Origin of the sequence: Streptomyces yaizuensis (genome assembly GCF_034961445.1) — a bacterium.
Taxonomy (GTDB): Bacteria; Actinomycetota; Actinomycetes; order Streptomycetales; family Streptomycetaceae; genus Streptomyces; species Streptomyces yaizuensis.
Genome location: NZ_BSBI01000021.1, coordinates 1 through 112927, shown reverse-complemented (window position 1 = coordinate 112927; position 112927 = coordinate 1). Strand labels below are relative to the sequence as shown.

At 72.6% G+C, this 112927-nt stretch carries 93 protein-coding genes and 2 pseudogenes (1 of these 95 cut by a window edge); 41 read left to right on the top strand and 54 right to left on the bottom strand.

Features of this window, described 5'->3' with window-relative positions:
• From SYYSPA8_RS35355 to SYYSPA8_RS35340, 4 genes are all read right to left on the bottom strand, one after another.
• Positions 1-1081, bottom strand: partial view of a sensor histidine kinase gene (locus SYYSPA8_RS35355; protein ID WP_323451555.1) — the 5' portion only. The gene continues 260 nt to the left of window position 1, outside the view; 1081 of the gene's 1341 nt are visible here — the first part of the coding sequence; it begins with the start codon at positions 1079-1081; the stop codon falls past the left edge of the window.
• A 7-nt stretch (positions 1082-1088) separates the two neighbouring features.
• The gene (locus SYYSPA8_RS35350) at positions 1089-1913 is read right to left on the bottom strand and encodes an ABC transporter permease (RefSeq protein ID WP_323451554.1); all 825 of its coding nucleotides are present in this window, start codon (positions 1911-1913) and stop codon (positions 1089-1091) included.
• Positions 1910-2812: an ABC transporter ATP-binding protein gene (locus SYYSPA8_RS35345; protein WP_323451553.1), complete on the bottom strand. Its 903-nt coding sequence runs from the start codon at positions 2810-2812 to the stop codon at positions 1910-1912. Before SYYSPA8_RS35345 ends, SYYSPA8_RS35350 begins: the two co-directional genes overlap by 4 nt.
• A 276-nt stretch (positions 2813-3088) precedes the next feature.
• Positions 3089-4000: an FG-GAP repeat domain-containing protein gene (locus tag SYYSPA8_RS35340; RefSeq protein WP_323451552.1), complete on the bottom strand. Its 912-nt coding sequence runs from the start codon at positions 3998-4000 to the stop codon at positions 3089-3091.
• Positions 4001-4188: 188 nt separating this feature from the next.
• On the opposite strand from SYYSPA8_RS35340, the gene SYYSPA8_RS35335 reads away from it, so the two are divergent.
• Complete coding sequence (locus SYYSPA8_RS35335) at positions 4189-4959, top strand: HAD family hydrolase (RefSeq protein ID WP_323451551.1); 771 nt, start codon at positions 4189-4191, stop codon at positions 4957-4959.
• A gap of 37 nt (positions 4960-4996) precedes the next feature.
• Here SYYSPA8_RS35335 and SYYSPA8_RS35330 read toward each other — a convergent pair whose 3' ends face one another.
• The 4 genes from SYYSPA8_RS35330 to SYYSPA8_RS35315 are packed head-to-tail and all read right to left on the bottom strand — an operon-like array spanning position 4997 to position 8257.
• On the bottom strand, positions 4997-5896 hold the full coding sequence (locus SYYSPA8_RS35330) for an SAM-dependent methyltransferase (RefSeq protein ID WP_323451550.1): 900 nt from the start codon (positions 5894-5896) through the stop codon (positions 4997-4999).
• Positions 5893-6543 (bottom strand): cysteine hydrolase family protein, encoded by a 651-nt coding sequence (locus SYYSPA8_RS35325; RefSeq protein ID WP_323451549.1) that lies wholly within the window; start codon positions 6541-6543, stop codon positions 5893-5895. The genes SYYSPA8_RS35330 and SYYSPA8_RS35325 overlap by 4 nt, the downstream gene beginning before the upstream one ends.
• Positions 6540-7667 (bottom strand): isocitrate/isopropylmalate family dehydrogenase, encoded by a 1128-nt coding sequence (locus SYYSPA8_RS35320; RefSeq protein ID WP_323451569.1) that lies wholly within the window; start codon positions 7665-7667, stop codon positions 6540-6542. The genes SYYSPA8_RS35325 and SYYSPA8_RS35320 overlap by 4 nt, the downstream gene beginning before the upstream one ends.
• 53 nt (positions 7668-7720) lie before the next feature.
• Positions 7721-8257: an EF-hand domain-containing protein gene (locus SYYSPA8_RS35315; protein ID WP_323451548.1), complete on the bottom strand. Its 537-nt coding sequence runs from the start codon at positions 8255-8257 to the stop codon at positions 7721-7723.
• 639 nt (positions 8258-8896) lie between these two features.
• On the opposite strand from SYYSPA8_RS35315, the gene melC1 reads away from it, so the two are divergent.
• The 7 genes from melC1 to SYYSPA8_RS35280 all read left to right on the top strand — a co-directional run bounded on the left by melC1 (position 8897) and on the right by SYYSPA8_RS35280 (position 16766).
• A complete protein-coding gene (gene melC1 / locus SYYSPA8_RS35310) occupies positions 8897-9334 on the top strand; it encodes an apotyrosinase chaperone MelC1 (RefSeq protein ID WP_323451547.1) in 438 nt (145 codons plus the stop codon).
• 15 nt (positions 9335-9349) lie between these two features.
• Positions 9350-10144 carry a tyrosinase family protein gene (locus SYYSPA8_RS35305; protein ID WP_323451546.1) on the top strand — a complete coding sequence of 265 codons (795 nt, stop codon included), beginning with the start codon at positions 9350-9352 and terminating at the stop codon, positions 10142-10144.
• 251 nt (positions 10145-10395) lie between these two features.
• On the top strand, positions 10396-11559 hold the full coding sequence (locus tag SYYSPA8_RS35300) for a hypothetical protein (RefSeq protein WP_323451545.1): 1164 nt from the start codon (positions 10396-10398) through the stop codon (positions 11557-11559).
• A 293-nt stretch (positions 11560-11852) separates the two neighbouring features.
• A complete protein-coding gene (locus SYYSPA8_RS35295; protein ID WP_323451544.1) occupies positions 11853-12347 on the top strand; it encodes a hypothetical protein in 495 nt (164 codons plus the stop codon).
• 116 nt (positions 12348-12463) lie between these two features.
• Complete coding sequence (locus SYYSPA8_RS35290) at positions 12464-14734, top strand: tetratricopeptide repeat protein (protein WP_323451543.1); 2271 nt, start codon at positions 12464-12466, stop codon at positions 14732-14734.
• Positions 14735-14867: 133 nt separating this feature from the next.
• Positions 14868-15455 carry an SMI1/KNR4 family protein gene (locus tag SYYSPA8_RS35285; protein WP_323451542.1) on the top strand — a complete coding sequence of 196 codons (588 nt, stop codon included), beginning with the start codon at positions 14868-14870 and terminating at the stop codon, positions 15453-15455.
• A 393-nt stretch (positions 15456-15848) separates the two neighbouring features.
• Positions 15849-16766, top strand: a complete 918-nt coding sequence (locus tag SYYSPA8_RS35280) for a PIG-L deacetylase family protein (RefSeq protein WP_323451541.1) — start codon at positions 15849-15851, stop codon at positions 16764-16766.
• 46 nt (positions 16767-16812) lie between these two features.
• On the opposite strand, the gene SYYSPA8_RS35275 is transcribed toward SYYSPA8_RS35280, so the two are convergent.
• On the bottom strand, positions 16813-17739 hold the full coding sequence (locus SYYSPA8_RS35275) for an NADP-dependent oxidoreductase (RefSeq protein ID WP_323451540.1): 927 nt from the start codon (positions 17737-17739) through the stop codon (positions 16813-16815).
• 155 nt (positions 17740-17894) lie between these two features.
• Between SYYSPA8_RS35275 and SYYSPA8_RS35270 the strand changes: the two genes are divergently transcribed.
• The 5 genes from SYYSPA8_RS35270 (at position 17895) to SYYSPA8_RS35250 (ending at position 30547) form a co-directional block, all read left to right on the top strand.
• Positions 17895-18575: a TetR/AcrR family transcriptional regulator gene (locus tag SYYSPA8_RS35270; protein WP_323451539.1), complete on the top strand. Its 681-nt coding sequence runs from the start codon at positions 17895-17897 to the stop codon at positions 18573-18575.
• A gap of 301 nt (positions 18576-18876) precedes the next feature.
• Positions 18877-19614, top strand: coding sequence for a hypothetical protein (locus SYYSPA8_RS35265; protein ID WP_323451538.1), 738 nt, complete (start codon positions 18877-18879; stop codon positions 19612-19614).
• Positions 19615-20148: 534 nt separating this feature from the next.
• The gene (locus SYYSPA8_RS35260) at positions 20149-27588 is read left to right on the top strand and encodes a LamG domain-containing protein (RefSeq protein ID WP_323451537.1); all 7440 of its coding nucleotides are present in this window, start codon (positions 20149-20151) and stop codon (positions 27586-27588) included.
• Between the two features lie 84 nt (positions 27589-27672).
• Entirely contained in the window at positions 27673-28377 is a 705-nt protein-coding gene (locus SYYSPA8_RS35255; protein WP_323451536.1) for a hypothetical protein, read from the top strand.
• A gap of 442 nt (positions 28378-28819) precedes the next feature.
• Positions 28820-30547 (top strand): hypothetical protein, encoded by a 1728-nt coding sequence (locus SYYSPA8_RS35250; protein WP_323451535.1) that lies wholly within the window; start codon positions 28820-28822, stop codon positions 30545-30547.
• Positions 30548-30602: 55 nt separating this feature from the next.
• Here the strand turns inward: SYYSPA8_RS35250 and SYYSPA8_RS35245 are convergent, their stop codons facing one another.
• The gene (locus SYYSPA8_RS35245; protein ID WP_323451534.1) at positions 30603-33392 is read right to left on the bottom strand and encodes a hypothetical protein; all 2790 of its coding nucleotides are present in this window, start codon (positions 33390-33392) and stop codon (positions 30603-30605) included.
• A gap of 298 nt (positions 33393-33690) precedes the next feature.
• On the opposite strand from SYYSPA8_RS35245, the gene SYYSPA8_RS35240 reads away from it, so the two are divergent.
• Positions 33691-34425 (top strand): hypothetical protein, encoded by a 735-nt coding sequence (locus tag SYYSPA8_RS35240; RefSeq protein WP_323451533.1) that lies wholly within the window; start codon positions 33691-33693, stop codon positions 34423-34425.
• Between the two features lie 90 nt (positions 34426-34515).
• Here SYYSPA8_RS35240 and SYYSPA8_RS35235 read toward each other — a convergent pair whose 3' ends face one another.
• Positions 34516-35718, bottom strand: coding sequence for a hypothetical protein (locus SYYSPA8_RS35235; RefSeq protein ID WP_323451532.1), 1203 nt, complete (start codon positions 35716-35718; stop codon positions 34516-34518).
• A 403-nt stretch (positions 35719-36121) separates the two neighbouring features.
• On the opposite strand from SYYSPA8_RS35235, the gene SYYSPA8_RS35230 reads away from it, so the two are divergent.
• Together SYYSPA8_RS35230 and SYYSPA8_RS35225 are read left to right on the top strand one after the other, a co-directional pair.
• Positions 36122-36895: a PepSY domain-containing protein gene (locus SYYSPA8_RS35230; RefSeq protein ID WP_323451531.1), complete on the top strand. Its 774-nt coding sequence runs from the start codon at positions 36122-36124 to the stop codon at positions 36893-36895.
• A gap of 155 nt (positions 36896-37050) precedes the next feature.
• On the top strand, positions 37051-37695 hold the full coding sequence (locus SYYSPA8_RS35225; RefSeq protein WP_323451530.1) for a dihydrofolate reductase family protein: 645 nt from the start codon (positions 37051-37053) through the stop codon (positions 37693-37695).
• 53 nt (positions 37696-37748) lie between these two features.
• Here SYYSPA8_RS35225 and SYYSPA8_RS35220 read toward each other — a convergent pair whose 3' ends face one another.
• From SYYSPA8_RS35220 to SYYSPA8_RS35210, 3 genes are all read right to left on the bottom strand, one after another.
• Positions 37749-38528: a helix-turn-helix transcriptional regulator gene (locus SYYSPA8_RS35220; protein ID WP_323451529.1), complete on the bottom strand. Its 780-nt coding sequence runs from the start codon at positions 38526-38528 to the stop codon at positions 37749-37751.
• A gap of 99 nt (positions 38529-38627) precedes the next feature.
• Entirely contained in the window at positions 38628-40349 is a 1722-nt protein-coding gene (locus tag SYYSPA8_RS35215; RefSeq protein ID WP_323451528.1) for an amidohydrolase, read from the bottom strand.
• Positions 40350-40588: 239 nt separating this feature from the next.
• On the bottom strand, positions 40589-43939 hold the full coding sequence (locus SYYSPA8_RS35210; protein WP_323451527.1) for a S8 family peptidase: 3351 nt from the start codon (positions 43937-43939) through the stop codon (positions 40589-40591).
• Between the two features lie 542 nt (positions 43940-44481).
• On the opposite strand from SYYSPA8_RS35210, the gene SYYSPA8_RS35205 reads away from it, so the two are divergent.
• Entirely contained in the window at positions 44482-45411 is a 930-nt protein-coding gene (locus tag SYYSPA8_RS35205; protein WP_323451526.1) for a GNAT family N-acetyltransferase, read from the top strand.
• A 218-nt stretch (positions 45412-45629) separates the two neighbouring features.
• Here SYYSPA8_RS35205 and SYYSPA8_RS35200 read toward each other — a convergent pair whose 3' ends face one another.
• Both SYYSPA8_RS35200 and SYYSPA8_RS35195 read right to left on the bottom strand, forming a co-directional pair.
• Positions 45630-46001, bottom strand: coding sequence for a DUF1048 domain-containing protein (locus SYYSPA8_RS35200; protein WP_323451525.1), 372 nt, complete (start codon positions 45999-46001; stop codon positions 45630-45632).
• A gap of 2 nt (positions 46002-46003) precedes the next feature.
• Positions 46004-46333, bottom strand: coding sequence for a PadR family transcriptional regulator (locus SYYSPA8_RS35195; protein WP_323451524.1), 330 nt, complete (start codon positions 46331-46333; stop codon positions 46004-46006).
• A 193-nt stretch (positions 46334-46526) separates the two neighbouring features.
• Here SYYSPA8_RS35195 and SYYSPA8_RS35190 point away from each other — a divergent pair, with 193 nt between their 5' ends.
• Positions 46527-47075: a hypothetical protein gene (locus SYYSPA8_RS35190; protein ID WP_323451523.1), complete on the top strand. Its 549-nt coding sequence runs from the start codon at positions 46527-46529 to the stop codon at positions 47073-47075.
• A 107-nt stretch (positions 47076-47182) separates the two neighbouring features.
• Here the strand turns inward: SYYSPA8_RS35190 and SYYSPA8_RS35185 are convergent, their stop codons facing one another.
• Positions 47183-50218: an AfsR/SARP family transcriptional regulator gene (locus tag SYYSPA8_RS35185; protein ID WP_323451522.1), complete on the bottom strand. Its 3036-nt coding sequence runs from the start codon at positions 50216-50218 to the stop codon at positions 47183-47185.
• Between the two features lie 453 nt (positions 50219-50671).
• Between SYYSPA8_RS35185 and SYYSPA8_RS35180 the strand changes: the two genes are divergently transcribed.
• Positions 50672-51439, top strand: a complete 768-nt coding sequence (locus SYYSPA8_RS35180; protein ID WP_323451521.1) for a hypothetical protein — start codon at positions 50672-50674, stop codon at positions 51437-51439.
• On the top strand, positions 51436-52032 hold the full coding sequence (locus tag SYYSPA8_RS35175; RefSeq protein WP_323451520.1) for a J domain-containing protein: 597 nt from the start codon (positions 51436-51438) through the stop codon (positions 52030-52032). The genes SYYSPA8_RS35180 and SYYSPA8_RS35175 overlap by 4 nt, the downstream gene beginning before the upstream one ends.
• A gap of 16 nt (positions 52033-52048) precedes the next feature.
• Here SYYSPA8_RS35175 and SYYSPA8_RS35170 read toward each other — a convergent pair whose 3' ends face one another.
• Genes SYYSPA8_RS35170 through SYYSPA8_RS35160 form a run of 3 tightly spaced genes read right to left on the bottom strand, consistent with a single transcriptional unit; the run spans position 52049 to position 55058 of the window.
• Positions 52049-54205, bottom strand: coding sequence for a M48 family metalloprotease (locus SYYSPA8_RS35170; protein WP_323451519.1), 2157 nt, complete (start codon positions 54203-54205; stop codon positions 52049-52051).
• The gene (locus tag SYYSPA8_RS35165; RefSeq protein WP_323451518.1) at positions 54202-54912 is read right to left on the bottom strand and encodes an RNA polymerase sigma factor; all 711 of its coding nucleotides are present in this window, start codon (positions 54910-54912) and stop codon (positions 54202-54204) included. The genes SYYSPA8_RS35170 and SYYSPA8_RS35165 overlap by 4 nt, the downstream gene beginning before the upstream one ends.
• The gene (locus SYYSPA8_RS35160; protein ID WP_323451517.1) at positions 54909-55058 is read right to left on the bottom strand and encodes a hypothetical protein; all 150 of its coding nucleotides are present in this window, start codon (positions 55056-55058) and stop codon (positions 54909-54911) included. Before SYYSPA8_RS35160 ends, SYYSPA8_RS35165 begins: the two co-directional genes overlap by 4 nt.
• A 339-nt stretch (positions 55059-55397) precedes the next feature.
• Between SYYSPA8_RS35160 and SYYSPA8_RS35155 the strand changes: the two genes are divergently transcribed.
• Positions 55398-55583, top strand: coding sequence for a hypothetical protein (locus tag SYYSPA8_RS35155; RefSeq protein WP_323451570.1), 186 nt, complete (start codon positions 55398-55400; stop codon positions 55581-55583).
• A gap of 331 nt (positions 55584-55914) precedes the next feature.
• The gene (locus SYYSPA8_RS35150) at positions 55915-56847 is read left to right on the top strand and encodes a hypothetical protein (protein WP_323451516.1); all 933 of its coding nucleotides are present in this window, start codon (positions 55915-55917) and stop codon (positions 56845-56847) included.
• 436 nt (positions 56848-57283) lie between these two features.
• On the opposite strand, the gene SYYSPA8_RS35145 is transcribed toward SYYSPA8_RS35150, so the two are convergent.
• Positions 57284-57931 carry a TetR/AcrR family transcriptional regulator gene (locus SYYSPA8_RS35145; protein WP_323451515.1) on the bottom strand — a complete coding sequence of 216 codons (648 nt, stop codon included), beginning with the start codon at positions 57929-57931 and terminating at the stop codon, positions 57284-57286.
• 300 nt (positions 57932-58231) lie between these two features.
• Between SYYSPA8_RS35145 and SYYSPA8_RS35140 the strand changes: the two genes are divergently transcribed.
• The 3 genes from SYYSPA8_RS35140 to SYYSPA8_RS35130 all read left to right on the top strand — a co-directional run bounded on the left by SYYSPA8_RS35140 (position 58232) and on the right by SYYSPA8_RS35130 (position 61406).
• On the top strand, positions 58232-59629 hold the full coding sequence (locus SYYSPA8_RS35140; protein WP_323451514.1) for an MFS transporter: 1398 nt from the start codon (positions 58232-58234) through the stop codon (positions 59627-59629).
• Positions 59626-60864 carry an FAD-dependent monooxygenase gene (locus tag SYYSPA8_RS35135; protein ID WP_323451513.1) on the top strand — a complete coding sequence of 413 codons (1239 nt, stop codon included), beginning with the start codon at positions 59626-59628 and terminating at the stop codon, positions 60862-60864. Before SYYSPA8_RS35140 ends, SYYSPA8_RS35135 begins: the two co-directional genes overlap by 4 nt.
• A gap of 107 nt (positions 60865-60971) precedes the next feature.
• A complete protein-coding gene (locus SYYSPA8_RS35130; RefSeq protein WP_323451512.1) occupies positions 60972-61406 on the top strand; it encodes a VOC family protein in 435 nt (144 codons plus the stop codon).
• 56 nt (positions 61407-61462) lie between these two features.
• Here the strand turns inward: SYYSPA8_RS35130 and SYYSPA8_RS35125 are convergent, their stop codons facing one another.
• Positions 61463-62170 carry a hypothetical protein gene (locus SYYSPA8_RS35125; RefSeq protein WP_323451568.1) on the bottom strand — a complete coding sequence of 236 codons (708 nt, stop codon included), beginning with the start codon at positions 62168-62170 and terminating at the stop codon, positions 61463-61465.
• A 109-nt stretch (positions 62171-62279) separates the two neighbouring features.
• Here SYYSPA8_RS35125 and SYYSPA8_RS35120 point away from each other — a divergent pair, with 109 nt between their 5' ends.
• Positions 62280-63734: an RICIN domain-containing protein gene (locus tag SYYSPA8_RS35120; protein ID WP_323451511.1), complete on the top strand. Its 1455-nt coding sequence runs from the start codon at positions 62280-62282 to the stop codon at positions 63732-63734.
• A 256-nt stretch (positions 63735-63990) separates the two neighbouring features.
• On the opposite strand, the pseudogene SYYSPA8_RS35115 reads toward SYYSPA8_RS35120, so the two are convergent.
• Positions 63991-64161 (bottom strand): annotated as a pseudogene (locus tag SYYSPA8_RS35115) (SAM-dependent methyltransferase); the annotation flags it as partial.
• 366 nt (positions 64162-64527) lie between these two features.
• Between SYYSPA8_RS35115 and SYYSPA8_RS35110 the strand changes: the two are divergent.
• Complete coding sequence (locus SYYSPA8_RS35110) at positions 64528-65004, top strand: hypothetical protein (protein ID WP_323451510.1); 477 nt, start codon at positions 64528-64530, stop codon at positions 65002-65004.
• A gap of 151 nt (positions 65005-65155) precedes the next feature.
• On the opposite strand, the gene SYYSPA8_RS35105 is transcribed toward SYYSPA8_RS35110, so the two are convergent.
• A complete protein-coding gene (locus SYYSPA8_RS35105; RefSeq protein WP_323451509.1) occupies positions 65156-65818 on the bottom strand; it encodes a ScbR family autoregulator-binding transcription factor in 663 nt (220 codons plus the stop codon).
• Between the two features lie 273 nt (positions 65819-66091).
• A complete protein-coding gene (locus SYYSPA8_RS35100) occupies positions 66092-66787 on the bottom strand; it encodes a ScbR family autoregulator-binding transcription factor (protein ID WP_323451508.1) in 696 nt (231 codons plus the stop codon).
• Between the two features lie 257 nt (positions 66788-67044).
• On the opposite strand from SYYSPA8_RS35100, the gene SYYSPA8_RS35095 reads away from it, so the two are divergent.
• A complete protein-coding gene (locus SYYSPA8_RS35095) occupies positions 67045-67935 on the top strand; it encodes a ScbA/BarX family gamma-butyrolactone biosynthesis protein (RefSeq protein WP_323451507.1) in 891 nt (296 codons plus the stop codon).
• Positions 67932-68960 (top strand): NAD-dependent epimerase/dehydratase family protein, encoded by a 1029-nt coding sequence (locus SYYSPA8_RS35090; protein WP_323451506.1) that lies wholly within the window; start codon positions 67932-67934, stop codon positions 68958-68960. The genes SYYSPA8_RS35095 and SYYSPA8_RS35090 overlap by 4 nt, the downstream gene beginning before the upstream one ends.
• A gap of 126 nt (positions 68961-69086) precedes the next feature.
• On the opposite strand, the gene SYYSPA8_RS35085 is transcribed toward SYYSPA8_RS35090, so the two are convergent.
• Positions 69087-69857 (bottom strand): SDR family NAD(P)-dependent oxidoreductase, encoded by a 771-nt coding sequence (locus SYYSPA8_RS35085; RefSeq protein WP_323451505.1) that lies wholly within the window; start codon positions 69855-69857, stop codon positions 69087-69089.
• Positions 69858-69991: 134 nt separating this feature from the next.
• On the opposite strand from SYYSPA8_RS35085, the gene SYYSPA8_RS35080 reads away from it, so the two are divergent.
• Positions 69992-70507, top strand: coding sequence for a hypothetical protein (locus tag SYYSPA8_RS35080; RefSeq protein ID WP_323451504.1), 516 nt, complete (start codon positions 69992-69994; stop codon positions 70505-70507).
• Here SYYSPA8_RS35080 and SYYSPA8_RS35075 read toward each other — a convergent pair.
• The 5 genes from SYYSPA8_RS35075 to SYYSPA8_RS35055 form a co-directional block, all read right to left on the bottom strand.
• Positions 70432-71466, bottom strand: coding sequence for a DNA polymerase III subunit beta family protein (locus SYYSPA8_RS35075; protein ID WP_323451503.1), 1035 nt, complete (start codon positions 71464-71466; stop codon positions 70432-70434). The genes SYYSPA8_RS35080 and SYYSPA8_RS35075 overlap by 76 nt on opposite strands.
• Before the next feature lie 137 nt (positions 71467-71603).
• Positions 71604-73265: an FG-GAP repeat domain-containing protein gene (locus SYYSPA8_RS35070; RefSeq protein WP_323451502.1), complete on the bottom strand. Its 1662-nt coding sequence runs from the start codon at positions 73263-73265 to the stop codon at positions 71604-71606.
• Positions 73266-73507: 242 nt separating this feature from the next.
• Positions 73508-74914 (bottom strand): cellulose binding domain-containing protein, encoded by a 1407-nt coding sequence (locus SYYSPA8_RS35065; RefSeq protein ID WP_323451501.1) that lies wholly within the window; start codon positions 74912-74914, stop codon positions 73508-73510.
• Positions 74915-75157: 243 nt separating this feature from the next.
• Complete coding sequence (locus SYYSPA8_RS35060) at positions 75158-75424, bottom strand: hypothetical protein (protein WP_323451500.1); 267 nt, start codon at positions 75422-75424, stop codon at positions 75158-75160.
• Between the two features lie 4 nt (positions 75425-75428).
• Entirely contained in the window at positions 75429-75587 is a 159-nt protein-coding gene (locus tag SYYSPA8_RS35055; RefSeq protein WP_323451499.1) for a hypothetical protein, read from the bottom strand.
• A gap of 157 nt (positions 75588-75744) precedes the next feature.
• Here SYYSPA8_RS35055 and SYYSPA8_RS35050 point away from each other — a divergent pair, with 157 nt between their 5' ends.
• On the top strand, positions 75745-76728 hold the full coding sequence (locus SYYSPA8_RS35050) for an ATP-binding cassette domain-containing protein (protein ID WP_323451498.1): 984 nt from the start codon (positions 75745-75747) through the stop codon (positions 76726-76728).
• Positions 76725-77486 (top strand): ABC transporter permease, encoded by a 762-nt coding sequence (locus SYYSPA8_RS35045; RefSeq protein WP_323451497.1) that lies wholly within the window; start codon positions 76725-76727, stop codon positions 77484-77486. The genes SYYSPA8_RS35050 and SYYSPA8_RS35045 overlap by 4 nt, the downstream gene beginning before the upstream one ends.
• Here the strand turns inward: SYYSPA8_RS35045 and SYYSPA8_RS35040 are convergent.
• The 5 genes from SYYSPA8_RS35040 to SYYSPA8_RS35020 form a co-directional block, all read right to left on the bottom strand.
• On the bottom strand, positions 77470-80646 hold the full coding sequence (locus tag SYYSPA8_RS35040) for an AfsR/SARP family transcriptional regulator (protein WP_323451496.1): 3177 nt from the start codon (positions 80644-80646) through the stop codon (positions 77470-77472). The genes SYYSPA8_RS35045 and SYYSPA8_RS35040 overlap by 17 nt on opposite strands.
• A gap of 89 nt (positions 80647-80735) precedes the next feature.
• Positions 80736-81881 carry a hypothetical protein gene (locus tag SYYSPA8_RS35035; protein WP_323451495.1) on the bottom strand — a complete coding sequence of 382 codons (1146 nt, stop codon included), beginning with the start codon at positions 81879-81881 and terminating at the stop codon, positions 80736-80738.
• A gap of 321 nt (positions 81882-82202) precedes the next feature.
• Complete coding sequence (locus tag SYYSPA8_RS35030) at positions 82203-83717, bottom strand: VCBS repeat-containing protein (RefSeq protein ID WP_323451494.1); 1515 nt, start codon at positions 83715-83717, stop codon at positions 82203-82205.
• Between the two features lie 156 nt (positions 83718-83873).
• Positions 83874-84839: a GlxA family transcriptional regulator gene (locus tag SYYSPA8_RS35025; protein WP_323451493.1), complete on the bottom strand. Its 966-nt coding sequence runs from the start codon at positions 84837-84839 to the stop codon at positions 83874-83876.
• Positions 84840-84983: 144 nt separating this feature from the next.
• Positions 84984-85826 (bottom strand): S1 family peptidase, encoded by an 843-nt coding sequence (locus SYYSPA8_RS35020; protein ID WP_323451492.1) that lies wholly within the window; start codon positions 85824-85826, stop codon positions 84984-84986.
• 143 nt (positions 85827-85969) lie between these two features.
• Here SYYSPA8_RS35020 and SYYSPA8_RS35015 point away from each other — a divergent pair, with 143 nt between their 5' ends.
• Positions 85970-87019, top strand: coding sequence for a GlxA family transcriptional regulator (locus SYYSPA8_RS35015; RefSeq protein ID WP_323451491.1), 1050 nt, complete (start codon positions 85970-85972; stop codon positions 87017-87019).
• Here SYYSPA8_RS35015 and SYYSPA8_RS35010 read toward each other — a convergent pair.
• The 5 genes from SYYSPA8_RS35010 to SYYSPA8_RS34990 all read right to left on the bottom strand — a co-directional run bounded on the left by SYYSPA8_RS35010 (position 86932) and on the right by SYYSPA8_RS34990 (position 91005).
• Complete coding sequence (locus tag SYYSPA8_RS35010; RefSeq protein WP_323451490.1) at positions 86932-87417, bottom strand: S26 family signal peptidase; 486 nt, start codon at positions 87415-87417, stop codon at positions 86932-86934. The genes SYYSPA8_RS35015 and SYYSPA8_RS35010 overlap by 88 nt on opposite strands.
• Positions 87414-89357: an ABC transporter ATP-binding protein gene (locus SYYSPA8_RS35005; RefSeq protein WP_323451489.1), complete on the bottom strand. Its 1944-nt coding sequence runs from the start codon at positions 89355-89357 to the stop codon at positions 87414-87416. The genes SYYSPA8_RS35010 and SYYSPA8_RS35005 overlap by 4 nt, the downstream gene beginning before the upstream one ends.
• Entirely contained in the window at positions 89354-89983 is a 630-nt protein-coding gene (locus tag SYYSPA8_RS35000; protein WP_323451488.1) for a thioredoxin domain-containing protein, read from the bottom strand. The genes SYYSPA8_RS35005 and SYYSPA8_RS35000 overlap by 4 nt, the downstream gene beginning before the upstream one ends.
• Positions 89980-90708, bottom strand: a complete 729-nt coding sequence (locus SYYSPA8_RS34995) for a MauE/DoxX family redox-associated membrane protein (protein ID WP_323451487.1) — start codon at positions 90706-90708, stop codon at positions 89980-89982. Before SYYSPA8_RS34995 ends, SYYSPA8_RS35000 begins: the two co-directional genes overlap by 4 nt.
• 75 nt (positions 90709-90783) lie before the next feature.
• Positions 90784-91005: a hypothetical protein gene (locus SYYSPA8_RS34990; protein ID WP_323451486.1), complete on the bottom strand. Its 222-nt coding sequence runs from the start codon at positions 91003-91005 to the stop codon at positions 90784-90786.
• Positions 91006-91463: 458 nt separating this feature from the next.
• Between SYYSPA8_RS34990 and SYYSPA8_RS34985 the strand changes: the two genes are divergently transcribed.
• Entirely contained in the window at positions 91464-93422 is a 1959-nt protein-coding gene (locus SYYSPA8_RS34985; RefSeq protein WP_323451485.1) for an HtaA domain-containing protein, read from the top strand.
• A 590-nt stretch (positions 93423-94012) separates the two neighbouring features.
• Entirely contained in the window at positions 94013-95035 is a 1023-nt protein-coding gene (locus SYYSPA8_RS34980) for a trypsin-like serine peptidase (RefSeq protein ID WP_323451484.1), read from the top strand.
• A 148-nt stretch (positions 95036-95183) separates the two neighbouring features.
• Here the strand turns inward: SYYSPA8_RS34980 and SYYSPA8_RS34975 are convergent, their stop codons facing one another.
• Positions 95184-97046, bottom strand: a complete 1863-nt coding sequence (locus SYYSPA8_RS34975; RefSeq protein ID WP_323451483.1) for an ABC-F family ATP-binding cassette domain-containing protein — start codon at positions 97044-97046, stop codon at positions 95184-95186.
• A gap of 537 nt (positions 97047-97583) precedes the next feature.
• Between SYYSPA8_RS34975 and SYYSPA8_RS34970 the strand changes: the two genes are divergently transcribed.
• Positions 97584-98192 (top strand): hypothetical protein, encoded by a 609-nt coding sequence (locus tag SYYSPA8_RS34970; RefSeq protein ID WP_323451482.1) that lies wholly within the window; start codon positions 97584-97586, stop codon positions 98190-98192.
• A gap of 43 nt (positions 98193-98235) precedes the next feature.
• On the opposite strand, the gene SYYSPA8_RS34965 is transcribed toward SYYSPA8_RS34970, so the two are convergent.
• The gene (locus tag SYYSPA8_RS34965; RefSeq protein WP_323451481.1) at positions 98236-99258 is read right to left on the bottom strand and encodes an alcohol dehydrogenase; all 1023 of its coding nucleotides are present in this window, start codon (positions 99256-99258) and stop codon (positions 98236-98238) included.
• A 234-nt stretch (positions 99259-99492) separates the two neighbouring features.
• Between SYYSPA8_RS34965 and SYYSPA8_RS34960 the strand changes: the two genes are divergently transcribed.
• Positions 99493-100122 carry an RNA polymerase sigma factor gene (locus SYYSPA8_RS34960; RefSeq protein ID WP_323451480.1) on the top strand — a complete coding sequence of 210 codons (630 nt, stop codon included), beginning with the start codon at positions 99493-99495 and terminating at the stop codon, positions 100120-100122.
• Positions 100119-101042, top strand: coding sequence for a hypothetical protein (locus tag SYYSPA8_RS34955; RefSeq protein WP_323451479.1), 924 nt, complete (start codon positions 100119-100121; stop codon positions 101040-101042). The genes SYYSPA8_RS34960 and SYYSPA8_RS34955 overlap by 4 nt, the downstream gene beginning before the upstream one ends.
• An 80-nt stretch (positions 101043-101122) precedes the next feature.
• Here the strand turns inward: SYYSPA8_RS34955 and SYYSPA8_RS34950 are convergent, their stop codons facing one another.
• The 3 genes from SYYSPA8_RS34950 to SYYSPA8_RS34940 all read right to left on the bottom strand — a co-directional run bounded on the left by SYYSPA8_RS34950 (position 101123) and on the right by SYYSPA8_RS34940 (position 102902).
• A complete protein-coding gene (locus tag SYYSPA8_RS34950) occupies positions 101123-101452 on the bottom strand; it encodes a hypothetical protein (protein ID WP_323451478.1) in 330 nt (109 codons plus the stop codon).
• Positions 101453-101614: 162 nt separating this feature from the next.
• Entirely contained in the window at positions 101615-102319 is a 705-nt protein-coding gene (locus SYYSPA8_RS34945) for a peptidoglycan recognition protein family protein (RefSeq protein WP_323451477.1), read from the bottom strand.
• 181 nt (positions 102320-102500) lie between these two features.
• Positions 102501-102902 (bottom strand): YunG family protein, encoded by a 402-nt coding sequence (locus SYYSPA8_RS34940; RefSeq protein ID WP_323451476.1) that lies wholly within the window; start codon positions 102900-102902, stop codon positions 102501-102503.
• A 140-nt stretch (positions 102903-103042) separates the two neighbouring features.
• Between SYYSPA8_RS34940 and SYYSPA8_RS34935 the strand changes: the two genes are divergently transcribed.
• Positions 103043-104260: a serine hydrolase domain-containing protein gene (locus SYYSPA8_RS34935; protein ID WP_323451475.1), complete on the top strand. Its 1218-nt coding sequence runs from the start codon at positions 103043-103045 to the stop codon at positions 104258-104260.
• A gap of 34 nt (positions 104261-104294) precedes the next feature.
• Here the strand turns inward: SYYSPA8_RS34935 and SYYSPA8_RS34930 are convergent, their stop codons facing one another.
• The 5 genes and pseudogenes from SYYSPA8_RS34930 to SYYSPA8_RS34910 form a co-directional block, all read right to left on the bottom strand.
• Entirely contained in the window at positions 104295-104720 is a 426-nt protein-coding gene (locus tag SYYSPA8_RS34930) for a GNAT family N-acetyltransferase (protein WP_323451474.1), read from the bottom strand.
• An 84-nt stretch (positions 104721-104804) separates the two neighbouring features.
• A complete protein-coding gene (locus SYYSPA8_RS34925) occupies positions 104805-105545 on the bottom strand; it encodes an N-acetyltransferase (RefSeq protein WP_323451473.1) in 741 nt (246 codons plus the stop codon).
• Between the two features lie 98 nt (positions 105546-105643).
• A complete protein-coding gene (locus tag SYYSPA8_RS34920; protein WP_323451472.1) occupies positions 105644-106180 on the bottom strand; it encodes a tyrosine-protein phosphatase in 537 nt (178 codons plus the stop codon).
• Positions 106181-106356: 176 nt separating this feature from the next.
• A pseudogene (locus SYYSPA8_RS34915) lies at positions 106357-106677 on the bottom strand (hypothetical protein); the annotation flags it as partial.
• Between the two features lie 123 nt (positions 106678-106800).
• Positions 106801-107418, bottom strand: coding sequence for a PadR family transcriptional regulator (locus tag SYYSPA8_RS34910; protein WP_323451471.1), 618 nt, complete (start codon positions 107416-107418; stop codon positions 106801-106803).
• 215 nt (positions 107419-107633) lie between these two features.
• On the opposite strand from SYYSPA8_RS34910, the gene SYYSPA8_RS34905 reads away from it, so the two are divergent.
• Complete coding sequence (locus SYYSPA8_RS34905; protein WP_323451470.1) at positions 107634-108248, top strand: RICIN domain-containing protein; 615 nt, start codon at positions 107634-107636, stop codon at positions 108246-108248.
• Between the two features lie 55 nt (positions 108249-108303).
• On the opposite strand, the gene SYYSPA8_RS34900 is transcribed toward SYYSPA8_RS34905, so the two are convergent.
• The 3 genes from SYYSPA8_RS34900 to SYYSPA8_RS34890 form a co-directional block, all read right to left on the bottom strand.
• Positions 108304-108966: a response regulator transcription factor gene (locus tag SYYSPA8_RS34900; protein ID WP_323451469.1), complete on the bottom strand. Its 663-nt coding sequence runs from the start codon at positions 108964-108966 to the stop codon at positions 108304-108306.
• Positions 108967-109093: 127 nt separating this feature from the next.
• A complete protein-coding gene (locus tag SYYSPA8_RS34895; RefSeq protein WP_323451468.1) occupies positions 109094-109771 on the bottom strand; it encodes a class I SAM-dependent methyltransferase in 678 nt (225 codons plus the stop codon).
• Positions 109772-109812: 41 nt separating this feature from the next.
• Positions 109813-110919, bottom strand: a complete 1107-nt coding sequence (locus tag SYYSPA8_RS34890) for a TolB family protein (protein ID WP_323451467.1) — start codon at positions 110917-110919, stop codon at positions 109813-109815.
• A 261-nt stretch (positions 110920-111180) separates the two neighbouring features.
• Between SYYSPA8_RS34890 and SYYSPA8_RS34885 the strand changes: the two genes are divergently transcribed.
• On the top strand, positions 111181-112416 hold the full coding sequence (locus SYYSPA8_RS34885) for an epoxide hydrolase family protein (RefSeq protein WP_323451466.1): 1236 nt from the start codon (positions 111181-111183) through the stop codon (positions 112414-112416).
• Positions 112417-112927 lie beyond the last annotated feature (511 nt).

Below are 112927 nucleotides of genomic sequence, written 5' to 3'. Positions count from 1 at the left end.
CGAGGGCCTCCTGGGCGATCCGCAGGAGGGTGGCGGCGACCTCGTCGTGCAGCGGCTCCTCGGTGCCGGTGACGGTGAGACGGGCGGTGACGCCGGTGCGTCCGGACCATTCCCCGACGGTCTTCCTGAGCGCCTCCGCGAGCGTGTCGTGCTCCAGGGCGGCCGGGTGGAGGTTGTGCACGGAGCGCCGGGCCTCGCCCAGGGAGCGGCGGGCGAGTGCCTGGGCGCGGTCCAGGTGTTCGCGGGCCACGTCCTGGTCGGTGGTGGAGGCGACCACCTGGAGCTGGGTGATGATGCCGGTCAGGCCCTGGGCGATGGTGTCGTGGATCTCGGCGGCGAGGCGGCGGCGCTCGTCGGCGACGCCGGCCTCCCGTGCCTGGAGGACGAGTTGGGCGTGCAGGGCGGCGTTCTCGGCGAGGGCTTTCTCCAGGGCGGCGATGGTCCGGGCCCGTTCCTCGGCCTTCCCGGCCTTCTCGTCCTGCTGGTCACTGAGGTGGCCGAGGCCGAGGGCGAGCATCGCGTTGAAGACGATCAGCGTGCCGAAGAGGACCCACTGCATCGGCGATTCGGGCGGCAGACCACCGGACTGGGAGCCCGCCACGGCGACGGCGGTCACCAGGAACCCGGCCCGGGCGGCGCGCGGCGGCAACAGGTGCGCGGCGTCGAGGTAGCCGAGGCACGCGTAGATCGCGAAGAAGGGATTGAGCCAGGTCAGGGCGAAGGCGAGGGCCGTGCGCAGGGTGAAGTGGACGCGGCCGGCGGTCCCCGCGGGGAGCACCGGGGTGCCGGTCCCGCTGGGGAGCGCCGGGGTGCCGGCCTGCTGTCCGGTGCCGGTGCCGGTGACGTTGACGGTGCCGGCGGCCGCGGGACCGGCCACGGCTGCCGGGCGCGGCCGTGACATGAGCCGCGACCACCACGTCTGGAGGGCCAGCGCGGCGAGGAGCAGGACCCCTGCGGCGTAGATCTCCCGCCGGGTCATCACCAGGGGGGACACGGCCGCGAGGAGCGTGGCGAGGCCGAGCAGGGCGTACGGGCCGTACCGGAAGAACTGCGTCCAGCGTTCCTCGACCGTCATCGTCATGGATGTGTCACTCCCACGTGAACCAGCGCCGGGCCGCCGCGATCAGCAGCACCGCCCACAGGGCCATGATTCCCAGGTGCGTCCAACTCGGCCACTGTCCGGCGGCGGTGGCGTCGAGGGCCCGGGCGGCGGCGCCCGGCGGGGTGAGGGTCACCAGGTGCCGCAGGAGGTCGGGCATGGTCGCCACCGGCATCCAGACACCCGCCGTGAACATCGCGGGGAAGAACACCGCCGAGCCCACCGCCTGCGTGATCTTGGTGGTGCGGCAGACGGCGGAGACGGTGGCGCCGAGTGCCAGGGTGGCCAGCGTGACGAGGGCGAGCGCCACCCCGTATCCGACGAGGTGGCGGGGCAGGGCCACGTCGAAGACGATCCGGCCCACGGCGAGGGCGAGCAGCGAGGAGAGGGCGACGGCGGCGCCGTGCAGGGCGATCTGCGCGCCGATCAGGGATCCGGGCCTGATGGGCGTGGTGGACATGCGGCGCAGGATGCCGCGTTCCCGGTAGCCGGTGAGGACGGGCGGCATGGTCTGGAGCCCGGCCGTGAGCACGGCGAGCAGGACGGCGATGGGGACGTACAGGTCCACGACGCGCAGGCCGCCGAGGTCGGTCGAGTGCTCCCGGTTGGAGGGGATGGCGCCCAGGATGCACAGCAGGAGCGTGGGGAAGGCCAGGACCCAGAAGAGGGCGGCGGGCTCGCGCAGGAGCAGGCGTGTCTCGGTCTTGAGGACGGCGGTGGCGCTGCCTTTGACGGATGTCGTACGGGTACGGGTTCGGGTACGGGTGCGGCTGAGCGGGAGGGCGCGGGTTCGGGGGCGGGTGCGGGTGGTCATGCGTCCTGTCCCGTCAGGTCGAGGTAGGCGTCGTCCAAGGTGGCCTCGGTGACGCGGAGGTGGTGGGCGGAGATGCCCCGCCCGGCGAGCAGCGAGAGCACGGCGTGCACGGTCTCGTCCGTGCCGTTGACCACGATGCGGCCGTCCTTGTACGCCACGGACGCGACCGACGGCAGTTCCGACAGCAGCCGCGCCTCGATCGGGGCGGAGGGTGTGAAGGAGACCTCCGTGCTGCCCGCGGTGCGTCCGATCAGCCCGGACGGGGTGTCCAGTGCGGTGATCCGGCCCTTGTCGATCAGGGCGATCCGGTCGCACAGGCGCTGTGCCTCCTCCATGAAGTGCGTGACCAGCAGCACGGTGACGCCGCTGTCGCGGATCTCCTGGATGAGTTGCCAGGTGTCACGGCGGGCGCGTGGGTCGAGGCCGGTGGTCAGCTCGTCCAGGACGACGACGTCGGGCCTGCCGACCAGGGCGAGCGCGATGGACAGGCGCTGCTTCTGGCCGCCGGAGAGCTTCGCGAACCGGGTGCGGAGCGTGTCGGTGAGTCCGAGGCGATCGGCGAGGGCCCGCCAGTCGGCGGGGGCCGGATAGCAGGCGGCGTACAGTTCGAGCGCTTCGCGGACGGTGATCCTGGGCTGTAGTTCACTCTCCTGGAGCTGTGCGCCCAGGACGCGGGTGACGGATTCGCGGTCGGTGACGGGGTCGTACCCGGCGACGCGGACGCTGCCGCCGTCGGGGCGCCGCAGCCCTTCCACGCACTCGACGGTGGTGGTCTTGCCGGCGCCGTTGGGGCCGAGGATCCCGAAGATCTCGCATTCCTCGATCCGGAAGGATATGCCGTCGACGGCCCTCTTCTTTCCGTATGTCTTGCGCAGGTCGCTGACTTCGACGATTGCCATGGGTACGAGGGTGCCGTGACGGGGCGGGGGCACACATCGGCCTTCACGCTCGAAGGGGTATCAGCCGATCGGTTGATGGCCCGGTACGCGTGGTGGTCCGCCGGTGGGGACCGTCCGACAGGGTGTGGGGTGCGACGCGTGCCGCCGCCGCGGCTCGGTGCTCTTCGGCGAGGTGCCGGGGATCGGATCCGCACCTCGCCGAGTCCGCGATCACGGTCACGGTCACGGTGACTGGGACCATGACCGTGACCGTGGCAGTGACGATGAGCAGACCTGTCAGAAGAGGTCCCGGTACTGCTGGAAGCCCGTACCGATCCTGATGCGGGGCTTGAACGGCGCGGACGCCTTGCCGGTGCCCCTGTAGAGCCACAGGCCGCCCTTAGGGTCGCGCGCGAGCAGGTCGCTGCGGCGGTCGGCGTCGACATCGCCCGTGGCCACCAGCTTGTTGAACTGGTTCCAGCCATCGCCGACCCTGACCCGCGGGGCGAACGGCTTGCGCCCGTCGCCGGTGCCCTTGTACAGCCAGAGCACGCCCCGCTTGTCGCGGGCGACGATGTCCGCCCTGGTGTCGCCGGAGAGGTCACCGACCCCGGTGATCTGCGCGTACTGGTTCCAGCCATCGCCGACCCTGACGCGCGGCGCCAGTGTGCCGCCCGCCCTGGTCTCGAAGCGCCACAGAACACCCTGCCTGTCACGGGCCAGCAGATCGGTGCGGGCGCCCCGGGCCAGCGTGCCGGGGGACAGGACTCTGGTGTACTGGTTCCAGCCGGTGGCCACCTTCGTGAGTTTCCCGCCGCGCCACAGGTTGAGCACCCCGTTGGACATGACGTGGTACGAGCCGTCCTGGTACCCGGTCAGGTCGGGGTCGACCGATACGGAGTAGGCGAGCCCCTTCCAGGCACCGACACCCGTAGGATCGCCGAAACCGCCCTTCCCGTCCGGCATGTAGACGTCCTCGTGGCCGGACGGCAGGATCCCGATCAGGAAGAAGAAGGGCGCGGTGGGCGTCGGTCCGGGCGCGGCCCTGTCGGTGCGCTGAGCGGCATGCCCCGTCGGATCGGGCGCCGCACCGGAGGCCTCGGGGGTCGCCGCGACGGCGGTGCCGGTGAGCGTGGCGGCCGCGATGACGGCCGTCGCCGCGGTGGCCAGGTGCGGAAGGCCGCGCGGGCGGTGGGTGGGTCGCTTCACAAGGAACTCCGGATGGTCGAAGGAAGGTCGAAGGAAGGTCGAAGGGAGTCGAAGGGAGGAACCGGCCGCAGGACATGTCACGCCGATGAGCGGCAGGCCGGAGCGCGTGTTCCGGCGCAGGTCGATGCCGGTCCCCCCGGTTGCGGAGGTCAAACACTAGATCAGACGTGGATGGATATCATCTGTTAATGATCACTCCCGGCGCCCGCACGACGGTCTTCGACATCGACGGCACGCTCTCCTTCGACGGGCACTCCATCGACCACCGGATCCTCGCCGCGATCGAGGCCTGCGAGCGCGCCGGCCACCATCTGGTCTTCGCCTCCGCCCGCCCGGTGCGGGACCTCCTGCCCGTCCTGGGTGGCGCCTTCCCCGCCGCCACGCTGATCGGCGGCAACGGCAGCCTGGTCTCCGTCGGCGGCCAGGTCCGGGCCCGGGCCGCGTTCGGCCGCGACGGACTCGGCCGGCTGCTGGCGGAGGCCGACCGGTACCGGGCTGGCTATCTCGCCGACGGCCCCTGGGACTACGCCTACACGGGACCCGCCGGCCACCCGATCCTGGGCCGCGTCGACCAGGGACACCTGGCCCGCAGGGTGGAGATCGCCGACCTGCCCTCGGTGGTGAAGTTCCTCGTGGTCGACGCGACCGACATGACGGCCCTCGCCGAGGCCTGCCGTGCGCTCGGGATGACCGTCAACCACCACCTCGACGAGGCGATCATCGACATCGCCCCGGGCGCCACGACGAAACGGGAGGCCCTGGCCTCGCTCGGGATCGACGTCTACGACGCCTTCGGCAACGACATCAACGATCTCGGCCTGCTGGGCGGCGCACAGCACGCGGTCCGGGTCGGCAGCCACCCGGGCCTGGACGGCGTCGCCGATGTCACCGTCGCCCCCGATCCGCACGCTGTCGCCGCGGAGATCTCCCGGCTGGCCGCGGCGGCGCCCGTCGCCTGACACGTTCGCCCGAGACACTCGCCCCCGTCCCCGAGGCTCACGCCCGCCCCGCCGTCGCGAAGGTCCAGCGGTTGGCCGCCAGGGCGTCGTCCGGTTCGGGCCGGGGCCCGCGGCCGTGCACGGCGCTGAACTCGTACGGAGTGTGCACCGCCACCGCCCAGCCCCGCGCCCGCAGTGCCCGGGCCGAGTCGGGGCGCGGCCCCGCCGCGAACAGCCGGTGCAGATCGAGGCCGAGGCGTCGGCGCACCTCCGTGTAGACAGGGCCGCCGCGCACCCGCGCCGACTCGCCCGCCAGGTCCTTGGTCTCGTACGCGAGGCTGCTGCCGGGCGCGCTCAGCCGGGCGACGGAGGCGATCAGCCGCCGCTCGGCCGGGGCCGGGAGGTAGAGCAGCAGCCCCTCCGCGAGCCAGGCGGTCGGCGCGGCGGGATCGAAGCCGGCGCACAGCAGTGCCGTGGCCCAGTCGTGCCGCAGGTCGGCGGCGAGCGCCCGGCGTTCCGCGGTGGGGGCGGCCCCGGTGGCGTCGAGCACGGTCCGTTTGAACTCCAGCACCTCCGCCGAGTCGATCTCGTACACGACACAGCCGTGCGGCCAGCCCAGGCGGAACGCCCGGGAGTCCAGGCCCGCGCCGAGCAGGACCACCTGCCGGGTGCCGGAGCGCGCGCGGGCGAGCAGGTGGTCGTCCAGGACGCGGGTGCGCAGCGCGAAGTACCCGCCGAGCCGCCCCCAGAGCGGGTCGGCGGCTCCGCCCGGGACGTGGTCGGGGTGGAGCGGCCAGCCGGCCGTGTCCGGCGCGGCGCGGACGAAGGGCGCGGCGAACGGATCGCGGGCGAGGGCGTCCGGGCGGTGGGTCTCGATGGCGCGGGCGGCGGCCACCAGCAGCGCCGTACGGCCCACCCCCGCGATCACACCCCGGGGCGGTGCGGACGGACGGCTCACTCCCGCTGCCCTTCCCCGCTCGGTACGGGTTCGCCGGCGCCCCCGGCGTACGGCGGCGCGTCCCACGCCGCCGGGTCGTCGGCGGTCGTGACCCGGGCGCCGTAGAGCGTGCTCATGAAGCCCAGCATGTCGTCGGTGGGGAGGTACAGCGCGGTCGTGCAGTCGCGCAGGACGGTGAGGTGGAAGCCCTTCTGGAAGGCGGTACGGGCGGTGGAGTCGACGCACACGTCCGTGAACAGGCCGGTGAGGACGAGATGTCCGACCCCCCGGCGCCGCAGCAGCTCTTCGAGATCCGTGCCGAGGAAGGCGTCGAACACGGCCTTCTTGGTGACGACGGCCTCCCCGGGCGCGGGGGCGACGCCGTGGAACTCCGCTCCCCGGGTGCCCTCCAGGCACTTCGGCGCACTTCCCCGGCGGGCATCGCGGCTGCTCCAGCTCGCGCCCTGGTACTCCGGGTCGCCGACGAAGCGGACGAACACCGGCTCCACGCCCCGCCGCCGGGCCCGCGCCACGGCCCGGACGGTGCCCGCGACGGCGCTGTGCAGCGCGGCCGGGTCCGTGCCGAAGCGGGCCTCGGCCCGGGGCCCGGTGCAGAAGTCGTTCTGCACGTCCACCACGAGCAGGGCGGTGCGTATCGGGCCGGTCATGATCCGCCGGCCCGTGCGGTCGAGCCCGCCCGGACGCCCCGGACGCCCCGGACGCCTCGGACGTCGCCGGGCGGATCGAGGGCCGCGAGCACGGCGTCGACCACGGCGGTGGTGGAGTGCCGCCCACCGAGGTCGGCCGTGCGCACGCCCTGTCCACCGACGGCCGCGAGGGCCGCCTCGGTGGCGGCGACGGCACCCGCGCACCCCGCGTGATGTTCGGCGATCCGCGCCGCCGCGCGGACGGTGGCCAGCGGATTGACCCGGTCAAGACCGGCCAGGTCGTCGGCGGAGCCGTGGACGGTCTGGTACTCCGTCAACCGTCCGAGCGCCGGATCGAGGAAGACGTTCTCGGCGCAACGGGTCTCCTGCGGGCCGCACCCGTACCGGTCCAGCAGCATGACGTGCATGATGTCGGCCCACTCGTTCCCGGCGACGAGGACGGTGCGGTCGGGCAGCCCTTCGGCGAGGAGCCCGCGATTGACGGTGTCCGGCTGGAACACCTCGACGGGGATCCCGGACCGGCGTGCCGCGCCCGCCACCCAGGAGTCGAACGCGCCGTCCAGCAGATGGAACTTGTACGCCATCACGACCCGCCCGATCCGCCCGTCGGGCCAGGCGTGCCGGGCCCGCTCCAGGGCGTATCCGACGACTGCATCGGTGATCTCCTGACTGAGGACCATCGTGCGGGTGATCCGGCCCGGTATGTGCCTGTTCTCACCGGTGTAGAAGCCCTGGGCCTGGTCCCGTACCAGCAGCAGGGACCTTTCTCCGGCCCTCCCGCCGGAGGTGAGCAGGTCCGTCTTCACCGCCCGCAGACGGCTCCTGACCAGATACAGGGACTGCGCGTTGATCGCGGTACGGAACAGGGCCGTGGCGCCCCGGGCCGCCAGACCACGGCAGTACGCCTCGTAGTGGTCGGCGTCCTCGGCCGTCAGCCGCTGGATCTCCGCCACCCCGGACTCCTCGCGGAGCGACACGTACGAGTGGTAGAGCCGCGGGGAGCGGACGATCTCCACCCCCGCCGGGTGCGCGGCGGTGAGCGCGCCCAGGGCCCGTTCGAAGACCTCCGCCAGCTCACCGCCCGTACCCCGGCCCACGGCCAGCCCGACGACGGGCCGCTCCAAGGCCGGTCCCGCCGTGTCCGCCGCGTCCGCCGTGCGCACCGGACTCGGGTCCGTCACGAGGCCGCGCCCGGGACGAGGTGGTCACCGGCGATGCCGGACTTGTCGGGGTGGTAGTAGTCCCGGATGCCCTCCGCCCAGACGGCGACCGGGATCCGGTCGCCTTCCACGGGACCGAAGGCGTCGAAGAGCGTCTCGATGTTGGGGCGTTCGAATCCGATGGCGGTCATCAGGGCGACGAAGTCGGCGCGCACGACGAATCCGTCGCCGTCCGGGTCGCCCATCCCGGCCAGCGCCCGCGCGAACTCGTCGGCGGCGGCGTCGAACCGGCCCGGATCGAGCACGACGGCGGAGAACTCCTGTGGGCTGATCCGCCCGTCGCCGTCGGTGTCCAGCTCGGCCACCAGCGTGTCGGCGTACCGCAGAAAGGCGGCGAGCAGCGCCCGCCCGGCCTCCTCGCCGGCGGCCGGGAGGGCGTCGACGGTCCGGCGGGCCATCAGCTCAAAATCGGCCGGCTCCAGGAAGCCGTTCCCGTCGGCGTCGAAGAGGGTGAAGACGAGCCGCGCGCGGGCGGCGGCCTCGGTGGTGGGCATGGTGCGGCACCTCTGCTTCCCGGTGTGTGGCGGTGCCCGGGGCGGGCCCGGGCGTCGGTCGCCCGGGACGCGCCCGGGGCGGTCGATCCACTATCCGGCCTCCGCGAGCCGCCGGTCGGGGGAATTCGGTGCGGTGCACACGAACGAAGGCATTGCGGCGGCGCGGCGCATAGGACGGCTCACGCCGGGAATAAAGGATCACCTTCACGTCCTGGCATAGCGCTCCGAGAGCCGGCTCGTACACGCCCTCCCCGATTGCCGCCCTCGGGCAGCAATTCCGTATCCGCCATTTCGGCCATGCGCTGTCCGATTCTCAACGATCCGGCGCTGGGTGCAAGGAACTGGCAACGCTAGTTCCGGACACCTTTTCTGTGCGGGCGGGGCGGCGACAGGTCTGACGGTGGCGCGATTTCTTCTGCGGCGCCAGGCGATTTCATAGGGATTATCCACTCCGATCCGTGAAGACCGTACCCAGCGGAGGGCCTTCGGCCAGGAGTCTGGGAATACGACATGTCCGTATCGCGACCAACCATGAATCAGACACTTCTTTCCGCCCCACCTGACCCGGTAGAGATGAAGCAACGGCCCGAAAAGAGCCGATGGGTCGTCTCCCATCATGTACCAGGGGGTTTCTCTGTCATGTCCAAAATAACCCGCCGCCAGATCGTGGGTACCGTCGCCGGTGCCGCCGCAGGCATGGCGGTCGTCGGCGCAGCCGCCGCGTCCGCGCAGCCCACGACGGGGCAGCCGCGAGAAAGGGCCAGGGCCGGGGCGGACGGGCCCGCCGCGTTCGACGAGGTCCATCAGGGGCGCCGGATCCAGGGCATCCCGGCGGAGGGCGGAACCCAGGCCCAGGCCCACACCCACGCCCATGAAAAGAACGCGCACGGGCACGCCCATCACAGCACCGGCGGCTACCGCGTCCTCGTCGACGGGCGCGAGCTGCGGCTCATGCGGATGGCCGACGGCTGGGCCAGCTCGGTCAACCACTACCAGCGGTTCCCCGACCCGCGCGCCGCCGCCCGCGCCGCCGTCGTCTCGTTGCGGGGCGCCCACCTCGTACCCCTCAACGCCTGATCAGGAGCATCCGCCATGAGCGTACGCAAGAACCAGGCCGATCTGACGGCCGCCGAACGGAAGGCGTTCGTGGACGCCGTCCTGGAACTCAAGCGCATCGGCAAGTACGACCCGTTCGTCACGCTGCACCGGAACATATTCATGGTGGGTCCCGAGCCCGTGGCGCACGGCTCGCCCTCGTTCCTGTCGTGGCACCGGAAGTACCTCATCGATTTCGAGGACGCGCTCAAATCCATCGACCCCGCCGTCTCGCTGCCCTACTGGGACTGGACGGTCGACCGCACCCCCGCCTCCTCGCTCTGGGCGCCCGACTTCCTCGGCGGGACCGGACGGGAGCTGGACTGGCAGGTCATGGACGGGCCCTTCGCCCACTCCGGGGGCAGGTGGCCCATCACCGTACAGGCGATGAACCGCCCCTTCCTCAGCCGCCACCTGGGCCGGTGGGTGAACACCCTGCCGACCCGGGCCGAGGTGGACGCCGCGCTCGCCAGTCCCGTGTACGACGCGGCGCCCTGGAACGGGCTCGCCACCTCCGGCTTCCGCAACGCGCTTGAGGACCTGCACAACCTGGTGCATGTCTGGGTCGGCGGCGACATGAACTTCGACGTCTCCCCCAACGACCCGGTGTTCTGGCTGCACCACTGTTTCGTGGACAAGCTCTGGTCCGACTGGCAGAAGCGGTACCCGGGCGCGTCCTACCTCCCCGCCGGGAACACTCCCGGGGTCCTCGACGTGAACGAGCCCATGCACCCCTGGACCACGACCGCCTGGGGGACGCTGGACCACGCGCCCTACTACTCCTACGCGTAGACAGCAGAAGACCCCGGTCCCTGGAGCGGGACCGGGGTCTGATCGAGCGCTGGGCAGGCCTCGCACCTGCATCCCCCCACGGGAAGTGGGGTGTCTTTCCTTGGACCACCAACGCCTGTCCCGTCGCCGTGATGACCACCGGCGCGAGCACAAGATCAACTATAACGCAGGGCAGAGCCTCGGCCAACCGGCGGGGCCATGGCGTCACCGTACGATCCCGGGAGAGCCGCACGCACGATCAGGAGAGTCACATGCATGATTTCGACACCCCGGTCCCGGAATCCGCCGAGTGGGAGGCATGGCTGGAGTACGCGGACGCGCTGACCGCGGCGGGCGACCCGCGGGGGGAGGCGATACGGCTGGAACACCTCTGCGAGACCGGGGACGGGGGCGGGGACGCGGCGGCGCTCGCGGCGGCCTACGGCCGGGTGGAGCGGCAGCTCGGGCTCGACGGCCTGCGCGACGACGGATCCTGGCGGTTCACCTGGTCCCGCGGGTTCATCGACGAGGCGTCCTTCCTGCTCACGGAGGAGGCCGGGCCGCAGCGGCGGGCGCTGGTCGAACGGCTCCTCGCCGGCCTGCCCCACGCCGGGTCCTTCGATCCGGCGGATCCCGAGCAGTGGGAGGGGGCTCTGATCGACGCTCTGCTGTCCCACCCGGCCACCCGCCTGCTGCGCACCCTGGAACTGCGACTCACCGACTACCACCACTCCGCGGAACGCGCCGCTGTCGCGCTGGCCCGGCGGCGACGGCCCCGCCTCGAAGCCCTGCGTTTCGGCCACGACTTCGACGTCCTCTTCGAACTCCACCCGACATCGGCGGGAAACCGGGTCGAGCCCGAGACGTATCTGCATGCCGCGGTGGTGTCCGAGGAGGCCGGGAACGCCCTCTGGGAGGCGTTGCCCGCGCTGCGCACTCTGGGCCTCGAAGGCGCGTTCCTGTTCTGCGACGTGCGGCACGACGCCCTGACACATCTGCGGATCAGAGGGGCCGTCTTCGCGGACGGCTCCTTGTTCACGGCCTCGACGCCCGCGCTCGAATCGCTGACGGTCGAGATCGATGTCGATGTCCACGGTGTCGCGGCCTCGAACGCCGTCCTCGGTCATCTCGACCCGTCGTGGCATCCCCGGCTGCGGAGTCTCGACCTGAGCCAGGCGTACTTCGAACCCGAGGAGGCCGGTGACTTCGTCGTACTCGCGGACTCACCGATACTGCCCCAGCTCGCGGAACTGGACCTCAGGGAGCTGGTGATCGAGGACGCGATCGACGGACGGGAGCCGCCGGCCGTGCTGGCGGAACTGGCCCCGCGCTTCGCCCACCTCGATCTTTACGTGCGGGGGGACATCATCGTCGAGGGTGCGGACGACGGGGAGGTCGATCGGGTACTGTCCGCTCTCGCGCACGGTTCGGATTGAGCGGCGTACCGGAGAGTCAGGGCTGCCGCCGGTCGGCGGGCGGGGCGGTCGGGGCACGTACGGGATGCTCACCCAGTACGGCGGAGGCGTCCGGGCGACCCCACAGAGAGGGCCCGCGCCCTCGGCCCGCCCTCGGCCCGCCCTCCGGAGTCCAAGCCCTGACCAGCAGGAACAGAACGCTGCGACCGGGGCGCGGCAGCGTTAGGGTCCCGTTGTGGTGTCCGGTGTTGCGCGGAGGTGGGGGTCTGGTGGCGGGCGGTGCGGTGCCGAGCCGAGGTGTTCTGTGGTCGGCGGTGGGCGGAGGACTGCTCGTCTCCGGCGGGCTGATCGTTCTGCCGTTGCTGACGGATCTGGATGTCGGGGACAAGGTCGCCGGGATCGTCGGCGCGGTCATGGCGGTGGTGGCCGTGGTGGCCGCGATCGCCCTGGCCCACGCGGCTCGGACGGGCACGGGCACGGGCGGCGGGGCACGGATCCGTGTGGGCCGCCGGGGGACTGTGGTCGTCGGCGACGTCACCGGCAGCGCGGTCGGCGACCGTTCGCAGGTGACCGGCTCACCCGCGCCCGCGACGCCCCGGGGTCCGTCGACGCCCCCGGCGTCGCCCGTGCCGGGGGACGGCGCGGACGTACGGGTCGCTCCGGACGGCACCGCGATCATCGGTGACCTCACCGGCAGCGCCCTGGGCGACGACTCCCACGTCACCCACGCGCGTTCCGCCGGCGGTGACAGCCCCGGTCGTACGGACGGTACGGCGGCCGGCGGGCCCGGGGCGGACGGCGGCCGGTGACCCCTTCGTTCTGGAAGAGATCCCCCTGGACGAGCGGGAAGTCCGGAAAGTACGGGAAGTACGGGGAGTCCGGGGACCCGGCGGAAGCGGAAGGCGGCCCGTCCGGGAGCACCTCGGTGCCCGGACCCGCCTCCCCCGCCGTCCCGGAGGTCCGCACCGAGTTCCGCGTGGGCAGGGACGGTACCGGTGTCCTCGGGAACACCGACCGCAGCGCGCTGGGCGCGCACAGCAGCGTCACCAACGTCGAGCAGCACTTCCACCCGCCGGGCCGGACCGCCGTGGTGTGGCCGGTGGCGGTCGGCCAGATCCCGCAGCTGGCGTCCGCGTCCCAACCGCGTGCGGTACTGCGGGAACAGGTGGATTCGGCCCGGTCGGCGGGGGGTTCGGTGGTGTTGACGCAGGTGTTGTCCGGCGGGGGCGGGGTCGGAAAGACCCAGCTCGCCGCCGCGTACGCCGTCGAAGCCCTCCAGGAGGAGCGGGCGGATCTGGTGGTGTGGGCCACCGCGATGGACGAGCAGCAGATCGTCACCGAGTACGCCCGCGCCGCCGTCCTCGTGGAGGCGCCGGGCGCCGAGGGGTCGGATCCGGAGACGGACGCGCGCGCGTTCCTCGCCTGGCTGGCCACCACGGAACGGCGGTGGCTCGTCGTCCTCGACAACATCGCCGGCCCGGAGGCCGTCCGGCGGTGGTGGCCGCCCGCCGGTGGTACGGGGAGCGGTTCGGGGTGGGTACTGGCGACGACGCGCCTGGAGGACGCCTACTTCACCGGCGGCGGCCGTACGCGGGTGCGCGTCGGCGTCTACACCCCGGGTGAGGCTCAGGCCTATCTCCGGGAGCGCCTCGCCGCGGAGGACGCCGGGCATCTCCTCGACGAGCGGGCGGGGGATCTGGCGGAGGCTCTGGGGTATCTGCCGCTCGCGCTCGGGCACGCGGCCGCCCTGATGATCAACGAGGATCTGTCGTGCACCGGCTATGTGGAGCTGTTCACCGACCGGCGGGCGCGGCTCGGCGACATGCTCCCGGCGTCGGCGGACACCGAGGGGTACGGCCGCGAGATCGCCACCACCCTCGTCCTGGCCCTCGACGCCGCCCGGGCCGGCGACCCGAGCGGGCTTGCCGGGCCCGTACTCCACCTGGTCTCCCTCCTCGACCCCGCCGGGCACCCCGCCGCGCTCTGGGAGACCGAGCCGGTCGTCGGTCACCTCGCGCGGAACGCCCGGCGGGAGGACGCCGACGCGGATCCGCCGGGCACCGGGGAACGGGAATCCCGGCGTCCGGCCCCCGGGGAGGTCCGTCGCGCGCTCAGGCTCCTCCACCGCTACGCCCTCATCAGCCACCATGGCGAGGGACCCCGGGCCGTACGCATCCACGCGCTCACCGCCCGCGCCGTCCGCGAGACCCTGGACGACGCCCGACTGGGCATGCTCGCGACGACCGCGGCCGACGGGCTCCTCGCCGCCTGGCCCGATCCCGACACCGGCCCCGCCCACCGGTCGCTCGCCACCGCACTGCGCGCCAACGCGGACGCCCTGCACCACCACTCCGGCGACCATCTCTGGCACCCGGACGCGCACGTCCTCCTCTTCAAAACCTGCCACAGCCTCGACGACGGCGGCCTGTACGCTGCGGCTGTCGCGCATTGGCGGGAGATGACCGTCCGCAGCGAGCGCGTCCTGGGGCCCGACCATCCCCACACCCTCAGCACCTGCGGCAGCCTCGGCGGCGCCTACCAGCAAGTCGGCCGCACCGACGAAGCCATCCATCTCCTCGAACCACTTCATGCCGACTGCGAGCGTGTCCTGGGGCGCGAACATCCCAACACCCTCGCCATCCGCGGCAATCTCGCCACCTGCTACTGGCAAGCCGGTCGCATATCCGAGGCCGTGCGGATCGAGGAACAGCTCCTCGCGATTCGCGAACGCGTCCACGGACCCGAGCACCCCGACACCCTCACCACCCTCAACAACCTCGCCGGTTCCTATCTGATGGCCGACCGTACCGACGAGGCCGTCGACCTCTTCGAACAGGCCCATACCGGTCGCGAGCGCGTCCTGGGGCGCGAGCACCCCGACGCCCTCACCACCCGCGGCAATCTCGCCTACGCCTACCGGAAGGCCGGCCGCAACGACGAAGCCATCCGGATCGAGGAACAGCTCCTCCCCACCCGGGAGCGTGTCCTGGGGCCCGACCATCCCGACACCCTCACCACCCGCAACAACCTCGCCCACGCCTACCGGAGGGCCGGCCGCGACGAGGAGGCCGTCCGCCTGTTCGAACAGGTTCTGGCCGACAGCAGACGCGTCCTCGGACCGGACCACCCCGACACGGCATCGGCAAAGGAGACGCTGGCCGCATGGAGGAAGGGGCCGGACGCGGGCGGGATGTAACGGGAGGTGCGGCGACGGGTTCGCGTGCCGGCCTCCGGCGGCCCCGGTGCCGGCCCCGGGCGGCAGGGACCCGTACGCCGCCTGATCGTGCTCGGCCGGCCCTCCTGTCAGACCCGTCCGGCAGGATGCGCCCATGAACGATTTCGAAGAGCTGATCGCCCGGGTCGCAGCCGCGTCGGCGGCGGGCGGCCGGCTCCGTCCGCCCGTCTCCGCCGCCGAGCTGGCCGAGGCGGAACGCGCGCTGGGGTTCCCTCTCCATCCGCTGCTCGCCGCGCTCTATTGGCGGGTGGGCAACGGGGGCTTCGGCCCCGACGAGGCCGTGCTGCCGCTCTCCCGCGTACCGGGCCCGGCGGCGGAGGCCGGTGCCGTGGACGAGTACACCGACAGAACGCCCCCGTCGGAAGCGGAGCCCTGGTGGTCGTGGCCCGAGGGCGTGCTGCCGATACTGGACTGGGGCTGCGCCATGTTCGCCTGCGTCGACTGCCGCAGCCCCGACGGCACCGTCCTCCTCTTCGAGCCCAACGCGATCACCGACGAGGACGTCTCCACTGCGTGGTTCGTCGACGCGGGCAGCCTCGCCGCATGGCTGGAGACCTGGCTGGACGGCCGGGGCTGGTACGAGGAGGAAGCGCCCGACGGCGACTCCGGCATGGCTCCCTGGACGGAGGGCCCCTCCCGCCTGGCACAGGACCGGCAGACCGGTAGACCGGTAGACCGGTAGACCGTACGACGACGTCCTCGGCATCCCTCGCACACTCCGAGCGGCGCGCCGGGCGACGCACCGCGGCGGCCGGAGACGGCGCCATCCACGGTAAGCGGAAACAGAATTCGGGACAGTCCTCCGGGCCCGCCGCATGGTCCGTGCGGGCAGAGATCTCTGCCCTGCGGACTCCGCTCCTCCGCACGGAATCAGACCCCGGAGTACCGTTTATATCCCTTGCCACGCGCCCATCCGACAGCCAAGAGCGGAAAAAGGGATCCGATACCCCGGATACGCGGACAGAGGGAATATGTGATCCGCTTTCAGCCTCTTTCCCAGTGGATTTCGGGCACCGAATTGCAGGGCTCCACGGCTTCCGACGGCGCTTTACAGAGCCTGTTCTATAGTTCCGCCATGGAAAACGCCGCAGCACAGTCTCAGGCCTCCCCCGCATCCCGTCGCAGGTTTCTCCGGATCTCCGCGCTGGCGGCCGCCGGCGCCGGACTTGAGGGCGTCACCCTCTCCTCGCCCGCCCAGGCGGCTTCGGCCGCACCGGCGATCTTCTACTCGCCGCACCAGGACGACGAGGCCATCGGGATGGCCGGTTCGATCATGGAACACAAGGCCGCCGGACGGCCGGTGTACCTCGTCCTGGTGACCCGGGGCGAGAACAGCGGACTTCTCGACTACATGAACCAGGGGCCCTGCAAGGCCTTCACCAACCCGGCACTGTGCTCCGCCCCCGGCCATCGGCACAGCCTCGGCTGGGTGGCCAACAAGGTGGACAGCCTGAAGGATCCCGTGGTGATAGCGCGAACGGCCGAGTTCATGGCCTCCGCGAAGGAATTGGGGGTCGACAAGGTCATCAACCTCAAGCTGGTCGACAGCGCCTACGGGAGCACGGCCGACTACAATTCCCTCGTCAGCAGGATCAAGACACAAATCCTGAGCCTCAACGACCTGTATCCCGGGGCATCTCACAAGTTCGCAGCAGGCTGGCTGGACGGCAACGCCACGCACAAGGCGTGCAGCGACGCGGCGTATCTGGCCCGGCGCGATGTCGGCGACCTGAGGTTCCATCATATCTACGCGTACCAGCAGCGTCCGGTGGCCGACCGGGCCAATGGAGCCGACTACGTACTGCACATCAGGTCGTCCTGGATGTCCGCCAAGCGCAATTCCATCCTCGCCTACAACACCTGGGACCCCGCCAGGAAGCTCTACTCGCTGGGTTATCACAGCGTGCCGACCTGGCTGGAGAACGCCTACGCGGATCCGCGCGAGTTCATCTACACCCTTCCCGGCAACTACACCACCGGGAAGCCGGCATAGCTCCCTTCCAGGGCGCCACTGGCCGCGGGCCAAAGCGTCCCCCGTGTCAGGGCACGGTGATGACGATCTTGCCGCGCGCGTGTCCGGTGGCGCTGGCGTCATGAGCGGCGGCGGTCTCCTCCAGCGGGAACACCGCGTGCAGCGGGACAGTGAGGCGGCCCTGGTCGGCGAGGGCGGCCGCCAGCGGCAGTCCTGCCCAGCCGGGCGACTCCCCGGCCTCGGAGCGGGAGTACCGCACCCCGTGCCGGGCGGCGTCGAAGTCCGCGATGGTCACCACGCGGCGCGGGTCGCCTGCGATGGCCACCAGTTCGGCAAGAGAGCCCTTGCCGGCCGCGTCCAGAACCACGTCGACACCGAGCGGCGCCAGTGGGGCGAGGCGATCGGCCAGCCCTGGCCCGTAGGTGACCGGTACGACGCCGAGCCGTTCGAGGAAGCCGTGGTTGCCTTCGCTCGCGGTGCCGATCACGGTGAGGCCGCGGGCCCGGGCGAGCTGCGCGACGATGGTGCCGACGCCTCCGGCGGCGCCTTCGATCAGCAAGGTCATGGCGTTGGCGGCGCCCAGCGCTTCCAGTACACGTGTGGCCGTGTCGGTATTGCCCGCGGCGCCACCCGCTTCCTCGAAGGACCAGGACCGGGGCTTGGGCGCCCACGCCTCCAGTACGGCGTACTGGGCCGCGGCGCCTCCCTGATCCACGGAGGGGACGAGGCCGAAGACCGCGTCCCCCACGGCGGTGCCGCTCACTCCCTCCCCCACCTCGTCGACGATTCCCGCGGCATCCATGCCGGGAATATGGGGGAAGTCCACGGTGGCGATGGACCGCAGCATCCCCGCGCGCAGGTACCAGTCGGCAGGGGTGACGCCGGTGGCACGCACGGCGATGCGGACCTGACCCGGCCCGGCGTGCGGCTCCTCGGTCTCCTCGACGCGAAGGACCTCGGAACCGCCATAGCGGTGGTACTGCACAGCAAACACGGACAACCTCCGGACACACGAACATCGTTGTTGAAGGGAAAGGGCTCGTAGCCGCTCATCTCCGCGGCAGGGAGCCGACCGCGGGAGACCGCGGCACCAGGTCACGCTAACCCGCCGAACGGTCGACCCCTTCCGTCGGTGATTAAGTGGGAGACATGCCTGCCCAACTGCCTCGGAACCCGTCCCCTACCGCCTCCGGCACCCCCGCCCCGAGGCAGCGAGCCGACGCCCGGCACAACCGCGCCCGGCTCCTCCAGGCCGCCCGCGAGGCGTACGCCCTCAACGGCACCGACGTGTCCTCCAGCGCGATCGCCCGCAGAGCGGGCGTGGGTGCCGCCACCCTCTACCGGCACTTCCCGACACGCGGCTCGCTGATCGCCGCCGCGTTCTCCGAACAGCTCGGCCAGTGCGTCGCGGCCCTCGACGAGGCCCTTCAGGACGACGATCCCTGGCGCGGCCTTCGCGACGTCCTCACCAAGGTGTGCACGATGCAGGCGCAGGACCGCGGGTTCAGCGCCGCGTTCCTCGCCCAGTTCCCCGACGCGCCCGACGCCCATCGTGAGCGTGCCCGCGCGGAGGCGGGCCTCGCCCGGCTGGTACAGCGCGCGAAGGACACCGGACAGCTGCGCGAGGACTTCGACCCCAGCGACATCACCCTCCTGTTCCTGGCCAACAACGGCGTCGTGCGTCAGTCCCCGGCGGCCTCCCTGGCGGCATCCCGCCGCCTGCTCGCCTACTTCCTCCAGTCCTGTCTGCCGACGGACGGCCCACCCCTGCCCCGGCCCGCGCCACTCCGCCTCGACGACCTCTACAAGCCACCGCGCCGAACGGGGTGACGTGACCGTGACCGCCGGCCCGCCCGTGGACGGGCGGCGACGGGCGGCGACGGGCGACACCCGGCACACCCTCGACCCGGCGCACGCACACCGCCGAAAGGTTGTAGCGGCCAGCGTCTCGATCGGGCGGCGGCTTGGCGGCTACCCCGTTACGATCACCGAAGTCCGAGGTCATCACCGTAATCCGGTAGGGATCGGCGCCCCCTGGGGCGTAGATTTGCCCGACGCCACGCGAGCACCCCGTGATGACACCCGGATGTTCCGCGCGAGGCGACCCACCGATCCAGGAGAAGTCTTTCCCATGCCACGCACCGCTGTCCGCCGTACCACCGTCGTCGCCGCCTCGCTCCTCTCCCTGGCGCTGACCCTGAGCGCCTGCTCGGAGGCCGACTCCGGCAAGGAGGACAAGGGCGGTGCGCAGAAGAACGCGAAGGAGGTGCCCGCGGCCGAGCTGGCCAAGCTCATGCTGACCAAGGAGGACGTGCCGGGTCACCGCTTCAAGCAGGCGACCGCGGCCGACCTCAAGCAGACCGCGGGCGAGGGGGCGAAGGACGCCAAGTGCGCGCCGATCGTCGACGCGCTGACGCTGCGCACCGGCGGCAAGCCCTCCCACGAGGCGACGCAGACCATCACCCCCGAGCCCAAGAAGCCGCCGAAGGACGCCTCGCCCGAGGAGCAGATGAAGGCGGCCCTCGGCGGGACGACCGTCCAGATCGGGCTGGTCTCGCTCGCGGGTGAGGGCGGCGCCGACGCGCTCGCCGCGCTGGAGAAGGCCGGCCAGGACTGCGCGGGCGGCTTTGACCTGAAGGGCGCGGACGCGACCAAGGTCAAGACGGTCGAGAAGGACGGCTTCAGCGCCGGGGACGAGTCGGTCTCCCTGCTCCTCACCTCGGACCTGGACGAGAAGACCACCATGAAGACCTATGTGGTGGCGGTCCGCAAGGGCTCGGTGGTGGCCACCTTCGCCGCGCTGAGCCTCGCGGGCGAGACCCAGCACCCGAAGGCGCTGGTCGAGAAGCAGCTGGCGAAGCTCGGCTGACGTTCGGGAGCGCCGCCCGTCTGCCTGGCCGGCCGGGCGGCGCTCCCCGCCATGATGGCGGAGCCTCCTGCTCGGGGGCTCCGCTCAGCCGCGTGAGCCGTCGAGGTGACCTGTCCCTCTCCGGACTCCCCGCCGACCCGCCGACGATCACCTTTCGAACGCCCATGCGGCCCGGCCGACTCTCCGAACGGGAGTCCGATTCTGCGGGCAGCGGCAGAGGCTTTCCGGCCGTGGCCCGCACCCCACGAGGGCGTGCCGCACTGTCAGCGCCGCGCGTCCGGGTTCGGCCTGCCCGGTGTGACCGCTGCGGCGCACGGGCAAGCGGTGCGATCCATGCGTCCCGGCCATCGCAGTTATTTATGAGCCATTGGCATACTGTTCGATTTTCGGTGTCCCCGGCGAGTGGTTCGCTGTCCCTGCTCTTCGCTCGCCGCGGACCATGCCGCCGTGTGGCGGCCGGTTCGTCCTGCCCATCTGCCTTCGCCGCCGCTCCCCGCCCGCCGGCGGTCCGGAGCTGACCGGACGGATGACCACATGACAGTCGACCAGGGATTACTGAGGGTCTACAGCGACCGGACCTATACCCATACGACGATGGTGCGCCACCAGGGAACGGCGCTGGCGTTCGCGATGGACGACCAGCGGCGGATCGTCTACACCGTCCTCGATCTGTCGGTGCACGACGAGGAGCGGGGTGAGCTGGACGCGGCGTACTGGTCGGAGAATCCCGCCGCCCTGCCGTTCCCGGACGAGATCGTCCAGGTCGGTTACGCGGTCGCGGGGGCGACGGTGATGCCGGTGGTGAAGCGGGGCGGCCGGCTGGAGGCGGCGGCGGACGAGGTGCTGGAGGCGGAGGAGAGGGACGGGTTCCTGTCCTCGACCGCGCGGCTGACCGCCGCCGCCCCGTTCCAGGTGCTCTCCGACGGGACGCATGTGGTGGTGCTGCGGCAGGCGATCGGCCCCGGGCACGCGGACGCGGTGTACCCGCTGCTGTCGGGGCGCGGTTCGTCGGGGGACAGCGGCCGGGCGGATGTGGTGAAGACAGTCGCCGGGGTGGCAGTTCCGGTGGTCGCGGACACCCTGCTGTGCGACCGGTTCCTGCTGGTGGGTGGGCGGCTGAAGCCGGTCTCGGAGGTGCGGTTCAAGCGGAGCCGGCACAAGACGGAGCCGGCGTCGGCGAAGGACAGCCTGGGCGCCGTGGACATGGACGGCAAGCCGTTCCACGAGCCCACGCAGGAGCTGGCGTTCATCGCGAACCTGACGCAGGGGCGGTTCGCGGCGGTACTGGTCCCCACCGCCGTCCAGGGGCAGCAGCGGTGGCAGTTCTTCGCCCACAACAACGTCACCGGCAGGATCGACTCCTTCAGTGTCGAGCAGGCGGCGGACGGACTGTTCAACACCCAGGGCAGCCGCTTCTGGACCAGCCCCGATCCGCTGTACCAGGGCTCGGTGTTCGAGCGTGCCGCCGGGGTGTGCCCCTTCACGGACCGACCACTGGTGCCGGTCGTCCCGGACGGGCGGCACGGTGAGAGCGCGCTCCAGCTGAACGGCACCAACGCGTACGCCGACCTCGGGACCGCCACCGCGCTGAAGTTCCAGGGGCGCGCGTACGCGGTGGAGGCGTGGGTGAAGCCGCAGGCGGCGGGCGGCCCGGTGGTGGCCCGCTGGACGAGTGCGGGACAGCCGGGGTTCCGGCTGCGCGTCACGGGTACGGGCAGTGTGGTCCTGGACCACAGCGGGGGCAGCGTCACTTCGAACCGGACGGTGAGCGCGGGCACCTGGGCGCATGTCGCGGCGTCCTTCGACGGCAAGGCGGCGACGCTGTACGTGAATGGGGTGTTCGCCGGGAGCGCGGAGATCGCCTACGCGGGGGACGGGAGCGCCGGGCTGCGGATCGGTTCCGCGCAGGGCGGCGGGTTCTTCTCCGGTGAGATCGACGAGGTCCGGATCTGGAAGCGGGTGCGCTCGCAGCTGGAGACGGCCGATGAGAGCGGTTTCCGGCTGATCGGCAATGAGCCCGGTCTGCTCGCCTACTACCGTCTGGACGAGGCCGCGGGCACCACGGTGTACGACCAGAGCGACACGGCCGCCCACGGCACGCTGAGCGGGGGTGCGGTGTGGGTGACCTCCACCGCGCCGGTCGGCGACCATCCGGGGGTACGGAGGGACAGCTTCACCCTCTCGGGCCGCGAGGTCGTCTCCGGTCTCTCCGCCGCCCTGTACTACCAGCAGGAGGACGCCTCCTCCGGTTACGGCGAGGCCGTCAAGCCGGCCAAGCGGCAGGCCCGGGTGCTGCTGGCCCTGGCCACCCGGCCGACCGGGAACGCCACGGCGGAGGGGAACGCCGCCGCGGTCGACTTCGGGGTCGGTATCGACGGCAGGCTCGCCGACATCCCCGACGTGGTCGCGCTGGAGTCCATCGACGTACCGACGGGCGACGCGACCGCCGCCATCACCGCGCAGGAGGGCCGGATCGCGCAGCTGGACGCGGAGGCCGTGGCGCTGCGCGACGAATCCCGGACGCTCTCCCAAGAGCTGGCGACGCTCCAGGCACAGATCGTCCAGGACAGCTCTGCGGCGGAGAGCGATCCGGGGCAATGGGCCTTGCGCCTGAGCCACAACGACGGCTCCTGCATCGGGGTGGAGACCGAGCCGGGCACCGGCCACCGCAGTCTGAGGGCATTCGCCGGGGCGACGGATCAGTGGCAGCTGTTCCCCATCCCCTCGGCCCCGGCGAGCCAGTTCGGCACCCCGGTCTGTGCGCTGGTGCACCTCAGCTCCGGCCTGGTGGCGGAGATGTACTACCCGGGAGAGTATCCCTTCGCACGGCTGGTGTCCCGGCCACTCGACGCGACCCTCCCAGCCACCGCGCGGTGGTATACGGATTCCTGGCCCTACAGCACCCGCCTCGTCAACGCTGACGGATGGGGAAGGCGGTGGCACGGGTCGGGGCAGCTCGTCGGTCCGGACCAGGGCTGGTCGACCTATATGCACAAGGTGGGGGTGGTCCCCGGGGCAGCGCTGAAGGCCAAGATGGACCGTGTCGCGGTGCTTCCCGGCCTCATCGAGCAGTGCGCGCTCAGTCTCGCTGCCAAGGAACTCGACCTGCGGCTGGCCCGGGAGGAGCTGGCCCGGCTCTCCGGAGGGCGGCTGGGCGCGGACGATCTCGTTCTCCCGATGCCGCATGTGGCGCTGGACGCGAACGGGCTGAGCTGCACCGGGGCGGTTCTGGGGTTCGCGCGGACCGATGCGACCCCGTTCCTGGTCGACAGCGCGGCCGGCCGGGTCGCGCTCTACTACCGGGGGAGCGGGTCGGGGTTCTTCGCCGCCTATCTGGACACCCGTGCGGCCCGGGGGTCCCAGCAGCTCGTCGGCACTGATCTGACCACGCTGTTCACGGCCCGCGACCCGGGGATCGGCCTGGCCGGTACGGAAATCAGGGTGGCGGATTCGACGTTCGGCGGGACCGCCGCGGCGAAGCTGTGCGATCTGACGATCACCCGGACCGGCGGGAGCCGGACCGAGACGGAGCGGTTCACCGGAGTACCGCGCCGCGCCGAGGACTTCACCGCCGTGGTCAACGGCGCGAACGAGACACCACTGAAACTGGGCGCGGTGGAGCGGACATCCGGCAGCGAGGTCACCCTGATCCGGGCCCTGACCGCCCCGGTGCCGGCGGCGTCGTATGTCCGGATCGGCTCCGTGGTGCATCTGGTGACCACGGCGGCGGCCGAGGGGACGACACTGCTGCGGCTCGCGCAGGCGCCCGGAGCGGGTATCGCCCGGGACACGGCCGTGACGCTGGTCCGCTACGACACGGGCAGAGCGACGACGACCCGGCCCGGTGCCGTGCTGTCCGCCGGGTCGAACTGGGTCCTGGCCACCGCGGACCACGCCGACAGGACGGTCGGCAACGGGGTCGCGGTGGTGGAGGCCGCCGGGCACGGCAGCCGCTGGCGCGGCGACTCACCGGGCCGTGCGTTCACCTTCAACGGCACCGCCCACCGGCTCTCCCTGCCTCCGGCCCGGCTCGGCCAGATCACCACCACGGGCGGGGACCTGACGGCCGAGGCGTGGGTCAGGCCCGTCACCGTTCCCACGGCCGGCGCGCGGATCGTGCACGTCAACCGGGACACGACCAGGGCGGCGCTCGCCCTGGCCGGGGAGCCGGTCACCGGGGGCATGGTCATGAGCGGCAACGTCGCCATGCTGATCGCGGGCTTCGATCCCACGGCGACGGACTTCACCATCGAGTGCTGGCTCCAGCGCACCACCGGGCGCACGGTCGCGGACACCATCGTCGCGATCGGGGCGAACGGGCTGACCATGGGCTTCACCGACGACGGGAAGTTCCGCTTCGGGTTCGGCAGCGGCAGCTCCGCACAGACCCTCACCACAGCCGGCGCGTATACGGACGGTGACTGGCACCACTGGGCCGTCACCTTCGACCGCACCGCCCGGGCGCAGACCATCCTGCGGGACGGCGTCGAGGTCGCCCGCCGCACCGCGACCGCTGTGCCCAGCGGGACGGGCCAGCTGATCGTGGGCCGCTCGGACAGCGGGACCATCGGCTTCTTCTCGGGGCAGCTCGCCGAACTGCGGACCTGGAGCACCGCCCGCTCCGCGGCCGACATCCTCGCCGACCGGTACCGCCGTATCCCGCCCGCGACGGCCGGCCTGACGGGTGCGTGGATCTACGACAGGAACCGGCTGGGCATCGCGTACGCCGAGAGCCAGCTGCTGTTCGCGGACATCTCCGGACAGGGGCGCCACGGCGGTGTCTGGGGTACGTCACCGGCGGTCTGCGACTCCCCGGCCATCACCCACTACCGTGTCCAGGCGGCGGTGGGCGACAAGTACCGCACCAGCCGTGAGATCTACCCCTGCGGCGAGTGGGCCCATCTCGCGGCGGTGTACGAGCAGTCCTGGGCGCTGCGGTTCGAGGGCGGGGCGTGGGCCGAGACCCCGCACGAGGACCGCCTCGATGTCACCGGTGATCTGACCATCGAGGTCTTCGCGTCCATCGACTCCACCGCCGGCCGGCAGGGGCTGGTCTCCAAGGGTGCTCTGGGGGACGGCACGGGCGACAGCGTCCCGTACCAGCTCTCCCTGCTCGCGGGCGGGAAGCTGGAGTTCGCCTTCGAAGAGCCTGGGGCCACCACCGTCCGCTACACCTCGGCTTCCACGCTCACCACGGGCTTCCACCGGATCGCGGTCGTCCGCAAGGCCGGGCGGGCCACCAAGGAGGTGAAGCAGCCGAGGACCTTCCGGACCACCGGCGCCGACGGCCAGCCGAAAACGGAGACCGCCGAAGTCACCGAGCGGGTGGATGTCGAAGAGTGGTACGACATCCGGTTCGTCGTGGACGGCCAGGACTTCGGCTCCTTCCGCCACAACGGTCCCGGGCCGCGCGGCAACGACGGCCCGCTGGAGATCGGCCGCGCCCGTGAAGGCACCACCGCCCACGGTCTGACCGGCACCATCGGAGAGGTCCGGATCTGGGGCCGGGCGCGGGACACCGACCGGATCGGCATTCCCGTCAAACCCCGCGACGAAGGTCTCCTCGCCCGCTGGACGTTCGAGGAGAACACCGGCAACACCACCGCCGACCCCGTCGGCGGGCACGACCTGAAGCTGCGCCGGGCCCGCTGGACGACCGACCCCGACCCGCAGGCCAGCAGCTTCGTCCTCCACCGCAACGGCCGGCCGATCCCCTGCGACACCCCGGCCACCAACCCGCTCACCGGCTGGGGCGACGAACAGCTCACCCTCGGGGCCGCCGTCACCTCCGGCGCACCCGGCGGCTTCTACAACGGCACCCTCGAAGAGGTCCGGCTCTGGCGCACCCCGCGCTCTCCCGAACAGCTCCTGGACAATCTCTTCACCCGTCTCAAGGGCGACAAGCAGGACCTGATCGCCTACTGGCCCTTCGACTCCGAGTCCACGAGCCTCACCGCCGACGCGGTCCGCGACCACTCCCTGCGCGGCAACCACCTCGACCCGGGTACCGACATCACCCGTCCGAACATCGTGCTGTCCACCGCGCCGGTCTCCACCGACACCGCCGCCGTCCGCTCGGCGCTCGCCTCCGTGCGCACTCCCTTCCACGAGCGGATCACCCAGCCCCCGGCGGCCACCGAGTACGCGGACCTCCAGTACACCCCCGACGGCCAGGCCCGGGGCGTACTCAAACGCGCCTACGCGCATATCACCGACGGCGCCTGGACCCTGACCACCGGCTACAAGGTCGGCGACCTGACCAGCGAATGGGTCTCCCAGATCCAGTTCGACCCCCAGCTGATCGGCTATATCGAAGGCGCGCCCCCGGTCCCGTCGGAGAACCTCACCGGCACGAGCGATCCCTCCGGTGCCTCCAGCGTCACCTTCACGGAGGCCGACGAGATCACTTCCGTGCTCGGCTCCGCCCGCGACCGCAATGTGGCCATGTCGTTCAAGGCGTCGGCGGAGGTGAGCGGCAAGTTCGGCGCCTCCTCGGTCACCGCCCCGCTCGGGCTCGGCATCTCCAACCCCATCTTCACGATCGACGTCAAGGGAAAGGTCTCCAACACCACCGACTTCAGCAACACCTGGACGAACGAGACCACCGTCTCCCAGGCCACCACCGTCGACCGCAACACCACCGCCGACCTCACCGGCTACTGGGAGGACCCGACCGGTGTCCGCAACACGACCGTCGGCAGGCGCTACCTCCCCGAGAACAAGGGCTACGCCCTGGTCCAGTCCGAGACCGCCGACGTCTACGCCCTGCGCCTGGCCCACACCGGCGACCTGGTCGCCTACCGGATGGTGCCGAACCCGGACGTCCCCAAGGACTGGAACATCATCAGCTTCCCCATCTACCCCCAGTACACCAAGCAGGGCATCCTCGACGGCGCGATCGGCCTCACCGACCAGGGCGGCAAGATCCTCGACGAGGCCTACCCCACCGCCGCCGGCTACGGCGAGTACAGCTACTTCAAACCCCGCGAGGCGTACGCCATCAAACGCCGTATCCTGCGCGAACGCCAGGAACTGGAGAACTTCTACGCCGGCGTCTCCACCGAGACCAGTGCCCCCGACCCCACCGCGAAACGGGCCGCGAAGGTCCTGGAAGCCCTCACCGGCACCCCTGCCAAGCTCCCGGAGCCGCAGCCGTCCGGGGACGACTCCGCAGGCGCGTTCGCCAACCGGAGCATCGCCAACACCTACGTCTGGACCGCCGACGGCGGCTTCTTCGCCGAGACCACCGGCACCGTCGACATCGTCAACGAGACCACCGCCGGCTCCTACACCTTCACCAACCAGACCACCGGCTCCCTGGACATCGCCTTCGACGCCGGCGGCTTCGGCGCCGCCTACCAGATCGAGGCCTCCCTCACCGGCGGCTTCTCCACCACCCGCCGCCGCTCCCAGGAGAGCAGCCGCGCCCACACCCTGGAAGTGCTCTGCAAACCGGGCCGCGACCTCCAGAAGTACAAGGCCGACGGCACCCCCGAGTATGTCAACGGCAAGCCCGTCCTGGTCCCCGGCAAGGTCGACGCCTACCGCTTCATGACCTTCTACCTCGGCCAGGACACCGCCCACTTCGACGACTTCTACCGTAAAGTCATCGACCCCACCTGGCTCGCCAACAGCAACGACGCCAACGCCGCCGCCCTGCGCCAGGCCCGGCAGAGCGACCGCAAACCCCCCTGCTGGCGCATCCTGCACCGCGTCACCTTCCTCTCCCGCGTCCTGCCTCCCATCCCCGCCACCGCACCCCCCTCACTCGCCAAGACCCTGCGCTCCCTCGATGTACAGAGCAACTACGAACTCATCCGCCGCCTGGACCCCTACCTCTCCACCGCCACCGGATCCCTCGCCGACCTGGCCGACGCCACCCGCGCCGCACTCGCCGACCACCTTCCCGAACTCCTCCCCCACACCGCCGACATCACCCGCTTCCTCGCCGCCTACTACGGCACCACCGACTGACCGGACGTGCCGGGCCCGCACCTCCGGGTGCGGGCCCGGCACCACACCCCTCCGGACAGGCCGGTGGAGCAGAGAGCACAGGACATGAACACCGTCCCCTCAGTCACAGCCATCGGTGACATCATCATCAGCGCCCGCCCCTTCCCGGACTACACGACACAGTTCGCCCTGACCACGGACGACCTGCTCGCCGGCCCTGTCCTGGACTGTCCCGGAGGCGCGAGCGACTTCGCGGCCACCGTCCGCGCCCTCGGCGGCACGGCCGTCAGCGCCGACCCCGCCTACCACCAGAGCCCCTCACTCCTCGCCCGCATGGTCGATCGCGACCTCGCCCGGGTCCGCCAGTGGACGGCCTCACAACCGGAACGCTTCCCCCTCGACGAGAGCGGGCAGTGGATCCACGCCCAGCGCTGGAGTGCCGCCGCCACCTCCTTCCTCGACGACTTCCGGCGCGACCGGGCCGAAGGCACCGGGCACTACCGGGCCCTGCCCCTGCCGTCCCTGCCCTTCGCCGACAACACCTTCGCCCTCGCCGTCTCCGGCTTTCTGCTCTTCACCTACCCCGGGCACTTCGACTTCGCCTTCCACCTCGCCGCCCTCGGCGAACTCACCCGTATCGCCACCGAGGTCCGCGTCCACCCGCTCAACGACTCCGCGCAGACCCCCTGCCCCGCCCTGCCCCGACTCCGCCACCACCTCTCCGAAGCCGGAATCGACTCAGAGATCCTCACCGTCCAGGGACAGTCCGACAGCCGGGACAACCTGACACTGAGGCTCACCCGCCGGTGAGCCCCCGCCGGGAACGGCCGGTCGCTGAAAGGTGTGCCCGCAGAGGCCGGGAAAGTACGGCGTGGCCGGTTCCGTGTTTACGTGCAGGCGTCTTGTGCGGTTCCTCCCGGGGCTCCTACGCTGCCGCTCACCTTCACGACCTGGCCGGCCCTTCCGGGGTCCGGCCGGGTCCATCTCCGGTTCAGCGCCTGAACACGCACCGTCTTGCCTGTGTCCTGACCGGACAGGGACCCCTGGGAAGTACGGTGCCGATCTCCGCGCGCCGACGGCCGGCTCATGGCGGCACGCTGGTGACCACCCGACCGCGCCCCGCCGAAACCCGATCATCTGTGCGCCCGTACGCCCGGCGCGGCAGGGGATCCCGGGAAGTGGCCGCGGGCGTCGGCGGCTTGGGTGATACTGGCGGTCCCCTGTCCGCCGTCCCCGTTCCCAGAGCTGACCCATGGCATCCCGGAAGAAGAACCTGTCCCCGCTGCCGGACACGATCTGGTGTTCGGCGGGCAGAAGCGCGGTCGAGCGGTCCGCCGGAGCGGTCGAGCAGCGGCTGGGCGAACTGGCCGCGTCCGGCGCGATCGTGGAGTTCGCCGCGTGCGAGCACCCCGGCGGCCGGGGGGTGGGCCGCGCGTTCGAAGCGCTGTGGCACCCGGGGGAAGGCACGACGGTACGGGCCCGTATGCAGATCGCCTACCCCGGGGAGGATCCGCTGAGCGGGTGGGAGCTGACCGCCGAGGCGTCCCGCCCCTGGGACTGGTCCTGGCCCTCACCGGTGTACATGTTCTGGCCGAAGTCGCGGACGTCGCCGTGGGATCTCGCCGGGTCCCGCGGGTTTCTGCGCTTCCGCGCCGCCAACTCCGTGGACTCGCCCGAGTCGGCGCGCGAGAGCGTCCGTACCGCTCTCGCCGCGGAGGCCGAGATCCATGTGCTCACCGCGGACGACTTCCACGACGACGGGCCGGGCGGGGAGCTGCCGCTGGTGCGGTATCTGCCCGCCGGGTTCACCGGCCGTCTCGTCGAACACCGGGTCGCGCCCTGGGCGCTGCGGACGGTCAACCGGGAGCTGGAGTGCGTCGGGCTGAGGCTGGCGGCCGGCGGCGCGCTGATCGTCCCCCAGCGCCGGCGCCCCTCCCAGCTGGGCGCGGCCGATCTCGTACTCCCCGGCTACCCCGGCCGGCCGGGACGTCCTTCGGCCCTCATCGACGCCGTCACCCGCCATGCCCTCTTCCCCCGTCAGGCACGTCCCGAACTCCATCGCCGTGTCGCGCTGCTGCGGGATCGGTTCACCCTGTCCCCCGGAACGGGATCCGGCGGCGGCCTCCAGGAGGAACTCGCCGCCGCGCTCCGGGCCGGGGAGGACCTCCGCAAGGAGCTGGCGGAGGTGTCGGCCCTGCTGGGCGAGGCGCAGCGGGCGGCGCAGGCGGCCCGGGTGGGTGAGGCCGCGGCTCTTCGGGAGGCGGAGGTGGCGCGGGTCGCCCTTCAGGAGGCGCGGGCCGCGAACGAGGCCGACGGCCTGGGGCAGGCGTTACGGGAGGCGGAGGCCCGCCGGGACGCGGCCGAGGCCGGGGCGGAGGCGGCGGAAGGGCGGCTCGACGAGCAGGCGCGGGAGATCGGGTGGCTCCGGTCCCGCCTCGCCGCCGCGGGCCGGCCCGTGGCTGCCGCGCCGCCGGAGCAGGGGTGTCCCTCTTCCTGGGAGGAGCTGGTGGAGCGGGCCGGGCGGGAGCTGGAGTGCGTCGTTCTCGCGGATACCGTCCGGCAGTCCTCGCCGCAGTGGCGCGGGCACCCGTCGGAGCCGGTCTGGCGCCGCCGGACGTGGGAGGCCCTGTGCGCGCTGGACGCGTATGCCCGGGCCAAGGCCGAGCGCGGCTCCGGGCTGCTGCCGCATCTGAGCGCGTACCTCGCCTGGGAGGAGGCCCCCGTACCGCTGCCGCGCGGGCGGTACTCGGCCAACGAGTCGCAGTACGTGCTGAACACCGCCAGGCTGCGGGAGATGCGGATGCTGCCCGTCCCCCGGGCCGTCCATCCGGCCGGGCGGGTCCTGATGGCGGAGCACATCCGCATCGGCTCCGGCAAGCCGCCCGCCCCGCGTCTGCACTTCCACGACCACACGTCCGGGGACGGACGGATCTATGTAGGGCACATCGGGAATCACCTGCGGAACGCCAGTACCAACTGAGGGACAGGCCGGTGGGGCGGTACGGATCTGCGCGTACCGCCCCAGTGCGTACTCGTCAGGTGGGGGTGTCGCTCCCGTCGGTGCTCTGTTCGGCGATCTGTTCGCGGACGGCGTCGGCCTGGGCGGTGACGGTGGCCTGGACGGGGGCGGGGACGCCCTTGTTCTCGAAGGTGGTGACGAGGGTGTCGAGGACCTGGTTGGCCGCTTCGGTGTCGCCGTCCTTGGCGTGGACGAGGGCGAGGCGGCGCATGGCGGCGTTGAGGGTGATGTTGTCGAGTCCTTCGTCGCCGAGGGAGGCGTCGACGGCGGCCGTGAGCTGGCGGACGCTGTCGGCGATGTCGGGCGGGCGGACGGTGAGGCCGCTGTCGGTGAGGGTCTGGAAGTGGCGGCCGGCGTTGGCGCCGCGCGCCAGGCGGGCGTAGGTGGCCAAGGGGTGGTCGCCGTAACGCTCCACGACTTCCTGGAGGGCGTCGTTGCCGGAGGTGAGCGTGGGCGCGTCGGAGCCGAGGAGGGTGAGGAGGGTGCCCTGTTCGTCGCCGATGAGGAGTTCGCCGACGTGCTGGTCGGTGCGGTCGAGGGGGGCGCGGACGCGGAAGGCGGTCGGCGCGGAGACGGTGCGGGAGCCGTCGGGGGCCTGGTAGGCGGCGGTGACGCGGTAGAGGCCGGGTTCGGCGAAGTACAGGCCGTCGCCGCCGGAGCCGATGTAGGCGCTCTCGTACAGGGCGGGGGTGGTGTGGTCGAGGACGGTGGTGGGGGCGTCGTCGCCGTGGCCGTGGCAGGTGCGGGCGAGGGGGCGGTAGATGCGGGCGTTGCCGTACGGGTCCTGGATCCGCAGGACGACATGGCCGTCGTGCGGGTGCAGCAGGGGGGAGACGGTGACCTGGTCGCGGGTGCCGCTGCGGGTGAGGCGGAGTTCGGCGACGACGGGCTCTCCGTACTCGAAGGCGGTGCGGCCGGTCAGTTCCAGCCGGAGCCCGGATTCGTCGGTCGCGGGCGGTATGAAGAGTCCGGGGTCGGGGACCTGGCTGGCGCCGCCCAGACTCCACCGTGCGTACCCTGGGATGACATAGGGGAGGAAGCCGTGGCGCAGGTGCCGCAGTTCGCTCTCGCTGAATCGGAAGGGGAAGTCGGCCCAGTAGGCGTTCTCGCCGGTGTCGCCGTTCGGCCCCTCGTAGTAGTACGGGTAGTTCATCCAGGACAGGTCGCCGTATCCCCAGCGCGGGCCGAGCGGTGCGGGCGGCCAGGCCGCGTTTTTGTCCCAGGAGTGCATCAGGTTGAAGGCGTGGCCCAGCTCGTGGACATGGGTGTGCAGGTCGACCCGGTTTCCGAGAGCGCCGTCGAGTTGCAGGGCGTCGTTGAAGACGGCGACGCCCTGCCGGGAGGGGCCGATGGTGTCGAACATGATTCCGTAGGTGAGGAATCCGAACCGGGTCTCGGCGTACCGGGTCGCGACGAGGGTCCACAGTTTCCACTGCGGGGAGTCGGCGTGCTGGCTGAAGTTGGCCACCATCGCGGCGTGGAGTTCGGCGGTGGACCAGCGCAGATCGGTGCCGGAGCCGCTGGTGTCCACTGTGTTGCGCACGCCCGCGGCCCGGAGTTCGAGACCGGCTTCGGCGAACGCGGCGGGCACGGTGAGGACCCGGTTGCGGTAGCCGGGCGGGGTCGCGGCCCGGGCGGTGTCGTACGACTCAAAGGCGGCCGTCCCGGTGACGGAGTCCACCTCGTGGTCGATGGTGCGCAGATAGGGGGAGCGGCGGTGGCCGTTGCCGCTGAGGGTCTGGGTCCAGTCGGCGCGGTTGAGGTCCCAGATCGCGGAGGGCAGTGCCCCGCTGAGGGGTTTGCGGTCGATCAGCAGGGAGAGGGTGGTGGCGGGGGTCGACGGGTCGTCGAATTCCACGGTGGCGGCGTCCGCGACGACGGATCCCGGGCTGACCTGCACGGTGGTCGGGGTGCAGCGGAAGGAGTTCTCGTACCTGGAGCCCCCGCCGCCGAGGCTGAAGATGTCGCCGCTGATCATGCGGGAGGTCGTGGGACCCTCCAGATCGACTCGCAGGACGAGCTTGGTCGTGGCGGACCTCCACTCGTACCGGCCGGAGAACGCCTCGCGGGGTACGGCGATGTCCCCGGTCAGCTTCGCGAGGCCCGGAGTGAGCGTGGTGAGCGCGCCCTGCTTCTCCACCCCGGTGGACCAGTTGAGGATCACGCCGTCCGCGCCCTTGATCAGCAGGGAGCGGCGGATGCCGCCAGCGGCGGGCGGCAGGGCGAGGATGTGGTCGAGATCGTGGGTGAAGGCGGTGGGCAGCTTTCCCCATCCGGGCTGTCCGGCGTCGGGGCCCTCGCCGATGGGGACGTTGCGGATGACGCCGGTCTCCGAGTTCAGGGTCAGGACCCGCTCGCCCCGGAAGAAGTACGTCTGCCAGGCGCCGTTCGCGGCCGTCGGCGCCTGGAGGAGGACATCGATACCGGACTGCCATGCGGCGGGCAGCAACTGGCCGAGCGTCGTACCGATGGGCCCGAGCCGCAGATTCCGCCAGGGCCCCGTTTCGTGCACGCGGGTGGTGCCCCAGCGCAGCCAGAGGTAGTTGTCGCCGTAGAAGAGCAGGAGCTGACGGACGCCGTTCTCGTCGGGCGGCTGTAACGCGCCTTCGGTGCAGCTCGTCCAGACGCCTACCAGCGGTGCGAGGGCGCCGCCGTACGCGGCGGTCAGCGCGCCGGAGGAGATCTGGTCGTTCTCGCCGATGACGAGGGCCTTGTCGCCGGAGGCGAAGAGGGCGTTCCACCCGCTCGCCGAGGCATGGGACACCGCGTACGCGTAGGCGGTGGACTTGTACCGGAAGAGCGCCATAGCGCCTCCCCCTTTCGAGAAACATCCCGCCGGAACAACTCCGGCGGGAGCGCCGACAATCTGCCCACCCTTCTGGCAGGAGACTCGCATTGGCGTGAAAGCACCGCGAATCACCGCCGGGGGTTGTCCGCGCCCACCTCGCCGATCAGTGCAAAGCCCGTCGGCAGCGCATTTCCGGGGGATGGCGGAGGCGGTCCGGGGCCTTGGGCTCTGGCGCGAACAGGTCCGCTCCGGGGCCGCCGCTCGTGGAGACGGCGCCGGCCCGGGACGGCCGGGGCCGTGGTGGGAGACTCGACGGATGAACGGCTTCCGCCCGGTGCACCGGGACCCCGCCCCCGCGTTCTACGGACGGCTGCGGGTGCAGACCACCGGCCTCGGCCCTGCCCGCTGGCTCGCCGACCACGGTCCGGCCGAGAAGGACTTCGGGACCGTGGCAGGTATCGCCGTCCCCGGCTTCCCCGCCTACGCGCGGATCCTGCACCCGGCGCAGCTGGACGAGCGGCCGGTCCGCTGGGCGGCGGTGGCCGCCGCGTACGGGCGCCCCCTGGCGCAGGACAGCCGGTGGCACGAGGTCATCGGGGCGGGACAGCACTACCAGAACGCCTCGGAGTACGGCCTGGCCGGCGTCTGGGACGAGCATCCGGCGGAGGGCCCGATCCCGCCGGAACTCGCGCTGGCCCTGATCCCGGTCCTGGCGCGGCACACCCGGACGCCCGACCGCTGCTGGTTCGCCCTGTGGAACGGCTACGGGCGGTGGGACTTCGACGGCGTCCCCAGCTTCGAGACCCCCCATCGTGAGCGCGTCCTGCTCGCCGGGGCGCTCACGGACGCTCCCTCGCCCGCCGCCGGGGACGACGAGGCCTACGCCGAACTGCCGGATCTGTGGTGGCCGCAGGACCGTGCCTGGTGCGTGGGCGGCGATGTGGATCTGGTCAGTACGTACGTCGGGGGATCCCCGGAACTCATCGCCGACGTGCTCGCCGCTCCCGGTCTTGAGGCCCACCCGGCGGCGCCCGGCGACCCCGTGAACTGACCACCGTGCGCGGTGCGGTGCGGTGAGGTGAGGTGCGGTGCCGTACGGTGCGGTACGGGCGCGTGGCCCGTACCGCACCCTTTCCGCAGGTCAGCGCCGTGCCGTCAGCACCAGCTGGGGGCCCGTGAGCTGGCCCTGTCCCTTGAGGCGGTCGCCCAGGACGTCGATGGTGTTCCCGTGGGCGACGACCTTCTGCACATGCACCTTCCTGCCGCCGTGGGTGGCGGGAAGGCCGAGGGACTTCCAGGTCTTCCCGGCGCGGATGAGACCCGGGAAGTGTTCCTCGTCCGTACGGGCGACGAGCACCGGATCGCCCTTGCTCAGCGCCACCGAGGCGAGAGCCGGGGTGTCCTTGGGCAGCGCCGGCCGCGTCCACTTCTTCCCGTCGTAGCGCAGGACGAGCCCCGCCGACGCGCCGTTTCGGGAGCGGGTCTCCCCGACGGCCCACGCGGTGCCGTCGGCGCCGGTGGCGACCGCGAGCAGCCGGGCCTGGACCCTGCCGAGGGAGGGCAGGGCGGCCTTCTTCCAGCGGGTGCCGTCGAAGTGCAGGACCAGCGGCTTCGCCTGCCCGCCGGTGGAGAGGCCGCCGACCGCCACGACGTTCTTCGGGCTCTGCGCCGACACGCTCCTCAGCTCGAAGTCCCCGTCCGGGCCGGTGCCCAGGTCCGGCAGCTTCACCGGCTTCCAGCGCTTGCCGTCCCAGTGCTGGAACTGGGTCCCGATGTCGGTGCCGATCTGTGTCCAGCCGGTGGCCCAGGCGTTCTTGGCGTCCAGGTGCTCGACGGTCAGGAAGCCGGCGGTGCGGGTTCCGTTCGGGACGGGGGCGAGTACGGTCCGCCACCGCTTGCCGTTCCAGTGCTGGGTGACGATCCCGTCGGCGTCGTCGGTCTGGTCGCCGACGACGAGGGCCTGCCGCGCGGACACGGCGTCGATGTCGTTGAACCGGATGTCGGCGGAGGCCGACGCGGGATCGGTGGCCACCTTCTTCCAGCCCGTTCCCGTCCGCTCGTCCCGCTCCCAGAGCGTCGGGGTGAAGCCGGCGAGTGCCCCGCTCGCCGTCCGGTTGACGAGCATGCCCGCCACCCAGGTCTTCCGCGCGTCCGGCCGGGTGGCGCCGAGGCCGACCGTGTCGCCCGTGGCGATCGTCGAGACGTTCCACTTCAGGCCCGCCGCCGGCGCGGGGGGTGCGGGAGCGGCGAGCACCGATGCGGTGGTCGCGGTCATCGCCAGGGTGACGGCCGCGACGAGCGCGGCACGGCTGGTACGGCGTGCCCTTGTGCTGTTGTTCACCATGCGCCTTCCGAATGGGGTCGATTCCGCCGGCGGAACCCGGCGGGGAAGGCGCCCCGGTGAGGTGTACGGTCCGTTCCGCTCCTGCCCGGGGGCGCCTTCACCCGTTCGTTGTCCGCAGCCGTTCGCGGGTTCCCGTGATGTGATCCATGTCACGGCCCGACAGGTCGGTGTCGCCCTGGCGGGCGCGCACCCCTGGCGGCGGGGAGGCAGGGAGGGCAACCCGATCGGGTGGCGCCGTCAGGTGGACCGGTAGGGGTGGGGAGTGGGTGGTTAGGGGTGCTGTATGCCTCTTCAGCGCAGTGGAACCCCGTCCTGGCCGAGCACTTGTCGCCCTGACGCCCCGCCTCCCGGTCCCCCGGAGTCCGTCGCATCCGCCCGGCCGGGCCCTCGGCGGGCCGGTACGGTGCGCTCGTTCCGGGGCCGCGCCGGCGCCGTGGCCTGTGCCGTCGCCCTGTCGATGCCGCTGGTCACCGGCTGCGGGAGCGACACGTCCGTGGTCTCCGCCGCCGACGCCACCCCGACCGTCACGCCGTCCGCCACGCCGACCCCTTCCGCGTCTGCGTCCCTCTCCCGCGAGCGGGCCGAGCGCCAGGCGCTGGTCCGGTCCGCGAAGATCGGCTGGGAGGAGGCGGCGAAGAAGGCCACCGCCGAGGTGCCGCAGAGCGAGCTGGCCGAGCTGGACCTGGAGCGTGCGCCCCGCAGCAGCAGTCCCTCAGGCGGTACGAGCGGCACCGCATCCGCCAGTGCCACCAGCGCCGCCAGTGCTTCCCCGGGCCCTCGTGGCCCGCAGTGGAAGGCGACGGTGGCCCTGCGGGACGGTACCGCCCACATCGTGACGATCGACGCCGTCACCGGGAAGGTGCTGGGGGAACGCCTCGAAGAGGACCAGGACACGGGTGACAAGCAGGAACTCGCCCGGCTGCTCACCGAGGCGACCCAGACACCACAGCAGGCGGCCGAGGCCGCCACGAAGAAGTTCCCGGGCACCGTCACCGGGCTCCAGCTCAGTGAGGACGACAACGCCGGTAGCAGCAGCAGTAGCAGTAGCAGTAGCGGCAACAAACCCGTCGCCGTCTGGGAGGCCGAGGTCGCGAACACCGACGACTGGACCGAGGCGGACATCACCGTCGACGCCGCCTCCGGGAAGGTCCTGGAGGAGCGCATCGACCGGGACTGACACCGTTCCAGGGGATGCGGCGGATGGTGAGGCTTCCACCGGCCCGGACACCCGGATACCCGGACAGGCCAGTGTCCGGATGCCCGGATGCCCGATGAGTTCTTCCGGGCCGGACGGTCTCACCACCGTTGCCACCCCGATCGCAGGAGGAACGCATGACGCAGTTACTGCGGGTCCAGAACTTCAACGTCTCACGTGACGGCATCGGCGCCGGCGAGGACCAGACCCTGGAGAGGCCGTTCGGTCATGTCGATCCCGGGAGGCTCTTCGCCTGGGCCGGCGCCACGGCGAGCTGGCCCATGCGTACCGACCCCGGAGGAAGCCGGGGTCTGGACGACTACTTCACCCGGGACTACAGCCGCAACATCGGCGCCGAGATCATGGGCCGCAACAAGTTCGGGCCCCAGCGCGGACCCTGGCAGGACCATACGTGGCAGGGCTGGTGGGGCGACGAGCCCCCCTTCCACACCCCCGTCTTCGTCCTGACCCATCACCAGCGTCCTTCGTTCACCCTGTCCGACACCACCTTCCACTTCACCGCCGCCGACCCCGCCACGGTCCTGGAGCAGGCCAGGGAAGCGGCCGGGGGCAAGGACGTCCGGCTCGGCGGCGGGGTCACCACCATCCGGCGCTTCCTCGAAGCCGACCTCGTCGACACCCTGCATGTGGTGGTCTCACCGCTGGAACTCGGCACCGGACTACGGCTCTGGGAGTCCCCGGACGAACTCCTCGACCGGTTCCACCTGGATGTCGTGCCCAGCCCGAGCGGGGTGACGCACCACCTGTTCTGGCGCAAGTGACCAGCTCGTGACCAGCCCCCGGGGCACCGGCGCGCCGGTCTCCCGGGGCCGCGTCAGCCGGAAGGCCTGATCCCCCACGCCGCGGCCCGTGCGGCGGCCGCCGCACGATTGGGAAGGCCGAGCTTGGCGAGGATGTGCTCGATGTGGGTCCCCACCGTGCGCGGCGCGATGAACAGCCGCGCGGCGATCTCCCGGTTGGTCCGCCCGGCGGTCAGCTCGGCCAGTACCTGCAACTCCCGCGGCGACAGACCGCCGGGCCGCTCCCCGGCGTGACCCGGATCGGCAGCACACGGGTCAGCGGTACGCGGGGCGACGGCACACGGGTCGACAGCCGCGGCAAGGGCCTCCGTGAGCAGGGTGACCACCGCGCGCGCCGGGTCCGGGGCACACCGCGGCCGGCGCGTACTGACGTTCAACATGCCGACGTACCGGCCGTCCGCGGCGAACAGGCACTGGGCCACACCGTCCTCGATGCCGAGGGGGGACAGCACCTCCTGGAAGCCCGGGGACGCGGCCAGGAGTTGCCCGGGGACCTCCCCGAGCCACAGGCCGCCCCGCACCGGGCCGCGGAGCACGGAGAACACCGGGTCGTGGTGGAGGCGCGACTCGATATAGGCCGTGGCCTCCTCCGGGTAGCTCCCGGCCAGGGTGGTGTGACACCCGCGCACCGGATCCCACCGGGTCAGGGAGGCGTGGTCGTACTCCACCACCCCCGAGAGCGCCAGCAGAACCGGGCCGAGACCGCTCGCGCCGCTCGTGGCGCTCCTCGCGGCCTCCCTGACCCGGACGGCCGCGTCCAGGAGGTCCGCCGTGCTCCGCTCCGCTGCCACCATCCCAGGATGATCGCATGCCCGGAATGCATCGGTCTCGGAGGGTTGCGTGCGTCTCGGAGGTCAGTCCCGGAGGTCAGTCTCGGAGGTCAGTCTCGGAGGTCAGTCTCGGAGGGTGTCGTGCACGACCTGCCCGTCCACGACGGTGAGGACGACAGGCAGCGCCGGGATGTCGTGGGGGTCGGCCGCGAGCAGGTCCCCGTCGAGTACGCAGAGGTCGGCGACCTTGCCCGGCTCCAGGGAGCCCTTCCAGTCGTCGGCGAAGTCCTGCCAGGCCGCGTCGATGGTGTAGGTACGGATCGCCTCGGCCAGGCCGATGCGCTGCCCGGGGCCGCTGACCCGGCCGGCGGCCTTCGACTCGCGCAGCACCATGGTGGCGACGCCCTGGCGCCAGTCCGGGTGGGTGACGGGGGCGTCGGACCCGCTCGCGACCCGTACGCCGGCGTCGATGGCGTCGCGGTAGGGCCAGGCGTACGCGGCCCGGTCGACGCCGACGAAGTCCTCCTCCATGTCGGCGACGGTCCACTTGATGGTGGGGTTCATGTTGACGCCGAAGTCGTGCGCGGCCAGCACCTTCATGCTGTGCGCGGTGAGGAGGTCGCCGTGGATGACGTAGTGGCGGGCGTCGGGCCGCGGGTGTGCGGCCACGGCCGCCGCGAAGGCGTCCGCGACGGTGTCGCAGGCCCGGTCGCCGGTGACGTGGACGCCCAGCTGGTGCCCGGCCGCGTGGGCGTGGCGGACCATGGCGTCGATCTCGGCGACCCGCTCGGCGTCACTCTCGCCACCGACGCACAGGGAGCCGCAGCCGCCGCCGACGTACGGTTCGTGCACCCAGGCCGTCTTGTTGGGGACGATGCCGTCGGCGAAGATCTTGACGCCGTGGATCGCGAGGCGGCGCGGGTCGGCGTCGCCGCGGTCGGCCGGTTCGCCCGGTTCGGTCAGCTCGTCGAGGGTACGGGCGAACTCGTCGGCGGTGCTCGCCATGCCGGTGGGCAGGAGCAGGACGCCGAGGCGGGCGGTCAGCTCGCCGTCGGCCAGCAGCTCGCGGTAGACGTCGAGGGTCTCGGTGCCGAGCGCGCCCCGCATGATGCCGTCGCCGCCGGGGCCGAGCCCGGGTTCGGTGTAGCTGGTGATGCCGAGCCGGGCGAGGGTGGCGAGGGTGGACCTGATCGCGTCGGCCCGCTCCTGCCGGCTCAGGGCCGGCAGCGCGTTCTGGACGAGGGCCTGGGCCCCCTCGTGGAGCAGCCCGGTCGGCTCCCCCGCCGCGTCCGTGACGATGGCCCCGCCGGGCGGGGCGACGGTGTCCCGGTCGATCCCGATGAGTTCCAGCGCCTTGGAGTTGATCCAGGTGGCGTGGCCGGAGAAGGAGTACAGGACGACGGGGTGGTCCGGGCTGACGGCGTCGAGGTCGTGGCGGGAGGGGTGCCGCGACGGGTCGGCGACGCACTCGGCGAGGAAGCCGGTGTCCCAGCCGTGCCCCGTGATCCACTGCCCGGCCGGGACCCGCGCGACGGTCTCCCGTACGGCATCGGCCACGTCCGCGATGCGGGACACCCCGGGGTGGGCGAGGGCGACGGAGAGCGGTGGCGTCGACATGCCGAAGGCGCATCCGTGCAGATGGGAATCGTTGATGCCGGGAAGCAGGGTCGCCCCGCGCAGGTCGACGACGCGGGTGTCGGGACCGATGAGCGGGGCGACGTCGTCGTGCCCGCCGACGGCGCTGATGATCCCGCCGGTGACCGCGAGGGCCGAGGCGACGGAGAACTCCGCGTCGACGGTGACGACCCGCCCGTCGAGAAACACCAGATCCGCATACGTGTCCACAGGAGGTCCTTTCGGGGGGTTCGGGCGGCGCACGGCGGCCGCCCGCGAACGTTCTCCCGAGGACTATGGCCGGGCCCCGCCCTGCCGCACATCGGTCATCCCACCGATACGCGCCCTTCCACGGCCTGTGGCCCGTACCTCGGCGGAGCCTCGGACAGGCGGAACGGCCCGCCGGAACCGAGGTTCCGGCGGGCCGTTCCGAGCACTCAGGTCCCTGCCGGGGCCGGCTCAGTGGTGTGTCACCGGCCGCTGAAGGCGTCGTGGATCGTGACCGTCGACTCGTTGCCCTGCTTGTCGGTGACGACGGCCTTCAGGGAGACCGTCTTGCCCTTCTCCGGCGCGCGTACGGTGATCCTGCCCGCGCTGACCGGGGCCGGCAGCCAGTTCTGCTTGTCGTAGGAGACCTCGACCCGCAGCGTCTTGAGGTTGGTGCCGGCAGCGGCGCCCTGGACCACGACGGGGAAGGTCTGCTTGACGCCCGCCGGAGCGCTGGAGTCCAGCGCGAGCCGCGGCTGGAAGCGGACCGTCGAGACCGGCAGCGCCGCCGGGGCGGTGCCGCTGTGGGCCGAGGTGAAGGTCCACGAGGCGTCGATCCGCGTCCCGGTGCGGTTGTACTTCGGGTTGCGGTGGACCGTGGTCGCCACCGTGTACTCGGCGGACTCCGCCGGCAGCGTGAAGCTCTCCCGGTCGACGGCGCCGTCCTTCTGCGCGTACAGCACACCGTTGCGGTGGACGGTGGTGGTCGCAGCGGAGTAACGGGCGAATCCCTGGTGGCCCGCTCCGTCACTGACCATCGGGAACGCACCGTAGAGGTCGTCGCCCTGGCGGACGAGCCCTTCGTTCGCCTCCATCCGCGGGCCCACCACACCGACGTTGACGTTCTTGGAGTACGTCGTTCCCGGCGTGAGCCGCGGATCGAGGCCGAGCCCGTACTGCACGTCGATGGGCCGGCCGCCGTCGGGGTTCGCCTCGCCCAGCACACTCGCGTAGAAGTACCAGTCGACCCCGTCGCCCGTACTCACGTACAGCTTCTGGGTGCCCGGCGCCGGCTGGGCCGGGTAGTTGTCCACGAAGCCGCCGGCCTCGGGCAGTGAGCCCTCTGCCGTGAGGCCTCCGGCCATTCCGGGCGCGGTGGCGCCGAAACCCACCTTGACCAGGGCCAGGTCCTTGGCCGCGTAGACCTTGTCGTATCCGGTGGCCAGTTCCTGGACCGCACCGCCCGCGAGGGTCTGGTACACGCTGGTGCCCCGCTCCCAGCGGGCCGACCACTGCTGGGTGAGGGAGGCGTCCGCTCCGCGCGAGCCGTGCCGTGCGGTGCGGATGTTCTCGAAGCTCTTCACGTCGAAGCCGTGGGCGAAGCCCGCGTCGGGCGTGCCGATCGTGTAGAACATGCCCCCGCGCGTCTGCCGGGCGGCCGCGTCCGGCACCTTGACCGACACGGGCCGGGTGGTCCGGGCGTCGAGGGTGACGGTGGTGGGGCCGGTCACCGAGAACCGCGGGTTGTGGATCAGATCCAGACCCTTCTGCGGGTTCGCAGGGTCGGCCTGCATGTCGGCCTGGAGGTTGTAGGTGCCGCGCGGCAGCCGGACCGTGGCGGAACCGGACGACAGGTCCGGGAGGAAGTGCAGACCGTCGGCGAGGCCCTGGTAGCCCCGCAGGTCGGCGCCCCAGGAGGCGGCGGGCGCGTCGGCCCGTCCGACGGTGTCGAAGGTGACGTCGTACGACTCGACCTCACGGTCCACGGTGGCCGGGGTGCGCACGGTCTGACCGCCGCCGGAGGCGACGACGGTGACCGAGTACGCGCCGTCGACCGCGCCGCCGAGACGGGTGTCGGCCGTCAGGTCCACCGAGGCGGTGCCGCCCGCCGGGACCGTGATCCGCTGCGCCCCGAGGGTGAAGAACCCGGCCGGCGCGGGCTGTCCGTCGGAGCCGGTGGGTGCCGGCAGCGACAGGTCGAGCGTCACATCGGCGGTGCCGCTGTTCCGGTACGTGACCTGCTTGGTGGTCGGAGTGTCGTCGTTGTGGGGCCACAGCTGGCGGCCCAGGTGGACCGGTCCGCCCTCAGAGAACACCGTCTGGTCGATCGCCCGGTCGACGGCGAGCCGGCCCGCGCCCTGCTCGAAGACCGAGTGGGTGCCGGCCGCGGCCGAGCCGGTCAGGGCCGCCTTGAGCTGTGCGCCCGTCCAGGTGGGGTTCTTCTGCTTGAGGATCGCGGCGGCGCCCGCGACATGCGGAGTCGCCATCGACGTGCCGTCCAGGCTGACGTATCCCGCCGGGTCCTGCCCGGGGGTGCCACTCGCGGCGGCGGCCGTGATCGCCACGCCGGGAGCGCTGATGTCGGGCTTGACCGCGTGGTCCTCCTTGCGGGGGCCGAGCGCGGAGAAGGACGCCAGCTGGTCGTTGTCGTCGACGGCGCCGACGGTCAGGGCCGCCGCGGCGGTCCCCGGCGAGTTGACCGTGCCCGGGCGCGGCATCGGAAGGTTGCCGGCGGCGACGGCGAACAGGACGCCCTTCTCCGCCGAGACCTTGTTGACGTGGGCTTCCAGCGGGTCGATCCCGGGGCGGTCGGGGCTGCCGAGGCTCATGTTGATGATGTCGGCACCCTGGGCCACGGCCCAGTCGATGCCGGCGATGGACTCGGAGTCGCTGCCGTAGCCGCCGTCGTCCAGCACCTTGGCGTTGATCAGCTGTGCTCCGGGGGCCACGCCCTTGAAGCGGCTGTCCTTCGCTCCGGTGCCGGCCGCTGTGGCGGCGACGTGCGTGCCGTGCCCGACGCGGTCCAGGGCGTCCGGGGAGCGGGTGAAGTTGCGTGCCGCGGTGACCCGTCCGGCCAGGTCCGGGTGGGTGTCGTCGATGCCGGTGTCCAGGACGGCGATCTTCACACCGGTGCCGTCGAGCGAGCGGCCCCAGGCCGCCGGGGCGCCTATTCGGCCGGTGGAGCGGTCGAGCGACGCCTTCTGCACCCCGTCCAGCCAGATCTTCGCGATGCCGGAGGTCGTGGCCGCCGAGCCGTCGCGCCGCTGCCGGGTCAGGGCGTCCCACAGCGCGTCCGTGCTGCCGGTGGCGCTGGTGACGGCATCGGCGTCGAGGGACGACAGGGTCCGGCGGACGGTGGTGCCGTCGGAGGCCCGTACCTCGGTACGGGCGGCCCCGGCCGTGGCGCCCCGGTAGCCGACGATCACCTTGAGCCCGCCCCGGTAGGCCTTGCGGCTCTCCGGCTCGGCGAGTCCGGTGATGTCGAACAGCCGCTGGTCGAGGGTGCCGTCGCCGATCAGCCGCCGGGCGTCGCGCGGCATCACATAGGTGCGTCCCTCGTGGACCTGGGTGAAGAAGGGGATGTCCTCCCGGCCCTTGGCCCGCTCGATGCCGGCGACCCGGCCCTTGGAGTCCACGAGGACCCGGTCACCGGTGATCAGGACGACGGTGTGGACGGCCCTGCCACCCGTCCCGGCGGTCTTGGCGCCGGCCGGGGACACCGTGTCCCGGCCGCCGCCCTGTGCCGACACCGGGCTGGTCATGCCCGCCGTCAGGGCTACGGCGGCCGCGGCGGCGACCGTGGCCGCGTACGCCTTCTTTACTGGTTTGCGCAAAACTCCCCCTGCTCAGGAGTGAATGGGGCGGGCGGGGGCCCGGCCCGTGCGGGGGCGTGTTCAGATACGTGTACGCCCCGGAGTCCCGAAGTATGCCGGGGCCGTTCCGACGCACTCAATGATGGTTGTGTAACAGGCATTTGGTTACATTGGAGATTCGTCCGGATCGCGGGTACGGCCGGATTCCTGACACATGTGGACATGCGGACCTGGGGTTTTAGGGCGGAAGGGTGGGGCGGCCGCCCGTCACCGCGTTCCGTTCGCACCGCCGTGAGTACCCGTCAGCACCGTTGGCGACAGGCTCGTCCGCCGCCGCGTCCGGACGCGAGTGGTCCTGCGGCGCGCGCGTGATCCGGCACCGCGCCCCTCTCGCGTCCGTCCCGCAGCCCGCCGCGATGTTTGCAGTTTGCCGTTTGCCTTTGATACTTGGATGCCTCGCCGGGACTAGCCGAGGGCGGTGGGGGCAGCGGGCCCTCGGGCCGACGGCTGGCACACCCGTAAATTCGAAGGCCTTACGGGATATCGGCACATAATCTTCCCGCATGACCGTGATCATCCGAACCTTTCGCCCGGAGGACGCCGCCACGGTGTCCGCGATCAGACGTGCCGCCCTCCCCTGTGAACTGACCACTCCCGACTCCGTACTGCACACCCTGCGCACCGCCGACCCCGCCGAGAGGCATCGGCGTCTCGTCGCGGAGGAGGGGGGCGTGATCGCCGGAGTGGCCGACGCGTCCCTCGTCCCCGACGCCCACGAGCCCGGTCAGTCCGCGGTCGCCGTCCGGGTGGATCCCGCCCGGCGCGGCCGGGGCATCGGCACCGCGCTGCTGCGCGCGGCCGAGGAGCATCTGCGGGCCGTGGGGGCCCGGGAGGCCTACGGCTGGGCCGGCGACGAGCCCCGCGCCCGCGCGTTCGCCCGGCGGCACGGCTACGAGTCGCTGGACACCTCCCACTTCCAACGCCTCGACCTGGGACGCGGGCCGCTCCCGGAGCCGTCCGCGCTGCCGCCGGGCACCATCGTCCGCACTGTCGCCGAGTACGCGGCCGACCCGCGCGCGGTCCGTGCCGTCCACCGGGCGGACATCGAGGCCACCACCATCGACCCGGCCGACATCGAGGCCGGGTACGCCGAGTACGAGGAGTGGCTGGAGCACACCTGGAACGACCCGCTGTTCGACCGGGAGCTGTCCACGCTCGTCGTCGAGGACGGCCGGATCGTCTCGCTCGCCTTCGTCGAGTCGGACCGCGCCGGGCGGGGGATGAGCGCCGTGACCGCCACCGTGCCGGAGCACCGGGGCCGTGGGCACGCCACCGCCGCGAAGACGGCCGCTCTGCTGCGGGCCCGTGAGCGGGGCGTGACGGAGATGTTCACCAGCGTCGACACCGGGAACGCGGCGATGCTCGCGATCAACGAGCGGCTGGGGTACGAGATCTGCGGCAGCGAGGTGCGGCAGCGCCGCGCCCTGGGCTGAACGGCGCGGCGCTCCCCGTAAATCCTGCCTGTCCGCTGGTGAACGACCCCATGGGGAGGGGAGCGGCGGGGAGCGGGGTCAGGCATCAGCTTCCCCCCGCCCCGCCGCCGCTGCTACTGCTGCTCGGGCCGGGCGGACCGCCACCTCGACATGCCTGGCGTTCGTCTCACCGAGGGACACCCGCCAGACGCCGGGAACAGCTGGTCGAGTGGTGGATGTCAGACCGCCCCCGCCTCCCCCTCCGCCCGGTCAACCGCCTTGACCAGCCGCTCCCGTTCCCGCGCGGGGACGTACCCGCCGTCCGTGTAGTTCGCGGCGAACGTCTCCACGAACGCGACCGGGTCGTCCCCGACGATGTCGCGTATCGGCGTACCGTCGGCCGCGGCCTGCTCGAACAGCTCGGCGAGGTCCTCGAACTGCGACTCCGCGCTGTCCTGGTCCTTCGGTGTGAGCAGCATCAGGTACCGCTCGATCGCGTCGACCGCCGTGCGGTGGCCGTCGGGAAGCTGCCGGACGCGCGCCTTGTAGGCCCGCCACCGCCGCTTGGGGCCGATCACCTTCGCCATCAGGCCCTCTTCCGTCTCGGACATCGTCATTCGCCTCCTTCGTGGAGCTTTTCCAGTCGTTCCGCGAGGAAGCTCCACGTCCCCCAGAACTCTTCGAGTTGTTCCCGGCCCAGCGCGTTGAGCGAGTACACCTTGCGCGGCGGCCCCTTCTCGGACGGGACCTTCTCCACGTCGACGAGGCCGCGGCGCTCGATCCTGACGAGCAGCGCGTAGACAGTGCCCTCGGCGATCCCGGCGAAGCCCTGTTCCCGCAGCCAGGCCGTGATCTCGTAGCCGTACGCGGGCCGGCGGGACAGGATCGCGAGGACGATCCCCTCCAGCGTGCCCTTGAGCATCTCCGTCAGCTGCTTGCTCATGGGACACCCCCTCTTCAGCTATTCAGTATCGCTGAGTACTGCTACATAGTAACGCTGAATACCGTGGAGGGAAAGGCCGTTGTGCGGTCGTTGAACGCACGTGGTCATGGACGTCGTACGTCCGTTGAGCGGCGCGGGGCATCGTCGTTGCCGTGGGGCGAGATCCGCCCCGCACACGAAGGGAATCACCGACATGCGCAGAATCGTCGCCGTGCTCGCCACGGCCACCGCCCTCGCTCTGTGCACCGCCCTCCCCGCCACCGCCGCCGACACGCCCCGGACCTCCGGAACGGGCGAGCAGTGCGTCGCCGACGTCGCCACGAAGAAAGTGACCTGCTTCGACACCTTCCGTGAGGCGGCGAAGGCCGGTTCGGAAGGAGCGGTCACCACCGCCGACAACCCCGCGGAGCTGAAGGCCGCGATGGGCGCGATGGCCCGTGAGGACTGGGGCAACGGCCGCACCTGGCTCGGCACCGCCTCCTGGGACGCGGGCCACGGCGGCGACTCCCTGTACTTCTGGGGCGACCGCACCTGCCTGACGGGCAACGGCGAGGACTACGCCTGGGACCTGGGCGGCAGCCGCTGGAACGACCAGATCAGCTCGCTCACCCCCAGCTCGGGCTGCTGGATCACCCTGTACCAGCACTCCCAGTGGGGCGGCTCCATGAGCGACCCGTTCAAGTCCCCCGCGGCCGACCTCGGCTGGTGGAACGACCGCACCTCGACGATCTCCTTCGGCTGAGTCCGATCGCACCCCGCCGGGGCGGGAGGGGTTTCCCGGCACCCCTCCCGCCCCGGCACCACGCGAGACCCGGCACCCCGCGTCCCGGAACCCGGGGGCGAAGCCGGTCAGCCGGTCGGCGTGGCGGTGCCCCTCCCGACCCCCATCAGGACCGCGGAGGCCTCCCTCGCCAACGAGACCTCCCCCCACCGCCGGAACGCCTCCAGACACCGTCCGGCCAGCATCCGCGCGACCTGCGTACGCCCCAGGGCGAGCTGTGCCTGCGCCAGCCGCAGCCGGCTGGCCTCCTGCCACAGCCGCAGCCGGCGGACACGGAACATGCCGAGCGCTGCCTCCAGCTGGTCCACCGCCTCCTCCGGCCGGCCCGCGCCGATGAGCACCCGCCCCAGCAGATAGCGGGCGGTGGCCGTGGTGCCGTCGCCGCCGAGCCCTTCCTTGATACGGACGTTCGCCCGCGCCGCCGCGACGGCCTCGTCCAGCCGACCGAGATCCAGCAGCGCGGGCGCCAGATTGCCCAGGGTGCTCCCCTGCGGGAAGAGGTCGCCGCGCTCGTACCAGACCGCCAGCGAGGCCCGGAAGTACGCCACGGCCTCCGCCGCCCGGCCGGCCGAACGCGTCGCGATGCCGAGCCGGTTCAGCGAACGCCCCAGGGTGACCGCGTCCCCGCACTCCCGGCTCGCGTCCCGCGCCGAGCGGAACTCGTCCGTCGCCGCGTCGGCATCCCCCCGGCGGTAGTGCGCGTAGCCGAGCAGATAGCGGCCCCAGCCCTCGGCCCGCCGCTCGCCGCGGGCCACGGCGTTCTCCACCAGCAGCCGGACGACGGTGGCGTACGGGACGAGGTCCGAACCGGACTCGGTCAGATACTCCAGACAGGTCAGGATCTCGGCCACGGAGACGAGATCGGTGCCCGGACGCGTCAGCGCCCCGCACAGCAGCCGCAGGATCCCCTCCGACTCGGCCAGCAGCCGGTCCACGGCACCGTCGATGTCCACCGGGACGAACTCCGGCAGGCGGGTGGGGGCGACGCCGTCGGGCACCGAGTCCCCCGGGTAGAGGAAACGGTCCAGACCGCGGGCGGTCGCCAGCCACAGGTCGAGCAGCCGCTCCAGCGCCTCCTCCCGCTCCCTCGCGGTCTCCCGTTCCGCGCAGCGCTGGCGGGCGAAGTCGCGCATCAGGTCGTGGTAGCGGTAGCGGCCCGGCGCGGGGGCGGACAGCAGCGACACATCCACCAGCCGCTCACAGACCTCCTCCGCCTCCTCCGGGGGCAGGGCGAGCACCGCCGCCGCGGCGGCCCCGGAGAAGGTGTCCCCCTCCACCAGCGACAGCAGCCGGAAGGCCCGGCCCCGCTCCGGGGACAGCCGGTCGTGGCACAGGGCGAACACCGACTCCACCGACAGATCCGCCATCCGGAGCTGCGCCAGCCGTCCGCGCTCGTCGGCGAGCCGGCGGCGCAGCCACTCCAGGGGCCGGTGGGGCCGGGAGCAGAGCCGGGACGCGGCGATCCGCACGGCCAGGGGGAGATGGCCGCAGAGTTCGGTGATCGCCGCCGCCTCCGCGTGCTCGGCGCGGGTGCGCCGCTCCCCGGCGATGCGGGCGAAGAGGGCCAGCGACTCCTCGGGGCTCATCGGGGTCAGGGCGACGGTCCGCCCGTCGGCGATGTCGCCGAGCCAGGAACGGCTGGTCACGATGGCCGCGCTGCCGGGGGCACCGGGCAGCAGCGGACGGATCTGGGCGGAGTCCCGGGCGTTGTCCAGGACGATCAGGACCCGCCGCCCGGCGAGCAGGGACCGGAAGGCCGCCGCCCGGTCCGGGGTCGACTCCGGGACGGCGGACGCGGTGGCGCCCAGGGCGCGCAGGAAGCCGTACAGCGCCGTGCCGGGGGGCACCGGTTCGCCGCCGGCGCCCCGGAGGTCGACGAAGAGCTGCCCGTCGGGGTAGAGGTGCCGGAGCCGGTGGGCGACATGGACCGCCAGCGTGGTCTTGCCGACCCCGCCGAGGCCGACGACGGCGACGGCGGACGCCGTGGGTCCGGGCGCGGCCGCCTCGGCGAGCCTGCGGACGGCATCGTCGCGGCCGGTGAAGTGGCTGGTGTCGGCCGGAAGCTGAGCGGGAACCTGGGCGGGCCGGGCCGTCCGCCCGCCGCTTGCATCCGGTAACTTCGGTAAGTTCGGTAAGTTCGGTAAATCTGGCACGTCCGGTTCACGTTCACGGTGGGTCGCCGACAGGGGGGCGGCCTCTCCGCGAGGGCCCCGGGCACCGTCGTGGTCCGCGTGCTCGTCGCCGGTGCGTTCATGGCCCGTACGTTCGTGGCCGGTGCGGTCATGGGCAGTACGGTCCTGGCCGGTGCGGTCCTGGCCCGTACCGCCGTGGCCCGTACGGTCGTGGCGCGCACGGTCCTGGTCCCCGGATGCCAGGCGCGTCCCGCCCACCGCCTCACCCGAGATGATCCGCTGGTAGAGCGAGGCCAGTTCCGCTGTCGGCCGTACTCCCAGCTCCTCGTCCAGACGCCGCCGCAGCCCCGTGTAGACCGCGATCGCCCGGTCCTGCCGCCCCTGCGCGTACAGAGCCCGTATCAGCAGCCCGTGCGGCCGTTCGCTCAGCGGCTGCTCGGCGCAGAGGGCCGACAGCTCGGCCGCCGCGCCCGCCGCGTCGCCCGCGTCGAGCCGCTGTTCGAGAAGGGCTTCCACGGCGTTCTGCCGCAGCCCGGTGAGCCGGGCCCGCTCGGCCGCCACCCAGCGGCCGCCCAGCCCGAGCAGTGCCTCTCCGCGCCAGAGCGCCAGCGCCTCGGCCCGCATCCCCCGCTCACACAGCGCCAGGAACTCGGCCAGATCCGTGGGGTGGACGGGCATCGCGTACCCCTCGCCGTCCCGCCGCACGGCCCCGGGACCGAACAGCCGCCGCAGCTGGGAGATGTACGTCTGCACCGTGCGCCGGGCCGTGACCGGCGGCCGGTCCTCCCACAGGGCACGGATCAACCGCTCCCGGCCCACCACCCGGCCCTCGGCCAGCAGCAGCACCGCCAGTACCAGGCGTTGCTGCGGTGTGCCCAGCGGTACGGGCTCGTCCCCCCGCCAGGCCCGTACCGCCCCCAGCAGCCCGAAGCGGAGGCCGCCGCCGGCGGCCTCCTCCGTCTCACGGCACAAGTCCGCGCACCCCGAATGCCCCGGCACCTCAGTCCTTTCCTGCCCGTGTACGCGTGCGCCACTGTGGTCGGGGGCTCCCCTCCGCCCCGCCCGTCCCCTCCACCCGCCGAACGATCCGAACAGCCTGCGTGAGGTCTATCGGCCCGCCGCCGCCGGAGTCACCTGGTTTCCCGGCGTGTCGTCAGCCAGGTCCCGGGCCGGGCGGAGGCTGCCGGTCCGCCCGGCTCCCGGCCGGAGCGTTCGGTTCCGGCCACGGCACCCGGGACCGGCCACGGGCGCTTCCGCCGCACGGGATCCGGAGCGTCCCGCTCCTGGAGTTCCCCCGCCGCGCGGCACGGGGCACCATGGGAGGAGCCGGTGTGCGGCGGGGCGCGGACGGCCGAAGGATCGGACAGCCGGACGACCGGACGGTCAGACAGGCGAACAGGCGGACGGGACACGGGGGAGGCGGGCATGGCGTCGAAGCGGCTGCCCTGGCACAGGGGCGACGGCAGAGGATCGGAAATCAGCCGGGCCAAAAAGGGCCCCTTACCGGTCCCGGCGGCCGGGGAGCCGGCCCTTCCGGCCCGCGCCGCCGGGGTGGACGCTCCGCTCCACGGCGCCGGGCGGCTGGGTTTCGTCCGGCGCCCGGGGCGCGACCACTGGTGGGAGCAGCTCAGCCCCAAGGTCCGCGACCGGATGGTGGCCAGGGTCGGGCCGGTCGTCGAGTGGTGGGCGTACTGCCACCGCACGGACGAACAGCGCCCGTACGCGGTGGTGCTGGGTGAGCGGGGCCTCGCCGAGTGCACCCCGACGACCAACGACCGGGGCGGGCCCGCGCAGCTGATCACGGTCGTGCCCTTCGTGCCGTCGTCGCTGCGGCACGCGGTCGTGGTCCAGCGGGCCGGCCGGCGGCCGTCCGGCGGACCGCCCCTGCCGGGCGTCGACCCACCGGACCGGGCCACGGGGGTGGTACCGCTGACGGAGCGGATGCGCGGATTCCTCGGCAATCTGCCGCCGGAGGCCCAATCCCGTTTGCAGTGGCCCTTCGTCAACGGCGACACGCTGGACCGGAGCGACCGCTACTACGTCGGCAGCGACGACGAACTCGACATCTGGTGCTATCTCGCCGGGCGCCGGTGGGTGACCTTCGTGTCGGGCCACGGGACGGGGCTCTCGGGGCCGGCGCACCGCGCGTCGTGGCGGCTCGTCTGCCGGCAGGCCGAGGTGGCGGTCCGATGAGCCAGGCCGCCGGGGAACCGGACCTCTACGCGGTCCTCGGTGTGCCGGGGGACGCCACGGAGGACCAGATCCTGCGGGCGTTCCGGCGCCGGGCCCTCCTCGACCATCCCGACCGGGGCGGCGACGCCGAGACCTTCCGGAGCCTGTACCGGGCCCGCGAGACGCTTCTCGACCCGGCCCGGCGCTCCGCGTACGACCGCCGCCGTTCCGCACGAGCGGCCCCCGGTACGAAGGCCCCGGGTACGAAGGCCCCGGGTACGAAGGCCCCGCGACCGACCGCCCCGGAAACAGCGGGCACCCGTCCGTGGCCGGGCTCCGCTCCCCCGCCCCCGTCCGACACTCCCAACGCGTCCGACCCGTCCGACCCGTCCGACCCGTTCGTCTGGGAGTCCGGCGCGGGTCCGGCGGCCGGCCCGGGGGCGGGGGCGGGGAGCGATCCGGGCCGCACCGACGGCTCCTGGGCGTACACCGATGTCTTCCCGGCTCCCGGACCGGGCGTCTCCTGGCGGCGCGCGGACCGGTTCGGCTGGTGGGACCCCGTCGACCCCGTCACGGAGCCCCCGCCCAAGGGCCGCCGGCGCCGCCACCGCTGACAGGGGCCGGCTCCCGTCAGCGGCAGCCCGCCTCGGTGATCCGCCCGCCCCCGTCACGCGGTACGAGCAGTTCCTCCCCCGCTTTCAGGACATCCCGCGCCCCCATGTCGTTCAGCTCCCGGAGCTTCGCGACGGTGGTCTCGTACCGGCAGGCGATGCCGTACAGGGTGTCGCCCGGCCGCACCGGGACGGAGCGGGGCAACGCGTCGACAAGAAACAGCCGGTCGCGGTAGGACAGCGTCGGACGCGACGGATCGTCCAGGAAGTACCGCGCGAGGCCGGTGATCTCCGGCAGCGGCGTGGCACCCGGCAAAGGAGTGGCGCCCGTCACCGGGTCCGGGATCGGGTCCGGGATCGGGTCCGGGGTCGGGGTCGGCAGGTACCCGGGCAGCGGACCGCCCGGTGTCCAGCCCTCCGGCATGTTCCGCAGGATCGACGCGGTGTCCGCCTGCCGCGTCCGATAGGCATCCGACCAGCCAGTCTGGACCAGCATCACCCCCCACACCGCGAACAGGACGCCCATCGTGCCGAGGGTGAACCAGCGCACTCTCTTCTGCCGCCGCAGCTCCGCCAGCACGAACTCCGGTACGCGCCGGGTGACCCGCTCCCCCCTGGTGCGTCCCGCCGGGGCGGGCACGGTACGCAGGGCCAGCGGTACGGGCGCCGCCACGTCCAGGCCGAGCCGCGCCAGCTCGCGGCGGAGGCGGTCCACGCCCGCCGGGCCCCGGACGGCGGCCGTCACCAGCTCCTCCAGCACCTGGCCGGAGCCCTGGTGGCAGACCAGCCGGTACCCCTCGGTCCAGCTCAGTGACCAGCGCGCCAGGCCGGCGCCCGCCAGCGCCTGCCCGGTCAGCGCGTACAGCGCCTCGATCAGCTGCTCCCCGGCCGATGGCGCGTCCGTGAACTGCCGTACCAGCTCCCCTTGATCGCCGTGTTCCAGCAGGTCCAGCACGGTGCCGAGGGTCGGGCGGGCGCTCACGCCGACGCCGCGCACCGCGTCCAGGAGCAGGCTCGCCGGCTCGATCGCGAACGCCTCGGCGGCCAGGTCGGCCCACTGTTGCCGGGGCAGCGCGGTCGGCTCGGTCCGCGCCTCGGCGAGCATCCGCCGCTCCACCCGGGCCACCGGCCGCCGGTCGGCCAGCAGCGGCCCGGCCCCGGCGGCGGCGGCCGGGGGTGCCCCACCGGTCCGTGCCTCGATCAGGGCCAGCCGCCGGACCAGCGGCGGATGGGAGTCCAGCGGGGAGCTGCCCGCCTCGACCGGGTGGGCGTGCCGCTCGGCCAGCCGTTCCCGTACGTCCGGGTCCTCCAGCATCGCGGCGAATGCCCCGAAGACGTCGTCCGGGACGAATCCGAGCCCCTGGACGGGCCGCAGGAAACGGTCGAGGAATCCGTTCCACGCGAGACCGAGCGCGTGCACGGCGCGCAGCGCCCCGGCGGTGGCCTCCGGGCCCACCACGGAGACCGCGTCCGCGTCGGCCTCCAGCTCCTGGCGGCGGCGTACGGCGAGGGTCAGCCGCAGATACAGCGACGCGTAGCGGGCGACCACCCAGTGGAACATCCGGGAGTAGCCGAAGAACCCCTGCTCGGACGCGTCGGTCAGGCGGAGGCGGAAGAGGGTGAAGCGCAGGGATTCCGCCCCCCGGTAGGAGATCGCGCCGAACCGGGTGTGCCGGCCCGCGTAGTGGCCCAGCTCATGGGCGAGCACCGCGCGCAGCCGCGCCGGTTCGAGATCGTCCAGCAGGGGCACCCCGACGTACAGGGTCCGCTCGCCGACGAACAGGCCGAGCAGCCGTGCCTCCTCCGACACCGACGCGTTGACCTCGGGTGTCAGCAGGATCCGGCCGGGCGGGCGGGTGCCGAGGCGTTCCGCGAGATCCTCGACCAGCCGCCACAGGCCGGGGGCCTCCTGCCGGCGCACGAGCACCGCGCCGGGGGGTGCTTCCGCGACGCCGCTGACCGTCACCAGCCCGTAGGCGAGGGCGAATCCTGCGGGGATGCCGCCGCCGACGACCATCGCCCAGCTGCCGATCTGCGCGGGCGTCTCCACTATCCCGTAGAGCATGAGCGCCACGAACGCCGCGTCGAGGGCGAGCAGGGTGCAGACGACTCCGTAGAAACCGGCCAGCAGGGTGACGGCCAGCAGTCCGCGCAGTCCCCCCAGCACCGCTCTCACGGCCGCTCCTTCAGCCGCCGGGCCAGCGCGGCGCGGGCGCGCTCCGGCTCCTGCGGGTCCGCGAGGAGGGCGGCCCGCAGCCAGGCCTCGGTCTCCCGGAGCGCCCGGTCGACCGGGTCGGCCGCGCCAAGGCCCGTTCCGGCCGGCCGGATCCGGTCGCGCTCGCCCCGGCCCGGGCCCACCATGAACGCCTCGCGACCGCTCATCTCCGCGTCGGCCATGCCCAGCGCCTCCCTGAGTGTCCGGCGGGCCTTCGACACATTCGCGGCGACGCCGCCCCGCGTCATCCGCAGCGCCTTGGCGATGTCCTGCTGCGACCACCCGTGCAGACAGAACAGCACCATGGTGACCCGCTGCCGGGGCGGCAGGGCGCCGAGCAGCCGCAGCACCTCGCGCGCCTCGGCGGTCCGCTCGGGTCCCGCCTGCACCGGCACCGGCAGATCGGGCAGCCGGTCCTGACCCTGCCGCTGTCTGCGGTACGTCTTCCACAGCCGCTGGACGACGACCCGGTACACCCATGCCTCGGGGAGTTCGTAGCCGGCGATCCGGTCCCAGGCCCGGTATGCCTCGGCGAATCCCTCCTGCACGGCGTCCTCGGCGTCCTCCCGGTTGCCGCACAACATGATCGCCTGGGCCAGGAGGCGTGGATGGGAGCAGGAGAAGAAGGTCTCGAAGTCACGCGTCCGCGCGACCGGTTCCCCGTTCACGGGCGGACCTCCCGCGCCGGCCGTGTGCCCGGGTCCGTCAGCGCGTACAACAGCCGGGCGCACACCGTCACCAGCGCGACCGACTCGACCGGCTCGACCGGCTCAAGCAGCTCGAACGGTTCGACCAGCACCACAGGGTCCAGCATCCTCAGCGTCCTTCCTCCGGCAACCGATGCCGACGCACCGATGGCGTCGACACCCGGATACAGCCGCCGGCGCCCCCCGCGTTTACCCGGTTCCACGTGGTGCCGGAATTCCATGATGGCGGCGCCCGCCCCCGGTGGCGCCCGTTCCGCCGCGTACGTCTTCGGGTACGTCCGCCCGCGTACGCTCCCTGGCGTACGCGGACTCGGCCGGGGCGCGCGCTCGACGGCTGACGGCCGTACCGGCCGGTGGGAAGGGAACCGCGCGGGCTCGCGGGCCATCCTTGTGTTCGGGACGGTCGTCGTGGCCGTACGGAACTGTGGGAACGGGCGGGTGGGCACGTGGTCCTGATGCTGATCGGTGTTCTGGTGCTCGCCGTCTTCGGGTGTGCGTGCGTGGTGTGGTCCGGGCGCGGCGGGCCGCCCTGGACCAGGAAGGTGGCGGCGGTGACCCTGGCCGCCGGGACGGTCGTGCGCGTGCTCGGGAAGAGCCGGGGCGGAAGCCGGGGCAACGACGTCGACGCGTAGCCCCTCACGTCGAAGCCTCCGTTGACCTGCGGGTTTCGTCTGACATGGGCTGTTGAGGCGACCGCGAACGTTCCCTGGCCCCGACGGAGGCGGGGCCGCGGACGGGGCCCGTCGTATCGAGTGTCTGGACGCCGAGGTGGAGCGGGCCCGGGCCCTGGAGCGGTGGAACGAGGACCACTCTGCTTGGCACCACCGCTGACCGTCCTGGGGCGCGCGGGCGGCCGGTTGAGTAGAAGGCCGGGCCGGGCTGAGTGCGAGTGCTCAGGGCGGGGCGCCGAACTCCTCGTACCGTCGGGGGTGGTGGTCGAGCGGACCGGACGGCGGGGAGCCCATGAACGCACTCATACAGCACGCGAGCGCTGGTTCCTGCGCGTCGGAGGAGTGGCCGATGCTCTACCTGGGCGTGGTAGCCGTCCTCGCGGGGTGCGGGTTCCTGGTCAACCTGATCGCGCTCTGGGTGTGCGTCAACGTCGAACAGCCGGTCAGGACGTGGGCGGTGGCGATGGTCCTGCTGCCGTGGATCGGCCTGGTCGTGGCGTTGGTGGCGGCCGTGGGGCTCGGCCTCGACGCGGCGGACCGGGGCGGGTCACCCTGGTGGTTCCTGCTCGCGGGAGCCGGGGCGCACCTGGGGGCGCTGGCCGTAGTGGCCCTTCTGGCCCGGTCCGCCACGCGGAGGGCCTGCCGTGATGGCGTCCCGGCGCCGGACACGGCCGCGCCCGGCGCGCGGACCGGTGGGACACGTGCCCCCTCGGAACCGGCGCGGTCGCGGCCCTCCGCCGTCCCCGTCGACTCGCCCCGCTCGCACGAGGAGTGGCGGGCCCGGGTGATCCGCAGGCCGGACGACGTGGGATACGGGGTCCTGCTGCCGTGGCTGGCCGAGAAGTACTTCGCGCACCACCACCGCCTGGTGGACCGGCACCTGCCCTCCGGCCGCCACCCCGGAGAGACCGCCACCGCAGACGACGCGCTCGCGGTCCTCGCCCTGGGTGAGAGCATGCACCGCATGCTCTTCCGGGACCGCTCCTGGTTCGTGCACGACGCCATGAGGTGGGGTGCCACCTGGAACGAGGTGGCGGCCGCGCTGGACGTGACGACGGGCCGGGCCCGGTCCGTCCTCCGGTCCTACGCAGAGACGCAGCGGGAGCTGTACGGGGAGACCGAGAGGACGGGTGACCGGCCCTTGGGCTACTCCCCCGAGAAGTACCGCGCCGCGCTGGCGCTCATCAGGCTCGCCGACGACGCCCGGTCACCGTCCGCCGCGTAGCGGGACGGACGGACTCGGTCCAGGTCGGGGATGAGCAGGCAGCTCCTGACGCCGTGCCGGGGACGGTACCCGCCGACGTCCTCACGGACCACCCTCTCGGGACCGCAGCGCCTCGGTGGCGGCATCGCCCGGCCGGCCGCCGTCCCCCGGCCGCCGGGCGCTCGGCGGGGTTTCGGCCCAGAATCCCAACGGGCCGCCCGGTCGGGGGGCCGCCGGGCCCGGGTCGGAGCCCCGGGCGGCGGGTCCGGCCGGACCTCGGCCGCCGGTCACCAGATTCCCCCGCGCCCCCGGCAGACGACAAGTACCCACAAAAAAGTGGGCGCGACGGGGAGGGAACGAAGGGGTACCGGGCTGAGTGAGTCAGTACCCCCTCGGCCTCCGGCCCGGCTCCGGTCCCTACCGACGATGCGGCATGACGCCACGTGCGGGTCGAGCCCTACCGGGTCCGGTAGGCCCGGAGGAAGGTCCGCACCCCCTCGACGACGATCGGCCGGACGCGGGCGTCCTCCACGGCGTTCGCGGAACCGAGCCGGTCCAGCGCGACGCCGAAGGTCAGCGCGATGAACTGGTCGGCCGCGAGCCGGGGGTCGGGGACGTGGAGCAGCCCGGCCGCGGCGAAGGCGGCGAACCGCTCGGCGAGTGCCTCGTCGGGGGTGTCGGCCATGGCGTTGTAGCACCCGTGCGGCAGATGGCCGAATTCCGCCCGTACCAGCCGTTGCAGCGTCGCGTACTCCGACGAGTCGAGCATGCCGGTCGCGATCCGCATCGAGAACGTGACCAGGACGTCCTCCAGGTCGGCGGCCTCGGTGCGGTCGGTGAGGGTGTCGTCGAGGGTCTGCCGGATCGTGGTGATCAGTGACTCGCCGATGGCGTCGACAACGGCTTTCAGCAGGGACTGCTTGTCGCCGAAGTAGTCGTAGACCGTCCGCTTGGACACCTCGGCCCGGGCGGCGACCGCGTCGACGCTGGACCGGTCGAAGCCTTCGGCGAGGAAGAGTTCCCGGGCCGCCATGAGGATGGCGGCCCGTTTTCGCGCGGACCCCTCGCGCAGTGTCTTCGTGGTCGGCGTGTTCGTTGTCGGCATGGGCACATCCTAACCTTCTACACTGCACGGTGTAGTGTAATGCTGGTTCGGTGCGGACCGCACCGTCCTGCACCAACTCCGCGCGTACGAGCCGGACATGCTCCGCATCGGACGACTCGCACACCGCTTCCCGGGGTCCACCCCGCCGGACGGCCCCGGACCTGTCCGCACCGCCAGCACCATGCACACCGCGTGAACGGCCGCCGGGCCGGGCCCCGCTGAACAGCGCCACAGCTCAACAGCTCAACAGCCTTACGGCCCACCTGCCCTTACCGCCCGGCAATGACGGAAAGGATGTCCATGACCGCAACCCTGGCTCCCCCGGTCCGCATCGGAAAGGCCCCCGTCCGGGCCCTCGGCGCGCTCGCAGTCGCCAGTGGCGCCCTGGAGTCGGTGGTGACACCGACGCTCCCGCTCCTCCAGCGCGAGCTGGACATGAGCCCCGCGGAAGGCGCGTTACTCAGCATCATGCTCCTCATCACCGGCGCGCTCACCACGCCGCTCGCAGGCAAGCTCGGCGACCGCTACGGCGGAAAACGAGTCCTGATCCGGCTGATGGCCGTGGTCTGCGCCGGCGGTCTGGTGTCCTCCCTGGCGCCGAACCTGCCCGTGCTGCTGCTCGGTCAGGTGCTTCAGGGGGCGATGGTGGGCGCGCTGCCCCTGTCGTTCATCCTGGTACGCAAGCTCCTCCCCGCAGGGGAGTCGAAGATGGCCATCGGGACCCTCAGCGGACTGTTCGTCGGCGGCGGGATGGCGGGAACGCTGTCCGCCGGGCCCGTGGCGGAAGGGCTGTCCCGGCACTGGATGTTCGCGCTGCCGACGATCGCGGTCGTCGGGGCCACCCTGCTGGTGAACAGGCTGGTGCCGAGGGACCCGCCGGGCCGCTCGGACGACGCCGGTGTCGACTGGCCCGGCCTGCTCCTCCTGAGCGGGACGCTGATCACCCTCATGCTCGTCCTCGCGCTGGCGCCCGAACTCGCCGCCCAGCCCCTCCTGCTCGGCGCCCTCGTCGTGGCGCTGGCCGCCTTCGTGACCGGGTGGATCGCCGTCGAGCGCCGTGCGGCCGCGCCGATGGTCGATCTGCGCATGCTGGCCCGGCCCACGGTGTGGAAGTCGTGCGTGGTGACGTTCGTGATGTGCGTCGGCACCTCGGTGGCGCTCTATCTCGTCCCGCAGCTGCTCGCGGTGCCCGCCGACGCGTACGGCTTCGGGGCCGGCGCCACCGAGATCGGCTTCTTCCTGCTGCCCGGTGTCGTGGCCGCGTCCGTGGCCGGGGTGGTGAGCGGGATCGGAGTGCGGCGTTTCGGCCCGCGTGCCGTGGTCGTCTCCGGGATCGTCCTCATGGCCGTCTCCCTCGTCACCCTGGCGGCCGTGCACACCGAGGTCTGGCACCTCGTGATCGGGAAGGTGGCGATCGCGCTCGCCAACGGCCTGTGCATCACGGCGTTGCTGACCAGCACCGCCACATCCGTCGATCAGGGCGACACCGGCATCGCCACCAGCCTGCTCCTGGTGACCCGCGTGCTCGGCTTCGCCGTGGGTATGCAGGTCAGTGGCGCGATCCTCACCGCCGGGACCCCTGCCGGGTCGGACATCCCGGCCGAATCGGCCTTCGTCGCCGGCTTCGTCATGGCGGGCGCCCTCACCGCACTGTCCCTGCTCGTCGCCCGCACCCTGAAGAAAGGAGTCACGGCATGACCCGCGCCGGCCTCTCCGGCCCCCTCCGGACCGTGCCGAGGCGCACCGCCCTGATTTCCGGGGCGGGCATCGCCGGGCCCGCCCTCGCGTTCTGGCTGAACCGCTGCGGATTCGCGGTCACGGTGGTCGAGAAGGCGGGCACGCTCCGTGACGGCGGCTATCCCGTCGATGTACGCGGCACCGCGCTGGAGGTCGTCCGCAGGATGGGAATCCTGCCGCGGCTGCGGAAGGCGCACATCGACCTGCGCCGGCTGACCTTCCTCGACGGGGACGGCGGTGTGGTGGCCTCGGTCGACCCGCACACCGTCACCGGCGGTGTCGCCGGGCGGGACCTGGAGGTACGGCGCGGGGATCTGACGCGTGTGCTCCACACGGCGGTCCGTGACGACGTGGAGTTCCTGTTCGGCGACTCCATCGACACCCTCGACCAGTCCGGCCACGGGGTCGACGTCGCCTTCCACGGGGGCGGCAGGCGTACGTTCGACCTGGTGTTCGGTGCGGACGGTCTGCACTCCCGTACCCGCGCGTCCCTGTTCGGACCCGAAGAGCGGTTCCACCGGTACCTCGGCCACTGCTTCGCCGGGTTCACCCTGCGCAACACCTTCGGCCTCCGCCGCGAGACCGTGCTGTGGAACACGCCGGGCAGGGCCGCCGCCCTCTACGCGGTGGGGGACGCGGGGGACACCGGGGGCAAGGACGACGTGCACGCCTTCTTGAACTTCGCCCACCCGGAGCAGCCGTTCGGCGCGTTCCGGGATCCGCGGGCCCAACGGGACCTGCTGGCCTCGGTCTTCGCCGACGCGGGCTGGGAGGTCCCCGGCATGCTCGCCGCCCTGCGCGACGCGGACGACCTGTTCTTCGACGGGGCCGGCCAGATCCGTATGCCCCGCTGGTCCCATGGCAGGGTCGCGCTGGTGGGCGACGCCGCGTACGCGCCCTCGTTCCTCACCGGGCAGGGCTCCAGCCTCGCGCTCGTCGGCGCGTACATGCTGGCCGGCTCCCTGGCCGACCGGGACCACACCGCCGGCTTCGCCGCCTACGAACACCGCACCCGCGAGTTCGTGACCGTGAACCAGGACCAGGCCGGTGAGAACGGCGGCGCGCTCTTCCCGACCACCGCACGGGCCCTGGAGCGGCGCAACGCCATGCTGCGGGGCCTCGGCACCGCACCCGTCACGGAGGGGAGACCAGCCCATTCGGCCCTCGCCCTGCCCGAGTTCACGCCCCTGGGGTGAGCCCGCCGAGGGCGCCCCGGGCGGGGCCCCGGCCCGGGTCACGGCCCGGGTCACGGCCGGGAAAAAACCATCCGGCGGGCGACAGAACCCCCTGCTACGGTGGCCCGATGCCTTCGATCAAACAGTTCCAGGTCACCTTCGACTGCGCGGAACCCGAGCGTGTCGCTCGTTTCTGGTGCGAGGTGCTGGGGTACGTCCTGCCGCCGGTGCCCAAGGGGTTCGACACGTGGGACGCCTACCACCACTCGCTGCCGCCCGAGCGGCAGGGGAAGTGGTTCGCCTGCGTCGATCCCTCGGGGGTGGGCCCGCGGCTGCTCTTCCTGCGCGTTCCCGAGGGCAAGGTCGTCAAGAACCGGGTGCATCTGGACGTGCGGGCCGGCACCGGCCTCGTGGGCGATGAGCGCCTGGCCGCGCTGGAGGCCGAGTGCGCACGGCTGATCCCGCTCGGCGCGGTGCACGTGCGGACGCTGTACGCCGATGGCTTCGACGAGTCGTGCATCGTGATGCAGGACGTCGAGGGCAACGAGTTCTGTCTCGACTGAGGCCGTGTCCTGCGCGGTGCGGCGCACGAGGTGCTCGCCGCCGCGCAGGACCGGGTTCACAGCTCCCACCACCAGGTTTCCAGGTCGTCGCGATCGGCGGACTCCGCGGGGACGGCGTAGGGCGACCGCTGCGCCAGAGGTAGGGCACCGGTACGGCGGACCACGGCGCGCAGGTCCCGCACGGCGGGCATCCCGGCCAGTTCGGCGACGTCGAAGGGGCAGCCGGCCGGACCGCCCAGGAGCGTCGCGCAGCCGAACGCGTACCACAGGCCGATGAGTTCGTGATCCCGCTGCCCTTCGGCGGCGACGGCGACCTCGCGGACCACCTCGATCAGCCGGGTGCGGCGCGGTGGGACGGCGTCGGGGCCGTGGAGTTCGCCGGCGGCGGCCATGCGCCGCCACAGCGCGGTGCCCGCGTCGCAGTAGAGGAAGGGCGGTTCGACGTAGCCGTCCTCCAGCCAGGACTCGTAGCCCTCGAAGCCGGGGGCGTCCTCGTCGAAGGTGCGCAGGCCGGTGAACCCGGCCAGGGAGTCGAAGTACGCGGGCCGCTCGGCGTAGTCGGGATGCCGGCCGACCGGGAACCGGTACGTGTGGCCGCGCCGCAGCAGGATGTCCATCACGCGGAAGTGCGTGAACGAGCAGTCGTACCCGCTCTGGAAGCCGTACAGCGCCGCGAACCAGTCCCGGACGCGCGGGTCGTCCGGCTCGGCGTGGCCGTCCAGGACGCGGACCGAGTCCGCGACCAGGTCCTCGATCTCATGCATGGACACCGGGTGTTCCCTCCGTGAGCCGCCAGGACGTGCCCGCTCCTCATGAACGCCGGCCCGCCCTCCGTTGATCAGATGTTTATATGTACTCGACAAACTCCGCGACATGATCTTCCGACCGACACCAGTACGGCTGACCTCGCGGATCCGGGGCGCCGCCGTTCTGGCCCTCGCCACCGCCACCCTCTCGACCCTCGTCGCCGGGGGCGCGGCGCGGGCCGACACTGCCCGTCCCGCCACGGAGCCCCGTACCACCGCGACTCCCGCAGCCCCCACGGCGGCCTCCGCCGTCTCCCTCGCCGACCCGAAGTCCCAGGTCATCGAGGACAAGAAACTTCCCGTGCCGTCGCGGAAGGCCCGCAGCGGCTCGGTGGGCATCACCTCCGTCCCGCGCTGCGACGGGAACGGCACCAGCGGCCCCCGGGTCCAGCTGCTGTACGTCCGCGGCGACCGGCAGCCCGACCGGCTGGAGCAGTTCCGCGCCGAGTTCCAGTCCCGTGCCGTCAACCTCAACAGCAAGTTCGTGGAGGCGTCCGAGCGGATGGGGGAGCGCCGCGAGGTCCGTTTCGTCCATGACGCGAACTGTCGCCCGACCATCACGCGGGTCGTCGTCCCCCAGGCCGCCATCGACGGCAACGGCGAGCCCACCCAGCGCGCGGTGGTGGCCCAGGGCTACAACAGCAACGACCGCAAGTACCTGGTCTGGGCCGAGAACAACGTGTGCGGTCTCGGCTTCGGTCACTACGACGACCAGCGTCCCGGACAGGAGAACTTCAACAACACCAACGCGGGCTGGCCGATGGTCGGCATGGGGCCCATCGGGTGCTTCGACGACGGTGCCAACGTCGATGTGCACGAGGTCCTGCACACCATGGGAGCGGTCCAGTCGAACGCGCCCAAGTCGAACGGGGGCGGCGCCCACTGCTACGTACAGGGCGACCTGATGTGCTACAACGACGGACGCCTCCCCAACCCGCCGGGCCGGCTGATCCCCTGTGACTACCCGGAGCGGGATGTCATCGACTGCAACCGCGACATGTACTTCAACCCGAGGCCCCGGCCCGGCAGCTACCTCGACCGCAACTGGAACATAGCGAACAGCCGCTTCCTGATCCGGGGCGGCGGCTCCACGAACCCCGTGCCGGCCGGCGCGCAGCTGCGGAGCGCGGTCGGCGGCTGGGCCGCCGATGTGGACATGGCGAACACCGCCAACGGCACCAAGGTCAAGGCCGAGGTGAGCAGCGGCCACCAGGCCCAGCGCTGGAACCTGGACCGGCTCGCCGACAGCCGCTACCGGATCACACCGGCCCTCGACACGGGCAAGGCGCTGGACTCGAACACCGACCGCTCCCGGGTGGTGGACGGTACGAGCCACTTCGCCCAGATCTGGAGCTGGGGCAACGGCGAGAACCAGAAGTGGACCCTGCGTCAGATCGCGGGTGGCCGGTACGAGATCGTCGGCAATGACGGCGGCTGTCTGACCGCGTCCCGGCACGGCGCCGCGCTCGGGGTCTGGAGCTGCGACAACACCGACAGCCAGCGGTGGACGCTGGCGCCCTGACGCCGACCCGTCCGGTGCCGATCCGTCCGGTGCGGCGGACGGCCCGGTCGGCTGCACCGGCCGGGGCCGGGCTGGCCTGGCCGGGGGCCGGGGAAGCGGTGCGCCGAGGTCCGCGCAGGTGTCGAGGACCTCGTTCGCGCGCTCGACCTGGGTGAGGCCATCGGTCTCGCCGGCCCCGGTCCGGGGCGGTGGGGCGTCACCGTGGCGCTCGCGGCGGTGACGCGTGGGCATGGAGTCCTTCCTGACGAGTCCTACGGTGTGAGCTGACGAGGTCGAACGCGCCGCGCGGGAAGGTCTCGCGCAGATCGTGCCGCTCGGCGGTGATCCCTTCGCCCAGGCCGTGCGAGCGGGCGAGGCGCCCGACGGCCACGCCCGAGACGTCGACCGCGGTGACGCGCCACCCCTGGCGGGCGAGCCAGACGAGGTCCGGCGTCCCGCGGGGTCCGGCGTCCGGCGGGGTCCGGCGTCCGGCACGCCGGTGTAGCGATCAGCCCGCGCGGAGATGAAGCCCCCATGGTGACTGGATGGGCGCGCGCCGGTGAGCACCTTCGCCTGCACGGAGCCTCGTACGTGGGAATCGTGGCGGTGGTGGGCACCGTGCTGGCCGGGCAGTTGCAGGCGTCCAGCATGCTGGAGACGGGGCGGCAGCAGGTGGCGGGGACGCTGGAGGCGACTAGGGTCTTTCGTTTGGATCAGGCTGGGTGAGGGAGCGGGGTCTGGTGCCGTGCATCGCAAGGCGGAGGATTGAGCCACTGCGGAGCATTGGTGATTGACGACAACGCGGCGAGGTGCGGTGCCAGGGCACGCGAGCCCCAGCAAGATCCAAACGAGAGGCCCTAGGTCCCAGGTCGCCCGGCAGAAGGAGTCCGACCGCGTCCACGAGCAGATCACGCGCTACGGCGAGCTGGTCCAGGCGTCGACCCGTATGCGGCTGCTGATGGGGCGTTTCGAGCGGCTCGCCGACCGGGAGAAGCGGGACGCCGGCGTCGTGGGCGAGCTGACGCGGGACACGGACCGGCTGGCCGCCAGTGCGGCGTCGGCTTCGGTCATCCTCCAGGCGCACCCGGAGAAGTCGGTGCGGGAGAACGCCCACGGGATCGCGTTCACGCTGCCGTACGCGGCACAGTGTCTGGAGAGCGGACTGCCGGGAAACACCCGCGGCTACCAGGTGGACTACCCCGGCCGCGGGCCGGTCGGCTGCGACACGCTGCGGCAGTGGCTGGAGCAGCACGAACGCAAGCTGGCCGAGAGGCCCCCCAGATTCTCCTGAACGGGGGGCTGTTGCCGCGCGCTCCCCGCCCCGGCCCCGGTCGGGCGCTCACGCTCGGGGCCGGGCTCGGGCTCGGGCGGGCCGGGCGGTCGGGCCCCGGCGAAGTGGCGCGAGGCTCCGTCCGGCGCGGGCGCCCGCAGGAGGGCCGTCGTCACCGCCCCAGGGAGGTGACAACGGGTGAGGCGGGGCCGGGGCCGCCGGTGAATTCGGCGGGCTCGCAGTCGAGCCGGCCGCTCTCCACCGGGTCGGCGGCGATGCGGGGCAGCAGCAGACGCCAGAACCCGGCGAGCGTGCCGGAGGAGAGCCAGCCGGGGTCGGACCGTGCGAGGGCCGCGAACCCGAGGACCGCGGCGGCCACGGTGGCCGCCGTGTCGGACGGCGGCACGGCGCGGGACAGCGAGCCGTCGGCGTGGGCGCGCTCCACCAGCCGCACCACGCTGCGGTGCCACTGCTGGGGGAGGCCGATCGCGGATCCGCGGGAGGCGTCGCCGCCGAGGCGGAATCCGGCCCGCACCACGACGTCCTCCCGCAGCTGGCGGGTGAGGGCGTGGGCGGCGTCGGCCAGTGCCTGGAGCGCGGGGACCGAGTCCGGTGTGCCGACCGCCCGGCGCACCCGCTCGGCCGCCTCGGCCTCGACGGCGGCGGCCAGGGCTTCCTTGTTCTCGAAGTGGAAGTGCAGGGCGCCGTTGCTGACGCCCGCGTTGCGGCTGATGACGGTGAGGGAGGCGACCGCGAAGCCCTGCCGGTCGAAGGCCTCGGCCGCGGAGAGCACCAGCCGGCCGCGAGTGCGGACGGCACGTTCCTGTTTGGGCATCAAGGGGACTCCCTGGCATGGGCCTTCGGCCGCACACGCGCGACCGGCCGGTGAGGGGCACCCGCGCCGGCGGTCTGCCCCGGGACAGCCGGTGAGGCCCCCGGGCGGACTGCGGGGGTCTGGCGGCACCCACGATACAAACCGTCCGACCTGATGCCAAGCCAAAGCAGACCGATTGCCTTGTTTTTTCCGAGGAGGCCTAGCGGAGACCTGGAGGAGGCATACGGGAGGGAACCCGGGCGCTCCGTCACGGCCACGCCCGGCGGGGCGGGGTCAGCGCGCGGGATCGGCGGTCTCGCGGGCCGTCCCGGACCCGGCGGCGGACCGGGACCCCGCCGCGGCGGCCTCGGCCACCTTCGCCACCCGGTCCTCGCTCACGTCGATCCAGGTCAGCATGGACGCGGGCACGATCGAGGGGAGTACGTGCTTCCACATCACCGCGATCCGGCGGACGAGGTCGCCGCGGTCCGACGTGACCCGGGAGACCGCCTGGAGGCCGGTGAAGCAGCCCACGATGAACTCGCCGGTCTCCTCGGGGTCCACGTGCGGCAGCACCTCGCCGCGCGCCTTGCCCTCGGCCAGCAGCCGCGCGCAGACCTCGCCCCAGGCGCCGAAGGGGCTGACGTCGGAGAAGTCCACCGTGCCCTGGTCCAGCGAGAGCCGGGTGCCGGCCCGCAGCACCGGGTCGTGCAGCAGGCCGTGGGCGACGAGCAGGCTCAGATCGACCAGCTCCTGGGCCTTGGAGCCGGACTCGGGCACCGCCACGTGCAGGGTCTGCTCATTGAGGACACCGCGGGCCAGCTCCTCCTTGGAAGCGAAGTGGAAGTACATCGCCCCCTTGGTGACCGAGGCCCGCGACAGGATCTCGGCCACCGGCGCGGCCTCGAATCCGTACTCGTCGAAGACCGACGCGGCCGCCCGCACGATCGCGTGCCGGGTCCGGACCGCCCGTTCCTGTCGCACTGCCATAGGGCTCTCCTGTCATATACGCGCCACGCGAGGGTGATCCAGCCACTCAGTCTGATAGATCCAAACCCATCTATCAAAAGAACCGGATGGTCTGTATCTTACTGGCACGGGGACGGAGCCACCGCCCCCAGGACGCTCGCACTCATGGGGGATTCGTGTCAGTCGTAACGCTTCCGCGCCACACCGTGCACACCGTTGCGGACCCGGCGCCGCGCACCACGCCGGATTACCACCGTTCCTTAGCGTGCGAAACGCGCATGACCAGCACCGTTCCCCGGGAGTTCGTCCATCGGGCGGCCATCGCCGAGGTGTTCCTCACCGGCTGGGACCGCATCGGCGAGGACCGGTTCACGGCCACCGCCCAGTGGCCCAGGGCCCACAGCTTCTTCACCCCGGTCGACGGCTGCCATGACCCGCTGCTCGCCGCGGAAACAATCCGGCAGGTCGGTACTCTTCTCGCCCATGCCGCCTACGACGTACCGCTCGGGCACCAGTTCCTCATGTGGGAACTCAGCTACGACATCGTTCCCGGGCGGAACGCCGTCGGTGGCACACCGGCGGACCTCGAACTGGACGTGGTCTGCGCCGATGTCCGCCGTCGCGGCCGCCGTCTGGCGGGTATGCGCATCGAGGTCACCATCCGCAGCGCGGGCCGCGTGATCGCCTCCGGCAGCGGCTCCTTCGACTGCACCAGCCCCGCGGTGTACCGACGGGTCCGCGGCGAGCGGGTCGGCGCCACCGGTCCCCGTACGCTCCCGCCCGCCCTCGCGCCCGCCGCCGTGGGCCGGTTCCTCGACACCGATGTCGTCCTGTCCCCCACCGGCGATTCCCGCGTGTGGCAGCTGCGCGCCTTCGAGCAGCACCCCGTCCTCTTCGACCACCCCGTCGACCACGCCCCCGGCATGGTGCTCATCGAGGCCGCCCGCCAGGCCGCGCGGGCCCTCCACCCCGCCCCCGCCGAACCGTTCCTGCCGACGCGTATGCGCAGCGAGTTCAGCCGGTACGCGGAACTCGACACCCCCTGCTGGATCTCGGCCGAGGAGGTGACCGTCGCCGGGAGTACCGAACGGTCCGTCCGCGTCACGGGCCATCAGGACGGCAACCTCGTCTTCAGCTGCGTCCTCGGCTCCCCCGGGGCCGGCCGGTGAGCACGCTCGCCTCCGTACTCCACGCCCCGGGGAGCCAGAGCCCGCCCTCGGCCCCGCGGATCCTGGTGACCGGAGCGGGCGGCTTCATCGGCGGCAGGGTCGCCGCCGCCGCCCGGGCCGTCCCCGGCGCCCGGGTGGTCCTGATGTCCCGCCGCCCGCTGCCCGCTGCGGACCCGGACCCGGCCCCCGGTGACCGCGACGGCCCCGGCGACCCGGCGGTCCGGCAGGTCCGCGCCGACCTCCAGGACCCCGCGTCGCTCCGCGGCATCTGCGACGGGGTGGACATCGTTCTGCACTGCGCCGTCCGGATCGGCGGCCCCGACCAGGCCGTCCGGGCCGTCAACGAACACGGCGCCCGGGCCCTGGTCGCGGAGGCGGAACGCAGCGGGGTGGCCCGTCTGGTCCAGGTGTCCACCGCGTCCGTCTACGGCCGGGGCGTCTTCCGGAACGCTGAGCCCGCCGGTCTCCCGGTCGCGCCCGGCTCGGAGACCAGCCGCAGCCGGGCGGCGGCCGAGCAGATCGTGCTCGCCGCCGGGGGGACGGTCCTCCGCCCCCATGTCGTCCTCGGCGCGGGCGACCGCTGGGCCGTGCCCGGACTGGTACGGATCCACCGGCGGCTGGCCGCCACCGTCGACGGATGGCGGACCCGGATGTCGGTGGTCGACGTGGACGACCTGGCCCGCGCCGTCACGGCGGTGGCGACCGCGCCCCAGGACACCTCCGGCGTCTGGCACCCCAACCATCCGGCCCCGGTGTCCTGCGCCGACCTCTTCACCACGCTGACCCGCCGGCTCGGTCTGCCGCCCGCCACCGAGGACATCGGCGTCGAGGAGGCCCGGCGGCGGCTCGCCGGCGACAGCGTCTCCCTCCACCATCTCGCCATGCTGACCACCGACCACTGGTTCGCCAGCGCTCGCCTGTGGGAGGAGACCGGCTGCCCGCCGGGGCGCGGGTTCGCCGACAGCCTCGCCCGCCACGCCCCCTGGTACCGCCGCCACCTCGGACTCTCCGACCCGCCGGGGTGACCTCCGCGGCCACCGCCACCATTCCCCGGAACGACGGTGGCGGTGGCGGTGACAGTCGGCGGTCGGCGGTCAGCGGTCAGCGGTCGGCGGTCAGCGGTCAGCGGTCAGCGGTCAGCGGTCAGCGGTTCAGAGGATCGTGAAACCTCCGTCCACGACCAGGGTCGACCCCGTCACATAGGAGGCCCGGTCACTGCACAGCCACGCCGCCGCCTCCGCTATCTCCTCCGGTTCGGCCGTACGGGGCTGGGGGGTGGCCCGGTGCAGCATCTCCTCCACCCCGGGGTTGAGCGCGAACCAGTCGGCGACCATCTCACTGCGCGTGGTCCCCGGCGCTATCGCGTTGACCCGGATGTTCCGCCCGCCGTACTCGGCCGCCGCCGCCTTGGTCAGCCCGATGACGGCATGCTTGGACGCCACGTACGGAGCCGCCACCGGCGTGGCCACCAGCCCTCCGGTGCTGCTGGTGTTGACGATCGCACCGCCACCGCCCGCCAGCATCGCCGCGAGCTGCGGACGCAGAAAGTTGAACACCCCCCGGACATTGGTGTCCATGATCTCGTCGTACACCTGATCCTCCATCAGATGCAGTGGGGTACGGGGCGCTCCGAACCCCGCGTTGTTGAACGCCGCGTCCAGCCCCCCGAAGCGCTCCACCGCGAACTCCACCGCCCGGACCGCGTCGCCCGGCACCGCGGCGTCGGCCACCACGTACGCCGCGCGCGCACCTCCGTCGCGCAACTCGCCGGCCAGAGCGGCGAGTCTCTCCTCCCGCCGGGCGGTGAGCACCACAGCGGCCCCCTCCCGTGCGAACACCCGGGCCGCCGCGGCCCCGATCCCGCTGCTCGCGCCGACGATCAGAACCCTCTTGCCCGTCAGGAACCCACTCGTGTCAACCATGTCCCGAGTCTGGCGGAGATCCGCGCCCGTCCACACCACGACGTCCTCGTCATGTCGCGTCATCCCCCTTGTCGCCCCGCCCGGCCCTCCTGGAGACTGCCGGTACTGCGGAAGAGACCCCGGGGGAGACATCCATGGCCAGGGACGACGAGCGCGCGCTGGGCCGTTTTATCCGTAATCATCCCACTGACAACGACCGCCGCTGGCCCATCGCGGTCGGCGCGCTGCTGGTCGGCCTGGTTCTCGCGGGCGTCTCCGTTCCGGTGACCCTGGAGGTCTTCTCCGGGGACGGTGGCGGCGCACGGACCGCCGGGCTGCTCTGGGGTGGTGCGCTCATCGGGCTCTACGGCGGCGGAGCCGGCGTCGTCCGCACTCTGAAGCGGCACGGCGAGGTCTTCGTGCTGCGCGAGGACGGACTGGTCTACCGGCGGCTCGGGGAGACCCTGGTGGTGCCGTGGACCGCGATCCGCGGTACGGCCGAGCGCGGGCAGAACCACGCCCTGGGGCGGCTCATGGGCTGGGACGTCCACCTGGTCATCCGGCTCCGGGACGGCGGACGGCTGCTGCTGACCGGCTACACCGAGGACGCGTCCCGCCTCTCCGCCGAGATCCGGGCCGCCGTGGCGAACGCGGAGACCCGGACCGAGTAGCCCGGCGCCCGGCCGGGATCGTCCATGGGAGGAGATCCTTCCGCGGCTGGTGCCCGCCATGGGGGCCCCGTCACGGTGGCCGGGAGCGGGAGGTCGGGACACTCGCCGTCAGCGGTGAGGACGTGCACGCCCCGGCCGCTCACGCACAGCGCGATCCGCTCGCCCGGGTGTTCTTCCAGGGCGCGCAGGAGGAGTGCTCGGGAGACCGTGACCCGGGTCGTGACCTCGGGCAGGGACGCGAGCATGAGCCGGTGGTCGGGGAACTCCTCCGGCAGCAGCCGGCAGTACCGGTCCTCCCGGCCCGCCGCGCGCAGCCGGATCCCGCCCGGCGTGGCGTCGACGCGTACCAGCGCGCTGCGGCGGATCTCGCCGACCGCGGCCCGCAGGTCGTCGCCGTCGACGGTGGCGGCCCAGGTCGTGGCCGCTGCTTGACCGGGAACGAGGGTGCGTGTGGAGAGCCGGTACCGGTCGGTCGCGGTCAGTGTGACCACCTCACCGGTCGCCTCGAAGCGCAGTCCGGCGAGTACCGGCATCCCCGGATCCCGTGCGGTCGCGGTCAGGATCTGTTCGATCGCGTCGGCGAGCACGGGGCCTTTGAGCACGGCGATCGTCAGGCCTGGCGCGTCGGCGAGCGACGACTTGATCCGGGCGGCCTTCTGCCGTACCGCCGCCGCGTCCCCGAGGACGTGGGCGACGTGCGCGTCGATCAGCCGGGAGGCTTCTTCGGGTCCGGCGTCGAGGACCGACGCGACCGTGGTGAGGGGCATGGCGATCGCACGGAGCCGGCGCAGGCCGGTGGCCCGTGGCAGCTGGTCGGGGCTGTAGTAGCGGTAGCCGGTGGCCGGGTCCACGTCGGCGGGGGGAAGCAGCCCGGAGTCGGCGTAGAAGCGCAGCGCGCTGGCGGTCAGGCCACTGCGCTGGGCGAAGACCCCGATGGGCATCAGTTCGGATGTCGGCACCCGGCCATCGTCGGGCTTCGACCGGCTTGAAGGTCAATACCGGGGGAACCGTCTCGCGGACGGACGAAGGCCGTCCCCGGCCGCGCGAACGACGCGCGCGCGGCGGGGGACGGCCTGGACGGCCTGTGCGGGTCCGGTCAGAAGAGCAGGTTGTACTTCTTCCAGTTCGTGGCGATCCTGACCTTGGCGCCGAGCGGCTTGGCCGCCGTGCCCGTGCCCTGGTGGGACCAGACGGCGCCGGAGGAGTCCCGCGTCACCAGGTCCGCCTTGCCGTCGGAGTTCAGGTCGCCCGGGGCCACCAGCGCGTTGGAGCCCTTCCAGCCGGTGCTGACCTTCACCTTCGAGCCGAACGGCTTGGCCGCCTTGCCCGTGCCCGGGTAGAGCCACAGGGTGCCGGCGGTGTCGCGGGCCAGCAGGTCGGCCTTCTTGTCGCCGGTCAGGTCGACGCCGCCCACCAGCGCGTTGAAGATCTGCCAGCCGCCGCCGACCTTGATCTTCGAGCCGAACGGCTTGGCCGGCGCACCCGTGCCCGGGTACAGCCACAGCGTGCCCTTGGTGTCGCGGGCCAGCAGGTCGGCCTTCTTGTCGCCGGTCAGGTCGGATGCGCCGGTCAGGGAGTTGAAGGCGTTCCAGCCGCCGCCGACCTTGATCCGGTCCCGGTAGATGCCGCCGTCACCGGAGGTCCGGTAGAACCACAGCACGCCGCTCTTGTCGCGCGCCACCGCGCCCGGGCCGCTGCTCTGCACGGTCACCGGTGCGAGCCGGGTCAGGGCCGAGTACTGGTTCCAGTTGAACGTGCCGCCGACCAGCTCGGGCGAAGTGAACGGCTTCGCGCCCTTGCCGGTGCCCTGGAAGTCGTGCAGATCGCCGCTCGCGGAGCGGCCGACGAGCCTGAAGCGCTCGGTCACCGGGATCGGGCTGCGGACCGAGAAGTCCGAGGACTTCTCGGGGTTGCCCGTGCCCCAGGAGTACACCTCGTAGACCGCGGTGTTCCGCAGCCGCCACGCGGGGGCCTTCGCCCCGGCCTTCAGGTCGTAGGTGATCGTGTAGGTGCCGGGCTTGGTGATGTCGCAGTAGACGCTGGTGTAGCTGATCTCACCGGTCGTGTGGTCGCACGTGGCACCGGAGGCACCGCCCGTGCCGGCGCTGTCGACACTGACCTTCAGCTCTCCCTCGTCCCAGCGGCGGGAGCCCGGGGCGGGGGTCAGGCTCAGCAGGAGTTCGCCCCTGTCGACGGCGCGCAGCCGCACCGAGTGCCGCACCGAGCCGCCGGCCGGCACCGTGGGCGTCGTCAGGGTCATGGTGTTCCGCGCGACGTGCGCCTTGGTCCTCGCCGTGACCGTCGCGTGCGCCCGGCGCGAACCGATGGCCTTCGAACCGGCGGTCTGTGCCTCCTTGATGCCCGCGTCGACGCTCTTCCCGCGCGGGACGTAGACGAGGCTGTAGTAGACCGTCGTCCCGTTCGCGGCGGTACGCGTCGCCGAGACCCAGGGTCCCGGGTTGCCGTGGCCCTTCATGGGGCACAGGTACACCCCGGCGACCCCGGCCTTCGGCTTGCAGTCGGCCGTCGGGTCCACCTTGAGCCCGGTGGGCACCCCGCCGTTGGTCCACTTCGTGCTCGTGAGCGGCTTCTTGCTCAGCGCGTAGATGTACGTGCCGTCGGGCTCGCCGCTGTGGTCGCCCCCGTAGCCGGACGGGGCCAGTTCGGCCCAGCCCTCGCCCGGCATCACGATGTTGTGCTCGACCGGCTCAAAGTAGAACGTCGGATCCGGTGCGGCCACGGCGGTTCCCGATGCCATGACACTCCCGGTGGCGACCAGCGCCGCCGCGATCCCGGCTCCCAAAAGCTTTCGCAAAGCTACCCCCATAAATCAGCTAATCGCCGGACGTTAGCACGTCGTTTGTCAGCCGATTCGATCAGGGGCCCCGGGGTAATCCGCGCGACCGGAGCGGGGTGACCCGCAGGGCCGGAGCGGGGTGACCCGCAGGGCCGGAGCGGGGCGTTCCGCAGGGCGGGAGCGCGACCGCGCCCGGTGGCGGGTCAGGGCGCGGGGACGGTGTCCTCGAAGGCCGTGCCCGCCGCGCGGTAGGCGGCCACCCGCTCGGTGACCTGCGCCGGTGTGAGGACCTGGTCCTTCACATGCAGGACGTAGTCGACGCCCTGCTCATAGGCGCGGGGAGTGGTGGTGTCCGGCTGCCCCGCCAGCCCCGTCAGCCACTGGTTGAAGCTGATCAGCACCGGGCGCTCCGGCAGATAGGCGGCGTCGTGGGTGGCGAACAGCCGTCCGTCCACGTAGTAGCGGACGGCGGTGTCGTCGATCGTGAACACGAGGTCGCGCCAGCCGCCGTGGCCGGCCCGGTCGGCGGTGTGCTGGTTGACGGGAGGCCGCGCCCCGGTCGGGTCGTAGGTCTCCCAGGACGTGGCGAAGAGGGTGTTCCCGCTCTCGCCCCAGCCGCCGTTGGGCAGATATTCGAAGTCGTACTCGGCGTAGTCGTCGGCCATCGGGGCCTTGAGGTCGTTGATGGCGAAGAAGGTCTGGATGACGTGGTCGCCGTCGGGTCCGTGGACGGGTGCGTCGCTGAAGCGGACGCGGGCCGCGTAGGTGCCCTTGCGGAACTTCATGGTGGTGTTCAGGATCTCCGCCTGCCGGGTGGTGGCGGCGGTGCCGGTGGTCTCGGTCCGGAGCCGCAGCACGGAGGAGCCGTTCTCGGCGGCGAAGGAGATCTGCTGCGGCGACCAGGTCGCGCCGGGTACGCCGGGGCCTCCGGGCCAGCTCCGCAGGGCCCAGCCGCGGGCCGCGAGCCGGGGGTCGTCGTGGGCGGTGTAGGCGAAGTCGTCGAAGAGGGCCGCTCCGGGCGGCGGGTCGACCGGCCCGCCACCGGGGGCGGTGCCCCAGACGGTGGCGCCCGCGAGATGGGCGGTCACCCGGTCCCAGTCGGCGTACGTGGTCCGCTCGGCCGCGAAGGAGTGGTCGTCGCTCTGCCGCAGCGGCTTCCAGTCGCCACGGTGGAAGCGGAGCCGGATCTCCCCGCTGTCCGCGCCGGGCGCGAGGGAGCCCGCGGCGGCGGAGAAACCTATCTCCAGATAGCGGTCGGCGGTGGCCACCGGCGGGGTGAGCACCGCGAAGGATCCGGTGAGGTGGGAGCAGCCCCGGACCGCCCAGTCGCACGAGAAGCGGTACGAGGCGTCGGGCGCGTCGGCGGTGAAGTAGTAGCGGAGCCTGACGTCGGCCAGCCGCACCGGTGCGGTGCCGGTGTTGCGGACCGTGAACCAGGGCGCGGCCTGCTGGGCGGTGGCGCCGGTGGCGCCCGCGCGGTACTGGACGGTGAGTGCCGGGGCGGCCGCGGCGGCCGGGCCGGGCGCTCCCGCGAGTCCCAGGGCGGCGAGGGCGGCCGCGAGGGTTCCGGCGAGGGCGGTGCGCAGCCGGCGGTGGGGGGTTCTTCGCATGGGTGGTGCCTCTCCTGAACGGTGGTCCGGTGCGGTGACGGCGGTACGGGAGTGAACACAGCGGTACGCGAGTCACGCGGGCACGGGCCCGCGTGATCCCGCCGAACCTACTGAACCGCCGGGGTACGCGACAGACCCCGTTGGCCGCGGGCGGAGGAAGGCGGAGGGAACACGGCTCCCCCGCGCGGGCGGGACCGACCGGGCGGAACGCGCGACGCCCACATCGCGGCGGGCCCCGCCGTCTCAGCCGAGACGGCTCCGCGTCCCCGGTGCCGCGCCCGCCCGCCGCCCCCGGGCCCGCCGGCCGTCCCTCGGCACCCGGGGCTCGCCCTCCAGGCCGGCGGCCCGCCGGGCCATGTCCGCCAGCCGCTCCGGGGGCAGGCCCAGGGCCCGGACCATGGCGCCCGCGACGGCGGCGCACTCCGGGCGGCCGCAGTCCACCACCACGCCGTCCCCCTCCGGGGGCAGCCGCAGGGTCCCGCAGGCCAGGCAGACGTACCAGGTGCGCATGGAATCAGAGCCTCTCTCCCGTGCCGGAGCAGACGCCGCACGCGCCGGTCCAGCGGTGGACCACCGGCCGGATCTCCCCGGTGCGCGGATCGGTCTCCACGGTGTGCCGCTCGTGCTCCGTGACACCGGTGCCCGCACAGCCTCCGCAGCGCTCTCCGCTCATGCCCTCAGCATGCCGGATCCGGGGCGGGCGGCGCAGCCACTTGGACGCGTACCGCTCCCGGGGTGCGCCGCCGAACGCGCGGCGGTGTGTCACCGCGTCAGGGCTCGTGTCAGGGGCGTGACAGACGGGTGTCAGGCCCGGCGGGGACCGTGGCGGCATGAAAGGTTCAGCAGCTTCAGCGGTTTCAGCGGTTTCAGCGGCTCCGGCAGCTTCGGCGATTTCGGTTTCGGGGCTGCGCAAGGCGTACGGGGACAGAGTCGTGCTCGACGGCGTCGACTTCGATGTCGCCGCGGGGTCGGTCTTCTCCCTGCTCGGCCCGAACGGAGCGGGCAAGACGACGACGGTGAACGTCCTGACGACGTTGGTGAGGCCCGACGCCGGGACGGTGCGCGTCGCCGGGCACGACGTGGGGACGGCGACCAGGGAGGTACGCGCGGCCATCGGGGTGACCGGCCAGTTCGCCGCGGTGGACGAGTTGTTGACGGGCCAGGAGAATCTGCGGCTGATGGCGGACCTGGGGCGGGTGCGCTCCGGCGACCGGGTGATCGCGCGGCTGCTGGAGCGGTTCGACCTGGTGGAGTCGGCGCGGAAGACGGTGGCGACCTACTCCGGCGGTATGCGCCGGAAGCTGGATCTGGCGATGACGCTGGTCCGCAGCCCGCGGATCATCTTCCTGGACGAGCCGACGACGGGTCTCGACCCGCGCAGCAGACGCACGATGTGGGAGATCGTCCGCGAGTTGGTGGCGGAGGGCACCACCGTCCTCCTCACCACCCAGTACCTGGAGGAGGCCGACCAGCTCGCCGACCGGGTCGCGGTGCTCGACCGGGGCCGGCTGGTCGCCCAGGGCACCCCGGAGGAACTCAAGAGCCGGGTCCCCGGTACGCATGTCCGGCTCCGGTTCGACGGCCTCGCCGAACTCGACGCGGCGGCGCGGATCCTGGCCGGGTCGGCGCGGGACGACCAGGAGCTGACCCTGCGGGTGCCCGGCGAGGGTGATACGAGGTCGCTGCGGGCCCTGCTGGACCAGCTGGACGAACACGCTCTCGGCGCCCGGGAGTTCTCCGTCCACCGACCGGATCTCGACGATGTCTTCCTCGCCCTGACCGGGCACGCGAGCACGGAGGCGAGCGCACTGTGAGCGGTTTCCCGACGGCCCTGGCCGACTCGGCCATCATGCTGCGCCGCAATCTGCGGCACACCCTGCGCAGCCCTCTCGTCCTGTTCAACGCGGTCCTGTTCCCGATCGTGATCATGCTCCTGTTCGTCAAGGTGTTCGGTGGCGCCTTCAGCGCCGGCGGGGAGTACGTCGACTACGCGACGCCGGGCATGCTCGTGATGGCCGTCAGCTACGGGCTGGGATCCACCGCGGCGGCCGTGAACGACGACATGGCGAAGGGCGTCATCAACCGCTTCAGGACCATGGACGTCTCCCGTGGTGCCGTGCTGACCGGGCAGGTCGTCGTCACCACGGTGCGCTGCCTGGTCGCCGACGCGGCCATCGTCGCGGTGGCCTTCGCGATGGGGTTCGACCCGGCCGCGAGCGCCCTCGACTGGCTCGGCGTGCTCGCGCTCGTCGTCCTGCTGACCTTCGGGGCGAGCTGGCTCACCGTCGCCCTGGGACTGGCCGCGAAGACCCCGGAGTCGGCGGGCCTGGCCACCGTACCGCTGATCATGCTGCCCTTCCTGAGCAGCGCGTTCGTGCCGGCGGACACGATGGGGGCCGGTATGCGGCAGTTCGCGGAGTACCAGCCCTTCACCCCGGTCATCGAGACGCTGCGGGGGCTGCTCGCGGGCTCCCCCTCCACCGGTGACGCGGTCGCGGCCGTCGCCTGGTGCGTCGGGTTCTCGGTGGTCGGATACGTGTGGGCGGTGTCCGCTTTCACGAAGCGAGCGTGACCTCGGCCAGCTGGGCCCAGCCGGTCCGCGCCCCCTCCCGGGCCGCCTCGGCGAACCGCGCGTCGCCGAGGCGGTGGCGCGCGGCCCGCTCGATCCGGTCCACGTCCGGGTGGGAGCGGTCCCGCAGTCCGCGGACGCCGGTGCTCGCCGCGAGGAGCCGCGCGGCCTGCTCGTACTCGCCTCGGCGCAGCGCCAGGTCCGCGACGCCGACGAGCGCGTAGGCGATCAGGGGCGCGTATCCGCCCTCGGACGCCGCCGCGCAGGCCGCCGCGCGATGCGCCCGCGCCTCGTCGAGGCCTTCGGCGAAGTGGCCGAGCAGATCGTGCTTCAGTACGCGGACGGTCACCTGCTCCGCCTCGGCGCCCAGGACGGCCGTCGCGATGCCGAGCTGTCCGCGTGCCTCCTGCGCGTCGCCGCTCCAGCGGGCGAGCTGCGCCTTCGCGAGGGCCAGCTCGGCCAGCGCGTCCGGCCAGGTGACCCGGTCGGCGTACCGCTGGGCCTCGGCGATGGCGGCCTTGCCGGTGCCCTCGTCGCCCAGCAGCCAGTACAGCTGCGCCTGCCGCGACCGTATCCGGATGACGTCCTCGGCGGCGCCGACCTCGGTGACGACCGCGACGGCCTGCTCGTAGTACGCGCACGCGTCGGCGAGATCGCCGCGTACGGCGCTCCGTTCCGCCAGCTCGGACAGGGCGAACGAGATCCCGAACCGCTCGCCGATCGCCCGGAACTCGGCGAGCGCCGTCTCCAGGTGGGCGTCCGCGTCCCGCCCCGGCCGGCCGAGCATGATCCGCATCTTGCCCAGGTGCAGCCGGGCCAGCGCACGCGCCCAGGGGTCCTCGTGCTCCAGCAGCTGTTCGACGGCGGGCAGGAACGCGCCGGGCTCCCGCAGCATGCGTTCCAGGGGAACGATGAACCCCATCAGCAGGTGGTTGTTCGTGCCGCGCCGGCTGAACCGGTACGCCTTGCGGATCCACTCGGCGGCCCGGTGCTCGTCGCCGAGGCCGGAACTCTCGAACAGCACCAGCAGCCCGTACACCAGGGCCCGGGCCTCGTCGGTGACCTCGCCGGGCGCCCTGGTGGCGGCGGTGAGCAGCTCCATGCCCTCGGTCCGGTGGCCGCCGAGCCACCAGTACCAGCCCGCGGCGCCCGCGAGCCGCATCGCCGCCTGTGCCTCGCCCGCCGCGAGCGCGCCGCGCATCGCCGTACCGATGTTGTCGTACTCGGCGTCGAGCACGGCCAGCCACTCCAGCTGTTCGGCACGGCGCAGATGGGGTTCGGCGCTCTCGTTGAGTTCGGTGAACCAGGCCAGGTGCGCTTGGCGTACGAGGTCGGCTTCCCCGGCCTCCGCGAGGCGTTGCCCGGCGTACTCCCTGATCGTGCCGGTCATGCGGTAGCGCGGGGCGGCGCCGCCCTCGGCGAGCAGCAGCGACTTCTCGGCCAGCGCGGTGAGCAGTTCGAGCATGTGCTCCGGCTCGACCGCGACGCCCGTATCGCTGATATCGCCCGCGCAGACCCGTTCGGCCGCTTCCAGGCTCGCCCCGCCGGAGAACACCGAGAGCCTGCGCAGGACCGCCCGTTCGGCGTCGGTGAGCAGTTCCCAGCTCCAGTCGACCGCCGCCCGCAGTGTCCTGTGCCGGGGCAGCGCGGTCCGGCTGCCGCCGGTCAGCAGGCGGAACCGGTCGTCGAGCCGGCCCGCGAGCTGGTCGACGGACATGGTGCGCAGCCGGGCCGCCGCCAGTTCGATGGCGAGCGGCATCCCGTCCAGCGCCCGGCAGACGCGTGCCATCGTCGTCAGTGTGCGGGGGTCGGCCACGAGATCCCGGCGCACCGCCGCGGCCCGGTCGCGCAGCAGCCGGACGGCGGGCGATGACGCGATCCCGTCCGGGCCGGCGTCCCGCTCGGGCAGGGCCAGTGGCTCGATGTGCCACAGTGCCTCCCCGGTGATGCCGAGTGGTTCCCGGCTCGTCGCCAGGATCCGCAGCCGCCGGCACTCCCCGAGGACCCGGTGGGCGAAGACCGCCGCGGAGTCGATCACGTGCTCGCAGTTGTCCAGGATCAGCAGCGCCTCGCGCTCGCGGATCGCGGCGACGATCCGGTCCGTCAGGTCCGCGCTCGGGGCCCCGCCGAAGAGGGTGTCCCGGAGGCCGAGTCCGGTGAGCGTCGCCTGCGCCACGTCGCCGCCCGCGCCGACGGCGGCCAGCTCCACCAGCCGGACCCCGTCGGGGAGTTCGTCCAGCAGGGTGCGCGCGGTCTCCGTCGCCAGCCTGGTCTTTCCCGCGCCGCCCGGCCCGATCACGGTCGTGAGCCGGTGCTCGGCGACGAGCCCGCGGACCGCCGCGACATCGGCGCCCCTGCCGACGAAGGTGGTCAGCTCGGCGCGCAGGTTGCTCCCGCGGCCCGCTCCCGCCCGCCTCGGCTCGGCGCGCCCCAGCTCGCCCCGCAACAGGGCGACGTGCAACGCGGCCAGCTCCGGGGAGGGATCGGCGCCCAGGGCGTCGGCCAGGGCCTCCCGCGCGCGCTGGTACACGAGCAGCGCCTCGCTGTCGCGGCCGGCGGCGGCGAGGGCGCGCATCAGCGCGGCGACGAGCCGTTCCCGCACCGGGTGGGCGGCCACCAGGTCGGTCAGCTCGGTGACCAGCTCCGCGCCGCGCCCGAGGGCGACTTCCGCGTCGATCCGCTCCTCCGTGGTGGTCAGGCGCAGCCCTTCCAGGCGGACGGCGGCGGCGTCGAAGGCTGCGCTGTCCCGCAGTCCGACGTCCTGCATGGCCGCACCGCGCCACAGTCCGAGGGCCTCGCGCAGCAGCCGCAGCCGCCGGGAGGTGTCTTCCTCGGTACGGGACCGGCCCGCGTGGACGAGTCGTTCGAACCGCACGGCGTCGACGGCGTCGGGCTCCACCGTCAGCCGGTAGCCGTCCGCCCGCCCCTCGACGACTCCGTCCGGCAGTGCCTTCCGCAGCCGGGAGACCAGGCGTTGCAGGGCGTTCGCCGCACCGGCGGGCGGGTGCTCACCCCAGATCCAGTCGACAAGGGACGCCTTGGGGACGACGTGTCCCGGCCTGAGCGCGAGCGCGATCAGCAGTCCGCGCAGCCGCGCGCCCGGCACGTCGGCCACGCCGTCGTCCGTGCGTACCTCGAAGGGACCCAGTAACCCGATCTGCACCCGCTGAGTCTGTCATGGCGGTCCGCCCGGCGGCTCCTGCCGGCGGCGCGGAACGGTGCGGGCGGTGCGGGCCGTGGCGAGCGGGGCCGTCAGGGGAGGGTGATGCCGGGCGATCCGTTGACGACGGTGACCAGGGGGCTGACGTCTGTGCGGCTGCCGCGCCCGCCCTTGCCGCCGGGACGGCCGTTGCCGCCATTGCCGCCGGTGGTGGTGCTGTTGAAGCTGAGTTCGTCGACGATGGTGAGGGGGCCGTCGTTTCCGTTGCCGCCGTTGCCGCCGTCCGACCCGTTCTCCAGGGTGTCTCCGCCCCTTCCGCCCTGGAGGGTCACGGTTCCGGTGAAGGTGAGGTTCTCGTCGTTGGCGTCGCCGCCGTTGCCGCCCTCGCCGGTGGACGTTCCTTCGCCGCCGCGCCCGCCGGTCACGGTGACCCGGTTGTTCAGGCCGGGCTCCAGACGGGTACTGATGGTGTGGTCGTTGCCGATGCCGCCCTCGCCGCCGTCGGAGTCCACACGCCTGGAGGACGGGGAGTATCCCCCCATTCCTCCGGCGCCGCCGGTGACGATGATCGTGCCCGCGCTGATGATGTTCCCGTCGTTGCCAACGCCGCCGGCACCACCGGCCTTGCCCTGCCCTCCGAAGCCGCCGTTCCCGCCCGTGGCGGTGATGGTGTCGTTCCCGCCGCCGCCGTCGATGGTCGCGTTGTTGCCATCACCACCGGTTCCACCGGGGAGATCCGATTGGCCCTCGCTAAGGCCGTTGGCGGCGCTGACCCTGATGTCGTCGTTCCCCGTGTCGCCGTTGATGGTTCCGTTGTTCCCGTCCGCGCCCGCCCTGTTGTCCCCGGTCCCGAGGCTGCGAACGGAGACGCGGTCGTTCCCGGGGCCCGCGTTGATGGTTCCGCTGTTGGCGGCCACCCCGCCTCCCAGACGTCTGACCGAGATGAAGTCGTTGCCCGCTCCGGCGTTGATCGTCGTTCCCAGGGCCACCCCTTCGTCGCAGATGATCCGGTCGTTGCCGATGGTGCCGTTGATGGTCTCGCTCCGCACCTCGGAGCCGTTGACGACGCAGACGCTCGATGCGGCCGACGCCGCCCCGGGAACGGCGACCACCAGGGCACACGCGGTGGCCAGCACCGCCCCGGCGGCGACAGCGGCCCGGCGGGCACGCCCCCGGCGCCGGAATCGCGAATCCGGGCCGGAAGAAGGGGAGGGGAAGGGGACGGGGAATGCGCTCACAGGGGGCCGCCTTGCTTTCGGGGAGCCCCGGGCCGAGGCCCCGACAACGGTCAACCGCGTGCCCGTCAGGGCGCCCCGGATACAAGACCGTCGCCGCCCCGTGCGGACTATCCGTCCTTTTACCCCGATCGTCCGATACCCGACGCCTCGAATCGGCCACGGGCAGCGTCCGGACGAAGCGGGACCGGCCCGGACGAGCCGGGGCGCGTACCCCGGCACCCGTGCGGGCGTGCGGGGGACGCGCTCCGTTCAACGGTGGTCCTGCTGACCAGGCGGTGGAGCGCGGCCTCAGGGCCGCTTTCCCGGCAAGACCGCCGAAGGCTACCGCGTGAAGACGGCTCCCAGGTACGCGCCGCCCGGGGTGGTGACACCGAACTGCCGGGCGTTGAAGAACGCGGACCCCTTGCCGGTCGGGCCGGACGCGGTGCCCGGCAGCGCCCAGTACGCGCCCTCGTTCCTGTTCTCCCCCGTGGCGGCGGCGAACAGCTCGGCCCTGCGGTCGCCGTTGGTGTCGATCAGCTTGACCTGGGATCCGAACGAGTCGTTGCGCTCCCCCGTGTCGGGTACGCCCGGGGTGTCCTGGTTGAGGAGGCGTGCGCCCTTGCCGGTCGGGCCGGACGCGGTGCCGCGCAGGACGATGGTGTTGCCGACGGAGCCGAGGGAGCGGTGGTCCTCGCCGGGGACACCGACCGCCACCTCCCGGTAGCCGTCCCCGTCCACGTCACCGATCGAGACGTGCGCGCCGAAGTGGTCGGGGCCGGGGCCCTCGTCGCCGCCGCCCTCGGAGACGCCCGGGACACCGGGGGTCTCCTGGTCGATCTTCACGGACCTGGTGACGACGGGTCCCTTGGCGGAGCCCGGAACGTAGACGATCTCGCCGCCGATACGGGGGTGGTCCTCGCCCGTGTGGGAGCGGCCGAAGACGATGTCCTCGGCGCCGTCCTTGTTGATGTCGCCGATGTCGAAGGTGTGGCCCGGGGTGATCTTCCCCCGGGGGTCGATCAGCGACTTCGGCGCGGCCGGGCCCTTGGCGGTTCCGTACCAGATCTCGGCGATCCGGCCGGGGACGGTGACGTGCCCGGCGGCGATGGCCAGGATGTCGGTGCGGCCGTCCTTGTTCACGTCGCCCGCGTCCAGCTCCAGGGCGTAGAAGCTGCCCGGGGCGGGGACGGTCTTGCGGGCGGCGGGCTTTCCGTCGCGGCGGAAGGGGCCGGAGAGGACTTCGAGCGCCGGGTTGGCGTCGGTCAGGGCGGCGTCCTGGTCGCCGTCGCCGTCGAAGTCGCCGGTCACGAGGTGGTTGCCGGCCATGTTCTCGGCCTTGGAGCCGGTGAACAGGAGCGACGATCCCTTGAGGCCGCTCTTCCCGCCCCAGATCACGGTCACGGCTCCGGCGTTCTGGCGGGCGGGGCCGGAGTCGGGGTCCTCCAGGTTGGCCCCGACGAGGAGGTCGGTGTAGCCGTCCCGGTCGAGGTCGGCGGAGGCCGTCGTCCAGCCGAACATGTCGTTCTTCTCGGCCTTGCCCACGATCCCCGGCGAGTCCTGGTGCAGCAGCTGCTTCCGCGCCTTCTGCGGGCCGGCCTTGCCGCCGTAGACGACGGTGACGAATCCCGCGCCCGCGACCCCGCCGACCCGTCCGTAGGGGCCGGCGACCGCGACGTCCTGGTAGCCGTCGCCGTTGTAGTCCTCGACCGTGGCGGCGGGCTTCTTCGCGGGCGTCGGGGCCGCGGGCTTCTGCGCCGGCGCCGGGGCGGCACCCGCGAGCGGGGTGGCGACCGAGGAGACGACGGCGACCGCCGCCATCAGGCCCCATCCTCTGACCGCGCTGCGTGACTTCATGGATCTTCCTCCTGAGCTTCCGGCACGGCGCCGAAGATCACGCCGTATCCGCTTCGACCCATGAGACCCCCGCATGGTTGTCTTCTGTCCGTCCCCAACTCCCCGCCGGCCGCGCTGTGTCCGGCGGGGTGGGGCGACGTTCCCGATGGGTGGGACCTACCGGCCCCGGGAGCCGTGGGACGCGCGGTACGCCCTCGGGGTGGTGCCCGTCAGCCGGCGGAAGTGGTGGCGGAAACTCGCGGGTGAGCCGAAGCCCGTACGGGCAGCGATCTCCTCGATCGTCCCGTCCCCGGCGGCCAGGAGCCGCCGGGCCCGCTCCAGCCGGGCCCGCAGCAGGTACTGGCGCGGGGTGAGCCCGGTGCGCTCGCGGAAGCGGCGGTTGAGGCTGCGCACACTGGTCCGCGCGTGCGCGGCCATCTCGGCGAGCGTCGGTGAGTCGTGCGGATGCGTCTCCAGCCACCGCATCGTCGGCTCCAGGCCCGCCGTATCGGCCAGCTCGCGGTCGATCTCCTCCCGGGTGGCGCCCATGTCCTCGTACAGGGGGTCGATCAGCTGCCGGGCGGTGCGCGCGGCGACCTGCGGGCCGTGGTCGAGACCGATGAGGTGGAGGAAGAGGTCGATCCCCCCGAAGAGGCCCGCCGAGGTGAGGAACGGGCCGTCCGTCACCAGCGCGCCGGCGGGGTCGACCGCGACGCGCGGGTGACGGGCCGCCAGTTCGGCGGTCCTGCACCACTCGGTGGTGGCCCGGTGTCCGTCGAGGAGCCCACTCGCGGCGAGGGTGAATGTACCGGTGCCGACGGCGGCGACCCTGCTGCCCCGGGCCGCCGCCGCGCGCACCGCGTCGAGCACCCCGGGCGGGGGTGCGGCGAGGAAGCCGTCATGGCCGGCGAGCACCACCGTGCCGGCGCCTTCCAGCCCGTCCGTCCCCCACGGGGCGGTGATGTCCAGGGGCAGGGGGCCGGCCGTGGCGACGGCGGGCCGGACGGAGCAGACACGCAGCTCGGTGCGGGCGGGAGGGTGGACACCGGCGGCGGCGTCGAAGACCAGGCCCGGGGTGGTGAGCTGGTTTCCGGGGACTCCGTCGAGTACGAGAAGGGCGACCACGGGCATGGGCATGGGCATGGGGCGACGGTATCCCTGCGGTGTCGGGGTGTCCGGACGGGCACGGGCTCGGATACGGATACGGCACGGTCCGCCCTCGCTCGACGGCGCCTGGCGGACCGTACCGTTCCGTTCCGTTCCGTTCCATACCGGCGGGATCCGGGGTCAGCTGTGCTTCCAGATCGTCTTCATGATCCAGTTCTTGTGCGCGGGCACCGAGGTCCAGACGCCGGGGCCGTTGCCGCACTCGGGTCCGGCCTCGGGGTTGCCGTCGCCGGAGGTCGCCCCGACCAGCTGCCAGCGTCCGTTGATCCGCTGGATCTGGGGGCCGCCCGAGTCGCCCCGGCACCCCATGGCGTCGGGGACCCGCGATCCGGTGCACAGCTCGGCACCCGGCTTGAGGGCGGAGCAGCCGGAGTCGGCGATCCTGCGGGTGTCGAGCTGCTGGAGCCGCTCGGAGAACGACCAGTCGGGTCCTTCGGCCGTGTTGCCGAAGCCGAGGATCCGGGTCTGCGCGCCCACCTTCGGGGCCCGCTCCGCGATCCGCGCCGGCTGCTGGGCGACCGGGCGGTCCAGCTTGAGCAGCGCGAGGTCGTGGTGGCCGCGCGAGGCGCCCCCGACCGCGTAGTCCGGGTGGCGGACCTGCCGGGTGATGGTGCGTACGGTCCCGCCCTCGCTCCGGTACTCACTGCCGATCCGGACCGTCCCCAGCGGCTTCGCGGGGATCTCCGGATGGCCGGCGCAGTGGGCGGCGGTCAGCACCCACTGGGGGGCGATCAGCGTGCCGCCGCAGACCCCCTGGACCGTACCCGCGTCCGTCTCCATGACCTGCGGGACCGAGACCATGAACGAGTACCGCTGGGTGGAGTCCTCCCCGTTGACGACGGCCCCGGCGCTGCCTGCCAGGCCGGTGACGGCGAGAGCGGCGGCCGCACCCACCGCGGCGGTACGGGCCAGTACGCGGCGGGCGGATCGGGTCTGCTGCTGCTGGGAGGCGGGGTGGGCCATGGTGAATATCCCTTTCACGGTGGTCTGGTGGATTACACGCGGTCCGGGCGTTTCTTCGCTTCCGGGGCGTGTGTCTTCATCCTCCGGGCCGCCGACCCGCCGGAAACAGCCGCCGTGATGCCACCCTCGGTTAAATTCTGGCCATGGCAGTGATCGCTCTTCTGGTGCTCGACGGCGTCCCCGGACCGCAGCTCACCACCCCCGGGCTGCTCCTCGGAGCCGTTCCGCACGCCTGCCGCGAAGAGGCTCCCTACGAGCTGAGGATCTGTGCCGGACCCGGCTTCCGTACCACGGCGGAGCCGGGCCCGTTCGGGCTCACCACGCGCTGGGGGCTCGAAGGGCTCGACGGCGCGGAGACCGTGGTCGTGGCCGGATACCGCGGCTTCCGTGACGAGTTGCCGGCGGCCGTGCCCGGTGCGCTGCGCGCCGCCGCCGGCCGGGGCTGCCGGGTCGGTGCGGTGGGGACCGGTACGTTCGCGCTCGCGGCCACGGGGCTGCTCGACGGCCGGCGGGCCACCACCGACCGGCGGTACAGCGGGGAACTGGCCGTACGTCATCCCGGGGTCGGGATGGTCGCCCCCGGGGCGGAGGTCGTGGCCGACGGCCCGTTCCTGACATCGGCGGGGGTGCTCGGCGGCAAGGATCTCTGGATGCGCCTCATCGAGGAGGAGCACGGCAAGGCGGTGGCGCGGGAGGCCGACCGGCGGCTCTTCCTGCGGCTGCCCGAGTCGGGCGGGCTTCCCGGGATCGCGGACACGGACTCGGAAGGGGAGGGCGGGTGCGGGCCGACCGTGCGGTGGATGGCGGAGAATCTGCACCGCCCGCTGACCCTCGCGGACATCGCCGCGCGCGCGGGAACCAGCGTCCGCACCCTCAACCGCCGGTTCCGTTCCGAGACCGGGCTCAGCCCGCTCCAGTACCTGCTACGGGTCCGGATCGAGCAGGCACAGCACCTGCTGGAGCGCGGTGACCTGCCGGTGGAGCACATCGCGGCGCGGACCGGGCTCGGGACGCCCGCGAATCTGCGGCACCACTTCCAGCGGCTCAACGGCACCACCCCGGGCGTCTACCGGGCGGCCTTCCGCTCGGCGGTCGACATGTTCACTCAGGACGACCGGGAGGACCGGGGCGACGGGGACGGCGGGGGCGGCGGGGGCGGCGGGAGCGGCGGGAGCGGCGGGAGCGGATCATGAGCCATGAGCCGAGGCAGCGAGCGCACCACCACCCCGGTGAGCCGGGCGCGGGCGACATAGCCGAAGTGGCGTGAGTCCACGCTCACGGACCGGTTGTCGCCGAGGAGCAGAAAGCAGTCAGGGGGCACCGTGGCGCCCGGCGGGCCGCCGATCCGATCCGCGAAGAGCGCGGGGACCGGGTCGCCGGGGGCGGCGGCGACCCGTTTGATGACGAGTCCGTCCCGGTGGGTGCCGGGGGGTGCGTCGAGGACGACGATGTCACCCCGGGCCACGCGGTGGGCACGGCGCCGGACGAGGACGCGGTCGCCGTCGCCCAGGGCGGGTTCCATGCTGGGTCCGGTGACGGTGACGGCCAGCAGGCGGGTGCGCAGGACACGGCGGGCCAGCCGGGCGATCACGACGGCCCCCCGCCCCCGTGCGGTGTGCCGACCGCGCCGGTCGGCAGCAGGGGCCGGGTGTCGTCGTCGGGCGTGGTGTATCCGCTGGCCTGGAGGCCGAAGAGCCGGGCGTACTCCCCGCGGCGGCGCATCAGCTCGGCGTGCGGCCCTCGTTCGGTGATCCGGCCGTCCTCCAGGACCACGATGGTGTCGGCGTCGCGCAGGGTGTTGAGCCGGTGGGAGACGAGCAGCCCGGCCCGGCCCGCGCGGTGCCGGCGCAGCCGCCGGTGGATCTCGTACTCGGCCTCGGGGTCGAGCCCGGAGCCGGGTTCGTCGAGGACGAGCAGGTCGGCATCGTCACGGATCAGGGAGCGGGCGAGGGCGAGCCGCTGCCACTGGCCGCCGGAGAGGACCAGACCGGTGGTGGCGTCGTCCTTGTCCTGCTCGCTGAAGAAGATCCGGCTGAGGAGGGTGTCGTAGCCGTGGGGCAGCCCGGTGATCCGGTCGTGGATCCCGGCGACGCGGGCGGCCTCTTCGATGCGGCCGGGGTCCTGGAGGGCGGTGAGGTCGCCGAGGGCAATGTTCTCGCGGGCGGTCAGGTCGTACTCCATGAAGTCCTGGAAGGTGGCCCCGAGGTGTCGGCGCAGCTCGCGCGGGCAGAGGTCGCGCAGGTCGGTGCCGTCCCAGAGGATCTGTCCACGGGTCGGATCGTAGAACCGGCACAGGAGTTTCACCAGGGTGGACTTGCCCGCGCCGTTGAGGCCGACGAGCCCGACCGCCTGCCCGGCGGGGATGACGAGGTCGACGCCCCGGAGCACCCATGGCTGGTCCGCGCCGTACCGGAACCACACGTCGCGGAACTCCACACCGTGGCGCAGGGGCGGTACGGGCCGGGGCCGGGCGGGTACGGGCAGGTCGGGCGCGGCGCCGGTGACGGCGAGGAAGTGGCGGAACATCAGGAGGGCGTGGTGGCCCATGGCGATCTCGACGGCGACTCCGGCGAGGGCGGCCTGCACGGCGGGCAGGGCGGTGACCAGGACGGTGACGCCGCCGACGGTGATCGTTCCGGAGCGGGCGGCCGAGACCGCCCACAGCAGGCCGGCTCCGGCGACGAGGGCCGAGAGCAGGGCGAGTCCTGCCTGTACGGCGAGTTCCTGACGGTCCATGTGCCGTTTCGCGGCGTCGGAGGTGCGGCGCTCCGCGACCATCCGGTCGCCGAGGAAGCGGCCCAGGCCGAAGAGGCGGATCTCCTTCGCGGCGCGCAGGTCGGTCAGGAGGGCGCTGTAGAACAGCTCCCGGCGCTCCACCGGGCCGACGGTCCAGGCGACGGCGGCCCGGCGGCGGCTGAGCGCGATCTCGGCGCCGAGGACGAGGGCGCCGGAGGCCAGGACGGCCGCGGCCATCCAGGGGCCGAGGAGGGCGAGCGCGCCGAGGAAGCCGGTCAGGGTCACGAGGGCGCCGACGGTGCCGATGACGCTGCCGACCGCGTCGACGGGGGCGGAGCCGCCGTACTGGCGGGCCATCCGCAGCCGGTCGAGGAAGCGGGGGTTCTCGTACGGGCCGATGCCGGTGAACCGGTCGACGGCGGCGTGGAGTTCGATCTGGGAGCGCAGTCCGACCGCCCGGCCGAGCTGGGCGCGCAGGTATTGGAGGAACTGGGGGACGACGGCCACGGCGACGCCGCAGCCGACCAGGAGCAGGACCGGTGCGGTGAGCGAGCCGGTGGCGGGGCCGGCGACCAGGCGGTCGATCACGGTCTTGAGGGTCCAGGCGGCGGCGACGGGGGCGGCGGACGCGGCGACGGTGAGCAGCAGCCAGCCGGTCAGGGTGGCGGGGGCGGCGCGGTGGGCCAGGCGGGCGGCGGCGACGAGGACGGTGCGCAGGGGGGAGGTGTCGGGCGCGTCGCCGGGCCCGGCCTCTCCCTCCGGGTGGGGGCCGGTACCGGCCTCGGGCGGGGTCACCGGGCGGCGGGGACGGGCGTGCGGGGCCAGTTGCCGACCTCGGTCACCACGAGCCCGCCGTCGGGGCCGTGTCCCACGCGTACGCAGCTGGGGAAGGCCTTGACGGCGAACGCCTCGGTCACGGGGCCGTCGTAGGGCTCCTGGACGGTGGGCACGACGGCGGCGAGGGCGGCGGCCATCGACCCGTCGGCCGTATCGGCCGTATCGGTCGTGCCGGTCGTGCCGGTCGTGCCGGTCGTGTCCGGGTCGCCCGGGTCGCCCGACTCGTGGACGACGACGGCGAGGACGTGCCGGGCCTCCTCGGGCCGGTCCGCGTACCGGGCGACGAAGCCGGGCAGCTTGTCGCGGCAGGGGCCGCAGGTGGGCGAGAAGAAGGCGACGAGGGTTCCGTCGGCGAGGTCCCGGTCGGTGACGGGGCTGTCGGCCGGGCCGGTGGTGAAGGCGGGTACCGGGGTGCCGGCGGGCGCGACCCCGGTCATGCCCTCGGGCAGGCCGGCGGCCGGGCCCGGGGTGCGGGCCAGCAGCTCGGAGTGCTCCCGCAGCCGTCTGACGACGCCGACGACGAGAACGAGGTTGACCATGGCCAGGGCTCCGACGGCGAGGACGGCGACGGCGAGCGGACTCACGGGGCGGGTTCCTTTCGGGGCAGGGGACGCCGGGGCGGAGAGCGTCGGGGGGTTGGGCTTCGGGGCAGGGGGCCCCTGGGCAGGGGACGGAAGAGCGCGGCGAGGTCGTCGAGGGCCGTGGTGAGCAGGCCGAGGGCCGCGCCCGCGAGGACGGCGGTCAGCGCCGCCACCGGATCGCCCGCTCCCGGGGACCACCCGGGCAGGGCGGTGGCCACGAGCCCGGTGACCGCCACCGCGAGCAGGACGGCGTTGCGTACGGCGTGGACGGCGCCGAGCGGGGTCGTCGTACGGCCGAAGCAGCGGCAGGGCACGCGGTTCCCGCCGCGCGCGGCGGAGACGGCCAGCGCGGTGAAGGCGGCGAGCAGCACGGCGGCGAGGGCGAGACCGCAGACGAGCAGTACGGCGGCGGTCCCGGCGGCGGTTCCGGGTACGGCGTCGAGCGCGGCCGGCGGGGCGAGGACACCCGGCAGGGCGAGGGCGGGGACGAGGGCGGCCTCGGCGGTCACCACCGCCACGGCGAGGGGGCGGGCGGGCAACGGGACGGAGAGCAGCCGGGCGGGCAGCGGGACGGAGAGCGGCCGGGCGGGGAGGAGCCGGGCGGGGAGGAGCGCGCTCACGGACTCCGTGAACTCCGCGAAGGCGGCCCGGCTCCGTACCTTGCCCAGGACCGAGCGCGTGAACACCAGCAGCAGACAGCCCCGGACCGCCCAGAGGGCGAGTTCCACGACGGTGTCCTTCCTGAGGGGGGTGGCCCCCGGCGGGCGTCCGGAAGGGGCGCCCGCCGGGGGCCGGCGGGCCGGTCAGGCGTTGCAGCGGGCGCAGTGGGAGCCGATCCACGTGCGGGTGCCGTCGGAACAGACCCGCTCGGTCCCGAGCGCCCTGAAGCCGGTCTGGTGGCACATCGGAATCATCGTCCGGATGCACACTTCCTGGGTCCAGCACTGGACGGCGGCCGCCGCCTCCGCCTTCGGGACCAGACGGTCGACCAGGGAATCGGACAGGTTCTGGAACCACTTGCGCATGGGGCGCCCCTTTGTCTTGGCAGGTGATGAGACCCGTGGTGCGGTGCCGCTCCCGGCCGGTGGGACAGGAGCGCTTGGTGCGTCATCAGCATCCGAGGGTCGTCTTTCACGAACCTTGATCAAATCTAAAATCGGCGCCGGCCGGCGGTCGGGTCCGGGGCGCCGGGCCGCCATGGCAGGCACTCACGGGCGAACCTGGTTCGCGGAGTTGGACCGGAGACGGACCGGAGACGGACCGGAGACGGACCGGAGTCGGACAAGGGCGGCAGGAGCGGCAGGAAGCTCAAGGACGAACAATGGTGACAACTTAGGCAAGGCTCACCTAATATCGCCGTAGCCGACTTTGAGCTGTCCCCAGAAGCCGGATCTCCCTCCCGTTCCTCCCCCCTGTCCAAGCCCAGGGCACAGCCATGCACTGACCGGCGTCGTGCCCTCTCCCTGAAGGAGACATGCAGCGCATGTCCATGCCTCACAGCGGCCGGCTGGCCGCCATCGCCGCCCTGACCGTCGTATCGGTGGGCGCCGGCGTCCTCGCCGTCCCCGCCGCCGCCGCACCCGCCCCTTCCGCCATATCCGCCACCGCGGACGCACGGGCCGCAGACGCGCGGGCCGCGGACGCACGGGCCGCGGCGCCGAAGAGCGGCAGCGCCTCCGCCGCCTCCCCGATCCTGGTCACCGGCCAGGCCGGCTGGGGCTTCAAGGCGTCCTGGGTCCGCTATGTCACGGGCCTCGGGGGAACGGTGACCGAAGCGGGCGGCGCCACCAAGGGCGCGGGCGGGGTCATCTCCTACCCGGTCGCCTACGGCTCGGTGGACCCGGCCGGGCGCGACGCCGACGTGCGCTTCTCCGGCTCGGTGACCTACACGGTCCCCAAGCACGGCATCGACGCGATCACCCTCGCCAACCCGCGGGTCCTGCTGAAGGACGGCAAGGGCACGCTCCACATGGACGTCACGACCGCGCTGGCCGGCGGCGCCCCCGTCGCCACCAAGGATGTCCCCTTCGCCACCCTGACGGCGTCCGCCGGAGCCCTCGCCGGCTCAAAGATCAACTGGTCGGGCATCACGGCGAAGCTCACGGCCAAGGGCGCGGAGACCTTCTCGAACGAGGGGCAGCCGATGTACCCGGTCGGCACGGTCCTGGACAACCTCGCCGTCAGCGGCACGGTCAGCGTCCCCACCCTGACGGTCACCCAGGTCTCCGGGCTGGGGGCCGAGACCCAGGTGACGGTGACGGGCACCGGCTACCTGCCCGGCCGCGGCGTCTACCTCGCCCAGACCGTCGCCCTCCCCGGTACCGGCTTCCCCAGCGTCTTCGGCAACGCGGCCTGGATCCGCAAGGTCGGCGCCGACGGCACCTTCACCACCACCATGAAGATCACCGAGACCTTCACCCCGGGCGGCGCCCCCGCCGTGGACTGCCGTACCACCGCCTGCTTCGTGGCCAGTTTCAACTCGCACGACACCGGTGACTGGATGGCCTCCCGCTCCCAGGACGTCGCGCGGGCCGTGCACTTCGGCGCCGCCGAGGTGACCACCCAGCCGAAGTCCCGCACCGTGCGCTCGGGCGCCTCCGCCGTCTTCACCGCCGCCGCCCGCGGCGCCGACTCCGTCCGCTGGGAGCGCAGCACCGACCGGGGTACGACGTGGAGCGCCATCCCCGGGGCCGCCTCGGGCACGCTGTCCGTGAAGGCGGCCGAGGCCCTTGAATCCAGCCGCTACCGCGCGGTGTTCACCAATGTGACCGGCGAGGTGACCACGGAGTCCGCGACCCTCTCCGTCTCCGCCGTGCCCAGCCGTCTCACCTCCTTCAACGCCGCCCCCGAGCCGGTCGCCAAGGGCGAGAAGCTCACCGTCACGGGCACCCTCCAGACGATGGGGTCGACCGACGACACCTGGCGTCCCCTCGCCAGGACCTCCCTCGTCATCGAGTCCCGCCCCACCGGAGGCAAGACCTGGAGCAGGGCCGCGACGGTCACGACCGGCACCAAGGGCACCTTCTCGGCCAAGGTCACCACCACCAAGGACAGTGACTGGCGGGCCCGTTACGCGGGCACCGCCGACCGCGCCGCCTCCGTCAGCTCCACCGACAACGTGGACGTCCGGCTGCGGACCGCCGTCAGCGGCTTCAACGCCTCCCCGGAGCCGGTGCGCAAGGGGCGGACGATCACCGCGTCGGGCACCCTGCGCAACCTGGACGGCTCCTGGAAGGACGCCGCGAGCCAGTCCGTGACGATCTGGTTCAAGGCCGACGGCGCCAAGTCCTGGTCCCGTCAGGCCACGGTGCGCACCAACGGCAAGGGCAAGTTCTCCAAGGCGTTCACCGCGAAGAAGGACGGCAACTGGCGGGCCGAGTTCGTGGCCACCCCGTCCCGTCTGGGCAGCGTCAGCGGCAGCGACTGGGTCGACGTGCGCTGACCCGGGCGGCCTGTGCGCCAAGAGCGCCAAGAGCCCAGGAGCCTCATGAGCCTCACGGATCCCGGCACCGCCCTCGGGCGGGGCCGGGAGTCGCGCGTTGGAAGCCCCGGGCCGCGAGTCGCCCGCCCGAAGTCGCGCCCGGAGTCGCGCCCGGAATCCCGCGCCGTGAGTCGCGGCGCATCCGCGACATCGTTTTCCAGCCGCCCGTTCGCGTTTACCGGCCGCCAAGGGGTCCGCCCGTCGGCCACGGGCTGAAAAATCCGCTCATGGCACCCAGTGGGCGGGGTCACCTGCCGGAAGTCGCGACCGGAACACTATGGAATGTCACCTTCCAGGCAGTTTCACCTCTCCCCGCCTCCGGTCTGGACCAATAACGGTCCGATGGTTCGGAAGTTTCGGGAGTAATGCCATGGACCCTTGGGCACGTTGGGCTGAACGCTGCGTATGGTCCGGAACGTCGCATGGGGGGCACCTCGCCCGTCCATGCCCGCTTCGTACCCACGCACGCCCGGTCGTCGGCCTCCGGTCGCCGGCCGGGGACCGCACGGGCGGGACAGCCGCCCGGCCGACGACGGAATGAGGGCAGGTACATGCGAAGTGTGAGACTCGCCTTAGCGGCGACCGCGATATCGGTGATATCGATGATCGGTTTCGTCCAGCCGGCCTCCGCCGGGGACGACGCGAGGGACCGCCGGGCCCCGGCCGACACCATCGCCAGATCGGCCGCCCAGCAGCAGAACGGCCCTGCGGCGGTCGAGCGGGCGAAGGCGTACTGGACTCCCGAGCGCATCAAGCGGGTCCTGAGCCGGCCCGCCGCCGACGCGGGGGCGGCGGCAGCGCGTGACACCCGCGCCCCCGGCGCGGCGGCCGGGCAGCGCCGGACACCGGACGGGCCGGCCGGCTCGGTGCCGTCCACGGCGCCGACCGTACGGGGGTCCAAGAACCTCGCCGGCCCGCTGGCCAACACGGGTCTGGTCCTCTTCCGCACCCCGGCGGGGAACCAGAGCTGGTGCACCGCGAGCGCCGTCACCAGCCCCTCGCGCATGATGGTGGTCACCGCGGGTCACTGCGTGGTCGAGGGCGGCAGCGGCTCCCGGCCCGGCGGGGCGCGGTGGATGAGGGACTGGGTCTACCTCCCCGCCTACCACGGCGCCACCCCGCTGCCCTACGGGTACTTCCCGGCCAAGGAGTTCACCGCCTTCAACGGGTGGATCAACAACACGGACTTCAACTACGACATCGCGATGGTGACGCTGCACCCGAACGGCGCGGGCCGGGTGGGCGACGTGACCGGGACCAACGGGCTGGCCTGGAACTGGAGCATGCAGGAGTACCTGAGCGCCGTCGGGTACCCGGACAACATCCAGAACGGTGAGTACCAGCAGTTCTGCTCGGGGCACACCTCGTCGAGCCTGGTCGACCCGGCCAAGCTCCAGCTCCAGTGCCACTTCGGCGGCGGAGCGAGCGGAGGCCCCTGGCTGATGAACTTCAACGGGATCTCCGGCGAGATCAACGGGGTGTCCATCCTGCTGCGGTCGGACGGATTCAACGAATCGCCGTACTTCGACACCAAGGTCTACGACATGTGGCTGACCCAGGGGGTCCGCACCTGACCCACGCACTCGCACCCGCACCCGCACCCGCATGACGGGCGGGGCGGGGCGGCCGGGCCGGGAGGAGCAGTGGTCCTCCCGGCCCGTCCGCGGACGTTCCCGTCCCCGGATGCTCCCGGCCTCGGATGCTCCCGTCCGCGAATGTTCCTCAGCCGCCCGCCGGAGGGGCCGTGCCGGATCCGGGGCCCGGTGCGGGAGCCGGCCCGGGAGCCGCCTTCCCCAGCTCCAGGCGCGGCCAGTGGGCGAGGTCCCGCAGCAGCTGCCGGTCGTGCGTCGCGACGACGACGGCGGCGCTCGTGCCGCGAATCGCCTCGGTCACCTCGTCCACCAGCGCCGACGACAGATGGTTGGTCGGCTCGTCGAGGAGGATCAGCCCGGGGCGGCAGGCCAGCGCCAGGGCCAGGTCCAGGCGCCGCCGCTGCCCCTGCGACATCCGCCCGACCGGTGTGCGCAGCGCGTCGGAGTCCAGCAGTCCAAGCGCCCTCGGCGACACGGCGCCGGCATCGGCGTCGCGGAGCACCCCACGGGCCACAAGCCGTCCCACATGACGGGCGTGCACCTCGCGGGCGGTGAGCCCGGCGTCCCGCTCCGCGTGCTGCCCCGCTTCCTGCCCTCCTTCCTGCTCCGTGTCCTGCTCCCTGTCCTGCTCCGCGGTCTCCTGGGTCACCCGGACGACACGCGCGCCCGCCGCCGTACGGACCTGTCCCTCCGTGGGTGCGATCGCACCGGCCAGCACCGCGAGCAGCGTGGACTTCCCGGCGCCGTTGGGTCCGGTGACGAGGAGCCGGTCGCCGCCGTCGAGGGTGAGGTCGACCGGGCCTGCCAGCCGTCCGCCGACCGCGACTCCGTGCGCCCGCAGCTGCGGCGCGCCCGGCCGGACGCCCGGGTCCGGCCACCGCAGCGACGGCGGCGGCTCGGGTACGTCGATCCGGTGCGCCTCCAGGGCGTCCTGCTGTCGCCTGAGGGCCTGGACGACGCCGGGTGCGCGGGACTGGCGCTGGTGCTTGCCGGTCCCCTTGTCCGGCCGCCAGCCGGTGGAGAGCCGGTCGCGGGCCTTCGAGACGGCATCCCCCAGCCGCCGGTGCTCGGCCCGCTGGTCCTCGTGGTCCTGCTCCCAGCGCTCGCGCTCACGCCGCCGGGCCTCCTGCCATGCGTCGTATCCGCCGGCGTACAGGCGCGGCTTCCCGTCGCGCGTCGGGTCGAGATCGAGGAACCGGTCCGCGACATCGCGCAGCAGCGCCCGGTCGTGGCTGACGACGGCGAGGCCGCCGTCGTGCTCGCGCAGCCTGCGGGTCAGGAAGTCCAGCCCGCCGGCGTCGAGATGGTTGGTCGGCTCGTCGAGCAGCAGGACATCGTGGTGGGCGCCGAGCAGACAGGCCAGGCGGACCCGGTAGCGCTGGCCGACGGAGAGGGTCGACAGCGCGCGGTCGCGGTCGGCGCAGGCGCCGAGGGCCGCGAGGGCGACGTCGACGCGGCGTTCGGCGTCCCACGCGTCGAGCCGGGTGGCGGCGTCGAGCGCGGCGGCGTAGCGGTCGTCGGCGGCCGGGTCGCCCCCGGCCAGGGCGGCGGTCGCCTCGTCCAGCGCGGCGAGGGCCGCGAGCGAGGGGGCCAGCGCCAGGGACGTCAGGGTGCCGACGGTCCGGCCGTCCCGCGCGGACAGCTCCTGGCGGGCCAGGCCGATGGTGCCGGCCCGGTGCACGGTGCCCTCGTCGGGGGTGATCAGTCCGGCGAGGACGTGGAGGAGCGTCGTCTTGCCGCGGCCGTTCTCGCCGACGACGGCGATCCGCGACCGGGCGGAGACGGTGAGCGAGACGCCGTCGAGGACCCGCCGGGGCCCTCGGGTGAGGGTGACGGCCTCGGCGCGGACGTGTGCGCTGCCGCCCGCCCGGACGGGCAGGGAGATGGTCTCGGGGACACCAGAGAAACCGGAGACATCAGAGATATCGGGGGACTCGGGGAACTCGGAGGACTCGGGGGACTCAGGGGACTCAGGAAAAGGGGAGAGGTTCAACGGTTTTGCTCCGCAGCTCGCAGGGGAGCCGGGCAGCCCAAGCCGACCGCCCGGCGGGAACCGGGACGGCGTGCGCGGATTCAGCAGAAGGAAGGCGCCGCCGTCAGCGGGCGGATCGCACCTTCTGGGACCAGATACCTCGTGCCATGCCGATCATGCTAACAACGCGGGCGTCGCCGTTCACCTCGTTTTACGGGCCGGTCCGTGCGGGTGTGGGGCACCCCTGATACGGCGGGGAGGACCCACCGCGCGACGGCCGGATTCCCGGTCATACGAGTAGCTCGTTCGCATGACATGGTCTTTCGCCGTCCACCGGAGCGGGCAAGCCCTGTGAGGGAGCCCCGCGGCGGGTGCGTCTCCCCGGTCGGACCCGACAGGGGCGGCCCGTCGCCGTGGGCCGCACGGTATACGGCCCGATCACTCGGCGGGAACGCCCCGGGGTCGCCGGGCAGCGGCCGTCACCGGTCCCCGCCCGCGACGCTGCGGGCGGGGCCCCGAACATCTCCGCCGACCGTCTCTTTCCACGAAGGGTGTCCCATGTCCGCACGCCGTACTCTCACCGCGCTGTGCACGGCGCTGATCGCCGTAGCCGCGGCGGCGGCTCCCACCGCCGCCACCACCGCCACCACCACCTCGGCCTCCGCTCCGGCCCCGGCGGCCGTCCGCGCGGCGGAACTCCTCGACTGCGTCAGCCAGTCGTCCGTCGTCTTCACCCCGCCGCTGAAGGCCACCGCCCGGCCCACGACCGTCACCCTGAACGGATCCGCCGCGCCCTGCGTCGACGCGCCCCTCGGCCCGCAGGCCGTCGTCTCCGGCACCTTCACCGCCACCCTCCCCTTCACCGCCCTCAGCTGCACCGCTTCCACCCAGGCGGCCGGCGCCACCGTCGACTTCACCTGGCGGCTCGCCGACGGAACACAGACCACCAGCCATGTCACCGGCCTCACCCTCACCCAGGCCCTCGGCGCCGGAACACTCACCGGGACCGTCTCCCCCACCTCCCCCCGCCTGGCCGGACAGACCCTCACCGCCGTCATGAACGTCACCAGCAACCAGCCGCTCCTCGGCAACTGCGCCGCCGTCGTCCTCGGCCTGGCCAACGAGATCCCCAGCTCCACCCTCGTCGCCGACCTCGCCTTCACCTGACGGCGGGACCGGCCCGGACCAGACCGGACCGGACCGGGGCGGCCTACGTACCGGTGGTCAGGACCATCCGGAAGCGGGCGGCGCCGCTGCGCATGCGGCGGAAGGCCGCGTCGGCCTCCTCCAGCGGGGCCGTCTCGACCATCGGGCGGACCTCGCTGCGGGCGGTGAACGCCATCGTCTCCTCGACGTCCCGCGCCGTGCCGGAGGGATGGCCGTGGATGGTCCGGGCACCCATGATGAGCTGGAGCGGGGTGACCGTGAGCGGGTCGGAGGAGGCCCCGATCACGACCAGTTCGCCCCGGGGGGCCAGGCCGTCGACGGTCCGGGACATCGCGTCGGCGCTGGCGGCGGTCGCCAGGACGACCTTCGCGCCGCCGAGGTCGCGCAGGGCGTCCGCCACGGTGGTGGCGGTGGAGTCGATGTAGTGGCGGGCGCCGAGCCGCAGCGCCAGTTCCTCCTTGTCGGCGCCCCGGGCGATGGCGACGGTGTCGAAGCCGAAGGCGGCGGCGTACTGCACCCCGAGATGGCCGAGTCCGCCGAGGCCGAGCACGGCGACGAGGTCGCCGGGGCGGGCGGCGGTGTGCCGCAGCGCGTTGAAGACGGTCACGCCCGCGCAGCCGAGCGGGGCGGCCTCGGTGGCGGAGAGCCCGTCCGGGATGCGGGCGAGCGCGGTGGCCGGGGCGACCATGGCTTCGGCGAAGCCGCCGGGATAGGCCCAGCCGGGCACCTGGAGGGATGCGCAGGTGATGAAGTCGCCCGCGCGGCAGGAGCGGCAGTGGCCGCAGTTTCCGCCGAACCAGCCGACGGCGACCCGGTCGCCGGCCGCCCAGCCGGTGACCCCCTCGCCGAGTGCGTCGATCCTGCCCGCCACCTCGTGCCCGGTGACCAGCGGAAAGCTCACCCCGGGAAAGTTTCCGTCCACGAAGTGGGCGTCGCTGCCGCAGATCCCGCACGCCTCGACCGCGATCCGGACCTGGCCGGGTCCCGGCCGGGGCAGTTCCCGTTCGACGATCTCGAACGCCCCGCCCGGGGTTCTCACCTCGGCGACGCGCATGGACGGACTCATGGGTGGTCTCCTTCCTCCGTGCCCGCACGGGACATGCCGCGTGCGGGGGACGGCCGGGCCGGTGGTGCCCGACCGTACCCGGCCCCACGGGGCGCTGCCCGCCGCACCCGGCCCGGCGCCCGCACTCGCACCCGCCCGGCGGAGCGGCGGAGCCCGTACCCCCTGATACCCGATCGGGTGTGGTGTGGCTCACGAACGGGGAACTCGCGCGGACGGCCCGGACAGCTGGACGGTATGGAGATGAGTGTGCGGGCCCGTATACGGGCCGGGGACCCCGACGCGTTCGGGGCTCTCTACGACGACAACGCCCGCGCGGTGTACAACCACGCGTTCCGGCTGACCGGGGACTGGTCGACGGCCGAGGACGTGATGGCCCTGACCTTCCTGGAGGCGTGGCGGCTGCGCGGGGGCGTGGATGTGGAGGGCGGGTCGCTGCGGCCGTGGCTGCTGGGCATCGCGACCAACACGGCACGCAACACCCGCAGGGCGGCCCGGCGGCACGAGGCCGCCGTGGGCCGGCTGCCGCGTGGCGGGGCGGTCCCGGACTTCGCCGAGGAGCTGGTCGGCCGCATCGACGACACCGAACAGCTCAGGACGGTCCGGGCGGTGGTGGGGGGACTGCGCCGGGCGGAACGCGAGGTGCTCGCCCTGTGCGTCTGGTCCGGGCTGGACTACGCGGCGGCGGCCCAGGCGCTCGGGATCCCCGTCGGCACCGTCAGGTCCCGGCTCGCCCGCGCCCGCGCGAAGCTGGCCAGGCTGGTCGGCCCCGCCGCCACGGAGGTACGGAACCCGCGGCGTGACCGCGGACAGGTAGAAGGTGGCCGCACCTCTGCGGCCCGGCCCACCCAGGAGGAGACCCGATGAGCCCCCAGCAGCACCGGCCGGAGGCGGCCGAGCGTGAGGAGCTGGCCCGGCTGGTGCCGGTACCGGCCGACAGGGACCTGCCCGGGAACCGCCACCGCCTCTTCAAGCACTATCTGATGAACGAAGTCCAGCGTGATCTCCGTGATCTCCACCCGGATCCGGCCCAGGAGTCGGCCCGCCGGACACGGGACCGGCGCAAGCGGCTGATCTGGCGCGTCGCCGTGCCCGCCGCGGCCCTCGCCGCCGCGGGCGGCACGGCGGCGGCCGTCATGGCCGGCGGGACCGCGCCTGCGGCCGCGCCCCTGACCGTCCAGTGCGCGGCCACCCTCTCCACCGAGATCCGCGACAGCTTCGCCACGGCCGTCAGGAGCGGCGAGAGCCCGGAACAGGCCTGCGCCAAGGCGTGGCCGGATCTTGTCGAGAATCTGCGCAGCCACCCGGAGACGGCCGATCGCGCCGCCCGGTGGACCCCCGCCCCACCCGATCATCTGGTCGGGTGCACCTCGCGGAACGGCGACAGGGCGGTGATCGTCTACCCCCGGCCCACCGGCCTGACCGCTGAGCGGGCGTGCGCCCGCGTCGGCCAGGTGCGCCCCGACGACGGCCCCGTCTACGCGGGCGCCACGGCGGAGCAGGTCCGGAAGCTGGCCGAGCTGGTGGACGACCGGATCGGCGACAGGATCGGCGACGGGACTGACGGCGGAACCGGCGGCGGCTCGATCGGTCCCGGGGGCGCGTGCGCGCCGTACAGCGTCATGCGGACCGCCGTGGAGCGCTCCCTGGACGAACTCGGCATGAGCCGCTGGCGCATCGACAACCAGCACACCGGAGGGGACGGCGGCACGGTCTGGTACGACATCCGCGAGGCCACGGGCACGGTCGTCCTGCGCGACGGCACGCGGCTGTGCACCGCTGGGTGACGCGTCCGGACCTGCCCGGCCCGGCCCGGTCCGACGGGTGCGTCGGACCGGGCCGGGCCGGGCGAACCCGCCGGGCGGGGTCAGCCGTTGCAGCGGACGCAGCGCAGGCCCTGGTAGGTGCGTGACCCGTCGGCGCAGACCAGATGGGTGACGATCATCCAGCGGTTGGTGGCGCTGCACAGCTGGAGCGGGCCCGTGGTGCAGGTCTCCTCGGTCCAGCACTGGGTGGCGGCGGCTGCCTCCGTCTTCGAGACCAGGCGGTCGACGAGCGCGTCGGAGAGGTTCTGGAGCCAGGTGCGCATGGGACGTCCATTCGTCTCGATGGGGTGGGACGCGTGGTACGGGCCGCCTCCCGGCCGGGGCGCGGGGGCGGCGTCGTGCCCCGCCAGCATCCGGGGGCCGTCTTGCACGAACCTTGATCAAATCTCAAATCGGCGGCGCGGGAGGACGGGTGGCACCGGACGGCACCCGCACGCCTGAGGCGCCGGATCAGCAGGAATCGGAGCAGGAGGAATCGGAGCAGGAGCGAAGAGCGCTCTGCTCCACCGTTCCACCGTTCCACCGTTCCACCGTCAGGTCCGCAGGGATTCCCGTACGCGGTCCATGACGGCTCCGCGCTGCCCCGCCCGTATCGCCCCGGGACAGGCGTGCCCGCCCCAGGCGCCTTCGCCCATGGAGTGGGTGCCCAGGCCCCGCCCCTTCGGGGAGTCCGTCACCTCAAGGGGCCAGCCGTGCTCGCGCGCGCCCCACGCGTAGACGCGCGCGACGGCTTCGACCTGCGCCGTGGTGAGCGGCTTGCCGAAGAAGCCCGAAGTCTCCACCGACACCCATTCGGCGTTGCCCTCGCTCTGGGTCCAGGCCCGGTCGTGGACCGATACGTACTGCTCGATCTCGCCTGCCTGCGACACCCAGAAGTGGGCCGAACTCCGCGTCGCGGGGTTGGAGAACCGCTCGAACAGCGACCCCTCGCCCTCCTGTACGTGCAGCACCAGGCCGCGTTGCCCCCTCCGCCCGCCCCGGCCGAAGTTCTCCTCGATCGGTTTCCGGTCGGCGCCGGACATCCATCCGGGGGCCATGGCGACGGCGGAGGCCGACGCGACGCGGGGCCGCTGGACCGTCTGTGCCTCCGGAGCCGGCGGCGGGGGCTGCTGCGGCGCGGGCCGCTCCTTCCTGAGGACGGCGACGGCCGACACGGGGGCGAGGAGCAGCCCTCCCCCGAGGAGGAACACGCCGCGCCGGGTCGGCCCGCTGGTCTGTCGCCGGTGCTTCCGCGTCACAGGTGCCTCCGGGTCGGTGTGTCGGAGGCCGTGCGGCCGCTGCGGGGAGTGGACATGCCGAACAACGTGTCCCGGAAATGTGATCACCACCTCATGGACATGTGATGGGAAGGCAACAGCGCGCGCGAGCGGGCGACGGCGGAGCCGGCGGCACCGCCGCGGCCGGCCGCCCGTTCATCTCTCATATCGGCTCCGGAAGAGCACCGAGGTGTTCGCCGACGCGCTCGCGCAGCAGCAGGTACTCCGCCCAGCGGCGCGGCAGAGGGCCCGGGGGCCGGACGACGACACGTTCCGCGCCGATGGTCTGCCCCTGCTGGAACTGCTCGCGTGTCAGATCGAGTTCGACCCCGCTGGCCAGCCGGTTCCACCAGTGGAAGCCGCGCTGGGCACCGTCGGCGAGATACACCTCGCCCACCACGAGGTCGCCACCGAGGACATCGTTGACGATCAGAGCGGTGATGTCGCAGTGTCCCCGGGCCGGGTTGCCGGGCCGCCAGTCGGCGAGGTCGTCGGGTGAACACGTGTCGGCGGCCCAGCTCTCCCGCAGGGCCCGGTCGAGATCCAGCAGATTCCAGGGAGTCATCCCGGCAGCATCGCAGGTCCCTCCGGCAACCCTCAATGGTCATGTCGGGGGTTGTGCCAGGGCTGATGTCAGGGGCGATGTGAGGGATGGTGTCAGGAGCGTGACAGGTGGGTGTCAGGCCCGGCGGGAAGGGTGGCGGCATGAAGAATTCGGCGATCGCGGCCCCGGGGCTGCGCAGAGTACGCGACGTTTTGGCACGGCATGTCGAGTCCGGGAGGATTCCCGGGCTCGTCGCCCTGGTCGGCCGGGGTGGTGAGACGCACATCGAGGCGATCGGGACGATGCGTCATGACGGCGGCGCGCCGATGCGCCACGACACGATCTTCCGGATGGCGTCGACGTCGAAGCCGGTCGCGGTCGCGCCGGTGCTGATGCTGATCGACGAGTGCAGGCTGCGGCTGGACGACCCGGTGGAGCCGTGGCTGCCCGAGCTGGCCGGCCGACGGGTGCTGAAGCGGGTCGACGGCCCGCTGGACGACACCGTTCCGGCACGGCGGCCGATCACCGTACGATCCCTGCTCACCTCCACGTTCGGGCTCGGGATGGATCTGACGTCGCCGGAGGCTCCGGTCCAGGTGGCGATCCAGGAGCTGGAACTCACCGGCAGAGGAGCGCCGCCGCCGGAGCCGGACGAGTGGATGCGCCGCCTGGGCACGCTGCCGCTGACGCACCAGCCCGGAGCGCACTGGCAGTACCACATCAGCAACGATGTGCTCGGCGTGCTGGTCGCCCGGGTCACGGGCCGGCCGTTCGCGACGTTTCTGCGCGAACGCCTCTTCGAACCGCTGGGGATGAAGGACACCGGTTTCCATGTACCGGCCGACGGGATCGACCGGCTGCCGCCCGCGTACGTTCCCGATCCGCGGACCGGGGAGTTCATCGTGTGGGACGAGGCGGCGGGCGGAAGGTACAGCCGGCCCCCGGAGTTCCCGTCAGGGGGCGGCGGGCTGGTCTCCACCGTCGCCGACTACCACGCGTACTTCCGGATGCTGCTGAACCACGGCATGCACGGGTCCGAGCGGATCCTGTCCCGGCCCGCCGTCCAGCTGATGACCACCAATCGCCTGACGCCCGCGCAGCAGGCGCCCCGGGACGCCCTGGCCGACAGCACCCCGCTGGCGTACGGCCTCGGGAAGCACGGGGGCTGGGGCTTCGGGATGGCCACCCGTACGTACCGGTCCGACTTCGCGTCCGTGGGCCAGTTCGGCTGGGACGGCGGGACCGGCACCACGGCGTACGCCGATCCCGAGGAGCGGCTCACCGGGATGCTGCTCACCCAGGTGGGGATGTCCACGCCGGATTCGCCGAGGGCCATCCACGACTTCTGGACCACGGTCTACCAGGCGATCGACGAATGATCCGGGCCCCCGGCCCCGGGCGGCCGAAGTCGGCTCAGGTCAGGGCGATGAGCCCCGCGTCTGTCGGCCGGAAGCCGCAGGCGCCGAGGTAGAAGGGGCGCAGGTGCTCCTCGAAGTCGACGTGGAGCCATGCGCAGCCCGCTGCCCGGGCGCCGCGCGCCGCCGTCGTCACGAGTTCGGTTCCGACACCGGACCCGCGCGTGTTCCGGGCGACCATCGTGTCGAGGACGAAGGCATGGGCGCCACCGTCCCAGGCGACGTTGACGAATCCGACGAGCCCGCCGCTCCCGCCCTGCCCGCTCTGCCCGCCGCCCTCCCGGGCGCAGACCCAGCCGAGGCTGTGCCGGTGCACCCGGGTCCGCCAGTCGGTGGGCACCGGGTCATGGCCGAACGCCTCCGCGTGGAGCGCGTCGACGGCCGCGTTGTCGAAGTCCCCGCGCCAGTCGTACAGGATCGTCACGGACCGCATCGTAGATCGTGGGGCGGTGGATCGTGGGGCGGCCGTCGGGGCGACGGACCCGGACGGTTCAGACGGTGTGCCGCTTCAGACGGTGTGCCGGACCCAGACATTGGGCTCGACGTAGACCGCGTACCCCCGTTCGGGTTCGCAGTGCACCGGCACCAGCGCGCCGGGGACCTCCACCGGGCCCGGGGTGTCGAAGGGGAGCCCGGTCCAGGCCCGCCACTGCTCCAGGGTGCCCGGAATCGTCATCGAGGCCGGGCAGACCGCCTCCACGGTGGCGCCCAGGCGGGCGTGGACCCTCAGCCAGGGGTCGTACGGCAGGCCGTCCGGGCGGGTGCGGAAGGCGTACTCCTCGATGGAGCCGCCGGCCTCCAGGTGCTTGGCGGTGGGCCGGACCGGGGCGACGAGGTTCGGGATGCCCAGCCGCCGGACGTTGTCCCGCAGGGCGACGAGCATCCGGCGGGATATCCCCTCGCCCTGCCGGTCCGTCGTGACGGTGATGTCGAGCGCGCTGACCGTGTCCGGCTGCTCTCCGGCCCGCAGATCGGCGAAGGCCCAGATCAGGACCTGGTCCCAGCCCATCCCCGGCAGCTCGCCCCGGCCCGGCGCCGCCAGCCGGAAGGGTGCGCTGATCGCGTGCGCGACCACCTCGTCGCCATCGGTGGCGACCAGGACATGTTCGGGAAACTCCGTGGGCACGTGGGCGTAGCACGCCCAGCCGACCGGGTCCTCGGCCATGAAAGCGGGCCAGTCGTCGGGCATCTGCCACATCGGTCCCTGGAGTTCGGGGCGCTCGGCGAGGGTGGTGATCACGAGAGACATACCCCGGACGGTAGTCGCGGGGCACGCCGGAGGTCATCGTGTTTTCGCAGGGCGGGCGTCGTGCGGGGCCGGGGCGGGCGTCGTGCGGGGCCGCGCGGTCAGTCCCGCCCAGTGGTGAGCAGCCGATCGCGGAGCGCCTGCGCCGTCGTCCCCCGGACGCCGACCCGGTCGGTGAGGTAGCCGGTGACCGAGCCGTACCGGGCGGTGAGGTCGGACAGGACCAGTTCCATGACGGTGACGGGGGCGCGGCCGTAGCCGGGCCAGCGCAGGACGCGGCCCGGGTGGGCGGCGTGCCAGTCGGCGACCAGCCGGTCGGTGGCGAGTTCGGTGAGGGCGAAGTCCGCGAGGATCTGTTCGTCGTCCACGTCGAGGAGGGTGAGGACGAGCGCGGCGATCAGGCCGGTGCGGTCCTTGCCCGATGCGCAGTGGAACACCAGCGGCCCTTCGGCCTCGGCGATGACCTCGACGGCGCGGCGGATCTCGTCGGCGCCGTCTTCGGTGACCTCGGCGAAGCGGTCGGCGAGATAGCGCCAGGGGTCGGTGTCCGGGTCGATCTCGGCCTGGTCGTAGGGCCGGTGCTCGATGCTCAGATTCTCGTACCGGAAGCGGTCCGGCTCGGGGACCCGCAACGTCATCGGCGCGGACGCCGTCGTGGACGCGGTGCGGCGCTGCTGGGCGTCGCTGTGGACCGACCGGGCGGTCGCCTGTCCGACCGACGACCAGGTCCGGCGGCTCGTCGCTCGCGGCGCGGCGGCACGTGACGTACGTCCACAGTGGAGCGGGGTGCCTGCGGGCGGCGGCGTCCGGCCCGTCAGGCACTGAACCGGTCGACCAGCCTCCTCATGGTCTCGAAGGCGGGTTTGGGGGTGTAGTCGTCGGTGGTGAGGCCGAATTGATGGAACAGTCCCGGGTTGGCGCTGTCGGCGTCCCGCAGCGCGAAGTGCGTGTAGCCGCTCAGTCCGAGGTCTGCCGCGTGGGCCGCGACCGACCCGACCACCGTCGCGAGGACGTCGGCCTGGCGGTGCGGAGTCCGGTCCGGGCCGGTGGGCCAGCCGTGTTCGGTGATGTGCAGGGGCAGGTGCCCCAGACCGGCCGGGGTCAGCACGGTGTCACGGTGATGGCGCAGCAGTCCTCACCGGCGACTCCGCCCGGGTAGATCCCGAAGAGCAGGCCGTCCTGCGTTCCCGGCGTCACGCGTTGGATTCCTCTCGGTCAGGGGGTTCGGGGGTTCAGGGGGTTCGGGGGTTCAGGGGGTTCAGGGGCTTGAGGACTCGGGTCTCAGGGAGTCGGGATCCGTTGCCGCAGCGTCCGGCCATGTCAGCGCGCCGCTACGGATGTCCTCGATGACGGAGTCGATCCACGCCGTCTCGGCGCGTGCGAGGGACAGCGCGTAGTCGGCTTCGATGACGTGCAGTCGCGGCACACCGGCCACGAGGGCCTCCGCGAGGCGTTCCCCGTCGGCGGCCGTACGCCGGCGAAGGCGCCGGGCGCGCTCGGTCAGGGCCTCCTCGGCGCCGGCAGGACCGAGCGCGCCGAGGTAGGTGACAGCGCCCAGGAAGTGCGAGAACTCCCGCCGTGGGTCGCGGATCTGTGCGTCCAGCCGCCGTACGAGTTCGTCGCGCCCTGCTTGCGTCAGGGCGTAGACGGTCCTTTCGGGCCGGTTTCCCGAGCGCTGCCGGCCCTGGGAGGCCACCCATCCGGCTTCGGCGAGGGCGGCGACGGTGTTGTAGAGCGTGCCCCGATGGATCACGGCCGCGTGGTTGGCGCTGCGTTCTCGCAGTTCGGAAAGCATCTGATGGGGGTGTGAGCTCTGCTCCAGCAGAAGGCCCAGCACCGCCGTCACGATCGGGTTGTCCAGAGCACGACGTGGCATGGTCGAAATCTATCAGTCCAAATAGACTAAGGGGCTCGGAGGGCGAAGGGTCGGAGGGAACGAGCAGGCGCGGCACTCTCCCTGACCGCGGCCTCCCCACGGCGACATGCCCGGGTGGTCGGGACACCGGACCCATGTGCCCGGGACACCGAGCGCCGCAGGATGACTCCGTCGCCGAACGGCGATGCACCACAACGGGAGAAGAGGTACGTACGATGAGGAAATCCCTGGCCGCCGCCCTGTCGGCCGTCGTGGTCCCGGCCGCCCTGCTGACCGCCGCGGGCACCGCGCAGGCGGCCCCCGAGCCGGTGGCACCGGCCGCCACCGCACCTGCGAAGGCCACCCCGGGGGCCGTCGCCGCCGCCGGGAAGAAGCTCGCCGCCGCGGGCGACGTCACCATCCAGAACCGGTACAACAACCGCTGTCTCCAGGCCAAGGGCGATGCGCCGGGCTTTGATGTCCGGCTGATGGACTGCGACGCGAACGACCCCCGGCAGCAGTGGGACATCGCCTGGGTCTACACCCAGGCGGGCGGCTACTACGAGCTGCGCAGCGCGCCGAGCGGGCTGTGCCTGGACGCCGACTGGGCGTCCATCGGCGGCAACGGCACCCGGATGCAGGTGTGGACGTGCCAGGGCACCGACCAGACCAACCAGCACTGGCGGATGAGACCGGTCACCAACCTGCCGAACACGTTCGAGGTGACCGTCGAGACCAACAACCGCTGCCTGGACGGGGACCTCAACTCGATCGGCTGGAACGGGGGCCGGGTGCTGCTGTGGAACTGCCTGGGCCCGGCGCAGGTCAACCAGCAGTGGCGGATCGTCTGACCTGACCGGACCTGACTGGACAGGACCGGACAGGACCTGACCGGACAGGACCGGCTCAGCGCTCGCCGCCGAGGCCCGCCTCCCGGGCCCGGACGATCGCCTCCGCCCGGCTGCCGGCGTGGAGCTTCATGAAGATGCAGGAGAGGTGATTGCGCACGGTCTTCTGGCTCAGCGTCAGGCGGTGCGCGATCACCCTGTTGTCGAGGCCACGGGCGGCCAGGTCCAGGACCTCGTGCTCCCGGGGTGTCAGACCGGGCAGGACCGGAGCGGGCCCGCCCGCGTACCGGCCGGTCAGATAGGCCACGGCCCGGTCGGCGACGGCCGGGCCGAGGAGGACTTCCCCGTTGGCGACCGCCCGTACCGCCCGTTCCACTTCCGTCCCGGTCGATCCCTTGAGGAGATACCCCCGCGCTCCCGCCCGCAACGCGGCGAACACGGAGTCGTCGTCGTTCCGCGTGGTCATGACCAGGACAGCCGGCTGCGGCCGCAGTCGCAGCAGCCCGCGCGTGCCGTCGATCCCGGACGTCCCCTCCGGACCGCCCAGTTCCAGGTCCATGACGACCACATGGGGACGGTGCCGCTCCACGGCGACGATCGCCTCCGCCGCGGTCGCCGCCTCCGCCACCACGGCCAGTCCGGGGAGCGAGCCGAGCAGTGCCGCCATGCCCAGCCGGAAGACCGGATGATCGTCCACGATCACGACGGTGATCTCTGCCATGCCGTTCATCCCGTCCCGTCCCCCTCCCCCAGGCCCGGACCTGGGCACCCGAGGAGGCTCTCAGGAACAGCGGGCCGGCCCCACCCCAGAAACCTGGGGTTCTGGGCTCGGTCCCCGCGACCACGCTTCAGCGGCGGCGGGCCAGCAGGTGGGCATCGAGGAAGCCCCGCTCGGAGGCCGGGTCGTGGAGCAGCCGGGCGAACGTGACGAACCCGGCCCGGGTGAGCAGTTCGGCGAACCGGTCCGCCGGCCAGCTGTAGGCGGGCGTCACCTTGTGGTCAAAGCGGATCGGCTCGGATCCCCCGGTCGCAGTCGCAGTCGCGGTTACGGTCGCGGTTACGGTCGCGGTCGCGGTCGCGAAGAACGAGCACAGAATCAGCCCTCCCGGCGCCAGGACCCGCGCCTGTTCGGCGAGCAGCGCGGGCAGCTCACCGGGAGGGGTGTGAATCATCGAGTAGTGGGCCAGCACGCCGCCCAGCGTGGCGTCCTCGACCGGCAGGGCCTCCATCCGGGCCTCTTCGAACCGCAGCGCCGGATGGGCCCGCCGCGCGTGGTCGACCATGCCCGGGGAGAGATCGAGCCCGAAGGCGTCGAGTCCCAGATCGTGCAGCATCGCCGTCATATGTCCGGGCCCGCAGCCGACATCGGCCGCCCGCAGGTTTCCCGTCCCGCGGACCAGCTCGGCGAAGGTGCCGAGCATGGCCCGCGTGAGCGGCTGCGCCTCCAGCCGGTCGGCGAACAGCGAGGCGTACAGCTCCACGATCCCGTCGTAGGCCGCCCTGGTCTCGTCCTGGTGCTCCCCCATGGCAGGGAAGTTAACATCCGGGCGGCAGGGGGCCGGTACGGTCAGGCGAAACTGCGGACGAAGACGTCCGACACGCCGTTGGTGTCGCCGGGCACGATGTCGTCGGCCGTGGAGTGGAAGACCACCTCGCGCCCACCCGAGCTGACCGCGTCCGTCCCGGCCGACGCGGGCTGGGCCGAGACGGTCTCGTCGGTGCCCGTCTGGAGGTCGCGCAGGGTGAGCGACGACGGTCCGGTCGTGCCCTGCGGGGCGTACAGCAGATAGCGGCCGGTGGGATCGATGGCCACACCTCGTACGTTCGTGACCAGTTGGGCGGTGCCGGAGGCGGTGTCGTGGACGTAGGTGTCGGCGCCCGAGAGGTAGACGACCTTGCTGCCGTCGTCGCTGAGCTGGACGAGGGTCGCCGCCTTGGCCGGGCCCTCGATCGGGCCGGATGTGGTGTCGCCGGTCCGGTTCCAGACGAAGACGTCCTCCGCCTGGCCGTCCTGGTAGGCGAGGGAGCGGCCGTCGCCGCTGAGGGACGGCAGGGACGACCGGGTGTGGCCGAGGGCGGCGACGGTCCTGCTGGTGCCGTCGCCGTCGTGCAGTTCGACGCGCTGGCCGGGCGAGGGTTGTCTGAAGAACACGACAAGGGCGAGGGAGCTGCCGTCCGCGCTCAGCGACGGCTGGTTGCAGCTGTGGGCCAGGCAGTTGGCGGAGGCCGTGCCTCCCGTGCTCACCTGGTACTGGCGGACCCGGACGTTGTTCACCCACTGGATCGGATAGGCGACATATCCCCCGTTGCCACTGATCACCGGGGGATTGAGCGGGTCATAGGTACCCATCCGGCTGTTCTGCCCCGTCTGCCGGTCGCGGACGAAGACCCTCTCGCCTCCCGCCGCGCCGCCGGGTATGAGGTTCGTCGCCGACGACGAGAAGACGACGCGGCGGCCGTCGGGCGTGATCGAGGCGTCGGCGGAGTTGCCGTCGGCCTGGGTGCCGCCGGCCGCGACACTGATCCTCTCGACACCGGCCACCCGGCTGCCCGCTGAGCCTGCTGAGCCCGCCGCGCCACCCATGGGCTCGATCGCGGGCCGGGCCGAGGCCGCTCCGGGCAGCACCGCCGTGACCGCGCAGACCGCGAACGCCGCGCACAGCGCGACCCGCACACGTCTGGTGGTACGCCGGTTTGCGTTTCCACTCATTTTCCCCCCAGAAAGGACACGGCTCCTCCCCCGGCTCCCCACCAGAGGACCACAAGGATGCAACCACGATGGCGCTGCGGGGTCAATGCGTCACATGACGTATCAAGAGGCACCGTTCCGGTCGTGTGACGGCGGGGCCGCACGGCCCATGGGGAACATCCGTGCACGGCGGCACTGCTTCACTCGTTCCAGACCGTCTCCCCCTATCCGGGTAAGGACCACGCCATGACCACCCCGCACGCCTTCCCTCTGGAGCCCACCCCGATCCATGTGCCCGACGAGGTCCTGGCCGACCTGCGGGGCCGTCTCGCTTCGACCCGTCCGCCGCTGGACGAGGGGAACGCGGACTGGTCCTACGGCGTCCCGGACGGCTATCTCCGCGAACTGGTCGCCCACTGGCGGGACGGCTACGACTGGCGCGCCGCCGAGGCCGCCATCAACGCCTACGAGCACTACCGGGTGAACGTCGCCGGGGTCCCCGTGCACTTCATGCGCAAGGCGGGCCGCGGCCCCCGCCCGATCCCGTTGATCCTCACCCACGGCTGGCCGTGGACCTTCTGGCACTGGTCGAAGGTGATCGACCCGCTGGCCGACCCGGCCGCGTTCGGCGGTGACCCCGCCGACGCGTTCGACGTCATCGTGCCGTCGCTGCCCGGCTTCGGATTCCCCGGTCCGCTCACCGGCTTTCCGGACGTCAACTTCTGGAAGGTCGCCGACCTCTGGCACACCCTGATGACGGAGACCCTGGGATACGAGAAGTACGCCGCCGGGGGTTGCGACATCGGCGGGATCGTCTCCAGCCAGCTCGGCCACAAGTACGCCGGCGAACTGTACGGGATCCACATCGGCTCCGGGCTGCCGCTCGACTTCTTCACCGGACCCCGCGCCTGGGACTTCGCCCGGAACCGCCCCCTCACCGACGACCAGCCGGCCGATGTCCGCGCCCGCATGATCGAGCTGGACCAGCGCTGGGCGTCCCACCTCGCCGTGCACATGCTCGACGGCGCCACCCTGGCGCACGGGCTGAGCGACTCGCCCGCCGGGCTGCTCGCCTGGCTGCTGGAGCGCTGGAACGCGTGGAGCGACCACGGTGGCGACGTCGAGTCCGTCTTCACCAGGGACGACCTGCTCACCCACGCCACGATCTACTGGGTGAACAACTCCATCGCCACGTCGATGCGCTACTACGCCAACGCCAACCGCTACCCCTGGACGCCGGCCCACGACCGCACCCCGGCCGTGGAGGCCCCGGTGGGCCTCACCTTCGTCACGTACGAGAACCCGCCGGGCGTCGACACCGCCACCGACCGCGTCCGGTCGTTCAGGTCCGGCCCGCAGGCGGCTTGGTTCAACCACGTCAACGTCAACGCCCACGACCGGGGTGGTCACTTCATCCCCTGGGAGAACCCGGAGGCGTGGGTGAGCGACCTGCGCCGCACTTTCCACGGCCGGAGGCCCTGAGCGGCCTCGCGGGCGCGTGCGGCGACGGGCTGAGAGAGAGGGGGCCATCCCCGCATGCGCGGGGAGCAGGGAAAGCGGTGCCCCAACCGATCACCCAGGGTCCCAGCTGCCGGACTTCGTGTCCGTGTTCTGCGCCGTCCAGGTCGGGCCGGCGATGACTCTCGTGGTGCGCAGGGTGCGGGAAGCCTGGTGTGTGAACGCGCGGTTCATGTGGTGTCTCCGTTTCCTCGGGTCGTCTCCAGTGGTGCCTGAGATCGAGAAAACAGGACCCACCCATTGTTCAGCAGCCCTGTTCCCGGCGCTGAACATTGCTCTTTGTGAGTCCCTGAGCTGCGGGAACCTCTGCGGTACCGTGTTCAGCGACCATTCAAGGGCGCTACAACACGGGGGTGTTGGTGGTGGCGGGGCGTCATGAGGTGCCGGTGGATCCGCAGGCGGGTCCGGTGGAGGAGTTCGCGTTCGGGTTGCGGAAGCTGCGGGTGGAGGCCGGGCAGCCGACGTACCGGGTGCT

What these genes read in the sequence shown, in the direction of transcription:
- SYYSPA8_RS34925 (WP_323451473.1), bottom strand. Translation starts at nt 105,545, where the DNA reads ATGTCTCTCGTGATCACCACCCTCGCCGAGCGCCCCGAACTCCAGGGA.
- SYYSPA8_RS35145 (WP_323451515.1), bottom strand. Translation starts at nt 57,931, where the DNA reads ATGCCGACAACGAACACGCCGACCACGAAGACACTGCGCGAGGGGTCC.
- SYYSPA8_RS35225 (WP_323451530.1), top strand. Translation starts at nt 37,051, where the DNA reads ATGACGCAGTTACTGCGGGTCCAGAACTTCAACGTCTCACGTGACGGC.
- SYYSPA8_RS34960 (WP_323451480.1), top strand. Translation starts at nt 99,493, where the DNA reads ATGGAGATGAGTGTGCGGGCCCGTATACGGGCCGGGGACCCCGACGCG.
- SYYSPA8_RS35130 (WP_323451512.1), top strand. Translation starts at nt 60,972, where the DNA reads ATGCCTTCGATCAAACAGTTCCAGGTCACCTTCGACTGCGCGGAACCC.
- SYYSPA8_RS35015 (WP_323451491.1), top strand. Translation starts at nt 85,970, where the DNA reads ATGGCAGTGATCGCTCTTCTGGTGCTCGACGGCGTCCCCGGACCGCAG.
- SYYSPA8_RS35070 (WP_323451502.1), bottom strand. Translation starts at nt 73,265, where the DNA reads ATGGCATCGGGAACCGCCGTGGCCGCACCGGATCCGACGTTCTACTTT.
- SYYSPA8_RS35150 (WP_323451516.1), top strand. Translation starts at nt 55,915, where the DNA reads ATGAACGCACTCATACAGCACGCGAGCGCTGGTTCCTGCGCGTCGGAG.
- SYYSPA8_RS35160 (WP_323451517.1), bottom strand. Translation starts at nt 55,058, where the DNA reads ATGCTGGACCCTGTGGTGCTGGTCGAACCGTTCGAGCTGCTTGAGCCG.
- SYYSPA8_RS34955 (WP_323451479.1), top strand. Translation starts at nt 100,119, where the DNA reads ATGAGCCCCCAGCAGCACCGGCCGGAGGCGGCCGAGCGTGAGGAGCTG.
- SYYSPA8_RS34920 (WP_323451472.1), bottom strand. Translation starts at nt 106,180, where the DNA reads ATGACGTTGCGGGTCCCCGAGCCGGACCGCTTCCGGTACGAGAATCTG.
- SYYSPA8_RS35065 (WP_323451501.1), bottom strand. Translation starts at nt 74,914, where the DNA reads ATGCGAAGAACCCCCCACCGCCGGCTGCGCACCGCCCTCGCCGGAACC.
- SYYSPA8_RS35300 (WP_323451545.1), top strand. Translation starts at nt 10,396, where the DNA reads ATGCATGATTTCGACACCCCGGTCCCGGAATCCGCCGAGTGGGAGGCA.
- SYYSPA8_RS35200 (WP_323451525.1), bottom strand. Translation starts at nt 46,001, where the DNA reads ATGTCCGAGACGGAAGAGGGCCTGATGGCGAAGGTGATCGGCCCCAAG.
- SYYSPA8_RS34990 (WP_323451486.1), bottom strand. Translation starts at nt 91,005, where the DNA reads ATGCGCAAGTGGTTCCAGAACCTGTCCGATTCCCTGGTCGACCGTCTG.
- SYYSPA8_RS35350 (WP_323451554.1), bottom strand. Translation starts at nt 1,913, where the DNA reads ATGACCACCCGCACCCGCCCCCGAACCCGCGCCCTCCCGCTCAGCCGC.
- SYYSPA8_RS35285 (WP_323451542.1), top strand. Translation starts at nt 14,868, where the DNA reads ATGAACGATTTCGAAGAGCTGATCGCCCGGGTCGCAGCCGCGTCGGCG.
- SYYSPA8_RS34985 (WP_323451485.1), top strand. Translation starts at nt 91,464, where the DNA reads ATGTCCATGCCTCACAGCGGCCGGCTGGCCGCCATCGCCGCCCTGACC.
- SYYSPA8_RS35235 (WP_323451532.1), bottom strand. Translation starts at nt 35,718, where the DNA reads ATGGTGAACAACAGCACAAGGGCACGCCGTACCAGCCGTGCCGCGCTC.
- SYYSPA8_RS35175 (WP_323451520.1), top strand. Translation starts at nt 51,436, where the DNA reads ATGAGCCAGGCCGCCGGGGAACCGGACCTCTACGCGGTCCTCGGTGTG.
- SYYSPA8_RS35270 (WP_323451539.1), top strand. Translation starts at nt 17,895, where the DNA reads ATGCCTGCCCAACTGCCTCGGAACCCGTCCCCTACCGCCTCCGGCACC.
- SYYSPA8_RS34980 (WP_323451484.1), top strand. Translation starts at nt 94,013, where the DNA reads ATGCGAAGTGTGAGACTCGCCTTAGCGGCGACCGCGATATCGGTGATA.
- SYYSPA8_RS35245 (WP_323451534.1), bottom strand. Translation starts at nt 33,392, where the DNA reads ATGGCGCTCTTCCGGTACAAGTCCACCGCCTACGCGTACGCGGTGTCC.
- SYYSPA8_RS35240 (WP_323451533.1), top strand. Translation starts at nt 33,691, where the DNA reads ATGAACGGCTTCCGCCCGGTGCACCGGGACCCCGCCCCCGCGTTCTAC.
- SYYSPA8_RS34970 (WP_323451482.1), top strand. Translation starts at nt 97,584, where the DNA reads ATGTCCGCACGCCGTACTCTCACCGCGCTGTGCACGGCGCTGATCGCC.
- SYYSPA8_RS34900 (WP_323451469.1), bottom strand. Translation starts at nt 108,966, where the DNA reads ATGGCAGAGATCACCGTCGTGATCGTGGACGATCATCCGGTCTTCCGG.
- SYYSPA8_RS35055 (WP_323451499.1), bottom strand. Translation starts at nt 75,587, where the DNA reads ATGAGCGGAGAGCGCTGCGGAGGCTGTGCGGGCACCGGTGTCACGGAG.
- SYYSPA8_RS35265 (WP_323451538.1), top strand. Translation starts at nt 18,877, where the DNA reads ATGCCACGCACCGCTGTCCGCCGTACCACCGTCGTCGCCGCCTCGCTC.
- SYYSPA8_RS35025 (WP_323451493.1), bottom strand. Translation starts at nt 84,839, where the DNA reads ATGCCCATGCCCATGCCCGTGGTCGCCCTTCTCGTACTCGACGGAGTC.
- SYYSPA8_RS34965 (WP_323451481.1), bottom strand. Translation starts at nt 99,258, where the DNA reads ATGAGTCCGTCCATGCGCGTCGCCGAGGTGAGAACCCCGGGCGGGGCG.
- SYYSPA8_RS35305 (WP_323451546.1), top strand. Translation starts at nt 9,350, where the DNA reads ATGAGCGTACGCAAGAACCAGGCCGATCTGACGGCCGCCGAACGGAAG.
- SYYSPA8_RS35085 (WP_323451505.1), bottom strand. Translation starts at nt 69,857, where the DNA reads ATGGTTGACACGAGTGGGTTCCTGACGGGCAAGAGGGTTCTGATCGTC.
- SYYSPA8_RS35280 (WP_323451541.1), top strand. Translation starts at nt 15,849, where the DNA reads ATGGAAAACGCCGCAGCACAGTCTCAGGCCTCCCCCGCATCCCGTCGC.
- SYYSPA8_RS35030 (WP_323451494.1), bottom strand. Translation starts at nt 83,717, where the DNA reads ATGAAGTCACGCAGCGCGGTCAGAGGATGGGGCCTGATGGCGGCGGTC.
- SYYSPA8_RS34895 (WP_323451468.1), bottom strand. Translation starts at nt 109,771, where the DNA reads ATGGGGGAGCACCAGGACGAGACCAGGGCGGCCTACGACGGGATCGTG.
- SYYSPA8_RS35325 (WP_323451549.1), bottom strand. Translation starts at nt 6,543, where the DNA reads ATGACCGGCCCGATACGCACCGCCCTGCTCGTGGTGGACGTGCAGAAC.
- SYYSPA8_RS34905 (WP_323451470.1), top strand. Translation starts at nt 107,634, where the DNA reads ATGAGGAAATCCCTGGCCGCCGCCCTGTCGGCCGTCGTGGTCCCGGCC.
- SYYSPA8_RS35060 (WP_323451500.1), bottom strand. Translation starts at nt 75,424, where the DNA reads ATGCGCACCTGGTACGTCTGCCTGGCCTGCGGGACCCTGCGGCTGCCC.
- SYYSPA8_RS35050 (WP_323451498.1), top strand. Translation starts at nt 75,745, where the DNA reads ATGAAAGGTTCAGCAGCTTCAGCGGTTTCAGCGGTTTCAGCGGCTCCG.
- SYYSPA8_RS35220 (WP_323451529.1), bottom strand. Translation starts at nt 38,528, where the DNA reads ATGGTGGCAGCGGAGCGGAGCACGGCGGACCTCCTGGACGCGGCCGTC.
- SYYSPA8_RS35140 (WP_323451514.1), top strand. Translation starts at nt 58,232, where the DNA reads ATGACCGCAACCCTGGCTCCCCCGGTCCGCATCGGAAAGGCCCCCGTC.
- SYYSPA8_RS35105 (WP_323451509.1), bottom strand. Translation starts at nt 65,818, where the DNA reads ATGCCCAAACAGGAACGTGCCGTCCGCACTCGCGGCCGGCTGGTGCTC.
- SYYSPA8_RS35080 (WP_323451504.1), top strand. Translation starts at nt 69,992, where the DNA reads ATGGCCAGGGACGACGAGCGCGCGCTGGGCCGTTTTATCCGTAATCAT.
- SYYSPA8_RS34910 (WP_323451471.1), bottom strand. Translation starts at nt 107,418, where the DNA reads ATGCCACGTCGTGCTCTGGACAACCCGATCGTGACGGCGGTGCTGGGC.
- SYYSPA8_RS35335 (WP_323451551.1), top strand. Translation starts at nt 4,189, where the DNA reads ATGATCACTCCCGGCGCCCGCACGACGGTCTTCGACATCGACGGCACG.
- SYYSPA8_RS35100 (WP_323451508.1), bottom strand. Translation starts at nt 66,787, where the DNA reads ATGGCAGTGCGACAGGAACGGGCGGTCCGGACCCGGCACGCGATCGTG.
- SYYSPA8_RS35205 (WP_323451526.1), top strand. Translation starts at nt 44,482, where the DNA reads ATGACCGTGATCATCCGAACCTTTCGCCCGGAGGACGCCGCCACGGTG.
- SYYSPA8_RS35250 (WP_323451535.1), top strand. Translation starts at nt 28,820, where the DNA reads ATGGCATCCCGGAAGAAGAACCTGTCCCCGCTGCCGGACACGATCTGG.
- SYYSPA8_RS35190 (WP_323451523.1), top strand. Translation starts at nt 46,527, where the DNA reads ATGCGCAGAATCGTCGCCGTGCTCGCCACGGCCACCGCCCTCGCTCTG.
- SYYSPA8_RS35255 (WP_323451536.1), top strand. Translation starts at nt 27,673, where the DNA reads ATGAACACCGTCCCCTCAGTCACAGCCATCGGTGACATCATCATCAGC.
- SYYSPA8_RS35125 (WP_323451568.1), bottom strand. Translation starts at nt 62,170, where the DNA reads ATGCATGAGATCGAGGACCTGGTCGCGGACTCGGTCCGCGTCCTGGAC.
- melC1 (WP_323451547.1), top strand. Translation starts at nt 8,897, where the DNA reads ATGTCCAAAATAACCCGCCGCCAGATCGTGGGTACCGTCGCCGGTGCC.
- SYYSPA8_RS35195 (WP_323451524.1), bottom strand. Translation starts at nt 46,333, where the DNA reads ATGAGCAAGCAGCTGACGGAGATGCTCAAGGGCACGCTGGAGGGGATC.
- SYYSPA8_RS35315 (WP_323451548.1), bottom strand. Translation starts at nt 8,257, where the DNA reads ATGCCCACCACCGAGGCCGCCGCCCGCGCGCGGCTCGTCTTCACCCTC.
- SYYSPA8_RS34935 (WP_323451475.1), top strand. Translation starts at nt 103,043, where the DNA reads ATGAAGAATTCGGCGATCGCGGCCCCGGGGCTGCGCAGAGTACGCGAC.
- SYYSPA8_RS35120 (WP_323451511.1), top strand. Translation starts at nt 62,280, where the DNA reads ATGATCTTCCGACCGACACCAGTACGGCTGACCTCGCGGATCCGGGGC.
- SYYSPA8_RS34940 (WP_323451476.1), bottom strand. Translation starts at nt 102,902, where the DNA reads ATGACTCCCTGGAATCTGCTGGATCTCGACCGGGCCCTGCGGGAGAGC.
- SYYSPA8_RS35095 (WP_323451507.1), top strand. Translation starts at nt 67,045, where the DNA reads ATGACCAGCACCGTTCCCCGGGAGTTCGTCCATCGGGCGGCCATCGCC.
- SYYSPA8_RS35180 (WP_323451521.1), top strand. Translation starts at nt 50,672, where the DNA reads ATGGCGTCGAAGCGGCTGCCCTGGCACAGGGGCGACGGCAGAGGATCG.
- SYYSPA8_RS35020 (WP_323451492.1), bottom strand. Translation starts at nt 85,826, where the DNA reads ATGGCCCACCCCGCCTCCCAGCAGCAGCAGACCCGATCCGCCCGCCGC.
- SYYSPA8_RS35345 (WP_323451553.1), bottom strand. Translation starts at nt 2,812, where the DNA reads ATGGCAATCGTCGAAGTCAGCGACCTGCGCAAGACATACGGAAAGAAG.
- SYYSPA8_RS35135 (WP_323451513.1), top strand. Translation starts at nt 59,626, where the DNA reads ATGACCCGCGCCGGCCTCTCCGGCCCCCTCCGGACCGTGCCGAGGCGC.
- SYYSPA8_RS34885 (WP_323451466.1), top strand. Translation starts at nt 111,181, where the DNA reads ATGACCACCCCGCACGCCTTCCCTCTGGAGCCCACCCCGATCCATGTG.
- SYYSPA8_RS35260 (WP_323451537.1), top strand. Translation starts at nt 20,149, where the DNA reads ATGACAGTCGACCAGGGATTACTGAGGGTCTACAGCGACCGGACCTAT.